This window comes from Hyphomicrobium sulfonivorans (assembly GCF_013306565.1).
Taxonomy (GTDB): domain Bacteria; phylum Pseudomonadota; class Alphaproteobacteria; order Rhizobiales; family Hyphomicrobiaceae; genus Hyphomicrobium_A; species Hyphomicrobium_A sulfonivorans.
Genome location: NZ_PZPO01000004.1, coordinates 56,159 through 171,501 on the forward strand (window position 1 = coordinate 56,159; position 115,343 = coordinate 171,501).

General features: G+C 62.0%; 97 protein-coding genes, 2 tRNA genes and 1 pseudogene (1 of these 100 cut by a window edge). 73 read left to right on the top strand and 27 right to left on the bottom strand.

What is annotated here, in order from left to right; genetic code table 11:
- Nucleotides 1–246 precede the first annotated feature (246 nt).
- The 38 genes and pseudogenes from lon to C6Y62_RS08790 all read left to right on the top strand — a co-directional run bounded on the left by lon (nt 247) and on the right by C6Y62_RS08790 (nt 38,950).
- Nucleotides 247–2,670, top strand: coding sequence for an endopeptidase La (gene lon, locus C6Y62_RS08605; protein WP_173953608.1), 2,424 nt, complete (start codon nt 247–249; stop codon nt 2,668–2,670).
- 283 nt (nt 2,671–2,953) lie between these two features.
- Nucleotides 2,954–3,226 (top strand): HU family DNA-binding protein, encoded by a 273-nt coding sequence (locus tag C6Y62_RS08610; RefSeq protein WP_068458951.1) that lies wholly within the window; start codon nt 2,954–2,956, stop codon nt 3,224–3,226.
- 391 nt (nt 3,227–3,617) lie between these two features.
- A tRNA-Val gene (locus tag C6Y62_RS08615) sits at nt 3,618–3,692 on the top strand.
- A 163-nt stretch (nt 3,693–3,855) separates the two neighbouring features.
- Nucleotides 3,856–4,425, top strand: a complete 570-nt coding sequence (locus C6Y62_RS08620; RefSeq protein WP_173953609.1) for an AAA family ATPase — start codon at nt 3,856–3,858, stop codon at nt 4,423–4,425.
- A gap of 253 nt (nt 4,426–4,678) precedes the next feature.
- Nucleotides 4,679–4,755, top strand: a tRNA-Asp gene (locus C6Y62_RS08625).
- 387 nt (nt 4,756–5,142) lie between these two features.
- The gene (gene recQ / locus C6Y62_RS08630; protein WP_173953610.1) at nt 5,143–7,023 is read left to right on the top strand and encodes a DNA helicase RecQ; all 1,881 of its coding nucleotides are present in this window, start codon (nt 5,143–5,145) and stop codon (nt 7,021–7,023) included.
- Between the two features lie 129 nt (nt 7,024–7,152).
- Nucleotides 7,153–7,515 (top strand): YybH family protein, encoded by a 363-nt coding sequence (locus C6Y62_RS08635; RefSeq protein WP_173953611.1) that lies wholly within the window; start codon nt 7,153–7,155, stop codon nt 7,513–7,515.
- Nucleotides 7,516–7,727: 212 nt separating this feature from the next.
- On the top strand, nt 7,728–8,093 hold the full coding sequence (locus C6Y62_RS08640) for an NADH-quinone oxidoreductase subunit A (RefSeq protein WP_068458954.1): 366 nt from the start codon (nt 7,728–7,730) through the stop codon (nt 8,091–8,093).
- 113 nt (nt 8,094–8,206) lie between these two features.
- Nucleotides 8,207–8,674, top strand: a pseudogene (locus C6Y62_RS08645) (NuoB/complex I 20 kDa subunit family protein); the annotation flags it as partial.
- A 30-nt stretch (nt 8,675–8,704) separates the two neighbouring features.
- Entirely contained in the window at nt 8,705–9,109 is a 405-nt protein-coding gene (locus C6Y62_RS08650; RefSeq protein WP_083509387.1) for a hypothetical protein, read from the top strand.
- 32 nt (nt 9,110–9,141) lie between these two features.
- On the top strand, nt 9,142–9,759 hold the full coding sequence (locus tag C6Y62_RS08655; protein ID WP_173953612.1) for an NADH-quinone oxidoreductase subunit C: 618 nt from the start codon (nt 9,142–9,144) through the stop codon (nt 9,757–9,759).
- Between the two features lie 53 nt (nt 9,760–9,812).
- Entirely contained in the window at nt 9,813–10,184 is a 372-nt protein-coding gene (locus C6Y62_RS08660) for a hypothetical protein (protein ID WP_173953613.1), read from the top strand.
- Between the two features lie 3 nt (nt 10,185–10,187).
- On the top strand, nt 10,188–10,619 hold the full coding sequence (locus C6Y62_RS08665; RefSeq protein ID WP_068458959.1) for a hypothetical protein: 432 nt from the start codon (nt 10,188–10,190) through the stop codon (nt 10,617–10,619).
- The gene (locus C6Y62_RS08670; protein ID WP_068458960.1) at nt 10,616–11,077 is read left to right on the top strand and encodes a thioesterase family protein; all 462 of its coding nucleotides are present in this window, start codon (nt 10,616–10,618) and stop codon (nt 11,075–11,077) included. The genes C6Y62_RS08665 and C6Y62_RS08670 overlap by 4 nt, the downstream gene beginning before the upstream one ends.
- Nucleotides 11,070–11,546: a GFA family protein gene (locus C6Y62_RS08675; RefSeq protein WP_173953614.1), complete on the top strand. Its 477-nt coding sequence runs from the start codon at nt 11,070–11,072 to the stop codon at nt 11,544–11,546. The genes C6Y62_RS08670 and C6Y62_RS08675 overlap by 8 nt, the downstream gene beginning before the upstream one ends.
- On the top strand, nt 11,539–12,729 hold the full coding sequence (locus tag C6Y62_RS08680) for an NADH-quinone oxidoreductase subunit D (RefSeq protein ID WP_068459009.1): 1,191 nt from the start codon (nt 11,539–11,541) through the stop codon (nt 12,727–12,729). The genes C6Y62_RS08675 and C6Y62_RS08680 overlap by 8 nt, the downstream gene beginning before the upstream one ends.
- Nucleotides 12,730–13,097: 368 nt before the next feature.
- Nucleotides 13,098–13,439, top strand: coding sequence for a hypothetical protein (locus C6Y62_RS08685; RefSeq protein ID WP_173953615.1), 342 nt, complete (start codon nt 13,098–13,100; stop codon nt 13,437–13,439).
- A gap of 215 nt (nt 13,440–13,654) precedes the next feature.
- The gene (gene nuoE, locus C6Y62_RS08690) at nt 13,655–14,287 is read left to right on the top strand and encodes an NADH-quinone oxidoreductase subunit NuoE (protein WP_068460430.1); all 633 of its coding nucleotides are present in this window, start codon (nt 13,655–13,657) and stop codon (nt 14,285–14,287) included.
- Nucleotides 14,288–14,298: 11 nt separating this feature from the next.
- The gene (gene nuoF, locus C6Y62_RS08695; protein WP_068460432.1) at nt 14,299–15,585 is read left to right on the top strand and encodes an NADH-quinone oxidoreductase subunit NuoF; all 1,287 of its coding nucleotides are present in this window, start codon (nt 14,299–14,301) and stop codon (nt 15,583–15,585) included.
- 5 nt (nt 15,586–15,590) lie between these two features.
- Nucleotides 15,591–15,926, top strand: a complete 336-nt coding sequence (locus C6Y62_RS08700; RefSeq protein ID WP_173953616.1) for a pentapeptide repeat-containing protein — start codon at nt 15,591–15,593, stop codon at nt 15,924–15,926.
- A gap of 10 nt (nt 15,927–15,936) precedes the next feature.
- Nucleotides 15,937–16,188, top strand: a complete 252-nt coding sequence (locus tag C6Y62_RS08705; RefSeq protein WP_068460437.1) for a hypothetical protein — start codon at nt 15,937–15,939, stop codon at nt 16,186–16,188.
- A gap of 21 nt (nt 16,189–16,209) precedes the next feature.
- Nucleotides 16,210–18,327 carry an NADH-quinone oxidoreductase subunit NuoG gene (gene nuoG, locus C6Y62_RS08710; protein WP_068460439.1) on the top strand — a complete coding sequence of 706 codons (2,118 nt, stop codon included), beginning with the start codon at nt 16,210–16,212 and terminating at the stop codon, nt 18,325–18,327.
- Between the two features lie 16 nt (nt 18,328–18,343).
- On the top strand, nt 18,344–19,411 hold the full coding sequence (gene nuoH / locus C6Y62_RS08715; protein WP_068460441.1) for an NADH-quinone oxidoreductase subunit NuoH: 1,068 nt from the start codon (nt 18,344–18,346) through the stop codon (nt 19,409–19,411).
- A 28-nt stretch (nt 19,412–19,439) separates the two neighbouring features.
- Nucleotides 19,440–19,928, top strand: a complete 489-nt coding sequence (nuoI, locus tag C6Y62_RS08720) for an NADH-quinone oxidoreductase subunit NuoI (RefSeq protein ID WP_068460444.1) — start codon at nt 19,440–19,442, stop codon at nt 19,926–19,928.
- 273 nt (nt 19,929–20,201) lie between these two features.
- Nucleotides 20,202–20,858, top strand: coding sequence for an NADH-quinone oxidoreductase subunit J (locus C6Y62_RS08725; RefSeq protein ID WP_173953617.1), 657 nt, complete (start codon nt 20,202–20,204; stop codon nt 20,856–20,858).
- A 17-nt stretch (nt 20,859–20,875) separates the two neighbouring features.
- Entirely contained in the window at nt 20,876–21,184 is a 309-nt protein-coding gene (gene nuoK, locus C6Y62_RS08730) for an NADH-quinone oxidoreductase subunit NuoK (protein ID WP_068460447.1), read from the top strand.
- A gap of 8 nt (nt 21,185–21,192) precedes the next feature.
- Nucleotides 21,193–23,136, top strand: a complete 1,944-nt coding sequence (gene nuoL / locus C6Y62_RS08735; RefSeq protein WP_173953618.1) for an NADH-quinone oxidoreductase subunit L — start codon at nt 21,193–21,195, stop codon at nt 23,134–23,136.
- Nucleotides 23,136–24,782: an NADH-quinone oxidoreductase subunit M gene (locus C6Y62_RS08740; protein ID WP_173953619.1), complete on the top strand. Its 1,647-nt coding sequence runs from the start codon at nt 23,136–23,138 to the stop codon at nt 24,780–24,782. Before nuoL ends, C6Y62_RS08740 begins: the two co-directional genes overlap by 1 nt.
- An 11-nt stretch (nt 24,783–24,793) precedes the next feature.
- Nucleotides 24,794–26,326: an NADH-quinone oxidoreductase subunit NuoN gene (gene nuoN / locus C6Y62_RS08745; protein ID WP_173953620.1), complete on the top strand. Its 1,533-nt coding sequence runs from the start codon at nt 24,794–24,796 to the stop codon at nt 26,324–26,326.
- The gene (locus C6Y62_RS08750; protein ID WP_068460451.1) at nt 26,323–27,099 is read left to right on the top strand and encodes a biotin--[acetyl-CoA-carboxylase] ligase; all 777 of its coding nucleotides are present in this window, start codon (nt 26,323–26,325) and stop codon (nt 27,097–27,099) included. Before nuoN ends, C6Y62_RS08750 begins: the two co-directional genes overlap by 4 nt.
- Nucleotides 27,096–28,802 (top strand): ribonuclease J, encoded by a 1,707-nt coding sequence (locus C6Y62_RS08755; RefSeq protein WP_068460453.1) that lies wholly within the window; start codon nt 27,096–27,098, stop codon nt 28,800–28,802. The genes C6Y62_RS08750 and C6Y62_RS08755 overlap by 4 nt, the downstream gene beginning before the upstream one ends.
- 191 nt (nt 28,803–28,993) lie before the next feature.
- A complete protein-coding gene (gene mce / locus C6Y62_RS08760; RefSeq protein ID WP_068460455.1) occupies nt 28,994–29,398 on the top strand; it encodes a methylmalonyl-CoA epimerase in 405 nt (134 codons plus the stop codon).
- A gap of 137 nt (nt 29,399–29,535) precedes the next feature.
- Nucleotides 29,536–29,787 (top strand): DUF1467 family protein, encoded by a 252-nt coding sequence (locus C6Y62_RS08765; protein WP_173953621.1) that lies wholly within the window; start codon nt 29,536–29,538, stop codon nt 29,785–29,787.
- Nucleotides 29,788–30,620: 833 nt separating this feature from the next.
- Complete coding sequence (proS, locus tag C6Y62_RS08770) at nt 30,621–32,156, top strand: proline--tRNA ligase (RefSeq protein ID WP_173953622.1); 1,536 nt, start codon at nt 30,621–30,623, stop codon at nt 32,154–32,156.
- A gap of 143 nt (nt 32,157–32,299) precedes the next feature.
- On the top strand, nt 32,300–33,568 hold the full coding sequence (locus C6Y62_RS08775) for a lipoprotein-releasing ABC transporter permease subunit (protein ID WP_173953623.1): 1,269 nt from the start codon (nt 32,300–32,302) through the stop codon (nt 33,566–33,568).
- Nucleotides 33,565–34,344 carry an ABC transporter ATP-binding protein gene (locus C6Y62_RS08780; protein WP_173953624.1) on the top strand — a complete coding sequence of 260 codons (780 nt, stop codon included), beginning with the start codon at nt 33,565–33,567 and terminating at the stop codon, nt 34,342–34,344. The genes C6Y62_RS08775 and C6Y62_RS08780 overlap by 4 nt, the downstream gene beginning before the upstream one ends.
- Before the next feature lie 155 nt (nt 34,345–34,499).
- Nucleotides 34,500–38,075 carry a DNA polymerase III subunit alpha gene (gene dnaE / locus C6Y62_RS08785; protein ID WP_173953625.1) on the top strand — a complete coding sequence of 1,192 codons (3,576 nt, stop codon included), beginning with the start codon at nt 34,500–34,502 and terminating at the stop codon, nt 38,073–38,075.
- Between the two features lie 56 nt (nt 38,076–38,131).
- On the top strand, nt 38,132–38,950 hold the full coding sequence (locus C6Y62_RS08790; protein ID WP_068460468.1) for a hypothetical protein: 819 nt from the start codon (nt 38,132–38,134) through the stop codon (nt 38,948–38,950).
- 114 nt (nt 38,951–39,064) lie between these two features.
- Here C6Y62_RS08790 and C6Y62_RS08795 read toward each other — a convergent pair whose 3' ends face one another.
- Complete coding sequence (locus C6Y62_RS08795) at nt 39,065–39,847, bottom strand: RMD1 family protein (protein WP_173953626.1); 783 nt, start codon at nt 39,845–39,847, stop codon at nt 39,065–39,067.
- A 267-nt stretch (nt 39,848–40,114) separates the two neighbouring features.
- Between C6Y62_RS08795 and C6Y62_RS08800 the strand changes: the two genes are divergently transcribed.
- The 15 genes from C6Y62_RS08800 (at nt 40,115) to C6Y62_RS16425 (ending at nt 59,173) form a co-directional block, all read left to right on the top strand.
- Nucleotides 40,115–41,101: a 30S ribosomal protein S2 gene (locus tag C6Y62_RS08800; RefSeq protein WP_068460472.1), complete on the top strand. Its 987-nt coding sequence runs from the start codon at nt 40,115–40,117 to the stop codon at nt 41,099–41,101.
- Between the two features lie 86 nt (nt 41,102–41,187).
- On the top strand, nt 41,188–42,108 hold the full coding sequence (gene tsf / locus C6Y62_RS08805) for a translation elongation factor Ts (RefSeq protein WP_173953627.1): 921 nt from the start codon (nt 41,188–41,190) through the stop codon (nt 42,106–42,108).
- Nucleotides 42,109–42,446: 338 nt separating this feature from the next.
- On the top strand, nt 42,447–43,190 hold the full coding sequence (gene pyrH, locus C6Y62_RS08810) for a UMP kinase (protein WP_068460476.1): 744 nt from the start codon (nt 42,447–42,449) through the stop codon (nt 43,188–43,190).
- Between the two features lie 106 nt (nt 43,191–43,296).
- Nucleotides 43,297–43,857 (top strand): ribosome recycling factor, encoded by a 561-nt coding sequence (gene frr / locus C6Y62_RS08815; protein WP_068460478.1) that lies wholly within the window; start codon nt 43,297–43,299, stop codon nt 43,855–43,857.
- 92 nt (nt 43,858–43,949) lie between these two features.
- Complete coding sequence (locus tag C6Y62_RS08820) at nt 43,950–44,699, top strand: isoprenyl transferase (protein ID WP_420844156.1); 750 nt, start codon at nt 43,950–43,952, stop codon at nt 44,697–44,699.
- A gap of 6 nt (nt 44,700–44,705) precedes the next feature.
- Nucleotides 44,706–45,623, top strand: coding sequence for a phosphatidate cytidylyltransferase (locus C6Y62_RS08825; RefSeq protein WP_246274528.1), 918 nt, complete (start codon nt 44,706–44,708; stop codon nt 45,621–45,623).
- An 11-nt stretch (nt 45,624–45,634) separates the two neighbouring features.
- On the top strand, nt 45,635–46,840 hold the full coding sequence (locus tag C6Y62_RS08830) for a 1-deoxy-D-xylulose-5-phosphate reductoisomerase (protein ID WP_246274529.1): 1,206 nt from the start codon (nt 45,635–45,637) through the stop codon (nt 46,838–46,840).
- Between the two features lie 135 nt (nt 46,841–46,975).
- Nucleotides 46,976–48,136: an RIP metalloprotease RseP gene (gene rseP, locus C6Y62_RS08835; RefSeq protein ID WP_246274531.1), complete on the top strand. Its 1,161-nt coding sequence runs from the start codon at nt 46,976–46,978 to the stop codon at nt 48,134–48,136.
- A gap of 205 nt (nt 48,137–48,341) precedes the next feature.
- On the top strand, nt 48,342–50,702 hold the full coding sequence (gene bamA, locus C6Y62_RS08840) for an outer membrane protein assembly factor BamA (RefSeq protein ID WP_173953629.1): 2,361 nt from the start codon (nt 48,342–48,344) through the stop codon (nt 50,700–50,702).
- 417 nt (nt 50,703–51,119) lie between these two features.
- Nucleotides 51,120–52,172: a UDP-3-O-(3-hydroxymyristoyl)glucosamine N-acyltransferase gene (gene lpxD / locus C6Y62_RS08845; RefSeq protein ID WP_173953630.1), complete on the top strand. Its 1,053-nt coding sequence runs from the start codon at nt 51,120–51,122 to the stop codon at nt 52,170–52,172.
- A gap of 51 nt (nt 52,173–52,223) precedes the next feature.
- A complete protein-coding gene (fabZ, locus tag C6Y62_RS08850) occupies nt 52,224–52,727 on the top strand; it encodes a 3-hydroxyacyl-ACP dehydratase FabZ (protein ID WP_417999872.1) in 504 nt (167 codons plus the stop codon).
- Nucleotides 52,720–53,526: an acyl-ACP--UDP-N-acetylglucosamine O-acyltransferase gene (gene lpxA / locus C6Y62_RS08855; RefSeq protein WP_173953631.1), complete on the top strand. Its 807-nt coding sequence runs from the start codon at nt 52,720–52,722 to the stop codon at nt 53,524–53,526. The genes fabZ and lpxA overlap by 8 nt, the downstream gene beginning before the upstream one ends.
- 3 nt (nt 53,527–53,529) lie before the next feature.
- Complete coding sequence (locus C6Y62_RS08860; protein ID WP_173953632.1) at nt 53,530–54,879, top strand: LpxI family protein; 1,350 nt, start codon at nt 53,530–53,532, stop codon at nt 54,877–54,879.
- Between the two features lie 5 nt (nt 54,880–54,884).
- Nucleotides 54,885–56,111, top strand: a complete 1,227-nt coding sequence (gene lpxB / locus C6Y62_RS08865) for a lipid-A-disaccharide synthase (protein ID WP_246274533.1) — start codon at nt 54,885–54,887, stop codon at nt 56,109–56,111.
- Nucleotides 56,112–56,320: 209 nt separating this feature from the next.
- The gene (locus C6Y62_RS16425; protein WP_173953634.1) at nt 56,321–59,173 is read left to right on the top strand and encodes an autotransporter domain-containing protein; all 2,853 of its coding nucleotides are present in this window, start codon (nt 56,321–56,323) and stop codon (nt 59,171–59,173) included.
- Nucleotides 59,174–59,329: 156 nt separating this feature from the next.
- Here C6Y62_RS16425 and C6Y62_RS08875 read toward each other — a convergent pair whose 3' ends face one another.
- From C6Y62_RS08875 to gltX, 3 genes are all read right to left on the bottom strand, one after another.
- Nucleotides 59,330–60,154 (bottom strand): aminoglycoside phosphotransferase family protein, encoded by an 825-nt coding sequence (locus tag C6Y62_RS08875; protein ID WP_173953635.1) that lies wholly within the window; start codon nt 60,152–60,154, stop codon nt 59,330–59,332.
- A 96-nt stretch (nt 60,155–60,250) separates the two neighbouring features.
- On the bottom strand, nt 60,251–61,567 hold the full coding sequence (gene gltA / locus C6Y62_RS08880) for a citrate synthase (RefSeq protein WP_173953636.1): 1,317 nt from the start codon (nt 61,565–61,567) through the stop codon (nt 60,251–60,253).
- A 284-nt stretch (nt 61,568–61,851) separates the two neighbouring features.
- Nucleotides 61,852–63,294, bottom strand: a complete 1,443-nt coding sequence (gene gltX, locus C6Y62_RS08885) for a glutamate--tRNA ligase (RefSeq protein WP_173953637.1) — start codon at nt 63,292–63,294, stop codon at nt 61,852–61,854.
- 119 nt (nt 63,295–63,413) lie between these two features.
- Between gltX and C6Y62_RS08890 the strand changes: the two genes are divergently transcribed.
- The gene (locus C6Y62_RS08890; RefSeq protein WP_173953638.1) at nt 63,414–65,684 is read left to right on the top strand and encodes a ComEC/Rec2 family competence protein; all 2,271 of its coding nucleotides are present in this window, start codon (nt 63,414–63,416) and stop codon (nt 65,682–65,684) included.
- A gap of 118 nt (nt 65,685–65,802) precedes the next feature.
- Here C6Y62_RS08890 and lexA read toward each other — a convergent pair whose 3' ends face one another.
- From lexA to C6Y62_RS08915, 5 genes are all read right to left on the bottom strand, one after another.
- Nucleotides 65,803–66,522, bottom strand: coding sequence for a transcriptional repressor LexA (lexA, locus tag C6Y62_RS08895; RefSeq protein ID WP_173953639.1), 720 nt, complete (start codon nt 66,520–66,522; stop codon nt 65,803–65,805).
- A 152-nt stretch (nt 66,523–66,674) separates the two neighbouring features.
- A complete protein-coding gene (locus C6Y62_RS08900) occupies nt 66,675–67,883 on the bottom strand; it encodes a molybdopterin molybdotransferase MoeA (protein ID WP_173953640.1) in 1,209 nt (402 codons plus the stop codon).
- Nucleotides 67,884–68,366 (bottom strand): cyclic pyranopterin monophosphate synthase MoaC, encoded by a 483-nt coding sequence (moaC, locus tag C6Y62_RS08905; RefSeq protein ID WP_068461615.1) that lies wholly within the window; start codon nt 68,364–68,366, stop codon nt 67,884–67,886.
- 96 nt (nt 68,367–68,462) lie between these two features.
- Complete coding sequence (gene trpC, locus C6Y62_RS08910; RefSeq protein ID WP_173953641.1) at nt 68,463–69,266, bottom strand: indole-3-glycerol phosphate synthase TrpC; 804 nt, start codon at nt 69,264–69,266, stop codon at nt 68,463–68,465.
- 133 nt (nt 69,267–69,399) lie between these two features.
- Nucleotides 69,400–70,317, bottom strand: coding sequence for a hypothetical protein (locus C6Y62_RS08915; RefSeq protein WP_173953642.1), 918 nt, complete (start codon nt 70,315–70,317; stop codon nt 69,400–69,402).
- A gap of 335 nt (nt 70,318–70,652) precedes the next feature.
- On the opposite strand from C6Y62_RS08915, the gene C6Y62_RS08920 reads away from it, so the two are divergent.
- On the top strand, nt 70,653–71,864 hold the full coding sequence (locus C6Y62_RS08920) for a hypothetical protein (RefSeq protein WP_246274536.1): 1,212 nt from the start codon (nt 70,653–70,655) through the stop codon (nt 71,862–71,864).
- A gap of 89 nt (nt 71,865–71,953) precedes the next feature.
- Here C6Y62_RS08920 and trpD read toward each other — a convergent pair whose 3' ends face one another.
- From trpD to C6Y62_RS08935, 3 genes are all read right to left on the bottom strand, one after another.
- Nucleotides 71,954–72,979: an anthranilate phosphoribosyltransferase gene (gene trpD, locus C6Y62_RS08925; RefSeq protein ID WP_173953643.1), complete on the bottom strand. Its 1,026-nt coding sequence runs from the start codon at nt 72,977–72,979 to the stop codon at nt 71,954–71,956.
- A 28-nt stretch (nt 72,980–73,007) separates the two neighbouring features.
- Nucleotides 73,008–73,622, bottom strand: coding sequence for an anthranilate synthase component II (locus C6Y62_RS08930; RefSeq protein ID WP_173953644.1), 615 nt, complete (start codon nt 73,620–73,622; stop codon nt 73,008–73,010).
- A 124-nt stretch (nt 73,623–73,746) separates the two neighbouring features.
- Complete coding sequence (locus C6Y62_RS08935; RefSeq protein WP_246274537.1) at nt 73,747–74,331, bottom strand: SixA phosphatase family protein; 585 nt, start codon at nt 74,329–74,331, stop codon at nt 73,747–73,749.
- Between the two features lie 137 nt (nt 74,332–74,468).
- Here C6Y62_RS08935 and C6Y62_RS08940 point away from each other — a divergent pair, with 137 nt between their 5' ends.
- Nucleotides 74,469–75,752 (top strand): patatin-like phospholipase family protein, encoded by a 1,284-nt coding sequence (locus C6Y62_RS08940; protein ID WP_173953645.1) that lies wholly within the window; start codon nt 74,469–74,471, stop codon nt 75,750–75,752.
- 76 nt (nt 75,753–75,828) lie between these two features.
- Here the strand turns inward: C6Y62_RS08940 and C6Y62_RS16740 are convergent, their stop codons facing one another.
- The 3 genes from C6Y62_RS16740 to C6Y62_RS08955 all read right to left on the bottom strand — a co-directional run bounded on the left by C6Y62_RS16740 (nt 75,829) and on the right by C6Y62_RS08955 (nt 82,445).
- On the bottom strand, nt 75,829–78,687 hold the full coding sequence (locus C6Y62_RS16740) for an autotransporter domain-containing protein (RefSeq protein WP_173953646.1): 2,859 nt from the start codon (nt 78,685–78,687) through the stop codon (nt 75,829–75,831).
- 205 nt (nt 78,688–78,892) lie between these two features.
- The gene (gene trpE, locus C6Y62_RS08950) at nt 78,893–80,404 is read right to left on the bottom strand and encodes an anthranilate synthase component I (protein WP_173953647.1); all 1,512 of its coding nucleotides are present in this window, start codon (nt 80,402–80,404) and stop codon (nt 78,893–78,895) included.
- 133 nt (nt 80,405–80,537) lie between these two features.
- Nucleotides 80,538–82,445 (bottom strand): SurA N-terminal domain-containing protein, encoded by a 1,908-nt coding sequence (locus C6Y62_RS08955; RefSeq protein ID WP_173953648.1) that lies wholly within the window; start codon nt 82,443–82,445, stop codon nt 80,538–80,540.
- 211 nt (nt 82,446–82,656) lie between these two features.
- Here C6Y62_RS08955 and tpiA point away from each other — a divergent pair, with 211 nt between their 5' ends.
- From tpiA to C6Y62_RS08980, 5 genes are all read left to right on the top strand, one after another.
- Nucleotides 82,657–83,418 (top strand): triose-phosphate isomerase, encoded by a 762-nt coding sequence (gene tpiA, locus C6Y62_RS08960; RefSeq protein WP_173953649.1) that lies wholly within the window; start codon nt 82,657–82,659, stop codon nt 83,416–83,418.
- 96 nt (nt 83,419–83,514) lie between these two features.
- Nucleotides 83,515–84,717 (top strand): hypothetical protein, encoded by a 1,203-nt coding sequence (locus C6Y62_RS08965; protein WP_173953650.1) that lies wholly within the window; start codon nt 83,515–83,517, stop codon nt 84,715–84,717.
- A 105-nt stretch (nt 84,718–84,822) separates the two neighbouring features.
- Nucleotides 84,823–85,206, top strand: coding sequence for a preprotein translocase subunit SecG (gene secG / locus C6Y62_RS08970; protein WP_068461595.1), 384 nt, complete (start codon nt 84,823–84,825; stop codon nt 85,204–85,206).
- Nucleotides 85,207–85,362: 156 nt separating this feature from the next.
- Nucleotides 85,363–85,893, top strand: a complete 531-nt coding sequence (locus C6Y62_RS08975; RefSeq protein ID WP_173953651.1) for a hypothetical protein — start codon at nt 85,363–85,365, stop codon at nt 85,891–85,893.
- Nucleotides 85,894–86,003: 110 nt separating this feature from the next.
- Nucleotides 86,004–87,632, top strand: a complete 1,629-nt coding sequence (locus C6Y62_RS08980) for a CTP synthase (protein WP_173953652.1) — start codon at nt 86,004–86,006, stop codon at nt 87,630–87,632.
- A 35-nt stretch (nt 87,633–87,667) separates the two neighbouring features.
- On the opposite strand, the gene C6Y62_RS08985 is transcribed toward C6Y62_RS08980, so the two are convergent.
- Nucleotides 87,668–87,922, bottom strand: coding sequence for a hypothetical protein (locus tag C6Y62_RS08985; protein ID WP_173953653.1), 255 nt, complete (start codon nt 87,920–87,922; stop codon nt 87,668–87,670).
- A 131-nt stretch (nt 87,923–88,053) separates the two neighbouring features.
- Here C6Y62_RS08985 and C6Y62_RS08990 point away from each other — a divergent pair, with 131 nt between their 5' ends.
- Both C6Y62_RS08990 and kdsA read left to right on the top strand, forming a co-directional pair.
- Nucleotides 88,054–88,314: a GlsB/YeaQ/YmgE family stress response membrane protein gene (locus tag C6Y62_RS08990; protein WP_068461588.1), complete on the top strand. Its 261-nt coding sequence runs from the start codon at nt 88,054–88,056 to the stop codon at nt 88,312–88,314.
- Nucleotides 88,315–88,446: 132 nt separating this feature from the next.
- Nucleotides 88,447–89,301 carry a 3-deoxy-8-phosphooctulonate synthase gene (gene kdsA, locus C6Y62_RS08995; protein ID WP_173953654.1) on the top strand — a complete coding sequence of 285 codons (855 nt, stop codon included), beginning with the start codon at nt 88,447–88,449 and terminating at the stop codon, nt 89,299–89,301.
- A 123-nt stretch (nt 89,302–89,424) separates the two neighbouring features.
- Here the strand turns inward: kdsA and C6Y62_RS09000 are convergent, their stop codons facing one another.
- Nucleotides 89,425–89,664: a hypothetical protein gene (locus C6Y62_RS09000; protein WP_068461584.1), complete on the bottom strand. Its 240-nt coding sequence runs from the start codon at nt 89,662–89,664 to the stop codon at nt 89,425–89,427.
- A 470-nt stretch (nt 89,665–90,134) separates the two neighbouring features.
- Here C6Y62_RS09000 and C6Y62_RS09005 point away from each other — a divergent pair, with 470 nt between their 5' ends.
- The 6 genes from C6Y62_RS09005 to C6Y62_RS09030 all read left to right on the top strand — a co-directional run bounded on the left by C6Y62_RS09005 (nt 90,135) and on the right by C6Y62_RS09030 (nt 98,320).
- Nucleotides 90,135–91,058, top strand: coding sequence for a PfkB family carbohydrate kinase (locus C6Y62_RS09005; RefSeq protein ID WP_173953655.1), 924 nt, complete (start codon nt 90,135–90,137; stop codon nt 91,056–91,058).
- 147 nt (nt 91,059–91,205) lie between these two features.
- On the top strand, nt 91,206–93,221 hold the full coding sequence (tkt, locus tag C6Y62_RS09010; protein ID WP_173953656.1) for a transketolase: 2,016 nt from the start codon (nt 91,206–91,208) through the stop codon (nt 93,219–93,221).
- Nucleotides 93,222–93,230: 9 nt separating this feature from the next.
- Nucleotides 93,231–94,439 carry a phosphoglycerate kinase gene (locus C6Y62_RS09015; protein WP_173953657.1) on the top strand — a complete coding sequence of 403 codons (1,209 nt, stop codon included), beginning with the start codon at nt 93,231–93,233 and terminating at the stop codon, nt 94,437–94,439.
- A 209-nt stretch (nt 94,440–94,648) separates the two neighbouring features.
- Nucleotides 94,649–95,455, top strand: coding sequence for a cytochrome c biogenesis CcdA family protein (locus C6Y62_RS09020; protein WP_068462587.1), 807 nt, complete (start codon nt 94,649–94,651; stop codon nt 95,453–95,455).
- A gap of 40 nt (nt 95,456–95,495) precedes the next feature.
- Nucleotides 95,496–96,317 carry a bifunctional hydroxymethylpyrimidine kinase/phosphomethylpyrimidine kinase gene (thiD, locus tag C6Y62_RS09025; RefSeq protein WP_173953658.1) on the top strand — a complete coding sequence of 274 codons (822 nt, stop codon included), beginning with the start codon at nt 95,496–95,498 and terminating at the stop codon, nt 96,315–96,317.
- Nucleotides 96,318–96,901: 584 nt separating this feature from the next.
- Nucleotides 96,902–98,320, top strand: a complete 1,419-nt coding sequence (locus tag C6Y62_RS09030; protein ID WP_173953659.1) for an MFS transporter — start codon at nt 96,902–96,904, stop codon at nt 98,318–98,320.
- Nucleotides 98,321–98,377: 57 nt separating this feature from the next.
- Here the strand turns inward: C6Y62_RS09030 and dgcA are convergent, their stop codons facing one another.
- A complete protein-coding gene (gene dgcA, locus C6Y62_RS09035; RefSeq protein ID WP_173953660.1) occupies nt 98,378–99,364 on the bottom strand; it encodes an N-acetyl-D-Glu racemase DgcA in 987 nt (328 codons plus the stop codon).
- A gap of 180 nt (nt 99,365–99,544) precedes the next feature.
- On the bottom strand, nt 99,545–102,598 hold the full coding sequence (locus C6Y62_RS09040; RefSeq protein ID WP_173953661.1) for a coiled-coil domain-containing protein: 3,054 nt from the start codon (nt 102,596–102,598) through the stop codon (nt 99,545–99,547).
- A 624-nt stretch (nt 102,599–103,222) separates the two neighbouring features.
- On the opposite strand from C6Y62_RS09040, the gene C6Y62_RS09045 reads away from it, so the two are divergent.
- The 3 genes from C6Y62_RS09045 to C6Y62_RS09055 all read left to right on the top strand — a co-directional run bounded on the left by C6Y62_RS09045 (nt 103,223) and on the right by C6Y62_RS09055 (nt 105,203).
- Nucleotides 103,223–103,621, top strand: coding sequence for an Hpt domain-containing protein (locus C6Y62_RS09045; RefSeq protein ID WP_246274593.1), 399 nt, complete (start codon nt 103,223–103,225; stop codon nt 103,619–103,621).
- 179 nt (nt 103,622–103,800) lie between these two features.
- Nucleotides 103,801–104,121, top strand: a complete 321-nt coding sequence (locus C6Y62_RS09050; protein ID WP_068462575.1) for a 2Fe-2S iron-sulfur cluster-binding protein — start codon at nt 103,801–103,803, stop codon at nt 104,119–104,121.
- A gap of 29 nt (nt 104,122–104,150) precedes the next feature.
- Nucleotides 104,151–105,203, top strand: a complete 1,053-nt coding sequence (locus C6Y62_RS09055; protein ID WP_068462573.1) for an NAD(P)/FAD-dependent oxidoreductase — start codon at nt 104,151–104,153, stop codon at nt 105,201–105,203.
- A gap of 111 nt (nt 105,204–105,314) precedes the next feature.
- Here C6Y62_RS09055 and C6Y62_RS09060 read toward each other — a convergent pair whose 3' ends face one another.
- The 6 genes from C6Y62_RS09060 to C6Y62_RS09085 all read right to left on the bottom strand — a co-directional run bounded on the left by C6Y62_RS09060 (nt 105,315) and on the right by C6Y62_RS09085 (nt 111,673).
- Nucleotides 105,315–106,598, bottom strand: a complete 1,284-nt coding sequence (locus C6Y62_RS09060) for a GNAT family N-acetyltransferase (protein ID WP_173953662.1) — start codon at nt 106,596–106,598, stop codon at nt 105,315–105,317.
- Between the two features lie 73 nt (nt 106,599–106,671).
- Nucleotides 106,672–107,031, bottom strand: a complete 360-nt coding sequence (locus C6Y62_RS09065) for an ABC transporter permease (RefSeq protein ID WP_173953663.1) — start codon at nt 107,029–107,031, stop codon at nt 106,672–106,674.
- Between the two features lie 61 nt (nt 107,032–107,092).
- A complete protein-coding gene (locus C6Y62_RS09070; RefSeq protein WP_173953664.1) occupies nt 107,093–107,632 on the bottom strand; it encodes a hypothetical protein in 540 nt (179 codons plus the stop codon).
- A gap of 179 nt (nt 107,633–107,811) precedes the next feature.
- Nucleotides 107,812–108,996 carry a vWA domain-containing protein gene (locus C6Y62_RS09075; RefSeq protein ID WP_173953665.1) on the bottom strand — a complete coding sequence of 395 codons (1,185 nt, stop codon included), beginning with the start codon at nt 108,994–108,996 and terminating at the stop codon, nt 107,812–107,814.
- A gap of 246 nt (nt 108,997–109,242) precedes the next feature.
- A complete protein-coding gene (locus C6Y62_RS09080; RefSeq protein ID WP_173953666.1) occupies nt 109,243–110,094 on the bottom strand; it encodes a hypothetical protein in 852 nt (283 codons plus the stop codon).
- Between the two features lie 238 nt (nt 110,095–110,332).
- Complete coding sequence (locus tag C6Y62_RS09085; protein ID WP_173953667.1) at nt 110,333–111,673, bottom strand: porin; 1,341 nt, start codon at nt 111,671–111,673, stop codon at nt 110,333–110,335.
- Nucleotides 111,674–111,940: 267 nt separating this feature from the next.
- Here C6Y62_RS09085 and C6Y62_RS09090 point away from each other — a divergent pair, with 267 nt between their 5' ends.
- Nucleotides 111,941–112,345, top strand: coding sequence for a hypothetical protein (locus C6Y62_RS09090; protein WP_173953668.1), 405 nt, complete (start codon nt 111,941–111,943; stop codon nt 112,343–112,345).
- Here C6Y62_RS09090 and C6Y62_RS09095 read toward each other — a convergent pair.
- Nucleotides 112,335–113,702 (bottom strand): porin, encoded by a 1,368-nt coding sequence (locus C6Y62_RS09095; protein WP_246274540.1) that lies wholly within the window; start codon nt 113,700–113,702, stop codon nt 112,335–112,337. The two genes, C6Y62_RS09090 and C6Y62_RS09095, sit on opposite strands and share 11 nt — an antisense overlap.
- A 336-nt stretch (nt 113,703–114,038) precedes the next feature.
- On the bottom strand, nt 114,039–115,343 hold the 3' portion of the coding sequence (locus tag C6Y62_RS09100; protein WP_173953669.1) for a sensor histidine kinase. 309 nt of this gene lie beyond the right edge of the window; 1,305 of the gene's 1,614 nt are visible here — the last part of the coding sequence; its start codon lies beyond the right edge, outside the window; its stop codon occupies nt 114,039–114,041.

The following is a 115,343-nucleotide window of genomic DNA, read 5'->3' on the forward strand; positions in this document are numbered from 1 at the left end:
CGGTCTTGTCCGCGCGGATAGCCCTTGATCCAGAGGCGGCAGGCACCCATTTTTCTTAGCGTGCCGCCTTCGGATTGTTGTGAGATGTCGAAGGCGGTGAGTTTTCACAGGCTCGTGCGGCGTCCGCCTCAAAAGTGCCCGGGCATGCGTGCCAGATGTCCGGATCGAGCGTCGAGAAGGTGAGGGGAAACTGCAATTTCTCCGACAGCACTCGGCGCAGGAGCAGGCGGCCAGATAGGTAGCGAAATGGGCGACGACACCAACACCGAAGAAAAGACCGCAGGTAAGGGCCTTTACCCTGTCCTTCCGTTGCGCGACATCGTCGTGTTCCCCTACATGATCGTGCCGCTGTTCGTTGGACGCGATAAGTCCATCAACGCGCTCGAAGAGGTGATGCGTTCCGACAAGCACATCCTGCTTGCCGCGCAGAAGAACGCTGGCGATGACGATCCGGCGACTGATGCCATCTATCCGGTTGGTACGTTGGCATCGGTGCTGCAGCTGCTGAAGCTGCCGGACGGCACCGTGAAGGTGCTGGTCGAGGGCACCTCGCGTGCGCGCATCATCAACTACACCGAGAACGCCAACTACTTCGAAGCCGAGGTTGAGCCGGTTGACGAGGCTGTCGGTGCCAAGGAAGAGATCGAGGCGCTGGCCCGTTCGGCTGTGACGCAGTTCGAGAGCTATGTGAAGCTCAACAAGAAGATCTCTCCTGAGGTTCTCGGCAACGTCGCGCAGATCGAGGACTACTCGAAGCTGGCCGACACGATCGCCTCGCACCTTGCGATCAAGATTGCCGACAAGCAGGAAATCCTCGAGACGGCAACGATCTCGGAGCGTCTGGAGCGCGTCTACACCCTGATGGAGAGCGAGATCTCCGTGCTGCAGGTGGAGCGCAAGATCCGTTCGCGCGTGAAGCGCCAGATGGAGAAGACGCAGCGCGAGTACTATCTCAACGAGCAGATGAAGGCGATCCAGAAGGAGCTCGGCGATAGCGACGAGCGCGATGACATCGCCGAGTTCGAAGAGAAGATCGAGAACACCAAGCTTTCGAAGGAAGCCCGCGACAAGGCCCTGGCTGAGCTGAAGAAGCTCAAGCAGATGAGCCCGATGTCGGCGGAAGCCACTGTCGTGCGCAACTACCTCGATTGGCTGCTGTCGATCCCGTGGGGCGTCAAGGGCAAGGTCAAGAAGGATCTCGACGAGGCGCAGAACGTTCTCGACGCGGAGCACTATGGCCTCGACAAGGTCAAGGAGCGCATCCTTGAGTATCTCGCCGTGCAGGCGCGCACCAACAAGCTGAAGGGGCCGATCCTGTGCCTCGTCGGACCGCCCGGCGTAGGTAAGACCTCGCTCGGCAAGTCGATCGCGAATGCGACCGGACGCGAGTTCGTGCGTATGAGCCTTGGCGGCGTGCGCGACGAAGCGGAGATCCGTGGACACCGTCGCACGTACATCGGCTCGATGCCCGGCAAGGTCATCCAGTCGATGCGCAAGGCGAAGCGCACCAATCCGCTGTTCCTCTTGGACGAGATCGACAAGATGGGACAGGACTTCCGCGGTGACCCGGCAGCGGCGTTGCTGGAGGTGCTGGATCCGGAGCAGAACGGTTCGTTCAATGACCATTACCTCGAGGTCGATTACGACCTGTCGAACGTGATGTTCGTGACGACGGCCAACACGCTGAACATTCCGCCGGCCCTGATGGACCGTATGGAGATCATCCGTCTTGCCGGTTACACCGAGGACGAGAAGATCGAAATCGCCAAGCGCCACCTCATTCCGGGGCAGCGTCAGGCGCATGGTCTCGAAGTTGCCGAGTGGACGGTTGGCGATGATGCAATGCTGCAGCTCGTCCGTCGCTACACCCGTGAGGCGGGCGTGCGCTCGCTTGAGCGTGAAGTTGCAAAGCTCGCACGTAAGGCGGTGAAGGAAATCATCACCACCGAAAACAAGACTGTGCACGTTACGGCTGAGAACCTCGAAAACTATCTCGGTGTGCCGAAGTATCGCTACGGCGAGGCCGAGCTTGAGGATCAGGTCGGCATCGTGACCGGTCTTGCGTGGACGGAAGTTGGCGGCGAGTTGCTGACGATCGAAGGCGTGATGATGCCCGGCAAGGGCAAGATGTCGGTTACTGGCAACTTGCGCGACGTGATGAAGGAAAGCATTCAGGCGGCGAATGCCTACGTGCGTTCGCGGTCGGTTGATTTCGGCATCCATCCTTCGCTGTTCGAGAAGAAGGACATCCACGTGCACGTGCCGGAAGGCGCGACGCCGAAGGATGGTCCCTCGGCCGGTGTCGCGATGGCTACGACCATCATCTCGGTGCTGACGGGTATTCCGGTGCGCAAGGATGTCGCCATGACCGGCGAAATCACGCTGCGTGGCCGCGTGCTTCCGATCGGCGGATTGAAGGAGAAGATGCTGGCTGCTCTGCGCGGTGGCATCAAAACCGTCATTATCCCTGAAGAGAACGTTAAGGACCTCAGCGAGATTCCGGACGAGATCAAAAACAAGATCGACATCGTGCCGGTGGCTCGCGTCGACGAGGTTCTGAAGACGGCACTCGTCAGGCTGCCGGAGCGTCTTGTGTGGGACGAAGCGGCGGAAGCTGCTGCGGTGAAGGCCGAAGAAGGCGCTGCCGCCTCGCGCGTCACTGCACATTGATATCTGCGCAATTGCACACATCCCGTCGCTCGCCGACGGTGTGATGCACAACTAAAGAGCCCCGCGCTTCGGCGCGGGGTTTTTCATTGGCGTCATGTGCAGGTCAGAGCGCGCATTTCCCCATGTTTTTCGGGAAAATTGGCGCCTTTTCCCACTTGACGCGGCTTTGTATTGGGCGCTTCTCTGACCCCACTGTTGCGGCTTTAAGCAACACGCGCGGGCGCCCCATCGCTTCGCCCATGCCCCCCAAGTCGCAAATTCCGAACATGAAGGACGGAACCAGATGAGTAAGAAAGATTTGATCGACGCTGTCGCCAAGGATGCCGAGCTGACCAAGGACAAGGCGACCGAAGTTGTCGACGCGGTGATCGCGCACATCCGGGCTGCAATGAAGGGCGGCAGTGAAGTTCGCATTCCTGATTTCGGCACCTTCAAGGTTGCTGACCGCAAGGCACGCGAGGGCCGCAATCCGGCGACGGGCGAGACGATCAACATTCCGGCTTCGCGCGTGCCTAAGTTCACGCCGGCGAAGGGCCTGAAGGATGCGTTGAACTAAGCGCGTCTGCGGCGGAAGCCGAACGGTTTTAAAACGCGTCGCGGGGCAGCCTGCGGCGCGTTTTCGTTTTGCGCATAGGCTGCTTCGTCTGTGCATCAGCACAGGGCTGCGTTTTGGCACGTGCAGCGCGCTGCTGGCGGCTGAGCGGGCGTCCGCTCCCAATACTGCAGTGGTGCCTTGCGGGTGCGATTACGCCGGCCTTCCGCTCGATCTCGACGGCTTCTGGCCCGGATCTGCGTGACTTGGGCCAACCTGCGGCATCAGTGCTATGATGGAAAGTCCGGCGCAGGTGATCGAGACCCTTGCGGCCCGCGCCGACGCCGGGTATGTGTCCGGTACTTAGAACGTGCTGGTATCGAAAAGCGGTTGCCGCTTTTCCGGAAGCACCTAAGGGCGATTAGCTCAGTGGTAGAGCGCCTCGTTTACACCGAGGATGTCGGGAGTTCGACCCTCTCATCGCCCACCATTTCCCTTGCGATATTTTCTGACGACGACGGGATAGCGCGGTTGTCGGTCACTTGATCGGCCGTTCGCGGCACGCGTGGATATGCGCGATCTTGACCATCAGCGCGACGTGCTGCCGCCGTACATCATCCCATCTCAATAATCAGAACGCGGAGCACGTTGCGATGGGCAACAGTGAACGCCGGATCGTCATCACCGGTGGTCCGGGCGCAGGCAAGAGCACGCTGGTCGCGGCGCTGGCCCGGCGAGGTGCTGCAGTAATGCCGGAAGCCGGGCGGGCGATCATTCAGGCGCAAGGTGCAATTGGCGGCGATGCGCTGCCGTGGGCGGATCGGCGGTTGTTTGCAGAATTGATGCTGTCCTGGGATCTGCGCTCATACCGTGATGGCGCGGCCGGGAACCGTCTCACGTTTTACGATCGGGGGATTCCCGACAGCATCGGCTATCTCGAACTGAATGGCATGCCCGTGCCGAAGCATTTCGAGGGCGCTGCACGCATGTGTCGTTATGGCCGCCGCGTGTTTGTGGCGCCGCCCTGGGCCGAGATATTCACGCACGATGCGGAGCGCTCGCAGTCGTTCGATGAAGCGGTCGCGACCCACGATGCGATCTGCGCTGTCTATCGCCGGTTAGGCTACGAATTGATTCCATTGCCGCGCGGGACGGTCGATTCCCGTGTTGCCATGGTTCTGGCCGGGATTGGCAACTGGCTGCGTCGTAGCGATGGGCATTGAGGGGCGGTGTCGGAACTATGGCAGATTGGCGCATCGGCTCACCGCGGTCCGGCGCTGCTTTGTCTACGAGCTGAGATATTGCGCCGTAAAATCGCGTTTTGAGGTTTCGAATTCCGCAGCGAACCGGGCGCCCGGGATTGGCTGAACAGAATTTTTCTTCACAGCCATCACAGGCCTGCTTGACTTCCATAGGCGAGCCACGTAATTGATCACCCGTGGTCAGCGCGCCCCTTCGAGGCGCGCATTTTTGACTGCGGGAGTAGCTCAGTTGGTTAGAGCGCCGGCCTGTCACGCCGGAGGCCGCGGGTTCAAGTCCCGTCTCTCGCGCCACTATCTCAATGATATAGCGCATCACGATAAGGCTCGGCACTCCGTCGGCCCGCGCTGTCATGCGTTCCAGGAACCCTCCACCACAGTCTCTCCACCTACATGCTGAACGGCGCGGTTCGATCCGCGCACCCACGAGGTTGCGGCCGCGCGCGGTCTACAGGTTCGTCATCCAAACGACGCTCCGATTCGATCCGCATGCCTGAGAGGGCACCACGGCAGCAGTTGCTGGCTCCGCAAGAATTAGGCGATGGTTCGAGACAATCGCGCATGCCTCTGCGCCCATCGGCGCGCCGGGGCTAGTTTTGTCTGGACATGATTGGCGGCGGAGGGCTTTGCGGCTGCGAATCGGGGTACCGACCTGATGAGTTGTCAGCACAGGCTTTCGAGATGGCCCGCACCGCCGCCTCAGCGCGTAGCAGCGTTGAACCGCCCAGCCCGATGGAACGCGCGCAGCATGTGCTGGCGGATGTGTTCGGCTATCGTCAGTTCCGTTCGCAGCAGGCCGGCATCATCGAAGCCGTGATCGCGGGTAACGACGCCCTCGCGCTGATGCCGACGGGTGGCGGCAAATCGCTGTGCTATCAAGTGCCGTCGCTTGTACGCCCCGGCATCGGCATCGTTGTTTCACCTCTCATCGCCCTGATGCAGGATCAGGTTGAAGCGCTGACGCAGGCTGGCGTCGACGCGGCGTTCCTCAATTCCACGCTGGATTATCGCGAGCAGGTGGAGCTTGAGCGCCGTATCGCCATCGGCGCGCTCGATATCCTCTACGTTTCGCCCGAGCGCTTGCTGCAGGAGCGCACGCTTAACCTGTTGTCAGACACGACACTGGCGTTGTTTGCTATCGACGAAGCGCACTGCGTTTCGCAATGGGGGCATGACTTCCGGCCGGAATACCGTCAGCTCAAGCTGCTGGCCGAGCGTTTCCCGAACGTGCCGCGCATCGCGCTTACGGCAACCGCCGACGAGCGCACGCGCGAGGAAATCGTCACCGAGCTGCGGCTGGAGAATGCGCGCCGCTTCATCGCCAGTTTCGATCGGCCGAACATCCGCTACACCATCTCGAACATGGCTTCGATGGGCGCGCGTGAGCGGCTGTGGCGCTTCATCGACGCCGAGCACGCCGAAGACGCAGGGATTGTTTATTGCCTGTCGCGCAAGTCGGTCGATGAAACCGCAGCCTGGTTGCGTGGTAAGGGCCGCACCGCACTTGCTTATCATGCTGGTCTCGATGCCGATGTACGCCGCGACGTGCTGGAGCGCTTCCGCAAGGAGAGCGGCATCATTGTTGTGGCCACCATTGCGTTCGGCATGGGCATCGACAAGCCGGATGTGCGCTTCGTCGCGCATCTCAATCTGCCGAAGTCGATCGAGGCCTACTATCAGGAAACCGGCCGCGCCGGACGTGACGGAGAGCCGGCGAACGCGTGGCTCGCCTACGGCATTCAGGACCTCATCCAGCTTCGGCAATGGATTACGCAGGGCGAAGGCTCGGATGCCTACAAGCAGGTTCAGCGCCAGAAGCTGGCTGCGTTGATTGGGCTGTGCGAGCTGCCGAGTTGTCGACGGCAGGCGTTGCTGTCCTACTTTGGCGAGCGCCAGTCGCAGCCGTGCGGAAACTGCGACAACTGCCTAGAGCCGCCGGAAACCACCGATGGCACCGTGCTGGCGCAGAAGGCGCTGTCGGCGGCGTATCGCACCGGTCAGCGGTTCGGCGCGTCGTACATCATCGACGTTCTTATGGGCCGCAGCAACGAGCGCATCGAGCGCGCCGAGCACGACAAGCTGCCGGTGTTTGGCATCGGTCAAGATACCGACGAAACAACGTGGAAGGGCGTGTTCCGGCAGTTGACGGCATCGGGATATCTCGCGGGCGATGACGAGGGCTATGGTTCGCTACAGCTCACCGAGCAGGCGCGGCCATTGTTGCGCGGCGAGGAGAAGTTCGCTGTCCGCTTGCCGTCGAAGGAAACGCGGCAGAAGGCCAAACCCAAACGCGCCAACCGCAGCGCCGAGCTGGTGAATGATGCTGACCGGGCGTTGTTTGAAGATCTGCGCAATCTGCGCCGCGATCTCGCCGTGCGGAACAAGCTGCCGCCGTATCTCATTTGTTCCGACGTGACGTTAGCGGAGCTGGCGCTGTTCCGGCCCACGGATGACGCCGGTCTGGCTGACATCACCGGTCTTGGCAGCAGCAAGATCAGACGCTACGGGGCCAACTTCCTGGCGGTAATCGGCAAGCATCCGGCCCGGGCGGCCAGCACATAGGCGTTCGGGCCATGTACCGGTGCGCCTGCAGATCATGTCGTCAGATTTGCATGCTGGGCGGATAGACGCCACATGTCCGGTCTAACCAACAGTTGCAACCAACAATCACAACCAACATAGGGAATTGAGATGACGAGCAGCATTGCCGCCGGAGCTGAACGCTGGGACGCAACCTTCAACGGTGGCGACGCGGCGGAGCTGGCGAAGCTCTACGCCGCCGACGCCCGCGTGATTCCAGCTGGTGGCGCGCCGGTTGCCGGCCCGGAAGCGATTGGCAAGTTCTTTGCCGACCTCATCGCCAATGGCTTCAAAGACCACCGGATCACGGTTGAGACTGTCACGGAGAAGGGCCCGATCGCGATTGCCAGCGGCAAGTGGGCGCTTTCCGGCCCCGGAGAGGGCGGTGCCACGGCGCAATACGGCGGCAACTGGGTGAATGTGCTGGAGCGCGATGGCGACGGCTGGCGCGTCCTGCTGCACACCTGGAATTGATCCAGATCAAGTTTGAAACAAAAGCGGTCCACCTTTTCGGTGGGCCGCTGCTGTTCGGGTTGCGCCCGTCACGGGCCTGAGTTACGAACATTCTAAATTTTGCGCCGCACCACCTTGACTATGCTGGCGCAGATCGGCCTGCGGTGTGTTTCCCCAGCGGATATGCGCCAAGGCGAGGCCTCCCGGTAGGCACGTCTATCTAAGGCACGTCCATGGATCAGCTTTTCTACGATTACCTGCCCATCGCGGTTTTCATCGGCGTCGCGCTGTTCATCGCGCTCGCTCTGATGGTGGCGCCGTTCCTGATTGCGGTGAACAACCCCGATCCGGAAAAGGTCTCGGCCTACGAATGCGGCTTCAACGCCTTCGACGACGCGCGCATGAAGTTCGACGTTCGGTTCTATCTGGTCGCCATTCTCTTCATCATCTTCGATCTGGAAGTGGCGTTCCTGTTTCCGTGGGCCGTCGCGTTCGGTGACATCGGGCTGTTCGGCTTCTGGTCGATGATGATTTTCCTGGCCGTGCTGACGATCGGCTTCATCTATGAGTGGCGCAAGGGAGCGCTCGAATGGGATTGATTACCGCAGAGCGTCCGCAGTCGCGGTCCGGGCTGGTCACCTCTTCAGGCAATCCGCTTGAGTCCGGTGGCATGCTGGTGAAGCCGGGCGAGGAGGGCTTCACGCAGATTTCCTCCAAGCTGGCCGACAAGGGCTTCCTGGTCACCACCGCCGACGACCTCATCAACTGGGCGCGCACTGGCTCGCTGATGTGGATGACGTTCGGTCTGGCCTGTTGCGCCGTCGAAATGATGCAGGCGTCGATGCCGCGTTATGACGTGGAGCGGTTTGGCTTTGCGCCGCGCGCTTCGCCGCGTCAGTCCGACGTGATGATCGTGGCCGGCACACTGACCAACAAGATGGCCCCGGCGCTGCGCAAGGTTTACGATCAGATGCCCGAGCCGCGGTATGTGATCTCGATGGGCAGCTGCGCCAATGGCGGCGGCTATTACCATTATTCCTACGCGGTTGTGCGTGGGTGCGATCGCATCGTGCCGGTTGATGTCTACGTGCCGGGTTGCCCGCCGACCGCCGAAGCGCTGGTCTATGGCATCCTGTTGCTACAACGCAAAATCCGTCGCACCGGAACGATCGAGCGGTAACGGCGCGGGATAGGCGGGAGCAAGATGACCATGCGGAATTTTACTGCCGTTGTCGGACTGTTCGTTTTGGTGCTGGTTGCTCCGGGTATGAAGGCCTCCGCAGAGGACATTCCCAATCTCGTTGGCGTCTGGGGCGGTACCAATGAAACGGTTGCCGATGGCTTCAAACTGAAATCGAGCCCGCGCACGGTGCACATCACCGAGCAAACCGATCGGCGGTTTCGCGGTCATTTTGACTATGCCGGTGGCCACAAGGAAATCTTCGGCATCATCTTCCCGGACAACGTTTCGTTCGCATGGGTTGCAACGATAAGCAAAGGCCAGGTGCAAGGGCGTATTCTCAGCCCGAACCACATCGCGGCCTGCTACATCGAATCCGGTCCAGAGGCCACTGCCGGTTGTTCCGATCTGAAGCGTACGGCTGAAAAGCCCTGATCCCGCGACGTTAGAAAGTGAAAGCAGCAGCGATGAGCGAAAAGCTTCAGCAACTCGAAACCCACTGCAATGGCGCGCTGGGCGATGCGGTGGTTGAATCGCGCATTAGCTACGGTGAGCTGACGCTGGATGTTGCGCGCGAAAAAATCCTCGATGTGCTGACATTCCTGCGCGATGACGCGGACTGCCTGTTCGAGATCCTGATCGACATCTGCGGCGTAGACTGGCCCGCCCGCGAGCAGCGCTTTGATGTCGTTTATCATCTGCTGTCGCCGCGCCATAACAGCCGCATCCGCGTCAAGCTGCGGACGGATGAGACAACGCCGGTCGCGAGTGCGGTGGGTGTGTATCCGGCCTCGAACTGGTTCGAGCGCGAAGCCTACGACATGTACGGCATCCTGTTTTCCGGTCACCCGGATCTGCGTCGCCTGCTCACCGATTACGGTTTTCAGGGCTATCCGCTGCGCAAGGACTTTCCGCTCACCGGTTATGTTGAGGTGCGCTACGACGAGGAGCAGAAGCGCGTCGTTTATGAGCCCGTTGAGTTGGCGCAGGAATTCCGTTCGTTCGATTTTGAATCGCCATGGGAAGGCACCCGCTCGGTGCTGCCCGGCGACGAGAAGGCAACGCCCCCGGTGGGTCGCGCCTGATCGGGTCGCGATGCGCTGAAAGGCAAACGCGGATAGTGGTCGCGGGTGATGGCATGCTTCGAATTGCACCGACGGTGGTTCCGGTTGCAATCGCCTCCGTTGCAGGCGTGCTGGCCTGGGATCTGATGCGCCTGCTGGGCGAGGGGCCGACGCTCTGGGCATCGTGGACGTATTGGTGGATTGGACTTCCCATCATGCTCTTCGCCGCGTTCACACTGGGGCTTGGATTTCCACGCAATGCTTGGCGCTGGGGCCTGATTGTCATCGGTGCGCAACTGGCGTGGTCGGTCGGGCTGGCGTTCATCAATGAACAGCCGCTGATCGTGCCGGACCATCTCGCCGTGTTCGCCATCGTCGGGCTTGCATGCGTGGTGGCTGCACTGGCCGGCGGCTGGCTGCACCGACGTCTGGATCGACAGGGCTAGGCCATGGGTATCGACGCTGAGCGCCAGCAAATGATCCGGTCAAACGCCGCGTTCGCTATCGAGGAGATGGGCGAGCTTGCGGGCGTTGCTTTCGGCTTCAATGAAGGCTCGGTGGCATGGGTGGAGGGCTTCATCGAGCGCCAGCGCGAGGTGCTGCAGGGTGATACCAGCGAGGGGCTGGTGAACGTGCTCGGCTGCTATCTGGGCGAGGCGATTATCGCCGCGGTACCGGACGCGACGTGGGACGAGGAGCCTCAGATCGGACTGGGTGTGCGCTTTGCCAATGGTGACATGGTGTTTCCGTTCGCCAAGGTGACCAAGCAGCTTCGCGAGGGCCTAGCGACTGGTGAATCCGTGCTGAGCTTCTATAACGTCAGTATCGGATATGTGGCCACCGGCCAGCTCGGTTCAGCCGATGGGAGCGAGGCGCCATGAAGGATACCCTGAAGCCCGGCGACAAGGTGCGTTTCTCGTTCCGCGTGCCAGCGGAAAAAACGGTGCCGCACCTTTACCCGGAAGCTGCTGAATTCCGCGAAATGCCGACGGTGTTCGCAACCGGCTTCATGGTCGGGCTGATGGAATGGGCGTGCCTGAAGGTGCTTGAACCGCATCTGGATGAGGGCGAAGGCAGCCTCGGTGTGCACATCGATGTGTCGCACACAGCAGCGACGGTGCCGGGCCAGACGGTTACGGTGGATGCGGAATGCACCTCGGTGAATGGGCGTCGCATCGGCTTCAGCGTGCGGGCGCACGATGGCATCGATGTGATAGGCGAAGGACGGCACGAGCGTATGGTCATCACGTGGACGCGTTTCGTTGCGCGCGTGAATGACAAGGCGCGGCAGGCGCGCGCTGAATCCATTCTGCATGGTACGGGAGAGCCAAATGGCTGAAACCGTCTCTCCGGCGAGCGATGCGGCAACGGGTGTTGATGTGCGCGGACGCTGTCTGTGCGGAGCGGTGACGTTCGCTGCACGCCTGCCCAAGCGCGAGGTTGCCATCTGCCATTGCGATATGTGCCAGCGCTGGACCGCAGGGCCGTTTCTGACGGTTGAATTTGCCGGTGAGCTTGCGATCGAGGGTGCTGATAGCGTCAGTCTTTACCGGTCATCGGAATGGGGCGAGCGGGCGTTCTGTAAGGTTTGCGGCACGTCGCTGTTCTGGCATATGGCTGGCACAGATCACTACGCGCTCAATGCCGGCGCACTTGAGGACAAGAGCGCGCTGGCGCTGACGCTACAGATTTTCATCGACGAAAAGCCCGCCTATTACGATTTCGCCAACGACACACCGAAGATGACCGGCGCCGAAGTGGTTGCGGCTTTTTCCGGCGGTGCGACGGAGCATGGAAGCAATGTCTGAGACAGATATCCGCCAATTCAACATCAACTTCGGTCCGCAGCATCCGGCCGCGCACGGCGTGCTCCGCCTTGTGCTGGAGCTCGACGGCGAGGTGGTGGAGCGTGTCGATCCGCACATTGGCTTGCTGCACCGTGGCACCGAGAAGCTGATCGAACACAAAAATTACACGCAAGCGATCGGCTACTTCGACCGCCTCGACTACGTGGCGCCGATGAACCAGGAGCATGCGTTTTGCATGGCGGCGGAAAAGCTGCTGGGGCTGGAAGTGCCGCGCCGGGCGCAATTGATCCGCGTGCTGTATTCGGAAATCGGCCGCCTGCTGTCGCATCTGCTTAACGTGACCACGCAGGCGATGGACGTTGGCGCGCTGACCCCGCCGCTGTGGGGCTTCGAAGAGCGCGAAAAGCTGATGGTGTTCTATGAGCGCGCCTCGGGCAGCCGCATGCACGCGAAGTATTTCCGTGTCGGCGGTGTGCATCAGGATCTGCCGCCGGAACTGATCGACGACATCGCCGAGTTCTGCACGACGCATCCCAAGGTGCTCGACGATATTGAAACGCTGCTGACCGACAACCGTATCTTCAAGCAGCGCAACGTCGATATCGGTGTTGTGAGCCTGAAGGAATGCTTCGATCTGGGCTTCTCGGGCGTGATGGTGCGCGGCTCGGGCGCGGCATGGGATCTGCGCCGCGCGCAGCCCTACGAGTGCTATTCCGAACTCGATTTCGACATCCCGATCGGCAAGAACGGCGACTGCTATGATCGTTATCTCGTGCGCATGCAGGAGATGCGGGAATCGCTGAAAATCATGCAGCAGTGCTGCGATAAGCTACGGGCGCCGGACGGGCAGGGGCCTGTGGCCGCCGCCGATCGCAAGGTCGTCCCGCCACGCCGGGCGGAGATGAAGCGCTCGATGGAAGCGCTGATCCATCACTTCAAGCTCTACACCGAGGGCTTCCATGTGCCGGCGGGCGAGGTCTATGCCTGTGTCGAGGCGCCCAAGGGCGAATTCGGCGTTTATCTGGTGGCCGACGGCTCCAACAAGCCTTACCGCTGCAAGATCCGCGCGCCCGGCTTCCCGCACCTGCAGGCGATGGATTACATGAACCGCGGTCACATGCTGGCCGACGTTTCGGCCATCCTGGGCTCGCTGGACATCGTGTTCGGAGAGATTGATCGCTAGACCATGATCGCTTCGGACCCCATCAGTCCGGAGCGTGAATCATCGGTCTTGAGAAACTTCCCGCGATCGCTTCGGACCCTATAAGTCCGGAGCGTGAATCATCGGTCGATCAAAGGGCGAGAGCGGCATCGCGATTTGAAGAACCGCGATTACGCCGCGAGGCCCACGCTCAAAATCTGTGGAAATTCAGGGCCTGCTTGGTGCCATCCGTAAACCGGGCGCCTGGCGGGCCTTTTCCGTTGGAGAGAGCCTGTCCAGGCCGTTGTGAGCCGATCGGCACTGCGCCTGGTGGCTCTCTCCCGGTGAACCATTGACCGTCGGCCCCCCAGTCCCCCAGACTGGTGCGTATTAGGGAGCCGGGGGCGTCAATGGTTGCGGATCTGCCATTTTTTCTGGCCGTTGGGGCCCTTGGATGGGGGCTGGCGCTGGCGTTTTATCGCTCCGCAGCACGTGATCTCCGCTGGCCATCGGGCACAGCCCAGCGGCATCTGCCGGCATTTACGACAATCCTCGCGCTGCTTTGTATCGCTGTCGGTGGTGGTTTTGCACTGTCGCGCGGCATCGCTGGCGGCGGCGTGGTTATCGCGCTGTTCGGTGCGGCCTTGGCGGTGTTCTGGCTGGGTTTTTTGCGGGTCGGGGCGCAATCGGCGCTGCTGCTGGCCCCCGGTGCAGCGATAATCCTGCTTGCGACCCGCCTTATTGCGGCATAGCGCTGCGCCGCAGTTGATGCCCATCAACATCTTGCGAACTCGTTGCTTGCAATAGTTCTATGTTGCTTGCAAGACGTCGCCGTTAGACGTAGTGAACATGTGATTGTGCGCTGCGTCAATCAGCGTCACACCCAGCGGCGCCGAACCTCACTCATCCGAGCAGGTGCGGTCCCTCCAATCGCAGGGTTTTGCCGAGCTTCCGAGAGGTGCCATCCTTGGCTGTTCGTCGTCTATATCCGGAACAACCGCTCAGCTTTGCTTTCACACCTGAAAACGAAGCCTGGGCGAAGCGCGAAATCGCCAAATATCCGCAGGGCAAAGAAGCCTCGGCGGTGATCGCATTGCTGTGGCGCGCGCAGGAGCAGGAAGGCTGGACCACAGAGCCCGCCCTCCGTGCCATCGCTGAGATGCTGGGCATGGCCTACATCCGCGTGCTGGAAGTCGCCACGTTCTACACGATGTTCCAGCTTGCTCCGGTGGGCAAGAAGGCCCATTTGCAGGTTTGCGGCACGACGCCATGCATGCTGCGCGGCTCCGAAGCCTTGATTGAAATCTGCAAGGAGCGGATCGCGGAACACCCCCACGAACTGTCGGCCGATGGCCAGTTTTCCTGGGAAGAAGTTGAATGTCTCGGCTGCTGCGCGAACGCGCCTGTCGTACAGATCGGCAAGGACGTGTTCGAGGATCTCGATCCGCAGCTGTTTGAGAAGCTGCTGCACGATCTGGATACCGGTGCGCCGGTTAAGCCCGGCTCGCAAATCGGCCGTCAGTGTTCGGCGCCTGAGGGTGTCCGCATAACGCTTCTCGACGTTGACGGGCCTACAAAACGCGACGCGGAAAAGGTGTGAGGACGACTGCAATGCAACTGCAGGACAAGGACCGCATCTTTCGTAATCTCTATGGCTTCCATGACTGGCGGCTTGCCGGTGCCCGTGCGCGCGGTGCGTGGGATGGAACCAAGGCTCTGATCGACAACGGGCCCGACTGGATCATCGGCGAGATGAAGACGTCGGGTTTGCGCGGTCGCGGCGGCGCCGGCTTCCCGACCGGCCTCAAGTGGTCGTTCATGCCGAAAAACGATCCGCGCCCGTCCTATCTCGTTATCAACGGCGATGAATCCGAGCCCGGTTCGTGCAAGGACCGCGAGATCATGCGCAATGATCCGCACCTGCTGATCGAGGGCGCGTTGTTGGCCTCTTCGGCGATGAAGGCGCACACGTGCTTCATCTACCTGCGCGGCGAGTTCATCCGCGAGCGTGAGCGTCTGCAGGCAGCTGTCGATGAAGCCTATGACGCCAGGCTGATCGGCAAGAACAACATCCACGGCTGGGATTTCGACATCGTCGTGCATCACGGCGCTGGCGCTTACATCTGCGGCGAGGAAACGGCCCTCATCGAGTCGATTGAGGGCAAGAAGGGCATGCCTCGCCTCAAGCCGCCGTTCCCCGCCAACGTCGGTCTCTATGGCGCGCCGACAACGGTGAACAACGTTGAGAGCATCGCCGTGGTGCCGGACATCCTGCGCCGTGGCGGCGCGTGGTTTGCCTCGCTCGGTCTGCCCAACAACACCGGCACCAAGCTGTTCCAGATTTCCGGCCACGTGAACAAGCCGTGCGTCGTGGAGGAGGAAATGGGCATTCCGCTGCGTGATCTCATCGACATGCATTGCGGCGGCGTGCGCGGTGGTTGGGACAACCTGCTGGCGGTGATCCCGGGCGGGTCGTCGATGCCGATGATCCCGGCACACCAGTGCAACGACCTGACGATGGATTTCGACGCGCTTGTGAAGCTGAAGTCTGGCCTCGGCACGGCGGCCATCATCGTGATGGACAAGTCCACCGACATCATCAAGGCCATCGCGCGCATCGCGTATTTCTACAAGCACGAGAGCTGCGGCCAGTGCACGCCGTGCCGTGAGGGCACGGGCTGGATGTGGCGCGTGCTGGAACGCATGCGGCGCGGCGAAGCTGAGAAACGCGAGATCGATCTGCTGTTCGCGGTGACGAAGCAGGTTGAAGGTCACACCATCTGTGCGCTTGGCGATGCTGCGGCATGGCCGGTGCAGGGGCTCATCCGCAACTATCGCCACGTGATTGAAGAGCGCATCGATGCGCGTCACGGGGCGGTGAAGGAAGCGGCGGAGTAACTCGTATGAAGATACACCGCGAGAAGCATCGGCTCGACGTTACCGTCAGCGATCTGTCCGGTTCGCGTTTCGACGACGTGAACCTGTCAGGCGCGACCTACGAAAACGTCAACATGTCGGGCGGAACGTTTCACGACATCAACATGTCCGGCTGGCGCGTGCGCAATGTGAACCTCTCCGGGTTGCGGATCGAGGATGCCAACCTTGCGGGTGCTTCGCTGCACGGGTGCCAGATGAACGGCATGACAATTGACGGTATCGAAGTCGGCGATCTTTTGAGGGTGTGGGCAGAGAAAGCCAAGCCGGTAGGCGAGGCTGTTGCCGGACCGGAAGTTAAATGAAGGGTTGCACGTGGACCTGCTGGCGCTGCTCATAGCCTCGTTCTCGCTTCCGGCTGTTGTCGGAGCGGTACTGGCGGGCGCGCTGCTCTTTCTCTCCTGGGGGTGGGGTGGAGCAGTGTTGGGCGCGATAGCAGGATATCTGGGTGGTGTTTGGTATGCACAGCGGGTCGCCAATGAATCTGTATCTCCCTATGCAAAGGGTTGGATGTCGCTGGTGCTGTTCATCGGCGGGCTTCTGCTGCTTGCCATCGCAACGCGATGACGTGCTGATCGGATCAGAACTATGACGAAGCCAATCTTCATCGACGGCAAGTTGATCGAGGTAGAGCCGGGGACCACGATCCTGCAGGCCTGCGAAATGGCCGGGGCCGAAATTCCGCGCTTCTGCTATCACGAGCGTCTGTCGATTGCCGGCAACTGCCGCATGTGCCTTGTCGAAGTGGAAGGCATTCCGAAGCCGATCGCGTCATGCGCGATGGGCGTAACGGATCTGCCGCCGAACAAGGACGGCGCGCCGCGCAGTGTGCTGACGGCCAGTCCGCTGGTGAAGGCCGCACGCGAAGGCGTGATGGAGTTCCTGCTTATCAATCATCCGCTCGATTGCCCGATCTGTGATCAGGGCGGCGAGTGCGATCTGCAGGATCAGGCGATGGCCTTCGGCTGCGGCGGCTCGCGTTTCGGCGAGAACAAACGCGCGGTTGAAGAGAAATACATCGGCCCGCTGATCAAGACCTTCATGAACCGGTGCATCCATTGCACCCGCTGCGTCCGCTTCATGACCGAAGTGGCGGGCGTTGAAGAGCTCGGCGCCATCAGCCGCGGCGAGGACATGGAGATCACGACCTATCTTGACCGTGGCATCCTGTCGGAATTGTCCGGCAACGTGAACGATCTTTGCCCCGTTGGCGCGCTGACGCACCGTCCGTGGTCGTACATTGCGCGGCCGTGGGAGATGGAAAAGACGGAATCGTTCGACGTGATGGATGCGCTGGGTTCGGCCATCCGCGTCGACTCCCGCGGTCCTTCGGTGATGCGCGTTCTGCCGCGCAACAACGACGACGTGAACGAGGAATGGATCACCGACAAGACGCGCTATGCCTGCGATGGCCTGCGCACGCAGCGGCTCGATCATCCTTATGTGCGCGATGCCAATGGCAAGCTGCGCCCGGCAAGCTGGGATGAAGCGCTGGCCGTTGTGGCTGACAAGCTGTCGAGCACGGTGCCGGAGCGCATCGGTGTGATAGCTGGCGATCTTTGCAGCGCCGAGGAAATGTACGCGCTGAAGGATCTGGCCGATCGCATCGGCATCGCCAGCATCGATTGCCGCCAGGACGGCGCGAAGCTCGATCCTTCGCTTGGCCGTGCATCGTACCTGTTCAATTCCACGATTGCCGGTATCGATCAGGCGGATGCGATTTTGCTGGTTGGCGCCAATCCGCGTGTTGAAGCGGCGGTGCTGAATGCGCGCATTCTCACCCGCTGGCGTCAGGGCGGTTTGACCGTCGGCGTTATCGGCGAGCCTACGCAGCTCACCTATGGCTATGAGCATCTGGGCGTTGGTCCGCAGACGCTGGGCGATATTCTTGCTGGCAAGCATGCCTTTGCCGAAGTGCTGAAGAATGCGCAGCGGCCGATGGTCATTGTCGGTTCCGGCGTTGCGGCGCGCGCCGATGGGCAGGCGCTGCTGGCGCAGGCGGCGAAGCTGGCGGCCGCGTCGGTGGCGGACAAGGACGTCGGCGACTGGAACGCATTCAACGTGTTGCACACGGCGGCCTCGCGCGTCGCCGGTCTCGATCTCGGGCTGGTGCCGGGGAAGGGCGGTCTCGATGCCGCAGGCATGATTGCTGCCGCTAACAGTGGCAAGCTCGACGTGCTGTATGTGCTGAGCGCCGACGAGATCGAACTGCCGGCGAAGGGCAAGTCGTTCGTCGTTTATCAGGGCCACCACGGTGATCGCGGTGCGCATCGCGCCGATGTCATTCTGCCGGGCGCTGCCTATACCGAGAAGAGTGGCACTTACGTCAACACCGAGGGCCGCGCGCAGCTGGCTGTGCGCTGCGTATTCCCGCCGGGGGACGCGAAGGAAGACTGGGCGATCCTGCGTGCGTTGTCGGCCAAGGTCGGCAAGACGCTGCCTTACGACACGCTCGATGCGTTACGCAGTGAGATGTACAAGGCGGCGCCGTTGCTGGCTCGCCTCAACACGGTTGCGCCGGCGCCGCTTGCAGGCATTGAAGCCCTCGCAAAGAAAAACGGTGCGGTAGACGCAGAAGCGTTTGCGTCGCCGATCCGTGACTTCTATCTGACCAATCCGATTGCGCGCGCCTCCGCCGTGATGGCTGAGATGAGCGCGCTGAAGAAAACCCTTGAGGCGCCGCATCGCCTCAAGGCTGCCGAGTAGGGAGCGCTGAGCAACAATGGCCGAGAGCTCCTGGGATCTCTGGTTGGATTACGCGCTTTGGCTCGCCATCATGGTGGGCTGGAGCCTGCTGACGCTTGTGGTGTTGCTGGTCCTGATTGCGTTCCTGCTGCTGATGGATCGCAAGGTCTGGGCGGCGGTTCAGATGCGTCGTGGCCCCAACGTCGTGGGTGCGTTCGGCCTGCTGCAGTCGTTCGCCGACCTTCTGAAGTTCGTGTTCAAGGAGCCGGTTATTCCGGCGGGCGCGAACAAGGGCGTGTTCCTGCTGGCGCCGGTGGCGACGGCAATGTTCGCGCTGGCGAGCTGGGCGGTCATTCCGGTCAACGAGGACTCGCTTGGCAAGTGGGTCATCTCCGACCTGAACGTCGGCGTGCTCTATCTGCTCGCGCTGTCGTCGCTGGCGGTTTACGGCATCATCATGGGCGGCTGGGCTTCGAACTCGAAGTATCCGTTCATGGGCTCGCTGCGCTCTGCGGCTCAGATGGTGAGCTATGAGGTTTCCATCGGCCTCGTCATCGTCACCGTCATCCTGTGCGTCGGTTCCCTGAACCTCACCGACATCGTCAACGCACAGAAGACCGGCGTTGGCACCGGCATCGGCCTGCCCGCTTCGGCGCTGGACTGGTACTGGCTCGCCCTGTTCCCGATGTTCGTGATTTTCTACGTATCGGCATTGGCGGAGACGAACCGGCCGCCGTTCGATCTGGTCGAGGCTGAGTCCGAACTCGTCGCCGGCTTCATGGTCGAATATTCATCGACGCCCTACCTGCTGTTCATGCTGGGCGAATACGTCTCCATCGTCGCCATGTGCGCGCTGGCGACCATTCTGTTCCTCGGCGGCTGGCTGCCCCCGGTTGATGTGGCGCCGTTCAACTGGGTGCCGGGCATCCTCTGGTTCCTGATCAAGACCGTGTTTGTCTTCTTCCTCATCTCGATGGCGAAGGCGCTGGTTCCCCGCTACCGCTACGACCAGTTGATGCGCCTGGGCTGGAAAGTGTTCCTGCCGCTGTCGCTGGCCATGGTGGTGATCGTTGCGGGCATTCTGCAGTACGCGCGCGTCGCCTGACGCCCACGGAAGGATTTGAGACGTGGCAATGAACGTTGCACAATCGGTGAAGTCGCTCTTCCTGTGGGAGTTCGTGCAGGCCTTCGGGCTGGCCATGAAGTACTTCTTCTCGCCCAAGAAGACGCTGGACTATCCGTTCGAGCGCGGCCCGCTGTCGCCGCGCTTCCGTGGTGAGCACGCGCTGCGCCGCTATCCCAACGGGGAAGAGCGCTGCATCGCCTGCAAGCTGTGTGAAGCGATCTGTCCGGCGCAGGCCATCACCATTGAGGCCGGTCCGCGCCGCAACGACGGTACGCGCCGCACCACCCGTTATGACATCGACATGGTGAAGTGCATCTATTGCGGCCTGTGTCAGGAAGCGTGCCCGGTGGATGCAATCGTCGAAGGGCCGAACTTCGAGTTCGCGACCGAGACGCGTGAGGAACTCTACTACAACAAGGAAAAGCTGCTCGATAACGGCGACCGGTGGGAACGGGAAATCGCGCGCAACCTTGCCGCCGATGCTCCCTATCGCTGAGGCGCGGGAAACGCTTTGAACGGCGCTGGCCGCCGTTGCGCTTGATTGTGTGTCGCTGCGGAACGCTTCTGCTGCGCACGGTGATTGATAAGACCCGCGCCTAGCGGGCAACGGGTGTGTCTGGGGCGAGATCGGAACGATCACGCATCAGGCACTTGGATTGGCAGACCGCATGGGGTACTCCCCCCGTGCGGAACGTGCGCTGGCTTCACGCACTGCAGTTCCCTGCAGCGCAAAGGACAGCGGACACAAGCGGATGCTGGATCGTACGCGATGGCTCTGACAGCGGGCTTTTTCTATCTGTTTGCGGCGCTCGCCGTCGCATCGGCAGCCATGGTCATTCTGGCCCGCAACCCTGTGCATGCGGTGCTGTTTCTGATCCTGGCATTCTTCAACGCGGCCGGGTTGTTCATTCTGCTGGGGGCTGAGTTCCTCGCGATGATCCTCGTCGTCGTTTATGTCGGCGCGGTGGCGGTGTTGTTCCTGTTCGTCGTCATGATGCTCGACGTCGACTTCGCCGAACTCAAGGCCGGTTTCATCAAGAACGCGCCGATAGGTCTGATCGTCGGCGGTATCGTGATGGGCGAGCTCATCCTGCTGTTCGTCAGTGGCGGGTTTGAGCTGGGGCTGGCGCAACAGCCGGGCGCACCGATTGCCGAGCTGGGTCGCGATGTTTCGAACACGAAGCAGCTCGGTCTGTTGCTGTACACGCGCTACGTCTTTTTCTTCCAGATCGCCGGGTTGGTGCTGCTGGTGGCCATGATCGGCGCCATCGTGCTCACCCTGCAGCACCGCAAGAATGTGCGCCGGCAGTCGATCGCCGCGCAGGTGGCGCGTACACCGGCGACGGGCATGGCCATCGTGAAGGTGCCGCCGGGCGGCTACGTGCTGCCGCCGACCGAATCCAACAAGACCGAGACGCAGGACTGAACGGGCAAACGGACATCATGACCATTGGCATCGGACATTACCTGACCGTCGCGGCGTGCCTGTTCACGCTGGGGATGTTGGGCATCTTCCTCAACCGCAAGAACGTGATCATCATCTTGATGTCGATCGAGTTGATGCTGCTGGCGGTGAACATCAACCTGGTGGCGTTCTCCTATTATCTCGGCGATCTCGTCGGGCAGGTTTTCGCGCTGTTCAACCTGACGGTGGCGGCGGCTGAAGCGGCGATCGGCCTGGCCATCGTCGTCGTCTATTATCGCAACCGTGGCTCTATCGCGGTTGAAGACATCAACATGATGAAGGGCTGAGGCGGGGAATGATCTACTCGGCCATTGTCTTCCTTCCGGCGCTCGGCGCACTTATCGCGGGCCTGTTTGGACGCTTTCTCGGGCCCCGTCCGTCGGAGCTCATCACAACGGGCATGCTGATCACGTCCTGCGCGCTGTCGTGGATCGTGTTCTGGCGTGTCGGTTTCGGCCATGAGACGGCACACGTCGCCATCGAGCGCTGGATCACATCCGGCGAGCTGGATATCAGCTGGGCGTTCAAGATCGACACGCTGACTGCGATGATGTTCGTGGTGGTGACGACCGTGTCGGCTCTCGTGCACCTCTATTCCATCGGCTACATGCACGAGGACGACAGCCGCCCGCGCTTCTTCGCCTATCTGTCGGGCTTCACCTTCGCCATGCTGATGCTGGTGACGGCCGACAACCTGGTGCAGATGTTCTTCGGCTGGGAAGGCGTGGGCCTGTTCTCATACCTGCTGATCGGCTTCTGGTATCAGAAGCCTGAGGCCAACGCGGCGGCGATCAAGGCGTTCGTCGTCAACCGCGTCGGCGACTTCGGCTTCCTGCTCGGCATCTTCGGCCTGTTCCTCGTTTTCCGCACCGTGAACTTCGACCAGTTGTTCGCCGCCGTGCCGGACAAGGCAGGGCAGACGTTCGAGTTCCTCGGCTATCAGGTCGATATCCTCACCACCGTCTGTCTGCTGCTGTTCATGGGCGCGATGGGCAAGTCGGCGCAGTTCCTGCTGCACACCTGGTTGCCGGACGCGATGGAAGGCCCTACGCCGGTTTCCGCGCTCATCCATGCCGCCACCATGGTGACGGCCGGCGTGTTCATGGTGGCGCGCCTGTCGCCCATCTTCGAATACGCGCCGATTGCGCTTAACTTCGTCGTGCTGGTCGGCGCGGTCACGGCCTTCTTCGCCGCCACCGTCGGCCTGGTACAGAACGACATCAAACGCGTGATTGCCTATTCAACCTGTTCGCAGCTCGGCTACATGTTCGTGGCGTGCGGCATCGGTGCCTATCAGGCTGGCGTGTTCCATCTGTTCACGCACGCGTTCTTCAAGGCGCTGCTGTTCCTCGGTGCCGGCTCCGTCATTCACGCGATGCATCACGAGCAGGACATGCGGAACATGGGCGGCCTGCGCTCCAAGATTCCGTTCACGTTCGCCATGATGCTGATCGGTACGCTGGCGCTCACCGGCCTTGGCATTCCGGGTCTCGGTGGTCTGTCGGGCTTCTATTCCAAGGACGCGATTGTCGAAGGCGCCTTCGCCGCGCACAAGCCGGGCAACTATGCCTTCTGGCTGCTGGTGATCGCCGCGTTCATGACGTCGTTCTATTCGTGGCGCCTGATGTTCATGACGTTCTACGGCAAGACCCGCGCTGACCATCACACCTATGACCACGCCCACGAAAGCCCGCCGGTGATGCTGGTGCCGCTGGCCGTTCTGGCCTTCGGTGCGGTTGCCGCCGGTGCCGCCACGCCGTTCTTCATCGGCGATGCGCAGCACGAGTTCTGGGGCAAGGCCATCTTCAACGGCGAGCACAACCACATCCTGCACGAACTGCATCACGTGCCGACGTGGGTGAAGTGGTCGCCGACCATCGCGATGCTGGGAGGCTTCACCATCGCCTGGATCTATTATATCGGTAAGCCGTCGCTGCCCGCCGCCACCGCGCGTGCGTTCGGCCCGCTGTACCGCTTCCTGCTCAACAAGTGGTACTTCGACGAGCTGTACAACGCGATCTTCGTCAAGCCGACGTTCTGGCTCGCCAACTTCCTCTGGAAGGTGGGTGACATCAAGATCATCAACGGCCTGATCGACGGCACCGCGGCCGGTGTCTACGCCATCACGCAGCGCGCTGTGCGGCTGCAGACCGGCTACATCTATCACTACGCCTTCGCGATGCTGATCGGTGTGGCGCTGCTGATCACTTACGTCATGTTCATGGGTGGAGCACGCTGATGGACCTCTCCACCGCACCGCTGCTGTCAATCGTGATGTTCATGCCGCTGGTCGGCGCGATCATCATCGGCTGTCTCAACCGCGAAGCAACGTCTAACGCGCGCTGGATCGCGCTGTGGACGACGATCATCACCTTCCTGATCTCCATCCTCATCTGGGTGAAGTTCGACACCGCAAACCCCGGCTTCCAGTTCGTCGAGGAGCGGCCGTGGATGCACGGCATGAGCTTCAAGCTGGGCGTCGACGGCATCTCGATGCTGTTCGTCATCCTGACGACGTTCCTGATGCCAATGGTCATCATCCAGAGCTGGGGAGCGATCGAGAAGCGCGTCAAGGAATACATGATCGCGTTTCTGGTGCTGGAAACGATGATGATCGGCGTGTTCTGCGCGCTCGATCTGGTGCTGTTCTATGTGTTCTTCGAAGCTGGCCTCATTCCTATGTTCCTCATCATCGGCATCTGGGGCGGTAAGGAACGCATCTACGCAACGTTCAAGTTCTTCCTCTATACGCTGCTCGGCTCGGTGCTGATGCTGCTCGCGCTGCTGGCCATGTACTGGTACGCGGGCACCACTGACATCCCGACGCTGATGACCACCAAGTTCCCGGCCGACATGCAGTGGTGGCTGTGGCTGGCGTTCTTTGCTTCGTTCGCTGTCAAGATGCCGATGTGGCCGGTGCATACGTGGTTGCCCGATGCGCACGTGCAGGCGCCGACGGGTGGCTCGGTGGTGCTGGCGGCGGTGCTGCTGAAGATGGGCGGCTACGGCTTCCTGCGCTTCTCGGTGCCGATGTTCCCGCTGGCGAGCGAGCAGTTCGCGCCGCTGATGTGGACGCTGTCGGTTATCGCCATCATCTACACCTCGCTGGTGGCGCTGGCGCAGACCGACCTCAAGAAGCTGATCGCGTACTCGTCGATTGCGCACATGGGTTTTGTCACGCTCGGCATCTTCACCTTCAACACGCAGGGCGTGGAAGGCGCGATCTTCCAGATGCTGTCGCACGGCATCATTTCCGCCGGCCTCTTCCTGTGCGTCGGCGTGCTGTATGATCGTTTGCATACGCACGAGATCGCCGCCTTCGGTGGCCTTGTGAACCGCATGCCGATTTATGCCGCCATCTTCATGGTGTTCACCATGGGCAACGTTGGCCTGCCGGGTACCTCCGGTTTTGTCGGCGAGTTCCTGACGCTGATGGGGGCGTTCCAGGTCAACACCTGGGTTGCATTCCTGGCCACCAGCGGCGTGATCCTGTCGGCTAGCTATGCGCTCTACTGCTATCGCCGCGTGATCTACGGCAAGCTGGTGAAGCCGACGCTGGAACACATCAAGGATGTGAGCCCGCGTGAATTCGGCATCCTGGCGCCGCTGGTCATTCTGACGATCTTCTTCGGCTTCTATCCGGCACCGTTGCTGGATGTGCCGGCAGCGGCGGTCAAGAAGCTCGTCAGCAGCTATGAGGCGGCGATCAGCGAGGCCAAGGCGGGCGGCGGCACAACCAATGGAGCAACCGCTCCGGGGCCGCAGTCGTCGCTTCGTATTGACTGGCCGCATGCGCCTTCATTGCAGGCGGTGAACCTTTCCGGTTCGCACGCTTCGCTCACCATCATGACAGAATACCCGGCCCGCGCGCCGGAACTGAGGTAACGGGCCCACCGATGGACCAGTTGAAATCCTACGCGCCCATTCTGCCCGAGATCGTGCTGGCGCTCGGCGCCATGGGCGTTCTGATGGCGGGCGTGTTCCGCAAGCAGGTTGAACCCGGCGCTGATTATGTGTCGGGCTGGCTCGCCATCGCGCTGCTCGCCATCGTCGGCGTCCTGATTGCGATGGGCGGACCGGGCCGCGAAGTGCTGTTCGAGGGCTCGTTCATCAACGACGCCTTCAGCCGCTTCACCAAGGTGCTGATGCTGGGCGCGGCGGCGCTGGTGCTCGTGATGTCGATGGATGCGCTGGCGCGCGCCAGGATTTTGAGCACCGAGATCTGCGCGCTCATCCTGCTCGCCGTCGTCGGCATGATGCTGATGGTTTCGGCCGGCAACATGATCGCGCTGTTCCTCGGTCTCGAACTGCAGAGCCTTGCGCTGTACGTCATCGCCGCGATTGACCGGCGCAACGTGCGCTCGTCGGAAGCTGGCCTGAAGTATTTCGTACTGGGTTCGCTGTCGTCCGGCATGCTGCTTTACGGTGCGTCGCTGATCTATGGCTTCACCGGCTCGGTTGATTTCTCCGTCATCGCTACAGTTGCGCAGGGCCGTCCTGCGGCTGAGAACGTGGGCCTCATCGTTGGCCTCGTGTTCGTACTCGTCGGCCTCGCATTCAAGATCGGCGCGGTGCCGTTCCACATGTGGACGCCGGACGTTTATGAAGGCGCGCCGACACCGGTGACGGCGTTCTTCGCCGCCGCACCGAAGCTCGCCGCCATGGCGCTGCTGGTGCGCATGCTGCTGCAGGCCTTCCCCGGCATCGCATCGCAGTGGCAGCAGATCATCGTGTTCATTTCCATCGCTTCGATGGTACTTGGTGCCTTCGCCGCAATTGGCCAGACCAACATCAAGCGCCTGATGGCCTATTCATCCATCGGCCATGTCGGCTATGCGCTCATCGGCCTTGCCGCGTTCACGGAAGTCGGCACCCAGTCGCTGCTGATCTATCTGGCGATCTACATCGCCATGACGCTCGGCACCTTCGCCTGCATTCTGTCGATGCGCACCGCCGATGGTCCGGTGGAAGATGTGCAGTCACTGGCCGGCCTTGCCAGCACCAATCTGGGCATGGCGTTCGCCCTGGCGATGCTGCTGTTCTCGATGGCCGGTATCCCGACGCTGGCGGGCTTCTTCGCCAAGCTGTACGTGTTCGGCGCCGCGATTGAAGCCAAGCTCTATATGCTGGCGATCATCGGCGTGCTGTCGAGTGTCGTCGGCGCCTATTACTATCTGCGCGTCGTGAAGGTGATGTTCTTCGATCCGGCGACAACGGAATATATGCCGGTGGAACGCGGCGCGGGAATCGTGATGGCAGCCGCCACCGCATTCGTGCTGCTGTTCATTATTCTGCCGGCGCCGCTCGCCGATGCCGCGCTCAATGCGGCGCGCGCACTGCATGGCGGAACAACGGCGGCCGTTGCCGAACCTGCACCCGCTGCCGCGGCGGCGCGTGCCGGGGCAGGCACTGTTCCGGGAACTCCATGACGGGGGCCCTCCCGCCCAGTCTGCCGGAGGGCTCTACTCATGTTCACCTCGCCGAGGTGGACGGCACCAACGCGGAAGCGATGCGGCGCGTTATGGCCGGCGAGCGCGGGCCGCTGTGGATCACCGCTGACCGGCAACGCGCGGGCAGGGGGCGTTCCGGCCGTGCCTGGGCTTCCAGCACCGGTAACCTGTTCGCCAGCCATATCGTGGCCATCGACGCGCTGCCCATCAACGCAGGGCAGCTCTCGCTCGTTTCCGGCGTAGCGGTTGCCGATGCGATTGCCCGTGCCGGAACCGTAGCCGGGCTGCGCCTCAAATGGCCCAATGACATCCTGATCGGCACCGCCAAGGCCGGCGGCATCCTGATCGAAAGCTCGATGCGCCCCGGCGTGCCCGGCGCCGTCGCGGTCATCGGTATCGGCCTTAACCTCACTTCCGCCCCGGACGATCTCGGCCGCAGCGTGACTTTTCTCGCGCGGCATGGATTATCGCTTTCGCCCGCCGAGGCATTATGCTTCCTGGCGCAGACGATGAACGAGTGGATGACGATCTGGGACAACGGCGCCGGTTTTGAAAAGGTCCGCCAGGCCTGGCTGGCCCGTGCTGGCACCATCGGCGAATCCCTTACAGTTAATGCGCTCTCCGGCCCGGTCACTGGCGGGTTCGCCGGTTTGGATGCAGGCGGCGCCCTGCTATTGAACATTCCCGGTCAGGGTCCGCAGGCCTTCTCGTTCGGCGATGTTACGCTCAATTTGAAAGACGAAAACGCATGAATACACGGAAGCGCGCATCCGACGGCGGAGCTGGCGGCGACGAGCTTGTGTTTGTGGCCCTTGGCGGCCTCGGCGAAATTGGCATGAATGCCTACCTCTACGGGCTGGGCCCGGAGGATAACCGCCGCTGGCTGATGGTCGATTGCGGCATCACGTTTCCCGAAGGAGAGAACGATCCGGGCATCGACGTCATTCTGCCGGATGTGCGCTTCATCGAAGAGCGGCGCTCCGAGCTTGCCGGCATCGTCATCACCCACGCGCACGAGGACCATATCGGGGCGGTGATCGAGCTGTGGCCGCGGCTGCAGGCGCCGGTCTATGCAACACCATTCACGGCCGGGATGCTGCGCGCCAAGCTGGCCGAGCACGGCAACGGCCTCGATATTCCGATCCACGTTGTGGCGCTGGATTCGCGGTTTAAAATCGATCCGTTCGACATCGAGCTGTTCAGTCTGACGCACTCCATTCCGGAGATGAGCGCGCTGGCTATCCGTACCCCGCTCGGCACCGTGTTCCACACCGGCGACTGGAAGCTCGACCCGACGCCGACGCTGGGTAAGCCGGTGGACGGCGAGCGTTTGCAGCGGCTGGGCGATGAAGGCGTGCTGGCGCTGATGATCGATTCCACCAACGCCATTCGCGATGGCTCTTCGCCATCGGAAGCGTCCGTTGCGCGCGAGCTCAAGCACATCATCGCCAACGCGCCGTATCGGGTGGCGGTCACCACGTTCTCGTCGAACGTTGCGCGCGTCAAAGCGGTTGCCGAGGCGGCGCAGGCGACGGGCCGTGAGCTGGTGGTGGCGGGCAAGGCGCTGCACCGCGTCATCGACGTCGCGATCGACAACGGATACCTGCCGAAGGGCTTCCGTCACCACGATCAGGACCAGTTCACCTATATCGACCGCAAGGACACGGTGCTTCTGTGCACGGGCAGTCAGGGCGAACCGCGGGCTGCAATGGCGCGCATCTCGGCCGAGGAGCATCCGCAGATCTCGTTTGCCAAGGGCGACATCGTTATCTTCTCATCGCGGACCATTCCCGGCAACGAGCGTGCGGTTGGCCAGATCCAGAACGATCTGACTCTCGGCGGCTGTGAGATCATCACCGACAATGAGGCGCTGGTGCATGTCTCAGGCCATCCGCGCCGCGATGAGCTGCGCCAGATGTATCGCTGGATCCGGCCGCAGATTGCCGTGCCGATGCACGGAGAGGCACGCCACCTGAAGGCGCAGGCCGATCTCGCCAAAGAGATGGGCGTGTCGACGGTGTTCATCGTCACCGACGGCGAAGTGCTGCGCCTGACGCCTAACGCTGCCATCATCGACGATGCGCCTGTCGGACGCATTTTCCGCGATGGCCGCCTGCTGGTGCCCGAGGGCGAAGGGCCGGTGCGCGAGCGCCGCAAGCTCTCCATCGTCGGCGTGGTGATCGTCAGCCTCTGCATGTCGCGCAAGGGCGCGCTGATGGCCGATCCGCAGGCCGTTCTCGATGGTGTTCCGGTGGAGACAGCGGAAGGCGACGCCATGATCGATGTTGTCCTTGACGCGATCGACGGCACGCTGCGCTCCATTCCGCAGCAGAAGCGCAAGAACCTCGATATGGTGGCGGAAGCGGTGCGGCGCTCGGTGCGGGCGGCGGTCAATTCCGAGTGGGGCAAGAAACCCATTTGCCGCGTGCTGGTGAACGTGGTTGATAAGGGCTGAAGTTCCGCCGTGGCCTGACGATGGGCCGGGCAGGCTGGAGTGCTGCCGGAAAATCGGGAACCGGTTTTCCGGCAAGAAGCACGATAAAACAAACAACTAGAGCCTTTCTGCGATTCAACGAAACGCTGAAAGGCTCTGACGGGCGCCGTTGCGCGACCGACGATGACAATCCATACGCTGGAGAAGATTGAATGATCGGACGTCTCAACCATGTGGCTATCGCGGTGAAGGATCTGGCGGCCGCTACCGCTGTGTACCGGGATACGCTGGGCGCCGAGGTTACCGATCCGCTGCCGCAGCCCGAGCATGGCGTCACCGTTGTTTTCATCACGCTGCCGAACACCAAGATCGAACTGCTGGAGCCGATGGGCGAGGGCTCGCCGATCGCAAAGTTTCTTGAGAAGGCGCCGGACGGTGGCATTCACCACGTCTGCTACGAGGTGGACGACATCCTCGCGGCCCGCGACCGCCTGAAGGCACAGGGTGCGCGCGTGCTGGGCGACGGCACGCCGAAGATCGGCGCCCACGGCAAGCCGGTGCTGTTCCTGCATCCGAAGGATTTCTGCGGCACGCTCGTTGAGTTGGAGCAGGCCTGACCGGATCGGACCGGCGCCACCTCGCAACCATTTGTTTGAGGCGTGATCCGACGGTCCGATAGAAAAAACACTGGAGCAGCGACGCCACGCGAAGTACGGCGCAGCTGCTCCGTCGGCACTGTGACGGGAGTACCCAAATGGACGGGGCGATGGCAGTAGCCATCTATATTTTCATCTGGTGGATCGTGCTGTTCGCGGTACTGCCGTTTGGTGTGCGCACGCAGGCAGAGGATGGCCATGTGGTGCCGGGCACCGTTGAAAGCGCGCCGGCAAAACCGCGGCTGCTGCGCATTTTTCTGATCAATACCCTGGTGGCATCCGTCGTGTTCGCGATCGTCTATTTTTCGATCAGCTATCGGATTATCACACCCGACACTTTCCTCTGGTAACGCGCTCGTCGTCGCTGCATTCGGTCCTACCCCGCTGGGCAGCACCGAATGATTTCTGCTGCGTTGCGTGAAGCGACCGAGAGTGACGCGGCTGCCGCGGCGCTGGCTATTATTGGCGCGCCGAAGGGCTGAGCCCGCGTGGAATGAAATCTCACTGAATGGCCCGAATACGCAAAGAGCAAGGTTCATTGAACCTTGCTCTTGCGTTTCGTTTTTATTTTTTGCGGAGCGCCGTTGTTCGGCTGCTCTACGCTGATCCGGTCAGATCGCTTCTTCTGAGCGTACCCTTACCGGTTGGTCTTCCCTAGACTTGGGCTGCCTGCTGTCTGTGTCGACAACTTAGTGACCCACCCTTATGGCGAGTACGTTTACTCGACGCGCGGCCTTCTGTCACGCGGCTTCGTGCACTCAACGCAGAATTTTTTTTTCGGCTTCGTTAAGCTGCAATTCGCGCGTGTAATCAACGGGTCAGCTCACGTGAGAAATCAGGTTGTGCTGCCTGTTTTCCGGCATAGCGAACAAGCGTGACCGCGGATTAGGCAAATGGCGCAGCGGTGTTCAAACGGAGCGAACGGGCGTGCCATGATTGCGGCGTCAGGCGCGGGAATCCAGAAGCGCACAGCGTCGTTCGTCGGCGGGATTGCACTGCGCACGGTTTAACGCTACCAGCCGCAACAATGCGCACATATGTGCGCGCTAAACCGGGCTCGCTGTCGTGGGCCAGAAAAATCAGGTCGGCCCTCCATGCGCTCTGCCTGCTCTGTGGCCAATGACGCCCGTGAGCGGAACGTGTGCCGCTCCATCGGCTGGGGCCCGACGCAGGGAGTGGCCCGATGAGCAAGCGCGCACTGACCGTTAGCCGCGAAGAGAACTTCCCCGAGTGGTATCAGGCCGCCGTGCGCGATGGCGACATGGCCGAGACGAGCCCGGTGCGCGGCTGCATGGTTATCAAGCCATGGGGTTGGGGCGTGTGGGAGCGCATTCAGGCCGAACTTGATGCGCGCATCAAGGAAACGGGCCACGAAAACTGCTATTTCCCGCTTTTCATCCCGATGAGCTTCATCGCCAAGGAGGCCGAGCACGTTGAGGGCTTCGCCAAGGAAATGGCGGTTGTCACCCATCACCGGCTGAAAAACGAGGGCGGTCAGCTTGTGGTGGACCCGTCCGCCAAGCTGGAAGAGCCGCTGATCGTGCGGCCGACATCCGAGACCATCATCGGCGATGCTTTCCAGCGCTGGGTGAAGAGCTATCGCGACCTGCCGCTGCTGATCAACCAGTGGGCCAACGTGGTGCGCTGGGAGATGCGCACGCGCCTGTTCCTGCGCACGGCGGAGTTCCTCTGGCAGGAGGGCCATACCGCCCACGCCGACCGCGACGACGCGATGGATGAAACGCTGAAGATGCTGGAGGTCTATCGCGAGTTCGCCGAGAACGTGCTGGCGATGCCGGTTGTTGCCGGTGAGAAGCCAGCCAACGAACGTTTTCCCGGAGCGGATAACACCTATTCCATCGAAGCGATGATGCAGGATGGCAAGGCACTGCAGGCCGGCACCTCGCATTATCTGGGCACGCACTTCGCCAAGGCGCAGAACATCCAGTTCCAGAACCGCGAAGGTCAGCTGGAATACTGCCACACGACGAGCTGGGGCGTTTCCACCCGTCTCATCGGTGGCGTGATCATGACCCATGGCGATGACGACGGCCTGCGCATGCCGCCGCGGATTGCGCCGCGCCAGATCGTGATTGTGCCGATGCTGCGCGACAAGCCTGAAGACAAAGAGCTGCTCGATTACTGCGCCGGGCTGGAAAAGGAACTGAAGGCGCTGGGTATCCGCGTGCTTGTGGATGCCAAGCCGATCAAATCGGCTGAGAAACGCTGGAACTGGGTGCGCCGCGGTGCACCGGTCATCGTCGAGATTGGCGGACGCGATGCAGCTGGCGGCAACGTCACCTACATGCGCCGCGACCGTTTGCGCGACGGCGACAAGGTCATCTCGCACACCAGCCCGCGCGCCGAGTTTGTTGCCGCTGCGCCGGCGCTGCTGGACGATATCCAGGCCAGCCTGTACGCCGAGGCGAAAGCTCGGCTCGACGGCAACATCGTTACGTCGATCAAGACCTTTGACGATCTGCAGGCCTATTTCGGCACTGCATCCGGCGACGATGACGACGACGGCACCTTCAAGGGCTGGGCCGAGGTTGCCTGGTCGAAGCCCGAGGGCGCCGCGCTGGAAGCGATTGCCGATCGGCTGAAGGCGCTGAAGCTCACCATCCGCAACGCGCCTCTTAACCAAAAGCCGATTGAAGGCGCGTGCCTCTTCACCGGCGATACGGCGATTGAATACGTCCTGATCGGCCGCGCCTATTAAGATCCTGCCAGCGGGTGGGAAGAAAAATCGGGGTCAGGGGAGTGCGTTCGCGGCAGGCCAATGGGCCCCATGCAACGCAATCTGGCCTGAATGCCGGAGTAGCAGTGCTGCCCGGCCAGAATGAGCGAGGGAGTTCCACGGCGATGACGGCGGCTGCCGATACCAGACCGTTTGCTCCATTCGAATGGATGCTGGCGCTGCGCTACCTGAGGGCGCGGCGTAAGGAAGGCTTTATCTCCGTCATCGCGGGGTTTTCCTTCACCGGCATCATGCTGGGCGTTGCGACGCTCATTATTGTGATGGCCGTCATGAATGGCTTCCGCAACGAGCTGTTCGCAAAGATACTCGGTCTCAACGGTCACATCATCGTCAACAAGATCGGCGAGCCGTTTGAAGATTACGACGAGGTCGCAAAGCTCATCCAGCGCGTGAGCGGCATCAGGGCGGCCATGCCTCTGGTTGAGGGGCAGGTGATGGTGTCGTCGGCGGTGCAGGCAACCGGTGCGCTGGTGCGTGGTATGTCCGAGGAAGGGCTGCGCTCGCTGCCGCTGGTATCCGACAACATCCGCTTCGGTTCGCTGGATGGTTTTGGCGAAGGCAGCGGCATTGCCATCGGCACGCGGCTGGCCAACATGCTGCGTGTAAACGTCGGCGATACGATAACGCTGGTGTCTCCGCGCGGTGCGCAGACACCGTTCGGCACCGCGCCGCGCACGAAGCCTTACACAATCACGGCCCTGTTCGAGATGGGCATGGCGGAATACGATCGCACAATGGTGTTCATGCCGTTGCTGGAGGCGCAGCGGTATTTCGCGCGCAACGGCGAGGTTGATGCGATCGAGGTGGTGGTCGACGATCCCAACCAGATCGATAACTTCGTGCAGGAGGTCAAACGCGCCGTCGGGCCGACCAATCACGTTTCGGATTGGCGCGTGCGCAACGAAACGTTCTTCACCGTGCTGGAGGTGGAGCGCAACGTGATGTTCATCATCCTGTCGCTGATCGTGCTGGTGGCGGCGCTGAACATCATCTCCGGCCTGATGATGCTGGTGAAAGATAAAGGCCGCGACGTCGCCATTCTGCGTACGATGGGCGCCAGCCGCGGCTCTATCATGCGCGTGTTTCTCATCACCGGCGCTTCGATCGGTATCGTCGGCACCATTGCCGGGCTGATCCTTGGCGTTGTGTTCTGCATGAACATTGAATCGATCCGCGAGTTTGTCTCGTGGATGACAAGCACCACGCTGTTCGACCCCAACGTGTATTATCTGACGCGCCTGCCGGCCGACATGGAGCCCCGCGAGACGGTTCTCATCGTTGGCATGGCGCTGGCTCTTTCCGTGCTTGCCACGATCTATCCGTCGTGGCGGGCTTCCACTTTGGATCCAGTTGAAGCGCTGCGGTACGAATGACCGATCCCCGTGTAAGTGCCATAGCCGAAGAACTGCTGACCGCGCGCAAGCACGCGCGGGAAGCGGCAACGCATCCGCATCAGCAACCCGCGTTGCGGCTGGATGGCCTCGTGCGTGCGTTTCATCAGGGCACGCGCCGCATCGATGTGCTGAAGGGCGCCAGTGTCGACATTCTGCCGGGGCAGGCGGTGGCGCTTGTCGGGCCATCCGGCGCCGGCAAGTCAACGCTGCTGCATATCGCCGGGCTGCTTGAAACGCCCGATAGCGGCCATGTGATCGTCAACGGGCGCGATTGCTCCGGCATGGGCGATGCGGATCGCACCCGTGTGCGGCGCGTCGAGATGGGCTTCGTTTATCAGTTTCACCAGTTGCTGCCGGAGTTCTCGGCGCTGGAGAACGTGATGATCCCGCAGCTCATCCGCGGGCGTTCCAAGAGCCAGGCGGCGGAGCGGGCGCGCGAACTGCTGGGAACGCTGGGCCTTGCCGAACGGCTGGAGCATCGACCGGCGCAGCTTTCGGGCGGTGAACAGCAACGCACCGCAATTGCCCGCGCACTGGCCAACAGTCCGCGGTTGATCCTGGCCGACGAACCGACCGGCAACCTTGACCCATATACCGCCGAGCACGTGTTTGAGGCGCTGCTGCACCTGATCCATACAACCGGCGTCGCGGCGCTTATCGCCACCCACAACATGGATCTGGCCCGGCGGATGGACCGCGTGCTGCGGCTTGAAGGTGGCGCTCTGGTGGAAGTGCAGCCGCTTGGATTGACCTGACCCGATTTTGCGCGCCCCGATAGCGTTCGCCGCCCCGCAACCGTTGCCGGTTCGGCAGTGTGGTCCTGCAACTTCTCAGCGAGAGGCAAAATGCCGATGGAAAGAAGCCGTCGGCGGCTTGGGGGCTGGCCGCCGCTGCCGTAAGCTGCCGCATCATGAACGCACCGATCATTCCGCCCACAGCGCAACCATCGGCCGCCACGCCGCCCCGCTTCGTGCACTTGAAGGTGCATTCGGCCTATTCGCTGCTGGAAGGCGCGTTGCCAATCGGCAAGCTGGCCAAGCTCGCCGAGGCGCATGGCTATCCGGCGCTGGGCCTGACCGACACCAACAACCTTTATGGCGCGCTGGAATTCTCCGACAAGCTGTCCGGCGCCGGTATTCAGCCGATTGTCGGCGTGGTGCTGACGGTCGACTTCGAGGATCGCCGCCACGATCCGCTGGAGCGGGTTGCGCCGATGCAGCAACAGCAGGACGCTGGCGATGGCCAGATTGCGCTGCTGGCCATGAACGAGGCAGGCTATGCCAACCTGATGAAGGTGGTGACGCGCGCGCATTTCGATGCGCCTGCGGTCGAGGATGCTTTCACCACCATTAATGTCGTTGGTCAGCATACCGAAGGGCTGATCGCGCTGACCGGCGGACCGGATGGGCCAATCGACCGGGCGCTGCGTGAAGGACAGGCGGAAACGGCGCGCGCGCGGCTTCTGCGTCTCAAGGAACTGTTCGGCGACCGGCTTTACGTCGAGATCCAGCGCCACGGTTTGAAATCGGAAGCGGATGTCGAGCCGCAACTGCTCGATCTCGCCTATGCCAACGACATTCCGATCGTCGCGACCAACGAAGCCTACTTCGCCTCGCCCGACGATTACGAGGCGCACGATGCGCTGCTGTGCATCGCCGCCGGGCGTTATGTCGTTGAGGATGACCGTCGCCGGGTAACGCCCGAACACGACTTCAAAAGCGCCGATGCCATGGTGGCGCTGTTCGAGGATCTGCCCGAGGCGCTCGACAATACAATCGAGATTGCCAAGCGCTGTGCGTTCCGTCCGCGCGGCAAGAAGCCGATCCTGCCGCGCTTCGTGGCGGCGGATCAGGATCTGACGCCGGAGGAGGTGGCAACCCTTGAGGCTGGTGAACTGCGCAAGCAGGCTATGGCCGGTCTCGATGCACGCTTGAGCGTTACGCCGCTGGCGGATGGTTTCACGCGCGAAGATTACGACAAGCGCCTCGACTACGAACTCGGCGTGATCGAGCGCATGAAGTTTCCCGGCTACTTCCTGATCGTGGCCGACTTCATCAAGTGGTCTAAATCGCAGGGTGTGCCGGTGGGGCCGGGGCGCGGTTCCGGTGCAGGCTCGCTGGTGGCGTGGACACTGACGATTACCGACCTCGATCCGCTGCGGTTCGGCTTGCTGTTCGAGCGCTTCCTCAATCCTGAGCGCGTCTCGATGCCGGACTTCGACATCGACTTCTGCCAGGATCGCCGCGACGAGGTGATCCGTTATGTGCAGAACAAGTACGGCCACGACCGCGTGGCGCAGATCATCACCCACGGCAAGCTGCAGGCGCGCGCGGTGCTACGCGACGTGGGGCGCGTGCTGCAGATGCCGTACGGCCAGGTTGATCGCCTCTGCAAGCTGGTGCCGAACAATCCTGCCAATCCGGTGACGCTCGTCGACGCGATAGAGGATGAGCCGAAGCTGCAGGAGGAGATCGACAACGATCCGCTGGTTGCGCGGCTCGTAGAAATCGCCACCAAGCTTGAAGGGCTTTATCGCCACGCATCGACGCACGCCGCTGGCATGGTGATCGGCGACCGGCCGCTGGTGGAACTGGTGCCGGTTACGCGCGATGCGAAAACGGGCTCGCCGGTTACGCAGTTCAACTGGAAGCTGGTTGAAGCAGCGGGCCTGGTGAAGTTCGACTTCCTCGGCCTGAAGACGCTGACGGTTCTGCAGAAGGCCGTGGAGCTGGTGAAGCGCGGCCGTGGTATCGACATCGATCTGACCAAGCTGGGGCTTGAGGATAAAAAATCCTACGAGTTGCTGGCGCGGGCTGACACGGTCGGCGTGTTCCAGCTCGAAAGTACCGGCATGCGCGAAAGCTTGAAGCGTCTTATGCCCGACCGCTTCGAGGACATCATCGCCATGGTGGCGCTGTATCGCCCCGGCCCGATGGACAACATCCCGACCTACATCGCGCGCAAGCACGGCAAGGAGGACGTGGACTACCTGCATCCGATGCTGGAAGGCATCCTGAAGGAAACCTACGGCGTCATCATCTATCAGGAGCAGGTTATTCAGATCGCGCAGGTGATGGGCGGCTATTCGCTCGGCACCGCTGACCTTCTGCGTCGCGCGATGGGCAAGAAAGACAAGGCCGAGATGGCGCGCCATCAGGCGCAGTTCGTTGAAGGCGCGGTGGAGCGCGGCGTTGCCAAGCAGAAGGCGGCGGAAATATTCGAGCTGGTCGACAAGTTCGCCGGCTATGGCTTCAATAAATCGCACGCCGCCGCCTACGCGCTGGTCAGCTATCACACCGCCTACATGAAGGCGAATTTCCGCGAGGAGTTTCTGGCGGCGTCGATGACGCTCGATATGTCGAACACGGACAAGCTGGCGATGTTCGCCGCCGAAGCGCGCCGCAGCAGCATCACGGTGAAGCCGCCGTGCGTGAATGCATCCGAAGTCGATTTCATGTCGGAGGCGGGCAAGGGCGACAAACCCGGCGCCATCCGATATTCGCTTGCAGCGTTGAAAAACATCGGCGCGGCGGCGGTTGCGACGGTGGTGGAGGAGCGCAGGGAGAACGGCAGCTTCAAGACGCTGGCCGATTTTGCGTCGCGTCTCAGCCCGAAGGCGTTGAACAAGCGTTCCATCGAAACGCTGGCGGCGGCCGGGGCCTTTGACGGTCTGGAGCCCAACCGCGCGCTCGTTGCGGCGAACGTCGATCAGATCCTGGAACTGGCGCAGCGCATGGAGCAGGAGAAAGCCGAAGGGCAGGCTGATTTCTTCTCCATGGGTGCGGCTTCGTCCGGCAGCAGTGCCGGGCCGACGCTGCAGCTGCGCACCGCGATGGGCTGGACGCCGATGGAGCGCCTGTCGCACGAGTTCGACGCCATCGGCTTTTATCTCTCGGGCCATCCGCTCGACCAGTACGAAAAGGCGCTGCAGAAGATGGGCGTGCGCCGCTACGTCGATTTCGAGGCGGCGACCGAGAAAGGCGCAACGGGCGGTCAGCTTGCTGGCATCGTCATTTCAGCGCGTGAGCGCCGCTCCGCCAAGGGTAACAAGTTTGCGTTCGGAATGTTCTCCGACATGACAGGCCAGTTCGAGGCGGTGATTTTCTCCGATACGCTGGCGGCCAGCCGCGACCTGCTGGTTGGCGGCACGCCGGTGCTGCTGAACGTTTCAGCCGAGCGCGACGGCGACACGGTGAAGATGCGGGTGGAAAGCCTGCGCGCGTTGAACGACGCCGTCGCTGCATTGCAAAGCGGGTTGCGGGTCATTCTCGATGGCGACGCGGTGACGAACGCCAAGACCAATACGCTGGAACAGTTGAAGCAACGCATGAAACCCGGCGGCAAGGGTGAGGTGCGCTTTGTGCTGCGTATGTATGAGCACAGTCGCGAGATCGAGTTCGTGGCGCCGGGTCGTTATGATGTCTCGCCGTATCAGGCCGGATTGCTGGCGGCGGTGCCCGGCGTTGTCGAAGTGTTAGAGATCTGACGATTAAGCTTAAGCTCTGTATGCGTCGATAAAATTTGCGCAAAAGGGCTTTTGTCGTGTTCCGATCATCCCTCGGCGCCGCAACATTGCTGGCGCTCTTCGCCGCCGATGCAACCGCATCAACCTATTGCCCCCGCCCGCTGCACCGGGCGACGCGTCTCATCGTCATCACTGTGCCGGATATGAATTCGGTGAAAGCGACGATGCATACGTTCGAGCGCGAGACGCCGGCGGATGCAACGTGGCGCAGAGCCGGGCCGCCGGAACCGGCCGTTGTTGGCAGCGCCGGAATAGGCTGGGCCAAGACATTCAGTCATCTGGGCAAGAAGGGCGAGCCGATCAAAACCGAAGGCGACAAGCGCACCCCTGCGGGTGTGTTCCGTCTGTCCGGTCCGTTTGGCATGGAGCAGCGGCCGCTGCGCAATTTCGTCAAGCTGGCGCCGGGCCGAAGCCTTTGTGTGCGCGATCCCAGATCTGCCTACTACGGACAGGTGATGGACCGTTCGCGTCTGCGCACGCTGCGCGGCGCTGAGGACATGACCCAGAACGCCACGCTGCGGCGGGGCATCTTCGTCGATTATCCCTCGCTGCCGGCTGCCAGGGCTGGAAGCTGCATTTTCCTGCACGTGTGGGAAAGCGACGCTACCGGTACCGAAGGCCGCGTCGCCGTGGCCGAAGATCGGGTGAACGTGCTGCAGGACTGGATCGGGCAGGGCTTTTCAACGATTGCCATCATCACCGAGGACACCGCCAAGCGCTTCAAGCACTGCCTGCCGATCAACGCCAAGAGCAACACCTACGACCAGCCGGCAAGTGCGCCGATGCGCAACCCGAACCGCGTTACCCCGCAGCAGCAGGCAACGCTGAAGCAGTGATTTCGCCGAACGCTGGTGCTGATTAGCCTGACGGGTTGAGCCAGGTGAGATTGGCCGCCTGCAGGATTGCGCCAGCCATGGCGGCGGGCGCGGCGCACTGCGGTCAGTCCGGCTTCACTTCAGGATGCGGTCGTAAAGGCTCAGCACCACCTCGAACGCAATCAGGGCGATGATGTACCATTCCAGCCGGTGCGAGGTGCGGGTGGCGAACAGGTCCGTCAGCGTGTCGGCGGTGCCGCGGATCACATCGAGTTTGCGGGAGATGGCACGGCCACGCTGGGGGAGATCGTACTCATCCACGAGGCGTGCCCACAGGCGTTCCAGCTCGGGGTGGTCCCACAACACATCCGGCTTGTCGTCAAGATCGACGCGGGCCGCCAGCCGCTGCTGAATCAACAGCGCTTCGCCGATTTGCTCCAGCAACTCGTTGTGCGGGCTCTGGGGCAGTCGCCGCTGCTGCAGCGTCTGGGCGACGGTATCGATGCGGTCGAAGGCGGCGGCGATGCGGCGCTCGTCGTAGGCAAAGGCGACGCTCATCGCGAGCGCTTCGGCGACCAGCAGTAGGCGGTTGTTGTCGTCGGCCTTGATCTGGATCTCGCCCGATGGGGTGAGCAGTCCGTCATCGGCCTGCTTGACGACGAGGCGAACGCTTTCGGTCTCCCGGTCATCGATCGGGTTGATGATCCGGCCATCGAGGTTCTTGATCAGCTGTTCCTCATCGACCGGGTTCATGGCGATGAAGACGGCGGCGCCGGATTTGAACAGCACGGCGATGCCCTCGCCGCTGGTGGGGAACGCGAGGGGAGAGCTAGAGAACGCGTCCTCCCGTTCCAGTCCTTTAAGATCGATGCCTTCGCCCAGTTGCAGGGCGTGCACTTGAATTTCCTTGCCACTCATTAACCATTTGCTCCTCAAAGCCCGGTCGGCAGCAATCGGGGCTCAAGGTAGGCTCAGATTGCTGGCACGGCGGGCGGAAAGATTGGCCTCGGCCGCTTGTCAATGGCGGGTCGAGACTCTATAAGCGCGCCATCTCACACGCGAACTTTCGCGTCAGGCGGATTAAAAGCCCCGTCCGGCGCTCCGGTGGATCGCTCTCTAACCCTTAGGGTCGGTGAAGCGTTCTTGCTCTGGGTTCGCGGAGGATTAACCGGAAAAGGAAGAGACATGACGCTCCCTGCGTTCAATATGCGTCAGCTGCTGGAAGCTGGCGTTCACTTCGGTCACCAGTCGCACCGCTGGAACCCCAAGATGGCGCCGTTCATCTTTGGCGCCCGTAACAACATTCACATCATCGATCTGACGCAGACGACGCCGATGCTGCATCAGGCGCTGGTCAAGATCTCTGACACCGTCGCCAGCGGCGGCCGCGTGCTGTTCGTTGCCACCAAGCGTCAGGCTTCGGATTCTATTGCTGAATCGGCCAAGCGCAGCGCTCAGTACTTCATCAACCATCGCTGGTTCGGCGGCACGCTGACAAACTGGAAGACGATCTCGCAGTCTATCCGTCGCCTGCGTCAGCTTGATGACACCCTCGCCGATCCGCAGGGCCGCACCAAAAAGGAAATCCTGAACCTGACCCGCGAGCGCGACAAGCTCAATCAGGCGCTGGGCGGCATCAAGGACATGGGCGGCACGCCTGACCTCCTGTTCGTCATCGACACGAACAAGGAAAAGATCGCCATCGAGGAAGCCAAGAAGCTTGGTATCCCGATCGTCGCCATCGTCGACACCAACTGCGATCCGGACGGCATCGACTTCCCGATCCCGGGCAACGACGACGCTGGCCGCGCCATCACGCTTTATTGCGATCTCATCGCCCGTGCAGCACTGGATGGACTTGAGCGCAGCCAGTCGTCTTCGGGCATTGACATCGGCGCTTCCGAAGCTCCTCCGGCTGAAGATCTGCCGGGCGAATTCCGCGGCATCGAAGCAGCCCGCGGCGAGCCTGACGATCTCAAGCGGATCACCGGCATCAACGGCAAGCTCGAACAGCGCCTCAACGACGCTGGTGTCTTCCACTTCTGGCAGATCGCCGATCTCGACGCCGATCAGGTCGCTGCACTCGATCGCAAGCTTAAGCTTAAGGGCCAGGTTGCGGCCGACAAGTGGGCCGAGCAGGCCAAGAAGCTGGTCGAAACGGCCGCCGTCTAATGGGATGGCCGCATACGGCGGCCATTTCGCATTATCTGCCAACCTGCGGGCGCCAAGGGGCGCCCGCCTAGCTAGTGGGCTTATCCATGACCATTTCCGCAAGTCTCGTGAAAGAACTGCGCGAAAAGACCGGCGCCGGCATGATGGATTGCAAGGCGGCTCTCACCGAGGTGAAGGGCGACATCGAAGCGGCAATCGACTGGTTGCGGAAAAAGGGCCTCTCGAAGGCTGCCAAGAAGGCCGATCGCGTCGCCGCTGAGGGGCTCATTGGCGTTGCCGTTGACGGTGCGACGGGCTCGATCGTTGAGGTGAACTCCGAGACCGACTTCGTGGCCCGCAACGATCAGTTCCAGGATCTGGTCACGAACATTGCTGCGCTGGCCGGACCTGCAAATGGTGACGCGGAAGCGATCCTGGTTGCAGCCTATCCGGGCAAGTCGCACACGGTGGGCGACCAGATCAAGGAACTCATCGCCACCATCGGCGAGAACATGAACCTGCGCCGTGCTGCAACGCTCAGCGTTCCGCAGGGCGTGGTTGGTGCCTATGTCCACGGTCAGGTTTCGCCTGGCCTCGGCAAGATCGGCGTTCTGGTAGCGCTGGAGTCTTCCGGCTCAAACACCGACGAGCTTGCGACGCTGGCCCGCCAGATTGCAATGCACGTTGCAGCCACCAACCCGATTGCCCTCGACATCGACGGCGTACCGGCTGAAGTGCTGGAGCGCGAAAAGGCGATCCTGGCCGACAAGAACCAGGGCAAGCCCCCGCAGGTGCTTGAGAAGATCGTTGCTTCGGGCGTGAAGTCCTACGCCAAGGACAACACGCTGCTGGAGCAGTCCTACATCCACGATCCGTCCAAGTCGGTTGGCCAGACCCTCAAGGAATCTGAGGGCAAGGTCGGTGGACCTGTGAAGATTGCAAGCTTCGTCCGCTATGGACTGGGCGAAGGCATCGAGAAGAAAGAAGACGACTTCGCTGCGGAAGTTGCGGCGGCTGCCGGTAACTGATCCGGCCGTGTTGCCGGGCGCGCCGCCAGATGCGCGCCCGCGCCATGCTTGCAATACGCGGCGGCAAAGGTCTGCCGCGAAGCAGGGCACATCAATCGGCTGGAGCCGTCCTAAAATTATTTTAGTCCGGGGCGGCTCTAGGCGAATCTCAGCCATACGGGCTAGCTACGCTCTGGCCGCATCCGTAGATCGGCGCTCCATCGCCATAAAGGTGCATGCGGCACAATACAGGCTGGCGTCGACCTCCGCGAGATTGCACTCGTGTGCGGAGCGGCCCTGGAGCGCGTGACCGGCAGGCGAATTGCGCCCCGCCGCCGCCGATGCGAGGAGGCAGTCATATGGCAACGGAAGAACCCGCTGGAGCTGGAGCGACCGGTCTCGGTTACAAGAGGCTGCTGCTGAAGCTTTCCGGCGAAGCGCTGATGGGTAAGTCCGGCTTCGGCATCGATATGGATGTTGTCGACCGGCTCGCACGCGATATCGCCGAGGCCGTGAATGCCGGTGCCGAGATTGCAGTGGTTGTGGGCGGCGGCAACATCTTCCGCGGGTTGGCAGGCGCCGCCAAGGGTATGGAACGCGCGACCGCCGATTACATGGGCATGCTGGCGACGGTGATGAACGCGCTGGCGCTGCAGAACGCGCTCGAAAACGCCAAGGTGCCGGCGCGCGTGGTTTCCGCCATCCCGATGCCGACCGTGTGCGAGAGCTACATCCGTCCCAAGGCGCTGCAGCATATTGAGCAGGGCCGCGTGGTGATTTTCGCCGCCGGCACGGGTAACCCGTTTTTCACCACCGACACCGCCGCCACCCTGCGCGCTGTCGAGATGGACTGTCAGGCGGTGGCCAAGGCCACCCAGGTCGATGGCGTCTATGACAGCGATCCGCGCCGTAATCCCGACGCCAAGCGCTATGACCGGCTCGGATATGCCGAGGTTTTAGCGCGTGATCTCAAAGTGATGGACGGCACGGCGATCGCGCTTGCCCGTGACAATGGACTTCCGGTAATTGTCTTTTCCATTGAAGAACCGGGAAATCTTTTGAAAGTTCTGCGCGGCACTGGACGCGCGACGGTCATAGAGTGACCGACAAGCCGCCGACGACCGATCAAGCGCGTCCGGCATTTTGGAAATAACCTGAAACGCTGGCTGAGGTTAGGTTCATCCGATCCGCGGTCGCAGGGAGACAGCAATGAGTGGGAATTTCGACCTTAACGACCTTGAGAAGCGTATGCGCGGCGCGCTGGATGTGCTGAAGCGCGATTTCTCGGGTCTGCGTACGGGCCGCGCCAGCACGCATCTTCTCGATCCCATTCAGGTCACGGTGTACGGCGCCAAGATGCCGTTGAGCCAGGTGGCAACGGTGTCGGTTCCTGAATCGCGCACGATTTCGGTTCAGGTCTGGGATCGCACGAACGTCTCGGCGGTCGAGAAGGGCATCCGCGAAGCGAACCTTGGCCTCAACCCGATCATCGACGGAACACTGCTGCGTCTTCCCATTCCGCCGCTGACGGCCGATCGCCGTAACGAACTTGCCAAGCTGGCGCACAAGTATGCCGAGAGCTGCCGCGTTGCGGTCCGCAACGTGCGCCGCGAGGGCATGGATCTGCTGAAGAAGCTGGAGAAAGACGGCAAGATCAGCGAGGATGACCAGCGTAAATCCTCCACCAAGGTGCAGGAACTAACCGACCGGCTGATCAAAGATATCGACGAGACGTTGGCCACCAAAGAAGTCGAGATCCACAAGGTTTGATGGCTTGAGGACGGCGGCGATTCCGCTATCCTCCAATTTAGGGCGTGAAGCATTTTGCCCGTTCAAACGGAAGTCTGTCGCCGGTGACGGAAATCCAGTCAAAAGCTGTTCCGCTTGAGCGGAAGCCCGCTCAGCCAAGACACATTGCCATCATTATGGATGGCAATGGTCGCTGGGCGAGTAAGCACGGGCTTCCGCGCGCCATCGGCCACCAGCGTGGCGTCGAGGCTGTGCGCCGAACCGTTCGCGCGGCCATCGAGCTGTCGGTACCATATCTCACGCTCTACAGTTTCTCGTCCGAGAACTGGTCGCGCCCGGCTGCAGAGATCGATGATCTGATGGGGCTGATGAAGCGCTTCATCAAGCGCGACCTGGCCGAGCTGCACCATGCCGGCGTGAAGATCCTTGTGATCGGCGAGCGCACGAAAGTCGATCCGGAGCTGATGGCGCTGATCGACGAAGCCGTCGAGCTGACGCGCAATAACACCGCGATTACGCTGGTGGTGGCGTTCAACTATGGCGCGCGGGCCGAAATCGCCAAGGCGGCGCGGGCGCTGGCGGTTGAAGTTGCGGCCGGGCGGCTTTCGCCGGATGACATCAACGTTGATCGGCTTGGGGCTGCGCTTGATACCGCTGGCATTCCTGATCCGGACCTGCTGATCCGCACCAGCGGTGAGATGCGGATCTCGAATTTTCTGCTCTGGCAGTGCGCCTACACCGAATTTGTGTTCCTGGATGCATTCTGGCCTGAATTCGGGCGAGAGCTGCTTGAGGTAGCAATCGCGCGCTACTGCGAGCGGGACCGACGTTATGGTGGGTTGACCCGCCAGTCGGCGGTGTGAGCCAGCATGTCTGACAATCCCGCCATGCCGCCGGAGGGTGGATCGCCTTCCGGTTTGAATACGACCGGCTCGAATGACACCGGCACAACCGTTTCCGCCGCGGGGAAGCTGGGGCCGAGCAATCTCACGCTCCGCATCGTTTCCGGCGCAGTTCTCGCCGCCGTCGCGTTCTTCCTGGCCTATTCCGGTCCGGTGCCGTTCGGCATCCTCATTCTGGCCTGCTCGCTGGTGATGAGCTGGGAGTGGGGCAGGCTTGTGCGCGGCACCGGCTTTGATCTCGGCTTCTACATTCAAGCGGCGGCGGTGATCCTGGCCGTCGCGCTGGCGGCGTTCGGTTATGCGGCGCCCGCGTTTGCGGTGCTGTGCATTGCCGCCATCATTCTCATCCCGCTCTATCTGGGCCGCAACGCCGGCCTTTCCGGGCTGGGCGTCATCTATGTCGGCCTGCCGGCCGTGGCGTTGCTGTGGCTGCGCGGTGATGAGCCGTACGGTTTCAGTGCCATCCTGTTCGTGTTCGCCGTCGTCTGGTCGTCCGACACTGGCGCTTACGCTGCCGGGCGGAGCATTGGCGGCCCCAAGCTCTGGCCGAAGGTGTCGCCGAAAAAGACATGGGCCGGGTTTATCGGTGCTCTGGTGGCCGGCGCGGTCGTTGGGGTAGTTTTTTCCAAGCTGGAGCCGGGTGCCGACGCACTACGTCTGGTGCTGCTGGGCGTGGGACTGGCGTTTGTTTCGCAGGCCGGTGACCTGGCGGAATCGGCATTGAAGCGGCATTTCAACCGCAAGGATGCCAGCGATCTCATTCCGGGGCATGGTGGCTTCATGGACCGCATGGACAGCATCGTCGCTGCGGCCTCGGTCGCAGGTTTGCTGGCGCTGGCCGTTGATGCACACGCGCCCGCCCGCGCTTTGCTGTTTGGCCCGTAATGCGCTCAACAATGGCATCATCTGAAACCGCAGGTACGCGGGCGCAGGTCGTCCGCTCCATTTCGGTGCTGGGGGCGACGGGTTCCGTCGGCCAGAGCACCATCGACCTTATCTGCCGCAATCGCGATGCCTTCACGGTCGAAGCGCTGACGGCGCAGACCAATGTCGCAGCACTTGCCGAGGCTGCGCGCCGCACCGGAGCGCGGCTGGCGGTGATCGGCGATGCCGACCTTTATGACGATCTGCGCGCGGCACTGGCCGGCACCGGCATTGACGCCGCCGCAGGGCCCGATGCGATCGTGGCCGCGGCTGCGATGCCGGCCGATTGCGTCGTAGCTGCGATCGTCGGCGCGGCGGGGCTGGCGCCGACATTAGAGGCTGCGCGGCAGGGCAGGCGTCTGGCGCTTGCCAACAAGGAATGCCTTGTTTCCGCAGGCGATGTTTTCATGTCCACGGTGGCGGATGCCGGTTGTGAGCTGCTGCCGGTCGACAGCGAGCATTCGGGCGCCTTGCAGGCTCTGGCCGGGGCCTCTGCCGAAAGCATCGAGCGCATTACCCTGACGGCGTCGGGCGGTCCGTTCCGGACCTGGAGCCTTGACGAGTTACAGCATGTGACGCCGGAGCAGGCGTTGCGGCATCCCAACTGGAGCATGGGCGCCAAGATCACCATCGATTCAGCAACCCTGATGAACAAGGGGCTGGAACTGATCGAGGCCTACCATCTGTTTCCGGTTACGGCCGAACAGCTTGGCGCGGTGGTGCACCCGCAGTCGATCATCCATTGTCTGGTGTCGTATATCGACGGCTCGGTGATGGCGCAGATGGCCTGCCCGGACATGCGCACGCCGATTGCGCTGGCGCTGTCCTGGCCCGGCCGAATGGCGGCGCCGACGCAGCGACTTGATCTGGCCAGCATTGGACTGCTGTCTTTTGAAGCCCCCGACGAGGTGCGGTTTCCGGCGTTGAAGCTTGCCCGCGACGCCTTGACGCGCGGGGCAACGGCGCCGGCTGTCCTGAGCGCGGCCAACGAGGTGGCGGTGGAGGCTTTTCTCAGCCGCCGCATAGGTTTCCTCGATATCGCCCGTAATGTCGCCGATGCGCTGGAAGCGGCCGAGAAACAGGGACTGATTGCCCCGGCAGCTAATCTGGGCGACGTTCTGGAGGCTGATTCTGCCGGCCGCCGTCTGGCACAATCCCTGCTAGGCCGCTATGTCTAGCCGGCGCCTGGATCTCCCTTGGAGTTTCCAGTTAAAACAGGGGATTGGCGCCGAAGTTGCCATTTTTGCGCGTAGCCTCATCGGGCACGCATTCCGCTCGCAGCCCTGGGCGGTTCCGCGAGAGACAGGAGAACGATGCTGACGCTGGCCAACCTAGCGACCTCCATGCCGGGGGTTCTGATGACGATCGCGCAGTTCCTGGTTGTGCTGACCATCGTGGTGTTCGTCCACGAGTTCGGTCACTTCATTGTCGCGCGCTGGTGCGGCGTCACAGTCAAGACGTTCTCCATCGGCTTTGGCCGCGAGATTTTCGGCTTCACCGACCGCAAGGGTACGCGCTGGCGTTTCGCCTGGATCCCGCTCGGCGGCTACGTGAAATTCGTCGACGATGAAAACGCAGCGAGCCAGCCCTCGCCCGACGCGCTGGACAAGATGACAGCCGCTGAGCGTCAGGGAGCCTTCCAGAACAAGCCGCTGTGGCAGCGCGCGGCGGTGGTGGCCGCCGGTCCGATCGCGAATTTCATCCTGGCTATAATGGTTTATGCGGCGGTCAACGTCTCTTTCGGCGTCCGCACCATCACGCCCGTCGTGGGCGAGGTGAAGGCGGGTATGCCTGCGGCCGCGGCCGGCATTCAGTCAGGTGACGTCATCCGTTCTATCGACGACTGGACGGTTGAAGGGTTTGAGGATGTACAACGCTTGGTGGGCATCAATGCCGGCCGGACGCTGAAATTTGGCGTCGAGCGCAACGGCGAGAAGCTCTCCTTCGATGTGACCCCTGAGGTGCACGAGCAGCCGGACAGCTTTGGCGGCACGTTCCGGCGCGGCCTTATTGGCATCACGCCGTCCAGCACGGACGGCTTCCGGGATGCCAAGAGCGTCGGCGTGGTCGAGGCTCTGCGGCTTGGCGTACGGGAGACTTACGCCAACATCGCCCATACGATCCAGGGCATCGGCGACATAATAACGCAGCGGCAGGCCGCCGACCAGATGGGCGGTCCCATCCTGATGGCTCAGGTTACGGCCCGGGTGGCTGAGGGCGGGATCGAGCCGCTGCTGCGCTGGGTGGCCTTCATCTCGGCCAACATTGGCTTCCTGAACCTGCTGCCAATTCCTGTGCTAGATGGTGGACATCTTGTTTATTACGCCATCGAAGGGGTGATGCGTCGCCCCCTCAGTCGCCGCATGCAGGAGATCGGATTCCAGATTGGAATTGCCCTGGTCCTGATGCTCATGGTGTACGTGAATTTGAACGATTTGTTGCGGGTTTGGCGTGGTTGGACCGGGGTGGGCTGAATTGGTGTTCAGTGACGTAAACTTGCCACTTCCGCAGGGGCGACTGAATCGTTAAAAAGGAATTTACACAGGGGAGCGCGCACTGAGATTCGCGGCCTTATTGGCCGAGTGTCAGGTGAACGTTTTTTAGTCATGCGGTGCGGGCTCCGAAGCCGACGGGTCCGCGTCGAGGGGGAATTCGGCAAGAACGAGGGCATAGTCTCGAATGCCTGTTGTCCTATCCATTGCGTTGAACATCCGCCGCTTTGTATTGTGTGCGGTGGCGGTTGCCGCTGGAGTGTTGGGCGTCGTCGGCGCTTTGCTCCCAGCCCCTGCGTACGCGCAGGGCGCTACGGTGCAGAACGTGCTTGTGAATGGTAACAAGCGCGTTGAGCCCGAAACCGTTCGCTCATACATGCAGGTTTCCCCTGGATCGGCTTACGATCCCCAGAAAGTCGACGCGTCCATCAAGGCGCTGTTCGGCACGGGGCTGTTCTCTGACGTGCGCATTGAGCGCGTCGGTGGCGACGTCGTCGTCACCGTCGTCGAGAACCCGGTCATCAATCAGGTCGCCTTCGAAGGTAACAGCGAGGTCGACACCGACACGCTGCGCAACGAAGTGCAGCTCAAGCCGCGCTCTGTCTTCACCCGCGCCCGTGTGCAGTCCGATGTCCAGCGCGTGTTGGATGTCTATCGCCGCCAGGGCCGGTACGCAGCCAGTGTCGAGCCGAAGATCATCGAGCTTGAGCAGGATCGCGTGAACCTCGTGTTCGAGATTGCCGAGGGCAGCGCGACTAAGGTCAAGGGCATCAACTTCGTCGGCAACAAAGCTTTCTCCGACAGCGATTTGCGCGATGTCGTCTCGACCACTGAAAAGGGTTGGTTCGACTTCCTGAAGGGTACGGCGATCTACGATCCCGACCGTATGAACCTAGATCGCGAATTGCTGCGTCAGTACTACCTGAAGAACGGCTACGCCGACGCTCAGGTGACCGCTGCCAACGCTGAGCTTGATCGCGACGGCTCCGGCTTCTTCGTCACCTATTCGATCGAAGAGGGCGAGCGCTATGATTTCGGTGCTGTGAACGTCGAGAGCACGGTCTCCAGTATCGACGCCGCGAAGTATCAGGGGAACGTGAAGACCTCTTCCGGCGATACCTACAACGCACAGCTCATCGATAAGTCGGTTGAAGAGCTGACGACGGCGATGTCGGAAGATGGCTATGCCTTCGCCCGCGTCCGTCCGCAGCCGGTGCCCGATCCGGTAAGCCGCACCATCGCGATCAACTATGTGATCGAAGAAGGGCCGCGGGTTTACATTGAGCGCATCAACATCAGTGGCAATACCCGCACCAAGGACTACGTGATCCGTCGCGAGTTCAAGGTGGCTGAGGGTGACGCCTACAATCCGATGGTGGTCGATCAGGCCAAGAAGCGTCTGACCAACCTCGGTCTGTTCAAGGGCGTCGACATCAAGCGCCGCCCCGGTGCCTCGCAGGATCGCGTGGTTTTGGACGTTGAACTGGCTGAGCAGTCCACCGGCGAGCTTTCGTTCGGTGCCGGTTACTCTACGGCTGAGGGCGTTATCGGCGATGTCAGCATCACCGAACGCAACCTGATGGGTAACGGTCAGTTCCTGCGGCTTCAGCTCTCGGGCTCCATGGAGCGCTTGCAGGTTAACCTGAGCTTCACCGAGCCGCGGTTCCTCGATCGCAACCTGGCTGCGGGCTTCGACATCTTCCATAAGGAAGTCGATCAGAGCAGTGAATCCGGCTTCTCCAGCCGCCGTACCGGCGCCAGTCTCCGGCTTGGCTTCCCGCTATCCGAGCGGCTGTGGATGCAGACCTCGTACACCGCATCGCGGGACTCGATCTTCAACATCCAGAACGGTGCTTCACGTGCGATCTGGGATGCAGAAGGCACGTCCTATACCTCGATGGTCGGCACCACGCTCACCTACGATCTGCGTAACGATCCGCGCAATCCAACCAAGGGCTTCTGGTTCCAGACTGGTGCTGATTTCGCCGGCCTCGGTGGTGACGTGCAATACATCAGCCTTGCAGCTGAAGCTCGCGCTTACTTCCCGATCACCGACAAGATCACCTTCGTCGGTCGTGCAATCGGTGGCTCCATCAGTGGTTGGGGTGGCGAGGATGTCCGTCTGATCGATATGTTCTTCAAGGGTGGTGAGACGGTACGTGGTTTCGACCGTGCTGGTTATGGTCCCCGCGACGCGCTAACTGGCGATGCTCTCGGCGGCCAGTACTACTGGGCCACCACGGCTGAAGTTCGCTTCCCGATCCCGTTCGTTCCTGAAGATCTGGGTATCTCCGGCGCCGTGTTTGCCGACGCCGGTTCGCTCTGGAACGCTGGTGGCACAGCTCAAGCTTTGAACGCGAACTGTGGAGTAGCTGGCGCAGATCAGATTTGCTTGCAGGACAGCAGCGGTATTCGCTCCTCGGTTGGTGCCAGCTTGCTCTGGGCCTCGCCGGTCGGTCCGATCCGCATGGACTTCGCCAAGGTTCTCTCCAAGGAAACCTACGACGACGAACAGTTCTTCCGCTTCGGTGCTGCCACGAAGTTCTGATGGCTGCACAGCATCGGTCGGCCAGGGCTGAAGCCTCGGCATGAAAATCAAGGATCATCCGGTCTCAAGAATGACCGGGTGATCCTTTTGTTTTTAAGGTGCAGGTGTTGTTTTCTGTCGCTGGATCGAACGTGCGCTGGAAGAGCGGCTGACGCCGCCCCGCAATTGGCGACAGACAGGCCCTCTAAGTGCGACGGACGGACGTACAGCTTGCGGCTTATGACCAGCCTGAAATCGGCGGCTCTGTGCTGCGTCAGGTGTTCGCCATCCTCGGGATGTGTTGAAACATCGGCTTGAACGGTTCCGATTGTAGCGGAATCGTGGAACGGGTCACATGACCTTGTTTGACCGTGCTTTCTGGAAGAAAATCAGTTCCAACGCGTTTGGAAGCACCCTAGACCGCTGGGCTTTAAATCAATGCAGCATCCCGGATTTTTTCACCGCGCGGGTCCGTTTCCGCTAGCCGATGTAGCCAAGGCGACTGGGGCCGAATTGGCGCCCGGTGTCGATGGCAGCATCGAAGTTTCGGATGTTCGCACGCTGGTTGATGCCGGACCGCGGGATGTTGCGTTTTTTAATAATCGCAAGTACGCCGACCAGCTCAAGGTGACCCGTGCCGGCTGCTGCCTCGTGTTGCCGGCGCTGGCGCCGCGCTTGCCGGAGGGAACGTCAGCGCTGCTCACGCCCGAGCCCTACCGGGGCTTTGCGATGGCGCTGATGCTGTTTTATCCGCAGTCGCGCTTTTCACAGGTGGCTCCGGCGGATGACGCCGCCAGGACACTCATCCATCCAACCGCAGAGCTGGAGGAGGGTGCCATCGTTGAGCCCGGCGCAGTGATCGGGGCAGAGGCGCGCATCGGCCGCGGTACCCGGGTGGCCGCTAACGCCGTGATTGGATATCGCGTCTGTATCGGCCGCGACGGCTACATCGGACCTGGCGTCTCGCTGGTCCACACCCTCGTTGGTGACCGCGTCATTATCCATGGCGGTGTGCGCATCGGTCAGGATGGTTTCGGCTTTGCCATGGGCCGCCAGGGGCACTTCAAAGTGCCGCAGATTGGGCGGGTGATCATTCAGGATGACGTTGAAATAGGCGCAAATACAACCATTGATCGAGGTGCTCTTAAGGACACCATCATTGGTGAGGGAACGAAAATTGATAATCTCGTGCAGATCGGGCACAACGTCGTCGTCGGACGTCATTGCGTGATTGTGGCCCAGGTCGGCATCTCCGGCTCTACCGAGCTCGGAGATTTCGTGGTTATGGGTGGCCAGTCGGGAGCGGTTGGACACATCAAGATCGGTCCGGGGGCGCAGATCGCCGGAGCGAGCCATGTCGCAAAGGACGTGCCTGCAATGTCAAAACTCGCCGGAACGCCGGCCAAGCCGCTCACCCAGTGGGCGCGCGAGTTGGGCATGATTGCCCGCTTGGCCCGTCGCGGCGGTAAGAATGATGCTGACGAGGCGTAGCGGTTCGCCCGCACGCAGCGCGCAAGTATGAGGTCGAAGAGAATGAACGATATGACGGAACCCACAGGTGCGACGGCGCTGGCAACGGCAGATATCGCGCGCGTTATGAAGCTGTTGCCGCATCGGTATCCGTTCCTGATGCTGGACCGCATCTACGACATGGACGGCGACCGCAGTTGCGTGGGCGTCAAGAACGTCACCATCAACGAACCGTTTTTCCAGGGCCACTTCCCGCAGTATCCGGTGATGCCCGGCGTGCTGATCATCGAAGGATTGGCGCAGACCGCAGGCGCGCTGTGCGTGCACAGCCTGGGCGAAGACTACGTCGCCGAGCTGGTTTATTTCATGGGCATCGATCGCGCCAAGTTCCGCAAGCCGGTGCTGCCGGGCGATCAGCTGCATTACCATGTCCGCAAGATCCGCAACCGCGGGCGCGTCTGGCGTTTCTATGGCGAGGCCAAGGTTGATGGCGCGGTTGTTGCCGAAGCCGAGGTGAGTGCGATGCTGGCCGACACGGCCGAAGCACGCGCCTTTGCGGCTCAAAAAAATGGGTGATTACACCGCGCACCCGACAGCGGTGATTGAGGACGGCGCTCAGATCGGTCCCGGTGTAAAGATCGGGCCGTATTGCGTCGTCGGGCCTGAGGTGACGCTGGCAGAAGGCGTGGAGCTGCTGAGCCACGTCGCTGTGGCTGGCCGCACAACCATCGGTCCGCGCACGCGCATCTTCCCGTTCGCCTCCATCGGTCATCAGCCGCAGGATCTTAAGTTTCGTGGCGAAGCTTCGACGCTTTCGGTTGGCGCCGACTGCATGATTCGCGAAGGCGTTACGCTTAATCCGGGCACGGAGGGTGGCGGCTTCTCGACCAGCATCGGTGACCGCTGTGCGTTTCTTGCCAACTCCCATGTTGGCCATGACTGCCATGTCGGCAACAACGTGGTGTTCTCCAACAACGTGATGTTGGCGGGCCATTGCACCGTTGGCGATTTCGCCATTCTGGGTGGCGGCGCAGCTGTGATCCAGTTCGCGCGTGTGGGCGCGCATTCGTTTCTGGGTGGCATGTCGGGGCTTGAGAACGATCTCATCCCCTATGGCATGGCACTCGGCAATCGCGCTTATCTGTCGGGGCTCAACATTGTTGGCCTGCAGAGGCGCGGCTTCTCTCGGGAAGACATCCACAACCTGCGCCGTGCCTACCGCGCGCTTTTTGCGGCTGAGGGCACGCTCTCGGAGCGCACGGACGATGTGGCGAAGGAATTTGCCGGGCAGCCGATTGTCGAGGAAATCATCGCGTTCATCCGCGTCGGCGGCAAGCGCAGCCTCTGCACGCCGAAAGACGCGACCGGAGCCTGAGGCATGACCCAGCGGCCGCGCGTCGTCGGGATCGTCGCCGGAGCGGGCTCTCTGCCACGCGAGATCGCCGCGCATGTAATGGCGCGCGGCGATCTTGTTCACATCGTGTCGATTGCCGGCGAAGGCGACGATACTGATCTGGAGCCGTTTCCGCTCACCCGTGTCGGCTGGGCGCAGATCGGCCGTCTGTTGCGCGCGTTGCGCAATGCATCCGTTAGCGAGCTTGTGATCGTTGGCGCTGTACGCCGTCCGGATGTGGCTTCGCTGCGTCCGGATTTCGGCGTGATCACCAACATACCGGCGGTGCTGCGCATCCTGCGGACCGGCGGCGATGACAGCATTCTCAGCCGCATCGTGCGCTTCTTCGAAAGCAAGGGCTTTAAGGTCGTGTCGCCGGTGGATGTTATGCCGTCGCTGCGTGTGGGCGCGGGACCACTGGGGCAGGAGCGCATGACAGCTGCGGATAGAGCTGACGTAGCGCTTGGGTTTGATGTCGTGAGAGCTCTGGGGCCTTTCGATATCGGCCAGGCTGTGGTGGTGGCGGACGGGCGAATCGCGGCCATCGAAGGCGCGGAAAACACGGATGCGATGCTGGCGCGGTTGGTGAACCAGCCTAAGCCCCAACAGGACATGCGGGCGCGAGGTGTATCGCAAGGCGATGCGATGGACGCAGCCACGAAGGCAGGCCGCCGTGGCGTGCTGGTGAAGCGTCCCAAGCCCCGACAGGAAATGCGCGTCGATCTGCCAGCAATTGGGCCGCAAACGGTTAGTCGCGTGCTGGAAGCCGGATTGCGGGGTGTAGCCGTGTTGGCGGACGGCGCGATTGCGCTGGAGCGTGATGAACTCGCGCGCGCAGCCGATTTGGCGCAGATGTTTGTCGAGGGCGTTGCTGACCACGGTGGGGAGGCGGCGGCTGCGCTGGCCGGATTGCGTGGATTTGTGGCGGTGGGAAAACATAAGCCCTCCAGTCAGCAAAGTGCCGACGCAACGAAAGCCGCTGACGCGTTGACAGCGTTGCGCCCATACGCGCGTAGCGAAGGCGCAGTGATCGATCGTGGCCATATTCTCGCGATTGCATGTGGCGAAGGCCATAAAGCGCTTGCTTCCAGGGCGGGTCGACTGCGTCAGTGGGGGCGTAAGTCCCGCCGCCAGCCGACTGCAATCGCCGTCGTTGAAGTTCAGCATAGAGACGAGCTGGCCGAGCTGCTGGCATGTGCAGAAGCGAACCGCATTGCCGGTATTGCGGTGTTGGGAGTTTGTGCCGACGATGTTGCGCCATACATCGCCCAGGCAGACGGCCTTGGATTGGTGCTGCTCGTCGAAAAGACTGATCGTCACATCAAAGAGGAATGAGCGCGATGAGCCTTGCAGCAAGACCAGCGCGCGCTTCTGTTTCTCCGCGTAGCCGAGACGATCTGCGCATTTTTCTGGTCGCAGGCGAACACTCTGGCGACGCTCTCGGTGGCAAGTTGATGACGGCGCTGACGGCGAGATGCAATGGCCGGGTGCACTATCTCGGCGTCGGCGGCGAGACGATGGAGCATGCGGGGCTGGCGTCGCAGTTTCCGTTGTCCGACGTGGCGGTAATGGGACCACTGAATATTCTGGCGCGCCTGCCGCGATTGGTGTCGCGCGTGTATCGCACTGTCGACGCGGCGGTGGCAGCGGAACCGGATGCCGTGGTCATCATCGATGCGCCGGAATTCACCCATCCGATTGCCAAACGCATCCGTAAGCGCGCGCCGTCGATTCCGATCATCGATTATGTTTCGCCCAGCGTGTGGGCCTGGCGCTCGGGGCGCGCGCGCAAGATGCGGCCGTATGTCGATCATGTGCTGGCGTTGTTGCCATTCGAGCCGGCCGCGCATGAGCGGCTCGGTGGCCCGCCGTGCTCCTATGTCGGCCACCCACTGATCGAGCGTCTGGAGTGGATTCAGGGGCTTGATCCAACGGCGCTGGCCGAACGACTGCAGCTTGACCCTGCACGGCCTGTCATCGTCGTGTTGCCGGGCAGCCGGACGTCAGAGGTGACGCGGTTGATGCAACCCTTTGGCGCCACGATTGAGGAACTGCACAATCGCCGTCTGCGCCCGCAAATTATCATTCCGGCAGTGCCGCATGTGCGCGCCATCATTCAGCAGCATGCGCAGACGTGGCGCGAGCCACCGCATTTCGTCGAAGGCGACGAAGACAAATTCCGCGCTTTCCGGCTGGCGCATGCGGCGCTCGCGGCATCAGGCACGGTGACGCTCGAACTGGCGCTAGCGGGAACGCCGATGGTTGTCGGCTACAAGGTGGATCGCCTGGCCGCTCAGCTTAAGCATCTGGTCAAAGTGCACTCGGTGGTGCTGGCGAACCTTGTGCTGGAAGAAAATGCGTTCCCGGAATATCTGCAGGAAAACTGCACGCCGGAGAAAATGGCGGACGCCATCGAGCCGCTGTTGCGCGACACGCCCGAGAGCCGGGCACAACTCGCGGCGCTGGCCCGCATTCCGCACCGTATGCTGATCGAAGGCGCTACGCCGAGCGATCTGGCCGCCGACATCGTGCTTGATTACGCCACGCGCGGCCGGCGATCTGCGTAGGCAGGCGGCGCCTGAATTTTTGTGACCCATGGGCAACGGTTGCTTGCGATATTCACCTCAACCGTTGCTTGCAGCTTGCCGCGATTGGTCCAGCTCCTGATTATCGTTCATGAATCGATTTTACGGCGTGGCCGGAACATCCATTTTGAATTTGGGGTCCAATGCGTAGCGCAGCGAATTTATACCGATCCATCCAGTTGTTAGCTGGGGTGTCGGCTATCGCGCTGGCGGCGGCGCTTTTCACTTCAGCACCTGTCATGGCCAATGGCGGCCAGAGCGGCGGTGGCACCACTGGTGGCGGGGATAGCCTCAATGGCGTGGGGTCCATCGGACTATCCAACCCGGCGACCGGCGGTGGCGGCGGCGGTGCCGGCTTATCCGGTGCCTCGGGTGGAAACGGGACAGGAGCCGGCGGTGCCGGTGGCGTCAATCCGGGCGATAATGGCCAGGATGGATCGAGCGATCCCGTATCCGGTGGCGGCGGTGGTGGCGCTGCCCATGGCGCTGTGCGCACCGAGCTTCCGGATATCGATGGGGTGGTGTTCCAGGGAGGGACCGGCGGTAGCGGCGGAAGCAGCACCGACTACGGCGGCGGCGGCGGCAGCGGCGGCTGGGGTCTCGTTGTGGACGGTTCGAACAAGACCGGCGCGTTCACCGGTACAATGGTCGGTGGCTTGGGCGGCAATGCAGGTTTGAACGGTGGCGGCTGGGGCGGCTCGGGCGGCGTCGGTTACTCCATATTTGGGGCCAACAACACCGTGACTGTGAATGGTGCAGTCACCGGTGGCGATGGCGGCGATGGTGGCCATCAGACGGCTACAAGTGGTCGTGGAGGCAATGGTGGAAGTGGTGGTTTTGGTGCTTGGCTGATCGGCAATGGTAACCAGACGACGTTTACTGGCCCTGTAACCGGCGGCAATGGCGGTCGCGCGGGCTCTGATGGTTCCGGCGGCCCGGCGGCGGGCGGACAGGGTGGCTACGGCATTTATGGCGCCGGTGGCGTAACGATCGGTGGCGCAGTTACCGGCGGCAACGGCGGCAATATTTTTGATTTTGGAACTGTAGGAGCCGGTGGCGAAGGTGTCAGTGGCAGCAATATGGAAGTCACGGTATTGTCGACCGGCTCGGTGTCGGGCGGCTTCAGTGGTGACGGGGCCACGCAGGCCAATGCGATCCGATTTCTCGCCGGAATCAATAGGCTCACCGTGCACGCTGGAGCATCGTTGAGCGGCGCCGTTACTGGCGATGGCAACGACAACTTCGTGCTCGGCGGTTCAACGGACGGCAGCATCGACTACTCGACGCAATTCAGCGGTTTCTTGTGGCTGGAAAAACGAGACGCCAGCACCTGGACGCTGACCGGCAATAACTTTGTCGGTGCTGCGGCGGTGGAGGAGGGGCGCCTCAACGTCGACGGCCAGATCGGTTCTGCGGCCAGCACCCACGTCGTCAACTCAGGTGCGACACTCGGCGGATCAGGCACTATTGTCGGTAACGTGGATCTTCTGCATGGCGTCTTGGCACCGGGCGGTGCGTTCAATTCGCTTACGGTTACAAGAGGCATGCAGTTTCTCGGCAGTTCGATTTTCCGTGTCGGTGTGACAGCCGCTGGCCAGAACGATAAACTTTTGGTGGGAGAGGCAGTGTGGATTGATCCTGATGCCATCGTGGATGTGCTGGCGCAGCCGGGCAAATACATGCCCTCGACGCAGTACACGATCATCACCAGCACAGGCGGCATCGCCGGCCAGTTCAATCCCAACATCACCACCAACATGGCGTTCCTGTCGCCGTCGCTGTCGTATGACACCAACAACGTCTATCTTACACTGGCTAACACGCATCAATTCGTCGATGCGGCGCAAACCTACAACGAGAACGCGGTTGCCGGCGCGCTCGACACGCTCGACTTCAACGACCCGCTGTATCAGGCCGTGATTGGACAGACGGCGGAAGGTGCGCGGCAGGCGTACAACGCGATGTCGGGCGAGATTTATGCCTCAACACAAGGTGTGCTGATCGATCAGGCGCGCTTCGCGCGCGGCTCCATCCTCGACCGGTTGCTGCAATCGTCCTATGCGCAGGGAGCGGGCGGGCAGCAGATGGCGCTCGGAGCCGGCGGGCCGACGACATTCGCCATGGCATCCGCGCCGATGGAAGGGCGCATGGGGCTCGGCATGGGTGATGGCAGCGGTCGCGGATCGCATGCGTCTGCACCGGGGCCTGCATATTCCGACGGCCTCGTATTCTGGACGCAGGGCTTCGGTTCGTGGGGTTCCTACGACGGTAATGGTAATGCGGCGACGGTGGATCGCACGCTCGGCGGTTTTGTATCGGGTGTCGATGCAGGTTTGGGCGATGGCTGGCGTGCAGGCGTTGCGGCGGGTTATGCGCGCTCGAACCTGAAGGTTGGCGCGCGCAACTCGTCATCGCAAATCGATAGCTATACGGTTGCTGCCTATGCGGGCGGTCCGATTGGATCGTTCGCGCTGCGCGCGGGCGGCACATGGACCTGGAGCGACATCGAAGCTTCGCGCGCGGTTGTGTTCCCCGGTTTCGCGTCGCTGCAGCAGGCCAGCTACAACGGCGACATTGGCCAGCTGTTCGCTGAACTGGCGCATCCGTTCGTGTCCGGAGTGTCGGCGATTGAACCGTTTGCCGGTCTCGCCTGGGTGCATCTCAACACGGATGGTTTCACCGAGAGCGGCGGTGCCGCGGCGTTAGCCGTGCGTGGCAGCAACGAGAATGTCGGTTATTCGTCGCTGGGTCTGCGCGCTGCCACAACGCTGCCGATGGGCGGCGTGCTGGTGACGCCGCGCGCCTCGGCGGCATGGCAATATGCGTTTGGCGACACGACGCCCGATCTGGCGCTGGCGTTTGTCAGCTCCGGCGCCAGCTTCGGTATTCTCGGCGTTCCGCTGGCCCGCTCAAGCGCGCTGCTGGAAGCTGGCCTCGATATTCAGCTCAGCGAAGATGCAGTACTGGGCGTATCCTATGTCGGTCAGCTTGCCGGCGATCTGCAGGACAACGGCGTTCAGGGCAAAATTCTCTGGAAGTTTTAAGTTGGCGAAACTTTCATTCGCGCTCGGCGACTCTCCTCCGGATAGCCGGCCGTAGTTGCTTGTTGCTCGGCGACTCTCCTTCGGAGAGCCAGCCGCCGAGTGCGGAACAAGTGCGTGTTTGAAGCGCGTTGCCAGCGCACGAATGAACGAGCGTGACTATCCTTCAAGTGCGGCGATGGCGAGCCGGGCAACCGTGAGATCTATCTCGGCGCTTTGTTGCTCGTCGTCTTCCAGGAACCAGGCGGCCGATAAACCGCTCCACGCAATGATCCATTGCAACATGCGTTTGGGTTCGATTTGCGCGACCTGCGTGACGATGGATAACCGCTGTGTGAAACGGTCAGGCAGGGTGGCAACCGGTAACGATGCATCGTCCAGATCCGGATTGGCAAAGATGTTGGCGTAGTCGAAGCCGCGCTCGCCGAGTACACCCACGGCGTCTATGGCCAGCCATCCGCGCGAGCCAAAGTCGAGCACGTTGCCGTGGTGCAAATCGCCGTGGAGCGGGATCGGCTCTTGCGGGTGATCCAACAAAAAACGCGCGGCTTCAGCGCAACGGTGCATGACGCCACCGTAGCGGTCTGAGGCGGGCCACAACGCATGGAAGCGGACATCGAGCGGTTCAAGATCCAGGGGCGGCGGTGTTGGACGCGGTGAATGCAACTGCCGGGCGACGCCACAGATGATGCGGCAGGCTGCATCGTCTTCCCCGTTGCGCGCCATGGTCGCGAGGCAACGCGTTCCTTCTGCCAGCTCCATGAGCAGGGCACGGTCGTCATGCTGGAACACGCGGGCGGCACCATTGCCGTCCCACCATTGCATGAGCGCCGTGCCGCTATGCTCTTCCTGCGGCGTGGATACCCGCAGCATTGCGGCTTGGCCGCGGTGACGCACGCGCAGCAGCCGGCTTGACCGCCGCAGGATGGGGTCGCCCTCCGCGGTGAGGTTCCAGCGTTCGATGTACGGTGTGAGATTTTTCAAAGGGCACTCCTGAAGCGGCAACGGCCGGCGGATTGCTCCGCACGGCCGGTCCCGATGCCCTCGAGTATGCGAAGCGTTGCCCGCGCGCGTGCTCCGTCAGCTCCGCTCGTTGATCGGCACGTAGTTGCGCTCGGGCGCTCCCATATAGAGCTGGCGCGGACGGCCGATGCGCTGCTCCGGATCTTCGATCATTTCTTTCCACTGCGCGATCCAGCCAACCGTGCGTGCGATGGCGAACAGCACCGTGAACATCGACACCGGGAAGCCAAGCGCCCGCAGCGTGATGCCGGAATAGAAATCGATGTTGGGATAGAGCTTCTTCTCGATGAAGTATTCATCCTGCAGCGCGATGCGCTCCAGCTCAATCGCCACCTTCAACAGTGGATCGTTATGGATGCCAAGCGCGTCCAGCACCTCGTGACAGGTTTTCTGCATCACCTTGGCGCGCGGATCGTAGTTCTTGTAGACGCGATGGCCGAAGCCCATCAGGCGGAAGCCCGAGTTCTTGTCCTTGGCCTTGGCGATGAATTCCGGAATGCGCTCAACGCTGCCGATTTCGGCCAGCATGTTCAAAGCGGCTTCGTTGGCGCCACCGTGCGCAGGCCCCCACAGGCAGGCGATGCCAGCGGCGATGCACGCAAACGGATTGGCGCCCGACGAACCGGCCAGACGCACGGTCGACGTGGATGCATTCTGTTCGTGGTCGGCATGCAGGATGAAAATGCGATCAAGCGCGCGCGTCAGCACCGGATTGGCGACATACGGCTCGCACGGGATGGCAAAGCACATCTGCAGGAAGTTGGTGGTGTAGTCGAGGTCGTTGCGCGGATAGATGAACGGCTGACCGATGGAGTACTTGTATGCCATCGATGCAATGGTCGGCATCTTCGCCAGCATGCGGTGCGAAGCCATCGCGCGCTGTGCCGGATCGTTGATATCGGTGGAGTCGTGATAGAACGACGACAGCGCGCCAACGGTGCCAACCATCACGGCCATCGGATGCGCATCGCGGCGGAAGCCGGTGAAGAAGCGCGTCATCTGCTCATGCAACATGGTGTGCCGCATGATCGTGGTATTGAATGCGGCGTACTGGTCGTGCGTCGGCAGTTCGCCATGCAGCAGCAGATAGCAGACTTCCAGGAAGCTGGAGTGCTCCGCGAGCTGATCTATCGGATAGCCGCGATACAGCAGTATGCCGGCGTCGCCATCGATGTAGGTGATGCGCGATGAGCAATTCGCAGTCGACGTGAAGCCAGGATCGTAAGTGAAACAGCCTGTGTCACGATAAAGCTTGCCGACGTCGATGACATCCGGGCCAAGAGTTCCGCTGCGCACCGGCAGAGTGGACTTCTTGTCGGCGAGTGAAAGCTCGGCGGCCGCAGTGTCGGCGTGCCCCTTGTCGTGAACATTCATGGCGCAGTTTCCTGTAGTTCCCGGAGGTCGGAACCGATCATCTGCACCCGTCTGTCAGCGGCGGGCTTGTACGATCGGCGTCCAGCGAAAGACAGATCGACATGTTGGGCACGAAGGGCAGAGCGCCCTCCGTGGAAGTGCCGAAGCGATATGCTATATCACTTTCGCATCGCAACATACATGCAACGAGAACTTCGCCAACGCAACGCAATTTGCAAAATTTGCGTGATATCTCTTAGTGATGCGCAGTCATGCGTAGACGGCATATTGGTCTTTAGAACGAACTATCCCGCCGCCTGATCGCGGATGCGGTCAAGCGCTTCATCGCGGCCAAGAACTGCCAGAACATCGAAGACCGGCGGTGAAACCGATTTTCCCGTCAGCGCGGCGCGCAGCGGTTGTGCGACCTTGCCGAGCTTGGCACCTGTCTTCTCGGCGTAGTTGCGCACGATAGCTTCGAGATCAGCGGCCGACCAGTGGGACGCTGCCTCAAGATCGGGCAACAGCTGCTGAAGTGTTTGGCGTCCACCGTCGTCCAGAATTTTTTGCGCCTTTTCATCGACCGGCAGCGGACGATCCGTAAACAGGAACATCGCGCCCTCGATAAGCTCAAGCAGCGTCTTCGCCCGCTCCTTCAGCCCCGGCATCGCGAGCAGAAATTTCGCGTGCATGTTGGCATCGAGACGTTCGGCGATGAACGTGCCTTCCGGAATGAACGGCAGCAAATCTTCGATCCGCTTCAGCAGTTCCTGATCCGACGTGTGACGGATGTAATGGCCGTTGAGGTCTTCGAGCTTGGCATAGTCGAACCGTGCCGGCGCGCGGTTGATATCCGGCAGATCGAACCAGTCGAGCATCTGCGATGTCGACATGATCTCATCGTTGCCGTGGCTCCAGCCCAGCCGCACCAGATAGTTGCGCAGCGCGGCGGGCAGGTATCCCATGTCGCGATAGGCTTCGACGCCGAGCGCACCGTGACGCTTGGAAAGTTTGGCGCCGTCGGGTCCATGGATCAGCGGCACATGGGCGAAGCGCGGCACCTGCCATCCCATCGCTTCGTAGATCTGCGTCTGGCGCGCAGCGTTGGTGAGATGATCGACGCCGCGGATCACTTCGGTGATCTGCATGTCGTGGTCATCAACAACAACAGCGAGGTTGTAAGTCGGGTTGCCGTCCGAGCGCAGGATGATGAGATCGTCCAGCTCCTTGTTCTGGAACACGACGCGGCCCTGCACCAGATCATCCACCACCGTCTCGCCATCGCGCGGTGCCTTGAGGCGGACAGCGAAGGGCAGGCCGGCGGGTGCTTCAGCAGGATCGCGTTCGCGCCAGGGGGAGCGGATCGTCAGCGGGCGCTTTTCGGCCTGGGCTTCCTCACGCATGCGATCGAGTTCATCGGGCTGTAACCAGCAGCGATAGGCGTGCCCGCTGGCCAGCAGCTCTTCAGCCACCTGGCGGTGGCGTTTGGCGCGGCCAAACTGTGAAACTTCATCGCCGTCCCAATCGAGCTCAAGCCATTTCAGGCCGTCCAGAATGGCGGCAACGGCGGCCGGATTGTTCCGCTCTCGATCGGTATCTTCAATGCGCAGCAGCATTTTTCCGCCGCGCCCGCGCGCATACAGCCAGTTGAAAAGAGCGGTTCGCGCGCCACCGATATGCAGATATCCCGTGGGCGAAGGAGCAAAGCGCACGATCGGCGCTGCGTCGCGGCGTGTTTTGTCGGTCATATTTTTAACTATTGCCGTTGGATGCGGGGTGCTTTCGGTCGATGTAGCATGCCAGGACGGGGGGAGTAAGGGGCACCGGGTTTTCGGCGATGGATGGGGCGGCTGCGATCGGGGGAGGGGTGGCGCACGGCCGCGGGCTGCACGCCGCGTTGCTCCGCCGTCTGGAGGCTGAGCAGGAGCGTTGCTTCTACTGGCTTCCGGTCATGATCGGACTGGGCATCGGCATCTATTTCGCGCTTCCCGCGGAGCCATCACTGCTTACGGCGCTGGTGCCTTTTTTGTGCGTTGCCGCTTGGCGTATGGCAACCGGCTCAGGTAGTCCACGCGGCTTGATCAGCGCGCTTGTGCTTGCGGCGCTCACTGCAGCCACACTGGGATTCGGACTGGCGAAGTTGCGGACGGAATATGTGCGCGCGCCGGTGCTGACGAAGCAAATGGGCGCGGCGGAGGTGCGCGGCTGGCTCGAACTGGTTGAGCCCCGCGCGCAGCGTGGCCAGCGTCTGACAGTGCGCATTGCATCGATTGGCAATCTGGCCCCGGACCGCAGGCCTCAGCGCGTGCGGATTACGACGACGCGGGCGGTGCCGGAGCTGAAACCCGGCATGCCGATACGGGTTCGCGCATCGCTGATGCCGCCATCATCGCCAGCTCTGCCCGGCGACTACGACTTCGGCCGTCAGGCGTGGTTCAAGCAGCTGGGTGCGGTCGGATATACGTTCTCGGTTCCGCGCGTCGATGATGAGGCGGGCGAGGCGCCATTGGATCTGCGCCTGTGGTCGTACGTGGAGCGGGTGCGGCAGGTTATTGGCGATCGGATTTCGGCGGTGCTTCCGGGCGAAACCGGCGCCATGGCAACGGCACTGCTGACTGGCGAGCGCGGCGGCATTTCCAACGCAACCAACGATGCGTTTCGCGATTCCGGCCTGGTGCATTTGCTTTCAATCTCCGGATTTCACATGGCGGTTATGGCCGGATCGGTTTTTCTGGCCGTGCGGTTTTTGCTGGCGCTGCTGCCTGCTATTGCGTTGCGCTATCCGATTAAGAAGTGGGCGGCAGGCATCGCGATGCTCGCGGCGTTCGGCTACCTGCTGATTTCCGGCGGTGCGTTCGCCACCGTTCGCTCCGCGATCATGGTGGCCATCATGTTTTTCGCGGTGATGCTGGATCGTCCGGCGCTGGCGTTGCGCAATGTAATTCTGGCTGCCACGATCATTCTGGTGATCTTTCCCGAAAGCCTGCTCGATGTCGGGTTTCAGATGTCGTTCGCGGCCGTGCTGGCGCTGGTCAGTCTGTACGAAGCGCTGCGCGAACGCCCGACCTGGATCGCTTTGTCGGAGCGGTCATACATGCGCCTTGCGATGTTTTTCGGTGGCATCGTGCTCACGACATTGATCGCCAGCGCGGCCGTTGCTCCGTTCGGTGCCTATCACTTCCACACCTCGCAGCAATATGCGGTGCTGGCGAACCTGATTGCGCTTCCGATATGCAATATCGTGGTGATGCCGGCCGCGCTGGTCGCCCTTGTGGCGATGCCGCTCGGGCTCGAAAGCTGGCCGCTCATCGTCATGGGCTGGGGCATCGACGTGACGGTGTGGGTGGCTTACCGCGTGGCGGAGCTGCCCGGTGCCGTTGTCAATGTTCCGGCGATCCCGTCGTATGCGTTTCTGCTCATGGTCGCGGGTGGGCTGTGGCTGATGCTGTGGCGCACGCGCTGGCGGATCGGCGGGCTTGTGCTGGCTGCCATTGGCGTTGCTCTGGCGCCGACTTTACGCACACCGGATATGCTGGTTGGTCGGGATGGAGCGATTGTCGCCGTGCGCGACAAGGATGGTGCGTTGTCGGCGCTGGGTGGCAAACGCGCGGGCTTCGAACTTGAGCGCTGGGTTGAGCACGACGGCTGGAAAAGTGATTTAGAGCAGGCTGTGAAAGGCGAAGCGTTCCGCTGCGACGGTGTTGGCTGCACGGCGTCGTATGCGGGGTTGAGCATTGCGGTGGCGCGCCACCCGGCAGCGGTCGCCGAAGATTGCCGACGCGCAGAGATTCTGGTTTCGCCGTTGGTCATTCCGCGCAGCTGTACGCAGCCAAAAGCGGTGATCGACTTTTTCGCCGCGCGCAGACATGGCGCGCACGCGGTTTATATCGGCCGTGACGGCACGATTGAAATTGAAACGGTGGCCGCCGCGCGCGGGGAACGCCCGTGGTCGATGCCGCCACCACGGCGGGCGGCATCTGCTGCGGCAGCGGTTGGCGACGCTCTGGCATCGGGGGCAATCGCTGGTCCAGCATCAGGGGGCCTGGCTGACGACGGCGCGTCATCGCCGACCGCTACCGGCACCAATCCAACGCCCGATGACGCTTCCGAGCTGATGATTACGCCCGATCGGAATTGACGCGACGCGGGCAGTCCCGCAGCCCGCTGCAAACAAAAAACGGCGGCACGGGGCTCAGCATGCGCGATACCCGACCCAACACAGCCCGCGCGACACCGCAGAAAATCAAGCAGCCGGATCAGAAGCGGCGCATCAGTCCGACTAGCCGCCCCTGGATGTCGACCTGATCGGGACCGAAGATGCGCGTTTTGAACTCCGGGTTGGCGGCTTCCAGCGCAATCGTGGTGCTCTTTTTGCGCAGGCGCTTCAGCGTTGCTTCTTCCTGCTCCACCAGCGCCACGACGATGTCGCCGTTCTCGGCGGTGTTGCAACGCCGGATGATGACGATATCGCCATCCAGAATGCCGGCTTCGATCATTGAATCGCCCTTCACCTCAAGCGCGAAATGCTCGCCGTTGGTGAGCAGATCGGGGGGGCAGGCGATATCGTGACTGTGGTTCTGAATGGCACTGATCGGTGTGCCGGCGGCGATGCGGCCCATGACCGGCACGGACACCGTGCGCCCGTCGATAATGGTTGAAGGGGGCGCCGCAAATTCGCGCGGGCGGCTACCCTCAATGACGCTGAGATCGGGCCGCCGCGCCGCCGCTGTTGATGCTGCCGCCGCCGATGGCGCCGTCTGATTCTCCGGCAGCCGGATGACTTCGATGGCGCGTGCCCGATGCGGAAGCCTGCGGATGAAACCCCGTTCGACCAGGGCTGTAATGAGGCGGTGGATGCCAGATTTGGATTTGAGATCCAATGCATCCTTCATCTCGTCAAAGGAAGGTGGGACACCCTTGTCCTGCATGCGCTCGTGGATAAAGAGCAGCAGCTCCTTTTGCTTCTCAGTGAGCATGGGGTCTCCCGCAAATGGTGTGCCGCCGCCAGCCCCAAACTGTGGTTTTGAAAAAACGACCACCTGAGCCACGTCCGTCCAGCACCCCGGACAAATCATGAACGTACCCTAACCGTTCCACAACCGTTCCGCAAGTGGCGTTGTATGGCCGCTCAGAAATCGATCGGAAGGACGCGCACGACTTCGCCGATGGACGCGGGCTTTGCGCATGGCGGGCGAACAATCAGAGCATTCGCGGTGGCGAGGGCGGTGATATGGGCGCTGTCAAATGATGAGAGCGGCGCGGCGCGTGGGAGTTCGCCCGGAACGGGCGTCAGAAGTGCGCGCATATAATGCTGGCGCGGGCCGTTTTCAGGAATCTCGCCAGCGAGGACTGCAGTCTGCTCGGCAAGTGGATCGTCTGCTCTCCCGAGCAATGCATAGAGCAGCGGCACCAGAAATATTCGCGCGGTGATGAGGCAGGAAAGCGGATTGCCCGGCAAGCCGAGCACGCGCTGCTGCGCATTGAGTCGGCCAAACAGCATCGGCTTGCCGGGACGGATCGCCACTTTCCAGAAGTCGAGTGCCATTCCGCGCGCTTCCAGCGCCGGTTTGACGAGGTCGCGGTCGCCGACCGATGCGCCGCCGATCGTCACCAGTACGTCGGCGTCATCAGCGCCGGCCAATGCGTTCGCCAGCGCTGGCATGTTGTCGGCAGCAATCCCGAGCAGATGGGCTTTGCCGCCAAAACTTTCGATCAGCGCGGCCAAGCCGTAGGGATTGGACGAAATGATCTGGCCGACACCCGGTTGATTGCCGGGGGGCACGAGTTCGTCGCCGGTTGCCAGAATGGCAATGCGCGGCTTGCGGCGCACGGCAAGGTGCGCGTGGCCACCCGCTGCGGCCAGCGTGATGGCGGAGGCATCAATGAGACGGCCTGCTTTAAGCAGCGTCTCACCGGCGCGAAAATCGCTTCCCATCCTGCGGATGTTCGCCCCGCGGCTTGCCGCTTCGAGCACGGTCAGAGCGTTGCCACTGCGTTCGGTGTTTTCCTGGATGACAACGGTGTCAGCGCCTTCGGGCAGGCTTCCGCCGGTAAAGATGCGTACGGCCTCACCGGGACCGACAACACCGTTGAACGGGCCGCCGGCATTTGCCTCGCCAATGACGGTGAGATGGGCGGGCGCGGATTTGACGTCGTCGCCACGCACTGCATAGCCGTCCATCGCGGAGGCGTTGAAGGGCGGCTGCGTGAGATGCGCGATGACATCATCCGCCAACACACGCCCGCCAGCCGCAATAAGATCAACCGTTTCGCTGCCGAGCGGTGTGATGCCGTCGAGAACGCGCTGCAGGGCTTCTTCAACCGGGAGCAGCGACATTCAAGCGCTCTCCGCGCGAAAATCGCCCGAGCGTCCGCCGGATTTTTCCATCAACCGGATGTCTTCAATCGCCATGCCGCGATCTACCGCTTTCAGCATGTCGTAGAGCGTAAGGCAGGCAACGGAAACGGCAGTCAGTGCTTCCATTTCAACGCCGGTTGGACCGCTGGTCTTGACCTCGGCGGAAACGCGCACGCCACACGGGGCGTCACTAGGTTGCAATGTCACGACAACCTTTGACAGCGCCAACGGATGGCACAGCGGGATCAGTTCATGGGTGCGCTTGGCGGCCATGATGCCGGCGATGCGGGCCGTTGCGAGCACGTCGCCCTTGGGCGCGTTGCCGGAGTTCATCAGTTCAAGTGTTGCGGGCTGCATGGTGATGAAGCCCGCTGCAATGGCCGTCCGGGTGGTTGCGGGCTTATCCGATACGTCCACCATCCGCGCATCGCCCTTGTCGTCGATGTGCGTGAGCCTGGCCATGTTGCACTCCGATCGTTCGGCGCCGTGCGGCGCGCGTGGGTTAGGGCAGGGCGCCTAAAGCGAAGCGTATCGCGTCGATGAACGCGCGCAACTATCTCATGCGGCGCGGTTGCGCGCGAGCAGCGTGCGCGTTGCCGCGGTTACGTCCTGCTGCCGCATCAGGCTTTCACCTACCAGGAACGTATTAACACCCACGCGCTCCAGCAGCTCGATATCTGCGGGGGTGAAGATGCCGCTTTCGCCAACCACGATGCGATCTGCGGGAATGCGCGGCGCCAGGCGCTCCGTCGTTTCCAGCGTGACGTCGAATGTCTTCAGGTTGCGATTGTTGATGCCGATGAGACGGCAGTCCAAAGCCAGCGCCCGGTCGAGTTCGGCATCGTCGTGGACTTCAGCGATGGCGTCCATGCCCCAATCCTTGGCGGCGCGCGCAAGATCGTGCGCAGTCGTGTCGTTCACCTGCGCCAGAATGATGAGAATGCAGTCGGCGCCCCATGCGCGCGCCTCGGCCACCTGATAGGTGTCGAGCATGAAATCTTTCCGTAGCGCGGGCAGGGTGCAGGCGGCGCGTGCCTGCGTGAGAAATTCGGGTGCGCCCTGAAATGAAGGGGTGTCCGTCAGCACCGACAGGCAGGCAGCACCACCGGCCTCGTAGGCCTTCGCCAGCGCCGGGGGATCGAAGTCTTCGCGGATGAGGCCTTTGGAAGGGCTGGCCTTCTTGATTTCAGCAATCAGCGCCGGCTGGCCAGCGGCATGCTTGGCCACGATGGCATCGGCGAAGGGGCGGACGCGCGGAGCGCTGCGGGCCAGTTCCGCCACGACGCGCAGAGGTACGGCCGTTTTGGCACGGGCGATCTCTTCAAGTTTGTAGCGGGTGATCTTCTCGAGAATGTCGGCCATGGTTTCCGGCGTTTCATTGGTGCTTCAGGGCTTGCTACCCGTGGGCCCCGGCACGGTCAAGCGATGGCGGCCGCTTTGCCTGTCAGCGGCCCGATATGGGGCTCGCTGCGACGCAGCAATATGCGGTGAAAGCTCAGGCCGGTTCGGTGGCGTGTATCTCGACCACGCCGGTTGCGGGCTCCATCACATAGACCATCAGATCGGGGCGCTCACGCTTCAGCCGCCCGGCCAGACGCCGGCCCTCGGCCTCGTGGGCAGCATATTGCGCATCGCTCCAGTGCGGATTTGAAAAATCGTCCAGGTTGAAGGAGGTGTCATAGCTCTGCGCCCAGTTCTTCAGGTCGGCGCGCAGGCCGTCAGAGATTTCGATCAGGTCTGGCGAGAAGCAGCCATAGTGATCCTCGTCCAGCGCCCAAAGCGGATCACACTGATAATCGCACATCAGCTTGATGCGCGTGCACTCGTGTGCCGGCAAGGCAGGGCCGCTAGCGTATCCATCGCCGCTTTCGCCACCACCAAAGGCTGCCAGCGGCGATCGGGGCTTGGGCTGCCACCACAGCGTTTTGAAGACATATCCGAGGTACAGCACCAGTGCGGCAACGGTGGCGAGTGCCGCGGCCTGATGGAGATCGGCAAGCGGCATCAGCCGCCCGTGCCAGGCGGCCCAGACGATGAATGCGGTGGCCGCGAAATAGATGACAAACGCATTTGTCGTCTGCCGGCGTCCAGTGGTGTCAGGCGGATTGTCGGCATCGAAATATCGCGGTGCGATGACATAGAGGTAGAACGCTTGCGCCAGTGTCGACAGCGCGAAGACCCATACGGCAGCTTCAAGCCCGACCAGCAGCAGCACGCCGCCCAGAAAAACCAGTCCTGAAGCGGCAACAAGCCATGCGCTCTGGATGCGTTCGGGCATGCTGATTTTTTTCATCGAGATTGCGGCGATGGCCTTGTCGAAGAATATCGACATCAGCCCGGCGCGGGTGCCGATCAGTCCGGCGAATGCGTAAAAGGCGCCGATCACCTTGAGTGCGATGTCCGTTATGTCCACGGCGGAAAATCCATAAAGCAAAAGCTGGCGTTCCAGCGGGATGAAATGCTGCCGAAGCAATCCATCGCCAGCGCGGCGCGAACGTGATGCCAGAAAGATGGAGTTTTCGCGACGGGTGATTTGGTGAGCAGGGTAGGCGCATTCCAGCGCCGCGCGATGTTCCCTTAATACTTCCTTAAGCAGGCCGGGCGCTAAGCCGCATGGCCAACGCCGGGCGAATTGTTCACGCCAACGGATGATTTGCATTCTATCGCGGCTTTGCCGCAATGGTACCGCATAACCGCCTTGCTTTCGCACCGGGGAAGCGATTGCGATCGATTGGAGGCTGGACGCGCATGGCACGACGGATCTTCTTCAGGCGGCGCCCGATTTCGCGTGTTGTGGGCGTTTGTCTTGGATTGGCTCTGTGCGGTCCTGTATTCGCTCCATCGGCATTTGCGGTTGATGCTCCGGCGACGGAAGGCGATGCACCCGCTCCGCTGAAAATGCATCTCGACGAATACCGCGAACTGCTGGCCACCCATAATCGCGCTTGGGAAGAATACGAGAAGATCGCCGCGCCTTACTGGCAGTCGGTGACCGAGAAGCGTTCGCGCCGGCGGACAAAGATGGCGAACGGTCTGACGCTGACCGAGGCCGACTATGTGATGGAACAGCCGCCGGCCTTTACCGGGCCGCCGAAGCCTGAAAATCCGCTCGCGCCGAAAACAAAGAGTCCGATTCCCGATGTGCAGGAGTTTCTTGCCGCGGCGAAGGCGGAATTCGATTTCGAGCCGGAGCGCCCACAGAGCGAGGTCGCATTCAAGCGCGCCTATGCTCAGTTTGCGGCTGCCAGGGGTATCGAAGCGAAGGTTGCAGTAAAGATCTACGCGTTTGAAGCTGGCGGCGATGGCCAGCACGATATTCAGGCCGGGCGCGAGCACGATCCCAAGGGCAAGGTGATTTCAACGGCGCTGGGCTACAATCAGCTGCTCACCACCAACACGATTGGCCTGCTGGCGGAAGCCGGATCAGAATTTGTTGGCACGCTGAAGGAACGCGCTGCTATCGCTCAAGGCGCGCGTAGGCAGGTTCTGGAAAGCAAGATCGCCAACTTGAGAAAGATGGTTGCGTTTGCGCGCACGGTGCCGAACGACTGGAACGCGCATGGTCGGCTGGCCAGCACACCGAAGGGTATCGGTGTGCACGCGCTCAACCTCGATATCGACATCGGTCCGATGTTGCAGACACGCAAGCTGACCAACTCGATCAACTTCGCCAAGGCGAAGGGGTATGAGGCGACGCTGACGGCTGCCGAGCTGGAGATGATGAACCTGACGGGAGACGGCAACGGCTTCGACATGCTGACGATGCCGCCAATCCTGCGCGAGATCGTGCCGACGTCGAACTTTTTCCAGCGCGGCGGCTATGAACGCAATCCGGTGGCGGCGCGCAATAACACGGTGTCAAAGCTGCTCGCGGCCACGGACGAAAAGATGGAGCGCGAAATGCGCAAGCAGGGTGCTCAGGATCTTGCCGCTGCTTTCGACGCGGTGACGCTGCGCTGAGGCAGTGCACGACAGGATGATGTGACGACGGGCCGACGTCACCGGGGTTCACGCGTCTCGCTCGCGCGCAGGCCGATCACAAAACAGATTTAGAGCGCTTCGTTGGTGACGGCGACGAGCGTATCCAGTGCCCGTGCAGCAGCGCCGTCATCGATAGCGCGGGCCGCCCGTTCGGCGCCTTCGCGCAGGTCCGCCGCCTTGCCACCAACAATAAGCGCGGCGGCCGCATTCAGCAGCACGATATCGCGGAACGCCCCTTCTTCGCCCGCCAGCAGATTGCGGATTGCGGTGGCGTTCACACTGGCGTCGCCGCCCTTCAGGTCAGCCAGGGTCGCCGATGGCAGACCAGCGTCCTCCGGCCCAACCTCAAAGGTGCGGATCTCGCCGTCCTTCAACTCGGTGATGCGCGTACGGCCCGTGGTGGTGATTTCGTCAAGGCCGTCCGAGCCATGCACAACCCAGGCATGTTCCGATCCAAGGTTCCTCAGGACCTCTGCAACCGGCTCAGTCCACGCCGCGTTGAAGACGCCAACGATCTGACGCTTCACCCGGGCCGGGTTTGCCAGCGGTCCGATGAGATTGAAAATGGTGCGGATGCCAAGTTCGCCGCGCGCGGCTGCCCAGTGCTTCATGGCCGAGTGATGCATCGGCGCCCACATGAAGCCGACGCCCGCCTGGGCAATCGAGCGCGAAATGACGATCGGCGAAACGTCGATCTTCACGCCGAGCGCGGTCAGCACATCCGATGCGCCCGAAAGTGACGACACCGCGCGGTTGCCGTGTTTGGCGATCGGGATGCCCGCACCGGCCGCAACGATGGCAGCGCACGTCGAGACGTTGAATGTGTTGTGCCCGTCACCGCCAGTGCCGACGATGTCGACGGCGTTCGGCGGCGCTTCCACCGGCAGCATGCGCTCGCGCATCAGCTGGGCGGCGCCGGTGATCTCGGGGATGGTTTCGCCGCGCACGCGCAACGCCATCAGGAACGCGGCCATCTGCACCGGCGTGGCGACGCCGGACATCATGGTTTCCAGCGCGTCCTTGATCTCATCTTCGGTAAGGCTGGCGCCCGTCGCCACCTTCTGCATGAGGAGTTTCAGCTCGATGGCGGGCATGGTGAAGCCTTGAATTTCGTGTGGTGATTTATGCGGCGGTGCGCGCGAAAGGCGTCTTGCGGCGGATGGGGTTCATGCCCGCAAGCTCAAGAAAATTGGCGAGCAGGGCGTGGCCCTGTTCCGATGCAATGCTTTCGGGGTGGAACTGCACGCCGTGGACCGGATGGGTCTTGTGCTGCAGCCCCATGATGATGCCGTCCGACGTTTCAGCGGTCACTTCCAGCTCATCCGGCAAACTGGCGCGATCGACGATCAGCGAGTGATAGCGCGTAACCTCGAACTGCGCGGGCAGGCCCTTGAACACGCCCTTGTCCGAATGGTGGATGGTCGACAGCTTGCCGTGCAGCGGCTCGGGCGCGCGGATCACCTTGCCGCCGTAGGCCTGACCGATGGATTGGTGGCCGAGACAAACGCCCAGCAGCGGGATCTTGCCGCCCGCCTTGGCGATAAGGTCCAGACAGACGCCTGCTTCGTTAGGCGTGCACGGGCCCGGTGACAGCACGATGGCCTGCGGCTTGGCGGCGATCACCTCGTCGGCCGTAGCCTTGTCGTTGCGGATCACCTCGCACTGGGCACCCAGCTCGCCCAGGAAGTGGACGAGATTGTAGGTGAAGCTGTCATAGTTATCGATGAGGATCAGCATGGCTGTCTGCGCGTCCCTAGCCCACCGTGAGCGTCATCCGGTTGGAGAGGGTGTAGGGAGCGCACGGGGCAGCGTCAAGTAAATGGCGGCGGGCATACATGCCTTGCCACGCCTCAGCGGGCGTTCAGGCAAGCATCGCCGGGGTTATGAACCGCTCCAGATTTCCGGCCCCGAAATCAACATCGGACCAGCTGCCTGCCTCAAAGGTCAGCACCGCGAGCGCGCAGGTCGGATATTTCTGCGCCAGAAGCTTGCGCGCTTCCGCGTCTCCATGGCCAGCAAGATCGGAGGCAAAGTCCTCCATGCCGGGATTGTGTCCCACCACCATGACGCGGGAAGGCGCAGGGTTGCGGGACGCAACCCGGCGAACCTGAGCCAGCATGTCTTCCGGCGTGGCCATGTAGATGGCGTCGTCAAACACAACCTCAGGGTGGGGTTCCGGCCACGATCCGAGCACCAGATCGAGGGTTTGCCGGGTGCGCGCCGCCGAAGAGCACAGCACTAGCTCCGGCACCAGCCCCAGGTGGGCAATTTCGGCCCCCATGCGCGGGGCAGACTTTTGTCCGCGCTTGGCCAGCGGCCGGTCGAAATCGGCATCGGCCGGGTTGTCCCAGTTTGATTTGGCGTGACGGAGCAGCATCAGAGTCAGCATGGCGAGACGATGCCGCCACTTTGCCCGGCGATCAAGATTGCGCGGGCGCAATGCCATGCGAATGTTAATCGTGACAGTGGATCGCGAAATTGTGTGGCGCGATCACGACATAACTACGCCATTTGACGGACTAAACTGAGGGGCGGCGTCTTTGGCGTCAGTCGCATTTGCGGCCCGGGTGGGCTGGGGGAAGCATGTTCCGCGTCATCGGTCTCACCATCGGGCTTGTTCGCGCCCGTGCGCGGCCCATAGCTGTTGCCTGCCGGCTTCCGCGCGCCGGGGCTGCGGCGCTGTCTGTTGCTGTAGCGGTGGTCGTGGTTGCCGGCTGCGCATCCACCAGCCGCCTGCCTGCAGTGCCGTTGTCGCTGGCGGCCGACGCCATTCCGCTCGATATTCCTGACGCCCGCTTTTATGCGGATACAGATACCGACCGCATCTCAAAGTTGGCCACGCGCGCCTACCAGCGCGCCAAGGCCGCTGGTCTCGTCGGCCATGACGGCGACGCTTATCAGCCCCATACAACGCGGGCGTTTCTAGCCATTTCCGGCGGCGGTGATGACGGCGCTTACGGCGCTGGCCTGCTGACGGGATGGAGCGAGCGCGGCGATCGCCCGAATTTCGCTGTGGTCACAGGCGTATCCACCGGCGCTCTGTCGGCGCCGTTCGTGTTCCTTGGCTCAGAATACGATCGGCAACTCAAAAGCATGTATACGGAGACCAGTCCGGGAGACATCTTCCGGCCGCGGACATTCATGGCGGCTGTGGCTGACGACGCGATGGCGGATTCGACGCCGCTGCGCGAACGCATCGACGGCTATGTCGATCAGCGCATGGTGCGCCGCTTGGCGGAGGAGTACGGCAAAGGCCGCATACTGCTGATCCTCACCACCAATCTCGATCAGGGCCGCTCGGTGATCTGGAACATCGGCGCCATTGCCTCAAGCGATCATCCCCGCGCGCGGATGCTGATTGTCGATATCCTGCTGGCGTCGGCAGCTGTGCCCGGCGTTTTCCCGCCGGTGATGATCAACATCGCGATTGATGGCCGTGACTATCAGGAGATGCATGTTGATGGCGGCGCGATTGCGCAGGCGTTTCTGTATCCGCCATCGTTCAATCTCAAGGCCAAGCTGAAGGAGCTGGGGGTGAAAGGCGCGCGCCCCGCAGCGTATGTGATCCGTAATGGGCGGCTTTATCGCCCTGAGGAAAATGTAGACCGGCAAACCCTGAAGATTGCGCAGCAGGCCATTTCCACCATGACCGCATCAAGCGCGGTCAACGACATTTATCGCATGTACATGACCACGAAGCGCGACGGCGTCGATTTCAAGCTGGCCTACATCGAAGACGATTTCGGTCTGCCGTACAAAGGGCCATTCGATCGCGATTACATGAACGCGCTGTTCGAATACGGCTACCGTGTCGGCCGCGAAGGCTATCGCTGGCACAGTACGCCGCCGAACTACATCGAAGAGTGACGGCGTACGTTCCATCAGGCCTCACATGGGAGGCGCAGCCCGTGGTGTCATGACCTGTCGTGCCAGCAACGCGATGTCAGAAGCTGGCGCTGCCGCGGATGCCAATTGAATGGATTTGCGTCGCCTCGCCGAGCTGCGCATCGTAGTTGATGCGTAGCGTGTCGTTGTCGGCGTTGATGACCTCCAGCCCCGCACCGACGATCCCCATCGCCTGATCCTGCCGTGTCATGATCGTGAAGGGGCCAACGCCGGCAGGCGCCTGGGTGAAGCCGGCGGAGAGCGCGAAGTCGTCGTCCGAATACCAGATCGCACCACCGCGCACGAGCGGTCGCACCAGCGTGCCGTTCGAGAGCCAGAACTCCGATCCGACTTCAACCGTCGGCGCGATAGAAAATACGGTCTGGCTTGCGCTATGCACGGTGAGGCCCGCGCCGCCACCACCGCTTTCGGTGAAACCATCGAGCGCAATGTGCGTGAGGTTCATATCAAGGATCGGCTTCCAGAATAGATCCGGCGAACCGAACACGTAGGCGGCGCGCACGCCGCCGTTGATGAAGCCGTAGTCAGCGGTGCCTTCGGCCGTTGCCGCAAAGCCGCCGAACGCCATCGGCCGTGTGGTGTCGTAGCTTGCCCCGCCGCCGCTCAGTGTTGCAGCCAGCAGCAGTGATCCCGGATTATACTTGAGCGCCACGCCGGCCTGTCCAAGCATGCCGTCGCTGGTTGCGTTGGTGGCGGAGGAGGAACTGCTCTGCTGGAAGCCACCGGCAAAGCCAAGCCGCCAAACGTCATTGAGGGCAACCTGCACACCGGCGGTGAACAGTCCAGCCGTTTCCTGATAACCGATCTGGTCGCGCGTTGTGCTGCTGTTCAGGAAGCGCGCGCTGGCGCCGGCCCACAGGCACTGCCCTTCGCGAATGATGGAAGCAGTGTCAGAGCCGTTGACGCGGCAGGAAAGCATGCTGTTCGCGAACGCAAGGTTGGCATAAAGCGTTGCAATCTGTGCGTCGGTGTAAAGCTCAGGCGAAAGCTGGTCGAGCGCGTTGCGGTAGGCGTCGATATCGCCTGTGTTCAGAAGGCCGAGCAGCACCGGCGCTACGCCACCCGAACCGGCCTGAAACACGCTCTGCAGGTTGCGTGCAATTGCCCGCTGATTTGGATTGAGAACTCCGACATCTGCAAAGTCGATGCTGTAGCTCAGCAGCAGATTGTCGCCCACGAACTCTAATGCCGCTCTGGCAACAGGGCTGGCGATCAGGCCAAGGCCGTCGTCTGTCAAACCGCCCAAGGCCGAGAGAATGGTGAATGTCTGCGCCGCTGCCAACGGAACGCTGATAAACCGGGCTTCGACCTTGCCGGCCAGCACAGCTGAACCGGTAACGCCTAGCGCGTCGTTGGTCGTCAGTGGTCCGCCGGTTGCGTTCGGGTCGAGATCAACGGCGTAAACGCCGGTTGTGGTTTGGACCAGATCGCCGCCAACCAAAGTTGTCTGGATGGTACCGCGTCCACCGGGTGCGATCGTACCTTCGTTGTTTAGCGTCGCTGTCATCACCATGCTGGCGGTGTTCAGCACGCCGCCAGCATGGTTGGAAATGTCGCCAACGGGGGCACCATCTGACATCATGATGTCGCCGGTGATGGTGCCAAAGTTTTGTATCGAGGCGGCAGGGCTGAAAATATCAATGGCGTAACCGCCGTCACCGGCAGTGATGGTGCCGAAGTTTATTAGCTGAGCGTCGGTGGCGGAATCCATCATGACCGATGCGCAGCATGGACCACCCACAATCGAACCGCTGTTCAGGACAATGGCGCCGGCGTCGCCTGACACGAAGATACCTGCGGAGCCCGGTCCGGTTGCTGCGATAGTACCCGTATTGACGGCCGCCGCCATACCCGTTGCCGCGAACGCGTACATGCCATCGGACGTGTCGCCGGTCGTTATGATGCTTCCGCTATTGGCTACGGCGACATCGCCGGATGTGGCCACGGCCCAGATACCAGCGGAATAATCACCTGCGGTGGTGATGTTGCCAGTTGAAATCGCGCCAGCGCCTTGCTGGCCGCTGACGAAGATGCCCTGGGCGTTATCGCCTCGGGTGGAAATGACTGTGTCAGAGTTGACAAACGCGACGTTGGCGGCTTCGACAAAAATGCCGACCGCATCGATGTTCGTGGTCGTTATCGAACCAGCAACATTGACGATCCCGGAGCCCCCGGAAGTCTGAGCTGTGATGCCCATGCTTCCGATGCCAGCGGTTGAAATCCGACCGTCCATATTGATGTAGATGTCGGATTGCGTAGTCGTGAAAATGCCGAACGCGTCGTTGCCGACAGTTGTCAGACTTCCGGCGATGTTGAGCGCGATCGCGCCTGTGCCGCTCATGGCGCGCAGCGCATCGGAATCGTTGCCGAGCACCGCGATCGTCCCGGCGTAATTCAGGCTGAGATGACCATCGACCGTATTGGCAAGCACACCATGGGCGAACGCGCCGCTGGTTGTGATGTTGCCTGCAATCGACGCGTTGAGCGAGCCGGTGTTGAACGCGCCAACTTCAATTCCGCTGATGTTCGTGGTCGAAATCGAATGGGAGCCAAGCGCGACATCCAGAACAATGTTGGTGTCGCTACTGAAGAGGATGCCCGCAGTGCCGGACGCAGGCGTGATGTTGGCGGTCAGCGCAAAGACGTTTAGCGTCTCGAACGGCCCTGAGCCGTTGTTCAGGTCAATGCCCGCGCTGTGATTGCCGGTGCAGTTGACGATGGAAGGATCAGCGCCGACATGACAGCCGGCCGGCGGAACCTGCGCTGCTGCGGGTGATGCGTTCAGTGCAATGAGAGCACAGCAAATGCCCGCTAAGCCCGTTATCCGCGCGATGTGCTGGCTTGCATCGTTGGGCAAGCTTCTGTCGACGGGAAGGTGGGTCCGGGCATGCGCCACGTGCAAAAATCCTCGCGTGGAAGAATGGCACGCGAAACACGATTTCCAATCAAGACAATATCGGCGAGTGACCGCTAAGCGATCCTCGATCCGGTGTTGTTAATACGATTCGTAACGCTGTTGTCAGTGATCGGATTTAACCCACGGTCAGTATCGCCAGAAAGCTGGCTGCGTGGGGCGATTCGAGGAAGAGCTGAGGCCAGGCTCAGCGCGTCTTGATGGCGAAGCGCACAGCCTCTTCAGCCGCGCGGAACAGCGCCCGCGCTTTGTTGATGCACTCCTGCTGTTCCTTTTCAGGAACCGAATCGTGCACCAGTCCGGCGCCGGCCTGAACATGCATCACGCCATCCTTGATGATGGCAGTGCGCAGCGCGATGCAGCTATCCATCTGTCCGCTGGCGGAGAAATAGCCGACGCAACCGGCATACGGACCGCGCTTGGCTTTCTCGAGCTCGTCGATGACTTCCATCGCCCGAACCTTAGGGGCGCCGGAAACGGTGCCAGCCGGGAAGCCTGCCATCAAGGCATCGACGGCATCGTGCTTTGCGTCCAGCTTGCCGATGACGTTTGATGCGATGTGCATCACATGGCTGTAGCGCTCGATCAAGAAACGCCCCGTTACCGTCACGCTGCCGACTTCGGCCACGCGGCCAACGTCGTTACGCCCCAGATCGAGCAGCATCAGATGCTCGGCGCGCTCCTTGGGATCCTTCAGCAAAGCGTCGGCAAGTGCCTGATCCTCGGCCTCGGTCGCGCCACGCGGAGCGGTGCCCGCGATCGGGCGGATCGTCACTTCGCCCTCACGAACGCGCACCAGAATCTCCGGGCTCGAACCGACAAGGGCGAAAGCGCCGAAGTTCAGATGGAACAGGAAAGGCGAGGGATTCGTGCGGCGCAGGGCGCGATAGAGCGCAAATGACGGTAGTGAAAACGGCGCTGAAAAGCGCTGGGACAACACGACCTGGAAGATGTCACCGGCGACGATGTATTCCTTCGCCCGCTCCACCATCGACCTATATTCAGCCGGCGTCGTATTAGAGACTGGCGTCGGCGCCGCCAGATCCTTACTGCGCGCCTCGGCAGGCGTATGCGGCAGACGCTCTTCCAGTGCGGTGACAGCAAGCTCCAGCCGCTTACAAGCAGCCTTGTGCGCCTTTTCAGCCGACAGATCTTTCGACGGACGCACCGGCGTAACAATGGTGATCTCGTCTTTGACGTTGTCGAAGATCGCCATCACCGTCGGTCGCATCAGGATGCCATCGGGCACGTTGAGGGTGTCAGCCTGCTCGCCCGGCAGGTTTTCCATCAACCGAACGGTGTCATAACCCATGAAGCCGAAAATACCGGCGGCCATCGGCGGCAGCTCCGACGGCAGATCAATCAGAGAATCCGCGAGCAACGCGCGCAGCGAAGCAAGTGTCGGCTGCGTGTCGGGTTCAAATGCATTCGGCTTATCTGCCGGATTGCGATTGATGCTGGCGCGGTCGCCGTCGGCACGCCAGATAAGATCAGGTTCGAGGCCGATCACAGAATAACGGCCACGGGTTGCGCCGCCTTCCACCGATTCAAGCAGGAAGCTCATCGGCTTTTCATCCGCGAGCTTCATGTAGGCGGAGACCGGCGTTTCAAGATCGGCAACAAGGCGTGTCCACAGCACCTGCGCGACGCCCCGGTCATAGCGCGCGGCAAAGTCGGCGAGAGTCGGCGTCGCTTCCATGGGGTGGCCTTGTCGTCTTGTGCGCGTTGGGCGCTATGGATCTTGAGGCCGGCATGTTTGCGGCCGGTAGCTTGTTAATTACCCGGCCGGTTGGGATGTCCGGCCGGGATTTTTATTGCGGTCGTGCGTGCGGTTACTGCGCGTCTTCGCCAGTGGCAGCACCGGTCACCCGACGGAGTTCATCCTGGAAGATGTGTGTTCCGAGCTGACGCTGAAGCGCCATGACATATTCGCCCAGCGTTTCATCGGCGATCTCGTTGCGCAGATCGGTGCCGATGGCGACCCGCTCCGTCTCGGACAGGGCCGGTGCCGGGTTGACAGTCGTCACCTTGAAAACGATGCGCGTCTTGTCGTTGGTGTCCGGTGCCGACCCGGCCTGACCCTTCGGAAGGGTGAAAGCGCGTGCAACGGCAGCCTTGCTCATGCCCTGCGGCTCGGTCGTGCGGTTGAACGGCGGCGTCTCGGAAACGCGCTGCGCACCAGCTTCGGTGGCGAGGCGAGACATTGCCTCACCGTTGTTGGCACGCTCCACCAGCTTGTCGGCAAAGTCAGCAACCAGTCTGGCGCGTTCCTGCGTCATGAAGAGAGCTTTGACCTGATCCTTCACGTCATCCAGCGGCTTCTGCTTCTGCGGCGTGGTGTCGGCAACGTCCACCCACGCATAGGTGCCGTTGGAAAGCTCGACCATCTCGTTCTCGATGCCGAGGCCGCTGCCAAACGCCGTGGTCAGCAGAGCCGATGCGTCTGTGACCGGAATTGCAGTCTTGCCGGCGCTGTCGCGGTTGTTCCGGTCCGTCTCGGGGACGTCATAGAACTGCAGCTTCAGTTCGTCGGCGATTTCCTTCAGCGTCTTGCCGCCGGAGCGCTGATCTTCAACCTGATCCAGATGCGCCTGCAGTTCGCTTTCAGCGCGCTCACGCGCAAGCTTCTGCTTTACGTCATCCTTCACGTCGGCAAAGTTGCGGGTCACAGCGGGCTGAACATCGCTGACGCGCAGCAGCACCGTTGCAAAGCGGCCTTCGACCGGATCGGATACTTTGTCCTTTTCAAGCGCGAAGGCAGCGTCGGCAATCTTCTTGTCGATCAGCCGGTCCTTGGAAATCAGGCCGAGGTCGATGTCGGAATCCTGCGCACCGGACTCCTTGGCGACATCACCGAACGACTTGCCGCCTTCGATAGCCTTCTTGGCTTCTTCCGCGGCAGCCCTGTCCTTGAACGCGATCTGCTGCACGCGGCGGCGCTCCGGCGTGTCGTAATCGGTCTTGGTATGCTCATAGCGCTCCTGCGCATCAGCATCGGAGATTTCGATCGCCTTCTTCAGTTCGTCGACCGAAAGCACCAGCACCGAGAGCTTGCGATATTCCGGCGCCATGAAGCTGGAAAGATTGGCTTCATACGTCGCCTTGAGCTGAGCTTCATCCGGCTCGGGCACCTTCACCATCTTGTCGGCGTTGATGGCGAAGTAATCGACCGTGCGCGTCTCATTGCGCCAGGTGTTCATCAGCTCGATCATGGCCGGCGGCACGGCGATGCCGTTCACCAGTGCCGAGGTAAGCTGCTCACGCACCTCATCGCGGCGACGCAGATGCAGGAAGCCGCGCTCGCTGACGCCAAGGCGATTGATGACGTTCTCGAACGCGAAGCGGTTGAACTTGCCGTCCGGCCCGGCGAAGGCTTCATCGCTTTGCAGGCCTTCAGCCAGCGCTTCGTCGGAAAGCGCCAGGTTGAGCTTGTCGGCGTGCTGCTCGACTGCCGACCAGGCGATAAGGCGCGAAACCACGCGCTCATCCAGACCGGCGGCGCGCGCCTGCTCAGGGCTGATTCGCTGGCCAGCCTGCTGCGAAATCATGTTGATCTCGTTCTGGAACGTCCGCTGGAAGTCTTCCGCGCGGATTTCCTGGCTGCCAACCTTGGCGATGGCGCCACGGCCCCAGCCGGTGAATACGTCTGCCACGCCCCAGATGGCGAAGCTGAATACGAGAAGCGCGAATAGCACCTTAGCTACCCAACCGGTGGAGCCGCGTCGTAGAGCTTCAAGCATTGTGGAGGTCGTTCCGTTTTACTGGGGCCGGAGCAGGGAACGGGTTCCCTACGAATGGCGTGTGAAGTGGCCAGCACAAATGTGCGTGGTCTGGATGTGGGCATGATATGAAGCGCAGCCGCCGCGGCTTTGCAAGTTTGGCGTGAGCCAACCGCTAATGCCATGCACCGCCGATGCTTAACATGGACGATTCTTCATTATTGAGGGGGCAATGACAGAACCGAAGGTGCGTGCGCTGGTCGCCGGCAACTGGAAAATGAACGGACTTCGTGCCGGGATTGCCGAGGCTGAAGCTGTTGGCCGGGCGCTGAATGAAACCCCGGCCGGTGCCGATGTCATGATCTGTCCGCCTGCAACGCTGTTGGGGCCGATGGTGGCCGCGCTGGGCGGTAGTACGGTGCAGGTCGGCGGGCAGGATTGCCATGTCATCGCCTCGGGTGCGTTCACCGGCGATGTGTCAGCCGAAATGTTGGCTGATGCCGGCGCAACCGCAGTGATTGTCGGTCATTCGGAGCGCCGTTCGCTGCATGGCGAACTGGACCGCGACGTGCGCGCCAAGGCTGAGGCGGCGCATCGGGCCGGGCTTAGCGCCATCGTTTGCGTCGGTGAAACCGCGGGTGAACGGGCGGCGGACCTGACCCAGACAGTGGTGTCGAGACAACTTGCAGGTTCACTGCCGGATGGTGCGCGGGCCGCCGATACTATCGTCGCCTATGAGCCGGTCTGGGCTATCGGCACAGGGCTCACGCCGACCGTTGAGGATGTCGCGAAAGTCCATGCCGGGATCCGAAAAGCGCTGGTCGCGCGCTTCGGTGCTGAAGGGCAGGGCATGCGCATTCTATATGGTGGGTCGGTTAAACCACAGAACGCCCGGGAACTTATGGCCGTGCCGGATGTGAACGGCGCTCTGGTGGGCGGCGCCAGCCTGAAGGCTACGGATTTCCTCGGAATCATCGCGGCGTATCAACCGTGATCCCTCGCCACGGGGGTAGAATCACGTCAACTGGTGGTAGTCTTAGCGGCGAATCTACGCCGTAGCCATCAGTTGACGACGGAGAGATTTCCTCCGATGCGCCCCGGGGAATGGATAAAGCCCAGTCTGCTGGCCCTGGTTATTCTGGTGGCCGGCGACGCTCCGCTTGTGGCGACGCCGCTCGACAAGGCCGCCTGTTCAGCGCTTGTCAGCGAGCTGGAGACGCTCGTTTCAACCGGCCTGCGCGACGACATCGAGCGCGGCCCTGAATGGGCGAAGAAAAACCTTCCCGATGAACGGGTTCGCAGCGCCCTGCGGCTGCTGGAAATCGAAGATCAGATCGAATTCCGTTGCCACAAGCGCTATTGGCCAGCGCGGCCTGAGCAGACCGCCATTCCCTTACCGCAGCGGGCGCCGGCCAGCATTCGGCCCCGGATTGCCCAGCCGGCTGACAAGCCTCTGAGCCCGCCCAATATCGGGGCCGAGAACACGGCGACGGATAATCTGATCGCTCCGCAGCCCGCCACCGCTCAGCCGGCGGCGGCACCGTCTTCGGACCAAGACGATCAGAAATCGGCGGGTAAGGGGCCTGCGGCCCAGCCTCCCGCACCGGCCACCCTCTCGGCATCGACGGACGCGGCCATCAAGGTGCCGGCGCATGCGCCAGAGCTGGCTCCTCTGGTTTCCGCTCCCGAAGCCGATGGCAACAAGCGCGATAAAGCCAAAAAGAGCACCTTGCCGCCTGAATCGCTGACGGCTGACCGCGCCAAGAAGCTGACCGCGCGGGATGGCGATAACCCTCTGACTGCTAATACTATTGAGGCCGACGGCCTTGCGCCGGAGGCTGCTTCCAAGCCCGCCGAAGCGCGCGCAGTGCGGGGCTTCAAGCCTGCTGCCGTCAAGGTTCCGGCGGCAAAGCCCGCGCAGTTGGCACGGCTGGTGGTGGCGGATGATCCGTTTATCGAGGTGCCATCGCTTTTGGGAAGCAACGTTGAGGCAGTCGGCACTGGCCCTGGTGCCGCTGCTAAGCCTCAGAAAATAAAGCCAGAAAGTTCCGCGCTTGAGCAGCACGATGCTCCGCTAGCCGCAAAATCTGGCCCCGACAAAGTCGAATTGCCGGTAACGAAGCCGGCTGCTCTGCCCCGGCCGACTGCCGGGGCCGTACCTGCTCCGGATGCGCAGTCCGAGGCTGCGACGGGCGCGGCCAAGGCCAAGCAGCCCCGCCGTCGCAGTGCCGGACGGGGCTATGTTTCCCCGGATGAGGTCTCCCCATATGCCTTGCCGGGCATGCGCTTTTAGGGAATTCCCACGGCGCCCCTCTAGCCCCGGCGGCTCATCTGCGATAGAAGGCCGCCAAATCATTCAATTGGGCTTACCGATGAGCCCGTCGCGAAAGCAGAGACCATGGCCGCTACCGCTCTTCTCGTTCTGCACCTGATGATCGCCTCCGCCCTCGTGGTGGTGGTGCTGTTGCAGCGTTCCGAAGGCGGCGCTCTTGGCATCGGTGGTGGTGGCGGCGGCGGTTTCCTCACCGGTCGCGGCACCGCGAACCTGCTGACGCGCACCACGGCGGCGCTGGCAGCGGCATTTTTCGTCACCAGCATCCTGCTGACGTTGCTGGCTCAGCAGACCGCGCCCTCGCGCTCTATCTTTGACAACTTGCCGGCTGGCTCGTCGCCTGCCACTACGGCGCCTGAGGGTGCGGCTCCTGCAGGCGATGCGCCCGCAACGGGCGATCGCGGTGGCGTGCTCGACAAGCTGCAGCAGGGTGTGCCGCAGAGCCGTTAAGCGGTTCTCGCCGATCGGCAGCCTCAGCGCTGACGCCTGAATTTTGTGCGCATTCTGGCGGGCAATCCTGTTGATGGGGTTGCCCGTTGTGCTTTTTGGCCTGCGCCCGGACGCTAGACTCGCCCATAGCGATTCTTCTGCGAATCCGGGGGACGGATGGAAACTTCAAAAACGGTTCGGCTGATGATGCCGCTACTGGGCGCCGTGCTGCTTGGCGGATGCGCCGGCACAGATCTCGATTTGCGGCCGGTCGCGTCGCTGAGCGCATCGAACATGATGTCGCCGTCGGGCTATTCCGAAGCCAAAATCAGCGACACGCAGTACACCGTCAACGCCATGGGCACAGAAGCGACGCCGAAGGCGCGCATCGAAAAGATCGCCCGTGCGCGCGCGGCGCAGATCGCTGTTGAGCAGCGGATGCCGTTCTACAAGGTTGCGTCAGTCTCCTATGGCGTGAAATGCACCAAGGGTAAGGAGATCTACCGTGGCGGCACGCAGCCCGCGACGGCCCGCCAGACGGTGCAGCTGGACGTGCTCTATGCCAAGGCTCCGGCCGATGACACCTATGTCAGCGCAAAGGAAAGCTTCGAGGGTCTCAATACGGAGCTGAACAACGAAATGATTCCTTCTGAGGCGAAGATCGCCGCCGAGCAGGAGGTGCGTGCGGCATGCGCTCAGACGATCTGAAGCATTTTCGGCACGGCAACCTGCAATCAACCAATTTCAATGATTGGGCCGGGGATGAGGCGATAATGCCGCTTCTTATCTCAGCCCCCTTCGTGTAAGCCTCGAAGCCCATGCAGCGGTACATCTTCATTACCGGCGGCGTGGTGTCCTCCCTCGGAAAAGGCCTCGCATCCGCCGCCCTCGGCGCGCTCTTACAGGCGCGCGGATACACGGTCCGGCTTCGCAAGCTTGATCCTTATCTCAACGTCGATCCAGGGACTATGTCCCCATACCAGCACGGCGAAGTGTTCGTGACGGATGACGGCGCTGAGACGGATCTCGACCTCGGACACTACGAGCGCTTCACCGGCGTCCCAGCACGCCGGTCGGATAACATCACCACTGGACGAATCTACCAGGACATCCTCGCCAAGGAGCGGCGCGGTGGTTACCTCGGTGGAACCGTGCAGGTGATTCCGCACGTCACCGACGCCATCAAGGAATTCGTGCTGAGCGGCAACGAAGGCATCGACTTCGTGCTCGTCGAAATCGGCGGCACGGTAGGCGATATCGAAGGCCTGCCGTTCTTTGAGGCGATCCGTCAGCTCGGCAACGAGCTGCCACCGCTGGCGTCGATCTACATTCACCTGACGCTGATGCCGTACATCCCGTCAGCGGGCGAACTGAAGACCAAGCCGACGCAGCATTCAGTGAAGGAGCTGCGCTCGATCGGTATTCAGCCGAATATTCTGCTGTGCCGTTCGGATCGGCCGGTGCCGCCGTCGGAGCGCCGCAAGATCGCGCAATTCTGCAATGTGCGCGAAGAGGCGGTCATCCAGGCGCTGGACGTTTCCTCGATCTACGAGGTTCCTCTGGCCTACCACCGCGAGGGGCTGGACGATCAGGTTCTGCGCGCCTTCAATCTGCTGGGCGCGCCGAAGCCGGATCTTTCGCGCTGGCTGCAGATCACCCGCGGCATCGAAACGCCGGAAGGCGATGTCACCATCGCCGTTGTCGGCAAATACACCGAGCTCAAGGACGCTTATAAATCCCTGATCGAAGCGCTGGTGCATGGCGGCATCGCCAACAGCGTGCGCGTCAAGATCGAGTGGATCGAGAGCGAGATTTTCGAGCGCGAGGATCCGGCCCCCTATCTCGAGGGCGTCAACGGTATTCTTGTGCCGGGCGGCTTCGGCGAGCGCGGATCGGAAGGCAAGATTCTTGCAGCCAAGTTCGCACGTGAACGTGGCGTTCCGTATTTCGGCATCTGCTTTGGTATGCAGATGGCGTGTCTGGAAGCGGCGCGTAATCTCGTTGGCATCGAAGGTGCGGGTTCAACCGAATTTGGCCCCACGGACGAGCCTGTGATTGGTCTGATGACCGAGTGGGCACGTGGCAACGAGCTGGAAAAGCGCAATGCAGCGGGCGATCTCGGTGGCACGATGCGTCTGGGTGCCTATCCGGCCAAGCTGACTGCGGGTAGCCGCATCGCGGAGATTTATGGCACCACCGATATCTCCGAACGCCATCGCCACCGTTACGAGGTGAACACCGGTTATCGCGAACGTCTTGAAGCGGCGGGTCTGCGCTTTGCCGGGCTTTCGCCCGATGGGCTGCTGCCAGAGACAGTCGAATATCCGGACCATCCCTGGTTCATCGGCGTTCAGTATCACCCTGAACTCAAGAGCCGGCCGTTCGAGCCGCATCCGTTGTTCCGCTCGTTCATCACGGCGGCGGTCGAGCAAAGCCGCTTGGTTTAACGAGCTTCGTGCGCAGTTTCGTCGAAGATCAAATTTCAAAAGCGCTCCGGATGTGATTCCGGGGCGTTTTTGTTTTTGCGGCGCTGGGTGATCGTCGTGCCGGAACAAATCTCCATTTGCGGAATTATAGGCTTGGAAAATCGTTCGTCGGTGCTGGTGTCAGAGCCGTTTGGCGAGGTGAAATTTGCGCCGAGCGGTTGAAAATGTCCGATGGCGGAATTTCCAGAATAAAATTCGCCTGAGTTTTCAGGGCGATGCAGCGCAATGATGAAGAGTGCAAGGCCTCGCACCCCGAATCGCGCATAAATGTGTTGCGGGACGTCGTCACCGAGCCCGAGTAGACGTTGGAGACGAACGTCCCTGAACGAGGCCGCAACCGTTGCGGCGAGAAAAATCGCTCGCGCTCAGGGGAGTCTCACTCATGCCACTAGATCTGCAAGCCCTGCTCATCCTTCTCATCATCGGCGCTATCGCCGGCTGGCTCGCCGGCACGCTGGTGAAAGGCTATGGTTTTGGCGTCATCGGCAACATCGTTGTGGGCGTCATCGGCGCATATATCGGCGCGTGGCTGCTGCCGCAGCTTGGTTTCGGCATTGGCGGCCTCCTGGGCTCCATTATCTCGGCGACCATCGGCGCCATCGTGCTGCTGTTGCTGATTGGCCTGGTCAGAAAAGTCGCCTGATAGCGCGTAGGAAATTTTTGCGATGGCCGCGCCTGGGGGTTCCCGGCGCGGCCATTTGCGTATCCGATGGGTTCTTGTGCGCTACTTATCGATACACGACGTTGATGCCGTCGCCATGCTATAGAGCGCTCCATGACCCAACATGAAACTTTGAAGCCAAATCCGCAGATCGATATCGGCGGAGTGACGGTCGCCAATGATGCGCCGCTGATGGTGTTTGCCGGCCCATGCCAGATGGAGAGCCGCGCTCATGCACTTGAGGTGGCGTCGGCGCTGAAAGAGATCGCGGCGGGGCTAGGGCTGGGGCTGGTCTACAAGTCGTCGTTCGACAAGGCCAACCGCACCTCGCTCAGCGGCAAGCGCGGCATCGGCCTTGATGCGGCGATGCCGGTGTTTGCCGAAATTCGTGAAACGCTGGGGTTGCCGATCGTAACGGATGTGCACGACGCCGAGCAGTGCGCGCGCGTTGCGCCGTTCGTCGACGTGCTCCAGATCCCGGCGTTCCTATGCCGCCAGACAGATCTGCTGATCGCGGCGGCGCAGACCGGCAAAGTGGTGAAGGTCAAGAAGGGGCAGTTTCTTGCGCCCTGGGACATGCGCAACGTTGTGGCGAAGATTGTCGGCTCCGGTAATGCCAATGTGCTGCTGACGGAGCGGGGCGCATCGTTTGGCTACAACACGCTCGTCACCGATTTCCGCGGCTTGCCGATCATGGCCGAGACGGGCTGTCCGGTGATTTTTGATGCAACCCATTCGGTGCAGCAGCCGGGCGGTCAGGGCAGCAGTTCAGGCGGTGAGCGCCGGTTCGTGCCGGTGCTGGCGCGTGCAGCTGTTGCAGTCGGCGTTGCGGGGCTTTTCATCGAGACCCATCCCGATCCGGACAACGCGCCGTCGGATGGGCCGAACATGGTGCCGCTGAAAGATTTTGGCCCACTGATGGCGGAGCTGATGGCGATTGATGCGCTGGTGAAGCAGCCCAAAGCCTGAGTGCGCTGCGTCGGCATTGCGAGACGTTCAACATCGGCAACAAAAAAGGAGCGCTGGCGGTTGCTGGCGCTCCTTCAGAATTTCAAAGACGGGACGTGGCGTATTCTGCGGCCTTCAACGGGATCAGTTGAAGTTCAAAAACGAAGCGGCGGTCCACAGCGGGCGCTCATCGGCGACCAGGGCATAGCGGGCTTCCTGGTACTGGCGCGCAGCAAGCGTGACGCAACCGCCATCGCCGCACATCGGACCGGAACTGTAAGAGACACCGTTCAGAGCTGCGATGCTCATGGTGGTTACAAAGTAAGCGACTGCATAAAGGCTGGTGATGACACCTGCTGTCCGCAAGACGGTATCGAAAAACATCGCGCGACCCCCTATCGAGAATGCTGCCTGCACATGAAACGCACCGCCTTCCAAGCTCTTGGGGAGAGTGGGCTAACGGCGGATGCGTTCACCGTATGGAAAGAGCTCCTAACGCGACGTTAAGCTAACGCGTCGGTTGAACGCGCCGTTCTGATGATTGCTCCGTCACCATCAGACTGATCGCGCAGACGAATCAATGATGGCAGATTCCTGACGCAAGAACGAGACTTGCAAATCATCCACGGCTTTGCTGTCGCAGTCAGCGCAGCTGTTGGTGCGGATGTGCGATTCAAAAAATGGATTGTGTATCGGTGGGATGATGCGGTGTTCCTGAAGCGGAATATCAACGTCGAGTGATTCGCCGGGCGCGCGGTTTTTTAAACGCTTTGGCAACAATGGTTGCACGCAACGTTAACGACGTTGTTGCGTCATCAATCGGCGATTGCGGGTGCAGCGAGGACAAGTAGCCGGTGAAAAAAATTATTTGCGTCGGCCACGCCGCGCTCGATTACGTCTACCGCATCGAAGCGTTTCCACCGCAGCCGATGAAGGTGCGCTCGCTGGAGCACATCGAGAGCGGTGGTGGCATGGCGGCGAACGCGTCGGCGGCGATTGCGCGGCTGGGTGGCGATGTTGAGCTGTGGAGCCGCGTCGGCGGTGACAGCGCAGGCGAGCGCATCTTGAAATTTCTGGTGGGCGATGGCGTCGACATTTCGCACGTGCGCACGTTCCCGCATGCGCGCTCGTCGACATCGGCTGTGATCGTCGATCACACGGGCGAGCGCATGATCGTCGGTGAGCGCGATCACGCCATGCCGCTCGATGCCGACTGGCTGCCGCTGCAACGCATCACGGCGGCGGAGGTGGGCGTGGTGATGAGCGACCTGCGGTGGCTGGAGGGAACGCTGGCGGCGTTCCGGCAGGCGCGCCTGCAGGGCGTACCGACGCTCATCGATGCCGACCTCGGCAGCAGCGGCCTGATGGAAGAGTTTCTGCCGCTCACCGATTACGCGATTTTCTCCGCCCCCGCGCTCGATGCCTTCGCCGGGGCAGGCGATGGCGCAGCGCACAATCGGAGCCAACTGGCCAAGGTGCTTGAACACGGTGTGCGCTATGCGGGCGTGACGCGCGGCGCTGGCGGCTATGTGTGGCTCACCGCCGATGGCCAAACCGGGGAGCAGGCGGCATTTGCGCTGGACGCCGTCGATACAACCGGGGCGGGCGACGCATTCCATGGCGCTTTCGCATGGGCGCTGGCCTCCGGGGCCTCGCTGTCGGAATGCGCGCGCGTTGCCTCGGCTGTTGCGGCGCTCAAATGCCGCCGCCTTGGGGCCCGCGCGGGCCTGCCGACCCAGGCCGAACTTGATGAATTTCTGCGCGCACGTGCGAATTGAAGGGGATTGAGGTGCGACCGCCTTTCCCTTTCGCCCCCCGGGGCATGGACGGGGGGCGGCTGCATCGCTAAACGTGCCTGATCAAAGGCACCCCGGGCGTGCGAGCGTGCGTGGCGGGCACCCAGACATTGAAGCAGGGAAAGACCTATGAGCGAGGCGCGCGAAACGACCAGCGGTGCGGCTGCTGCCAGCCACAACGACATGGCCAATGCCATCCGGGCTTTGGCCATGGATGCGGTGCAGGCGGCAAAGTCGGGCCATCCGGGCATGCCGATGGGCATGGCGGACGTGGCGACGGTGCTGTTCCGCGATGCGCTTTCGTTTGATGCTGCCGATCCGAACTGGGCCAACCGCGACCGCTTCGTGCTGTCGGCCGGTCACGGTTCGATGCTGCTCTATTCGCTGCTTTATCTCACGGGCTATCCTGGCATCGAGATCGACGACCTGAAGAATTTCCGCCAGCTCGATTCCAAGACGGCCGGCCATCCCGAATACGGCCATGCGCCGGGCATCGAAACCACCACCGGCCCGCTCGGGCAGGGCATCGCCAACGCTGTCGGAATGGCGCTGGCGGAGCGGATGCAGAATGCGCGCCTCGGTAACGATCTCGTCGATCACTACACCTACGTGATTGCGGGCGACGGCTGCCTGATGGAAGGCATCAGCCACGAAGCCATTTCGCTGGCCGGGCATTTGGGCCTCGGCAAGCTGATCGTGCTGTTCGACGACAACAACATTTCCATTGATGGCCCGACGAGCCTGTCGGTCAGCGATGATCAGGTCGCGCGCTTCAAGGCATCGGGCTGGAACACGCTGGCGATCGACGGACACGATCCGAAAGCGATCGCCGATGCGCTGGCCAAGGCACGCGCTGATTCCTCCAAGCCGTGGCTGATCGCGTGCAAGACCACCATCGGTTATGGCGCGCCGACGAAGGCCGGCAAGTCATCGACACACGGCGAGCCGCTGGGCGATGAGGAAATCAAGGGCACGCGCGAGAAGCTCGGCTGGTCCGCGCCGCCGTTCGTCATCCCTGAGAATGTGCTGAACGCTTGGCGCGCTGTCGGCTCCAAGGGCGCGAAGGCGCATGCCGACTGGCAGAAGCGCCTCGACGCCGCCGGCGCTGAAGCCGCTGTCGCGCTTTCGGTGCCAGCCGGTGCCAGCCGCAAGGACGACGTTGCTAAAGCAATCGCCGCCGCCAAGCAGGCGTTCGCTGCCGACGAGACCAAGCGCGCTACCCGCGTGTGGTCGCAGCAGGTGCTTGAGCATGTGACGCCCGCTCTGCCGGAGCTGATCGGCGGCTCGGCCGACCTTTCGCCGTCCAACGGTACGCGTACGAAGCATCACACGCCGATTGCGCCGGGCGACTTCAGCGGCAATTACATCCATTACGGCGTGCGCGAGCACGGCATGGCCGCCGCGATGAACGGTCTGGCGCTGTCGGGCAACTTCATTCCGTACGGCGGCACGTTCCTTGTGTTCACCGACTACTGCCGCCCGTCGATCCGGCTGTCGGCGCTGATGCGCCAGCGCGTGATCTACGTAATGACGCACGATTCCATCGGCCTTGGTGAAGACGGCCCGACCCATCAGCCGGTTGAGCATGTCGCTGCACTGCGCTCCATTCCGCATCTGATGGTGATGCGCCCGGCCGATGCGCAGGAAACCGCAGAGTGCTGGGAAATCGCGCTGAAGACCGCCGATCGCCCGTCGATCCTCGCGCTGTCGCGTCAGGCGGTTGAGAATCTGCGCCCGAATGCGTCGCCGGAGAACCTGTCGGAGCGCGGCGCCTACGTGCTGCGTGAAGCCGAAGACGAGCGTGACGTGACGCTGATCGGCACAGGTTCGGAGCTTTCGCTTGCGGTTGCGGCGGCTGAAGCACTGGCCAAGGATGGCATCCGTGCGGCAGTTGTTTCGATGCCGTCGATGGAGCTGTTCCGCGAGCAGGATGCCGACTATCGCGCCAAGGTGCTGGGCACCGCGCCGCGCGTTGCGGTGGAAGCGGGCGTTGCACAGGGCTGGCACGAGTGGATCGGCGAGAATGGCCGCTTCATCGGCATGTCGGACTTCGGTGCTTCTGCTCCGGCCGGACAGCTCTACAAGAAGTTTGGCATCACCGCTGAAGCGGTTGCCGATGCCGCGCGCGCAATTGTCAAGAAGTGAGCAGCTTCGATGCAGGTCACAAATCTCAAATCGATTGCCGATGTGGACGTTGCCGGTAAGCGCGTGCTGGTGCGCGCTGACCTGAACGTTCCGGTGGCGGACGGCAAGGTGAGCGACGCCACGCGGCTTGAGCGCATTCTGGACGGCCTGAAGGATCTCAGCCAGCGCGGTGCGCGCGTGGTGGTGATCTCGCACTTTGGCCGGCCGAAGGGTGCGCCCAATCCGGAGATGAGCCTTGCGCCCGTCGCTGCCAAGCTGGGCGAACTGCTGGGCAAGCCGGTGACGTTCGTTCCCGCCTGCATCGGCGATGAGGCCGAGAGTGCTGTGGCAGCGTTGCAGCCGGGCGCAATCGCGGTGCTGGAAAACCTGCGCTTCCATGCTGGCGAAGAAAAGAACGACGAGGCGTTCGTTGCTGCGCTGGCGCGTTCGGGTGATCTCTATGTCAACGATGCGTTTTCGGCGGCACACCGTGCGCATGCTTCGACCGAAGGTCTGGCGCGCGTGCTGCCGGCCTATGCCGGGCCGCTGATGATCGAAGAGATCAACGCACTGCGGGCGGTGTTGGAAAATCCGCAGCGGCCGGTTGCGGCGCTTGTTGGTGGCGCGAAGGTTTCGAGCAAGATCCCGATCCTGAAGCACCTCATCGGCAAGGTCGACAAGCTCATTATCGGTGGCGGCATGGCCAACACCTTCCTGATGTCGCACGGCGTCGATGTCGGTCGCTCGCTGGCCGAGCCCGATCTGCTGGAAACGGCGCGCGAGATCATGGCCGCCGCCAAGGCGCACAATTGCGCCGTGGTGCTGCCGGAAGATGTGGTGATCGCGCGTGAGTTCAAGTCGGGCGTTGCCAACGCTGTGGTGCCGATTCTTGCGGTGCCGAGCGATGCGATGATCCTCGACGTTGGTCCGCGCTCGATCGAACACAACTGCGCCGTGCTGAAGGAATGCCGGACGCTGCTGTGGAACGGGCCGATGGGTGCGTTCGAAATTTCGCCGTTCGGTGAGGGCACGTTCGGGCTGGCCCGCGAGGCAGCGCGGCTGACACGTGAAGGCAAGCTGGTGACGGTGGCCGGTGGCGGCGACACGGTTGCGGCACTCAACGCAGCTGGCGCGACGCCGGACTTCACCTACGTTTCGACGGCGGGTGGCGCGTTCCTGGAATGGCTGGAAGGGCGCGAACTGCCGGGCGTGGCCGCGCTGGTGCGGGCGCAGGCCTGACGGCCGGCAACTAGTGCCTTTCAGCGTGTGGTTGGATGGCAGAAAGACTCTAGCCGTTTGTTTGGTCGTGCTTCTTGTCGGAAAACCGGTTCCCACTTTTCCGGAAGCACTCTAAAGGCGCAACGGCGTCGGTGGCGGGTGCTCTCGGCCTCTCCCTTGGTAAGGGAGCGCTCTAGCAGCCGCGAGATAGCAGAGGGTGGCGCGTATCGATGTTTGCTGATCTGCAGATCTATATCGGCGTTGGGCTTGCCGGGCTGGTGAGCTTCCTGTCGCCGTGCGTGCTGCCGCTGGTGCCGCCCTATCTCAGCTATCTGGGCGGCACGACGATTGACGAGTTCACGGCCGAAGGTGGCGTGCCGAAGGACGTCGGGCGGCGCGTGATCCTGGCTGCGATCCTGTTCGTGCTGGGCTTCACGACGGTGTTTGTGGCGCTGGGTGCGGGCGCATCGCTGGCGGGACAGCTGATCCAGACCTACAAGCGCGAGCTGGAGATTGCGGCCGGCATCGTCATCATCCTGTTCGGCCTGCATTTCCTCGGCGTCTTTCGCGTCAACCTGCTCTACGCTGAGAAGCGCTATCACCACGCGCAACACCATGGCGTCAGCTACATCGGCTCGTATGTGATCGGGCTGGCGTTTGCGTTCGGCTGGACACCGTGCATCGGGCCGATCCTGGCAACGGTGCTGGCGGTGGCGGCCAACGAAGGCAGTCTGACGACCGGCGTGAAGCTGCTATTCGTCTATTCGCTGGGGCTGGGCATTCCGTTTGTAATGGCCGCCGTAGCGCTGCAGCCGTTCCTCAGCTTTATGACGCGTTTCCGCCGTCACCTCGATAAAGTTGAAAAGGCGATGGGTGCGTTCCTGGTTCTGACGGGCATCCTGTTCCTGACCGGATCGATTAACTGGTTTGGAAGCTGGATGCTGGAGCACTTCCCGGCGCTGGCGCAGATCGAAGCATGGGTGACGCCGGACGATCTGGGTTCGGAAATCATTCAGCGCGGCACGCGGCAGCCGTAGCGATGCCGTTGCTGTTGCTGTTGTCATGGTGGCCGGAGCAATGACGGGCGAAACACAGATACCTATAGCGCTGACGATTGCGGGCTCTGACAGTTCCGGCGGTGCCGGCATTCAGGCCGATCTGAAAACGTTCACGGCGCTGGGTGTCTACGGCGCGAGCGTGATCACGGCGTTGACGGCGCAGAACACGCTGGGCGTCAGCGCGATCCATGCGGTGCCGGAAAGTTTCATCACTGCGCAGATAGATGCGGTGGCCGATGACTTGCGGGTTGGCGCAACCAAGACCGGCATGTTGAACGACGGCGCCGTCGTACGCGCGGTGGCCGATGGTGTGAAGCGGCATAAGCTGGGCGCGCTGGTGGTCGATCCGGTGATGGTGGCGACGAGCGGCGATGTGCTGCTGCGCGAGGACGCTGTTGAAGCGGTGTGCGACCTGCTGCTGCCGCTGGCGACGGTGATCACGCCGAACCTCGCTGAAGCTGCGTATCTGCTCGGGCAGTCGTTGGCATACGACGAAGCGCAAATGGAATCGCAGGGCCGCGCGCTGCTGGCGTTTGGCCCGAAAGCGGTGCTGATGAAGGGCGGCCACGGCGCGGGGGCGGACGCTGTTGACATCCTGATCAAACAAGATGGCTCGGTGTTACGACTGTCGCTGCCGCGCATCGATACGGGCAACACCCATGGCACCGGATGCACGCTTTCAGCTGCCATCGCGGCTCGCCTGGCGGTGGGCGATACGCTGGAAAAAGCGGTTCGCGTTGCCAAGAAATTCGTGCATGCGGGGCTTGTTTCTGCGGTTAACCAGCGGATTGGTGCGGGCTCCGGGCCGGTGGATCATCTGCATGCGCTGCCGAAGTCATGACGCCACAACAGCTGTGATTGAGCGGAGCTATGCACCGATAGAGCCTGTGGCATCCGTGCACCGATAGCTTTTGAATGACTCCAACCCCTCTTGCAGGCCGGCCGAGCTTCTGTAACAAATTGCCTCAACGCGATGCTCCGGCATCGTTTTCGAGCTCCGGGGGGAGCGTCGGGTGCGCGATTAGGGGCGCCGCCCGACTTGGCTGAAGAACCGGTCCGGACCGTCCGGACCGGTTTCTTTTTTCAGCGATAGCCTGACTTTCATTGCGCTGAGTTGATTGCAGTTCGTGGCTGTCTGTGGCCGGTCGCGGGCTGAGCCGGGTGTCGGGACAATGCGCAGCGATTTGTGCTCCGCGCAGGCATCTCTTGTCCGGTGCCGTCGTGCAGCGCGTTGCAGCGCACGCTCGCCCGGTCCGCCAAATCGGTCAGCACAGGATTGATTGAGCGGCCGTTGCGACGTGCTCGCCCGCCTTATAGTAGGGGCTGGCGCCAGTGAGCGGCGCGGGCTGATAGCGATTGATCCAGGCCGCCGCGACAGCGCAAAGGCCAGCGGTGGACGGTGCGGGGCAGCATGGGGCAGGCGCGATGACAGCGTCCAGTGGCGATGATCGCGCGCGCTTCGTGTCGGGCTCGGATGATGGCGCGGCACCGATCACAGCGGACAGGCCTCAAACCGCAGCGGCGGGCGCGTCACAGCCCGAGACGCCGCCACCGATGTCCGGCGCAATGGCGCTTTCGCTGCGTATCTCGGCGATGTTTGGCGCGCTGTTTCTCGCCTATGGCGTGGTGGTGCCCTATTTCCCGGTCTGGCTCGATGCGCGCGGGCTCGACCCCCTGCAGATTTCAACCGTCGTTTCGGCCCCGCTGTTCATCCGGCTGCTGGTGACGCCCGGCGTGGGGTTGCTTGCGGATCGGCTTGGCAACTACCGACTGGTCATCACCGTGCTGGCATCGCTCGCGCTGTCGATGCTGCTGGTGCTGACGGTTGCGTCCGGCTACGGGCCTATACTGATCATCGGCGTCGCCTTTCTGCTCGCCAACGGCACCATCATGCCGCTGGTGGAAACGGTGGCGGTGCGGGCTGTGCGCGCTGAAAAGCTGGACTACGGGCGCATGCGCCTGTGGGGCTCGGTGACGTTCATCGTCGCGAACTTTGGTGGTGGCATCGCCATTGAAGCGTGGGGCGGCGATGTTGCGCTGTGGCTGATGATTGCCGCCTCGACGGCAACGATTGCAGCGGCGCTGATGCTGCCGCGAACGCCGTCGAACCCGGTGCAGCAGGCAGAACCGGAAACATTTCCTGCGCGAACAGAACAGCCAACCAATGCCGCCTCAAGGGATTGCCCAGCGGCAGGCGAGGGCCACGGCGCAACCACCGCGCGGGACTGGCGCCAAACCGCACCGGCACAGCTGCTCAAATCGCGCCTGTTTGTTCTTTTCCTTATCGCCATTGGCTGCACGCACGGCGCCCATGCAACCTTTTACACGTTCGGCGCGCTCTACTGGCAATCGCAGGGTATGCCGGCGGCGTGGGTGGGCGCGCTGTGGGCGATAGCGGTTTCGGCCGAGGTTTTGCTGTTCGCCTATTCCGGACCGTTTGTCCGTCGCATCGGTCCGGCGGGGCTGATCGTGACCGGTGCCGCTGCAGCCGTGGTGCGATGGACTGCGATGGCGTTCGATCCGCCGCTGGCGATTCTCGTGCCGCTGCAGGCGTTGCACGCGCTGACCTACGGCGCATCGCATCTGGGCGCGATCCTGTTCATCGCCCGCGCCGTTCCGCACAAGGGCATGGGCAGCGCGCAGGCATTTTATTCGACCATGGCTGCGGGCCTGATGGTGGGCACGGTGGGTCTGGTTTCCGGCGCGCTTTATACGCAGCTGGGCGGCCAGGTGTTTGTCATTCCAGCCGTCGTGGCCACCTTTGGCTTGATCGCGGCGCTGTTGCTGCTGCGCGGCTGGAATGGTCATCCGCTGTGGGATGATGCGGAACAGCCTGTGCCGTGACTAAACAATGGAAGGTCAAGAACCGCTTCCCGTTGCGTTGTGAGCAGTCAAACCGATTCAGCCCCACAGCTCCGGTGCGGGTGGGCTGATGACGCCATCGACGATGGTGAGCGGAGGCTCACGATCGCGCGCCAGCAGCAGCGGTCCGTCGAGATCGACCCAGTCGGCGAGCCCCGACAGCAGCAGCGCAGGCGCGGCCGCCAGTGACGTCGCCACCATCGAACCCACCATGATGCGGAAGCCGGCTGTCTTGGCCGCCTGCGCCATGGCCAGCGCTTCTGTAAGCCCGCCCGTCTTGTCGAGCTTGATGTTCACCGCATCGTAGCGGCCGATGAGGCTGAACAGGTTGGCGCTGGTGTGGGCGCTTTCATCGGCGCAGATCGGCACCGGATGATCGATGCTGGCCAGTGCGTCGTCGGCGTCGGCGGGCAGCGGCTGTTCGATCAGTTCCATGCCCGCTGACGCAGCGGCCGCAAGAAACGGCGCCAGTTGCTCAACGCTCCAGGCTTCATTCGCGTCAGCAACGATGCGGGCGTCGGGACGGGCGTTACGCACGGCCCGCATGCGCGCGTCATCGCCTTCGCCGCCGAGCTTCAGCTTGAGCAGCTTCAGGTGCGGAACGGCGGCGGCATCGGCGGCCATCTGTTCGGGTGAGCCAAGGCTGATGGTGTAGCAGGTGAGGCAGGGGGCGATGGCGCCGACGCCCGCAAGATCCCACGCGCGCGTTCCCGCGCGTTTTGCGGCGAGATCCCACAACGCGCAATCGACGGCGTTGCGGGCAGCGCCCGGCGGCAAGGCGCTGGCGAGGCTTGTCCGGGTGAGCGGCCCCTGCAGCGCTCTGATGGCTGCGACGGCATCGTCGACGGTTTCGCCGTAACGCGCGTAGGGCACAGCCTCACCGCGGCCGATCACGCCGTCAGCGGCAACCTCGGCGACAACGACATGAGCTTCGGTCTTGGCGCCGCGCGCGATGACGAAGGGCCGGGCAAGCGGCCAAGCTTCCGCGCGGACATCGACGATCTGTGCCGGTAATTCCTTAGCCATGAAATCGAAGCCCTCAGCCACCGTTTAAACGCACCGGACGGACTGATAGCACGGGCAACGGGGCCGCCCGGTTAATCGAATTAGATCGTGCGATCCTATTCCATTGGATCGCACGATCCAGGTTTTTGACTGGTCGCATTTTCTTGCGACGAACCGGTGTCCACTTCGTCGGAAAATGCTCTAGCCGAGGCGACCGGAAGCGTGGGCCAGGAACAGATATACGCGGCCGGTTTCCGAAACGAGCTGGCTGTGGGACATGCGCCCGCTGGGATCGCGCGCGTCTGAATCGGCGATGATGCGCTCGAAGTCGGTCAGATAGCGGCTGACGGTGTTGGCCAGCTCGTGATCGTTCCGGCAGCGGTGCATCACGTCGTCGAACAGTGCCCGGCCTTCGTTGGAGTAAATGCTGCGCACCATCACGCCACGCTGACCGGCCCGCAGGCGCGACCAGATGGCGGTGGCTGTTGCCGGGTCCAGCGCCCGCGCCATCGCCTCAAGATCGAGGCTGAACGGCGCCTGCATCGGGTGTCCATGACCGCCGTGTGGGCCGCCATGCGGTTCGTCGTCGAGAGACGCGCGGGCGAGCAGATCGCCAAGCGACCAGGCTTCGCGGCCGTCGCCCGATGATGTCGCGCGCTGACGCTGCCGGTTGCCGAGCTCCTGCGCGATCGTTGACGACAGCGAGGTGATCGAATGGGCGGAGCTGGCAGGACGCTGCGGCTGCGGATGCGGCTGGTGTTGATGGGACGGCGCCGGTCCGCCCGATGGCGGCGGTGCCGAAGCGTGTTGCGGGCGCGTGTGCGTTGCAGGGCCGGACGGATGGGACATCGGCTGCTGTTGCGGCGCGCGGTTCTGGTGGTTCGATTGCTGCGCCGGGCCGCTGGTGTCGATGTGCGCGCTGGGCGGCGGCGGTGTGATGTCCCGCTGCAACGTGGAGCGCGAAGCGAGCTGCGAAAGCTGGTCCAGCGCCTTGATCTGATCCTGCAACGCGCGACGCATGCCCTCGGAGCTTTCGTGCGCGGTAACGGGCAGACGCTCCATCTCGCTGCGCAGGCGTGCCTGCTCGGCGGCGATTTCCGAAGCTGTGCGGGCGGCGTGCTGGCGCATCTCTTCCGACGTGGAAGCGAAGCGGTCGGTAAGAGAGCCAAGCTCGCTGGTGACGGTGCTGGAAACCGTGTCGAGGCGGTTGCGCAGGTCTTCCAGCGTCCGCTGGCTTTCCTGGTTGGCCGCTTCGCGCATGCGCTCCAGTTCGGCGCGGGCGCGCAAATCGGCTTCCGACAGCGAACCGACCATGGTCGAGGAGTAATCGCCGACGAAGGTCGAGAATTCGTCCGCTTTGCCAGCAAGGCGGTCGAGGGTGGTGTTCAGCTCGGCGTGGCGGTTCTGCAGCGTCTTGTCGATCTTGTAGTTGACCGTTTCGAGCGCGTTGGCCGCCTTCATGATCTGCTGGCCCTGGTTCTCGAACCGGCCAGTGACGCCGCTGATCTGATTGAGCAGATTTTCGGAAATGTTCTTCAGAAGATCGGTCTGGCCAGCGAGACCTTCCATCGCCTTGAGCGACTGGCGCGTGATGTTCTCCGATGCACGGCGCACAGAGTTGATGCCATGCATGAGCGCTTCGTCGAGATCGGCGGCCTGCTTGCCGATGCTTTCGCGGAAGCTGACGGCGTGCTGATCGAGCGCGCTGGTGAGAGCCTGTGTCTTGTCGACGACGGCGCTGTCGATCGCCTGCGTGGAGCGCATGATCGACTCGTCGAATATGCGCAGCCGCTCGCCGAACGCCTCGTCGAGCGAACGGGTGCGTTCAACAAGTTGATAGTCGAGTGCCTGGGCGCGGTTGGCGAGCGCGGCATCGAGCGCGCGGGCATATTCCTCAAACACCGTTTGCAGGTTTTCGGTACGGTTGCCGAGTGAATGGTCGAGCAGCTGAAGCTGGCTATCGAACGTGGTCTGGATACGGTGGCCGTGCGCGTCGAGCTGCTGCACCTGCGCATCCAGCGTCCGCTGGATGTTTTCCGAGCGCGTCTCGAGCGAGCCGTCGAGGAACTCGATCTGGGTGACGAACGTCGCGTGGATCTGTTCGGCACGCCCGCCGAGCGACTGGTCGAGCAGCTTGAGCTGGTTGTCGAATGTCGACTGAAGCTGTTCCGTACGGTTGCCGAATGCGTCGGCAAGCGCGGTGGTATAGCTTTCCAGCGCCACCTGAAGCTGCTCGGTGCGGCCGCCGACGGCATGTTCGAGATTGCCTACGCTGTTGGCCAGCGAAGACTCCAGCATCGTCAGGTTTTCGCCCGCGCCTTCGATGACGCTAGCTAGCTTGATCTGCTGCTCGGAGAGCTTTTCGATCAGCGTGGGAATTTCGCTGCCAAGACGCATCAGGCTTTCGCTGACACGGTCGGACGTATTGACCAGCGCGTGCCGCTCGCCCGAAAGCTCGGCGATGAGGCCGCGGATCTTGCGCTCGTTTTCTTCGTAGGAACGCTCGAGCACCGAGACTTCGTTGTGAACCATCGCCTCCAGTTCACCGGCGCGGCCGAGTGCGCGGGAGACGGCGTCGTTCATGAAGCCGACCTGACGGCGCACGGCCTGGCCGATGGTAGCGGCGTTCTGCTCCGCCATACGGTCCGGCTCGGCAAGGCGGATGGCAACTTCCGCCATGGTCGAGGAGCGCAGACGCAGTTCTTCGGTGCGCCAGGCGAGCAGGGCCATCAGCCAGAGCAGCGCGATCGGCACGAAGATGGCGGCGAGCGCCAGCAGCGTGGTCGGCTGGGTGGCGAGCTGCAGCCAGGTTACCTCGGGGCCTGCAGAGGCGATCGAAAGCAGCGTGAAGCCGACGCCGAGCACGGCCCAGACGACGCTGGCGATGCCGGCGTAGCGGAACGGGGCATTCGACGGTTTCTGCTGCAACGCGAAAATGAGGCCGCCGATGCTGGGGCCTTCGTCGTTCGCGGCGATGTGGTTGCGTGCCGGGCCGGCAGGCCGACGTCTTGCGGTGCGGCGACGCTGGTGCGGAGGGTTGACCGTGTTGGTGCCGTCGTCGACGCCGTCATCGGTGAAATCGCCATCCACGTCGGCGGCGTCCGAGTGCGTTGTCTGATGCCCAAACAGATCGGCGCCCAGCGGCGGCGGACCGCCCGCTTCGCCTGCATTGAAAGTGCCGTGGTCGGCTTCCTGCTCATCATGCTCGCGGGCAGCTTCAAATGCGGCGGCGACCCGTTCCGACAACGATGGCAATGGGGGCGTCGGTGCTGGTGGGATGAAGCTTGCGGCAGGAAGTGCAGGGGGTGCAGACGTTGCGCTCGAGTGTAGGGTATCGGCCGATGCGGCAGATGGAATTGGTGGCGGCATGTTTCCTGCGGCGGACGGAGCGCTGGATGAAGCCGAATCCGGGTGCGCCGCACCCTCTGGCTCGTCGAGCGTCAATTCTTTTTGCGCCATCAGCCCGTCCATGCTTGACGCGCTCCTTGTTCCATAGTCATCGGAAGCACGCGGTTGGACGGCAAGCTCTCAGACGGAAGCCGATCGCACATTGCATCCGCCGGTCTGGCAGACGAACAACATGGCTACCGGTAAAACGAGAACCCACCCATTCCCCAACGCTTGGCCGGAGTTTGGGGCGAAAGAAAGGTACCGAGCCCCAAGCCCTTGACGTTCTAGCGTGCGAGTCGTGACGAGGTTAAAGCTCAACTTGGGGCAGCGCAATTTACGGCCATTTATAACCTGTGTGTGAGAATGCCTGTTCGCCCCCCTGGGCTGTGGGAAACCTCGTGCCGGAGCTGGAGCACGATGTGGGTGTGATGTTTTTGCCCGACTGGGCAGAGTTAAAATCCAGCGTTGAGAGTAGTGCCAGTGACCGACATGCCTTCGCCCCGCATCGGTATGCCCCCTGAAACACCCGCAGCGGCACTGGGCGCGCCTGATGCAGGTCAGCCCGTTGATTTGGTCCATCTGCGCCGATTCACGCATGGCGATGCCGCTCTGGAAACTGAGATCCTGGGACTGTTCTCCGATCAGCTACCCGTGACGATCCGGGCGCTCAAGGACGCCACATCCACCAAAGACTGGAACATCGCGGCCCATACGCTGAAAGGCTCGGCGCGCGCTGTTGGCGCATGGTCGCTGGCTGACGCGGCAGAAGAGGCGGAGAATCTGACGCAGTTCAGCAATGTGCTGGAGCGGGCCGTATTTGTTTCCAAGATTGAACAGCTGGCCAAAGCAACCCGCCAATACATCGGATCGGTGTCCGGCGGCGCCTGATAGAAGGGCGCTGGCGCGGCATTAGCCGGTGTCTGACCCTCCTTATTTGTAAAGGGCCGTGAGCTTGAACTTGGGCGCCGCGGCGACTATTGGTGCGGGGTCGGCTGCAACGTCGGCCATCTGATCGGAGCTGCCGCTTTTTGCCGGCACCCCTTATCTGGAAAGCCCTGCCCCGCGCGATGCCCAAGATCACCTTTATTCAGCCCGATGGTAGCCAGCAGGCGGTCGATAGCGACGTCGGCATAACACTGATGGAAGCCGCCAAGATTCACGATGTTCCTGGCATTGACGCCGAGTGTGGCGGTGCGTGTGCCTGCGCGACCTGTCACGTTTACGTGGATGAGCCCTGGCAGGACAAAACCGGCACCCCCAATCCTATGGAAGAGGACATGCTCGACTTTGCGTTCGACGTGCGCGATTCGAGCCGTCTGAGCTGTCAGATCAAACTCACGCCGGAACTCGACGGTCTCGTCGTGCACGTTCCGGCCAAGCAGTTTTAAACACCATACAACCCGGAAAGGTCTCCCCGATGAGCTCGGAAGCCAGCCCGGCCGCCGCGGCGGCGCTTATTGAGACGGATGCAGTTATCATCGGCGCCGGCCCCGTGGGCCTGTTCGCCGTGTTCGAGCTGGGCCTTGTCGATATCAAGGCGCACATCATCGATATTCTCGACAAGCCGGGCGGTCAGTGTGCCGAGCTTTATCCTGAAAAGCCGATCTACGATATTCCGGCGTTGCCGACGGTGACCGGCCAGGAGCTGACGGATCGCCTGCTGGAGCAGATCAAGCCGTTCGGTGCCGAGCTGCACCTGAATGAGCGCGTGGACGCGCTGAAGCGTTTGCCCGACGGCCGTTTCAGTCTCATCACCGACGCCGGAACGGAGTTTATCACCAAGGTGGTGGTGATTGCGGCTGGCGGCGGATCGTTCACGCCCAAGCGGCCGCCGCTGCCGGGCATCGAGAACTTCGAAGGCCATTCAGTATTCTATTCCGTGCGCCGCATCGAAGCGATGCGCGACAAGAAAGTGCTGATTGTAGGTGGTGGTGATTCCGCGCTCGACTGGACGCTCGCGCTGCAACCTGTCGCCAAGAGCGTAACGCTGCTGCACCGCCGCGATGATTTCCGGGCCGCACCGCATTCGGTGGAGAAGATGCGCCAGCTCGTCGAAACCGGCGACGTGCGGCTGATGATCGGTCAGGTCTCGTCGATCGAAGGCGAGGGCAATCAGCTTACGGCCGCAACGATCAAGGGCAAGGACGGCGAGGAGCGCATCGACGTTGATGCAATGCTGCCGTTCTTCGGTCTGACGATGAAGCTTGGCCCCGTCGCCGATTGGGGCCTGCATCTCACGGAAAATCTCATTCCCGTCGACACGGAAAAGTTCGAGACCAGTGAGCAGGGCATTTTCGCGGTTGGTGACATCAACACCTATCCGGGCAAGCTGAAGCTCATCCTGTCCGGCTTCCACGAGGTGGCGCTGATGGCGCAGCAGGCACACAAGTATGTGCATCCGGAAAAGAAGCTGCTGTTCCAGTACACGACCTCGTCGTCGAACCTTCAGAAGAAGCTCGGCGTGAGCTGAAATCTGAAGCAAAGCGAAATCGCTTTAGCCGCTATTCAAATGAAACGGGCGCCCTGCAACAGCAGCGCGCCCGTTTTTGTTTGCCTGAATGCCGGGGATTTAAGGGGCCCTTCAGAACGGCAGAGTGAACCCCAGCATCAAACACAAACGATGCGTGCGCTCATAAATAGCGGAGAGCACCTTCGCGAGCGACGGTGGCAGCCAGTCGCGTACGCGCTTCAATACCGGGCGCAGCGCTTGCAGATAGATGCGGGCATATAGCGAACCCTTCACCGTCATGGGCATCGCCCAATCGATCACATCGACGGTGCCATCGGACCAGCGCATTTTGTAATCGTCGGCGGGTGCGAGCGTGTCGAAGTAACGGAAGCCAGAAGCCATCGTTTGTTCGATGGTGAGTTCCATAAGATGGGCGCCGACGCGGTCTTTCGCATATTTTTGATTGTACGCGAAAATGTGCGTTGCGACGCGCTCCTTGTGCATGACGAGAACGTCGATCGCCGCCTGATCGCCGTTGATCTCAAGCGCGTAAACGCAAATGCCTGCGGGATTGGTGCTGTCCGCGGCTGCCTCGATAAAAAACTTTTGCGTGCGTGGGTCGCTCAGTGCGGGAGATACGACGCCGCGTTCAAGCAGTTGTGAAATTTTCTCTTCGATGGCGCGCAGCGCGAGGCGGCCAGCGCGAGGAGTTTCACGCTCGCGGACGAATTCCACGGTTCCCATGGCGGCCAACTTACGTGCAACAGCGCGGTGCTTCTTACGCGCACGGCCCGAGTGGCGCTGCATATAATCTTCGTAGTCGGCGGCGCTTGCAAAATCCATGTAGGGGGCTTGCTCACGGCGCGTCACCATGAAATTCCGAGCGCGGAGCAGTGGTGTAATGGCCGCGTCGGCGCGGACCTTCGACAACCAGATAAGATCAGGCTTCAGCGCTTGCGTCAGGTGTTTCCAGCCCGCCTGCAGAACGACCGGGGCGTCGGGCAAATCGTCCAGCAGGATATCACCGTACTGGCTGACCGGCGCACCCATCCATACGAGGTGGGTCAGCCCGCCGTGCCGTTCAGTGGCCAGCGGCCATACCGTTACAACCTCGCCGTTGCGTCGCCCGACGAGCACAGCAAGCTGCGCTCCGGTATTTCCTTCGGTGAGAAAATTGTTGCACCAGTGCCAGCACCAGCCGAACGATTGAAACAGTTGCGCGCTGGTCGAGGCGCGATCGTACAGCCGGTTCCAGTCGTCCTTCAGCGCGTCAAATTCAGCGCGCGTCGTAACCAGCGTGAAGGTGCAGGCTTGTGGCACCGGGCGCAGGCGCGCGGTCATCTGGTTCGACGCCGGCTCGGTCTGGCCTTCGTCGGCGCCATCATATCGGACTGCGGCGGATAGCTTAGGTCCCATGACGTGAGCCTTCCCATACGCGAACGGCAGCGCCGAGGGGGCGGCACTGCACCTCAAAAAGGCATCAAAAACCTTATAATGTTGCGATTTCGGTAATGCTGAGCAGGACGAGGGCGCACACTGTCAGCCAAACGGCGATGGTGCCGCGGCGCGATTTGGGGCCGGCCTCAAGTATCAGCAGTGAAGCCAGCACCGCGGCGCCGGTCAGATTAACCACAATAACGCCAGCCAAACCAAGGCCGTGCCCTTTTGATGTGCCCTCGATGAAGGTGGCGCCTGCCAGCCCAAGCAGCAGCGCACCGCACAGACGGGGCCAGAAACCCGCGTCGGGTCGGGGCAGGCCAAGAACGCGCAGCGTGGTTAACGGAGCAATGACGAGCAGCAGCCCCGGAATGAATTTCAGAAGGGTCTCGATCCAGAGCAGTTGCTGCACGCGGGAGCCCTGTCACGAAAAAGGGGAGGGGCGGCGGAGCGCTAAGCCAAGGCAGCGCGGATCAGTCGTCCCGATTATCCATCGGAAATTTGGTCTTCATGCCTTCGCCCTCGTAATTGCCAAACGAGAACAGGCCGTCGTCTTCCTTTTCCTTGACCTGCGGGCGGGGCGTGTAATCGCCAACCAGATGGCGGCTGAGATCGGCCTTGATCTGCCGTGTCTTGCCGTCGGTGCAGTATTCGCCTTCACCTGCAACCGCCTTGGCGACTCCGTTATAGGAGACGTCGTAAATGCGCTCGATCTTGGCCATGTCCTGGCCCGGAATATTGCGCTCGTAATCGAGGTAGGTGACTTTCAGCTTGCCGGGATCGAAATGGAAGCCGCATTTCACCGCGCGGGCTGAAACCGTGCCGACCTGAAAGGCGCGGGCTGGCGCATCGTTGACGGGGGCGGCTGGCTTATCGTCACCGCCAAGCAGGGAGCTGGTGGAGAGGCCCGAACCGCCCGAGCAGCCGCCGAGTGCCGTCGCGATCAGCAGCGCGAACGCCGGGCTTGCGGCTTTCATTGGCTTGGCCCCCATCTCTTCTTCGCTCCGGCCCATGTTTTCTTCGGCTCTGGCCGTGTCGGCACGTGCTTTTAGCGCGAACCTTAATATCAAATGCGGCTCCGTCAATCGCCGACCACCACAGCTATTTTGAGGGCCTGCGCAACTTGAAACCTTCCTGCATTCTCAACTGATCGACCGATTCCGCCCCAAAGGATACGGGGTGGATGGCATTGTCAGCGCATAAGCTCCCCCGTGGCGCGATCCAGCCCCTCCAGCGTCAGCGGATACATGCGGCCATCCATTAAGCGCTGAATCATGGCGATTGATTGAGTGTAGCGCCATTGGCTCTCCGGCAGTGGGTTGAGCCACACGCAGTGGCGCCAGGTTTCCGATACGCGCCTGAGCCACACGGCGCCGGGTTCGGGGTTCATATGTTCCACCGAGCCGCCCGCGTGGGAAATCTCGTAGGGGCTCATTGAGGCGTCACCGACAAATACAACCTTGTAGTCGGGCGGATAGGTGTTGAGCACCTCAAGGGTGGAAATGCGCTCGGTGTGGCGGCGGCGGTTGTCCTTCCAGACTTCCTCGTAAAGGCAGTTGTGGAAGTAGTAGTATTCGAGGTGCTTGAACTCGCTGCGCGCGGCGGAAAACAGCTCCTCGATGCCCTTGATGTGCCAATCCATCGAGCCGCCGACGTCGAAGAACATCAGAACCTTCACCGCGTTGTGCCGCTGCGGCAGCATGCGGATGTCGAGGAAGCCCTTTTCGGCGGTGCCGCGAATGGTGCCGGCAAGATCCAGTTCCTCGCTGGCGCCGGTGCGCGCGAATGCTCGGAGGCGGCGCAGCGCAACCTTGATGTTGCGGGTGCCGATTTCGACGTTGTCATCAAGGTCGCGGAACTCGCGCTTGTCCCAGACCTTGATCGCGCGGCGATGGCGGCTTTCCTTTTGTCCGATGCGCACGCCTGCCGGATTGTAGCCATAGGCGCCATAGGGCGACGTGCCGCCGGTGCCGATCCACTTGTTGCCGCCGGAGTGGCGTTCCTTCTGTTCCTCAAGACGCTGCTTCAGCGTCTCCATGATCTTTTCCCAGCCGCCGAGCTCCTCGATGCGCTTTTTATCGTCTTCCGATAGATGCAATTCGGAAATCAGCCGCAGCCATTCCTCAGGAATTTCGGCGGTGATTTCTTCGCTGCCTTCCGTGACCGAAGTGATGCCCTTGAACACGGTGCCGAACACGCGGTCGAAACGGTCGAGGTTGCGCTCGTCCTTCACCAGGCAGGCACGCGACAGGTAGTAGAACTCCTCCACCTGACGGTCGATGACGCCGGCCTCCAGTCCCTCCAGCAGCGCCAGATATTCGCGCAGGCTGACCGGCAGGCCGGCTTTCTTCAGGGCGTGGAAGAAGGTGAGAAACATGTGATCCTAGTCCGCAGGCGGCTGCACAGGGCGAGGGCCGATGCGCAGGGCGTCAATGGCGTCAGCATATGGAGATGGGCCCGCTGGAGCTAGTGGCCCTGAAGCCGCAAAGCTTAGCCGCACCAAACTATGGCGCGGCAACGCTAGCGCCGCTTGCCGGTGCCGGCGATTCCGCTGCCCCGAACCGGCCAAGGGTGCGCGGGTACGCTACGCGGCGTTAACCGGGCACGAGCGGCGGGGGCATGGCTATTGCGAACTGGTCGCGGCGGCAGCCTTTGCGGCCGCTGTCGGTGTGGTCGAAGCGTTGGTCTTAGCCTTAGCGTTGCCGGCTTCGGCGGCTTTCGAGCCAGTCTCTTTCGCTTTGGTAGCCTCCTTGTCGATGCTGCCGGTGACGATCGGATCACCCTGCTTGTTACTGTCGGCGGGCTGCGGCTTCAGCGATGAGGTGGTGGTCTTGGCGCCGAACAGCAGGTCATCGTTGTCGATGTACCACCGCTCGACCTCGACAATCTCGGGCGGCTTTCCGCTCGCAAGCAGCCAGCCATCGACCGCAAATTTCTGCCCTGAACCGTTCTCGATCATCGTGCCGGCGTAATGCGTCCAGCCGTCGAAGCCACGCCGCAGGTCTTCCTTGATGAACATCGGGCCAATGGTGTGATGCTTGAACAGTTTGTGGCGCTCCATCACCATCATGTAGCTGGTGAGGTTGGTGGCGACGTCGACGCAATCCATCTGACCGGGATCGCCGTTGCCGAGCATGTCGTCACCCGGCCTGTCCTTGTCGGTGCCAACGGCCTTGTCAGCGCGTGCGCCCATCATTGCGATGGCTTTGCGCGCAACCTCACGTTCGGCAGCGGGCGAAGCGGCGCCCTTGGCCATGACGGTGCGCACTTCTTCGATATCAGCGGGTTCAAAACGAAACGGCGTCTGCGTGCGGCAGCCATAGGCGCTGCATACGAACACGCGATTGCCCTCAGGCAGCCGCGCCTTGTAGCGCGAGAAGTGGGCGTCGATGGTCTTGCCGCCGCTATAGGCGCAGCCGCCAACCGCCAGCGCGACAATGACTGATGCGAGCAGCCCGCAGCCCGAACGCGCCATAGCGGAGCGTTGCAATCGTATTGCGATGGAATGTTGAACCAACACAGCCGCCTGTTTGCTCGTGAATTGGCAAGCGGCCGTTGCCGCAGGGCAAAGCTATGCGATTCGTAGCGGGCAATGGCCGCTCGGCGGGGTTTTCCCCGTGTACTGCCGATCGCGGATTGATGTGATCGAACATAAAAAAACTGCCCCAGGTTTCCCTGGGGCAGTTCGAGAGAGAGAGATAGAAGTACGGCGATCAGAAGTTGATCAGAGCGCCGGCCTTTACGTACTGGAAGTCGTCGGTGCCGATAGACGTGTTGTTCACAACGTCGTTAACGTCAGCCGTGATGTGGCGGTAGGAGATCCACAGCGACATAGCTGCAGCGTCGATTTCCTGCACAACACCGAGACCCCACAGGTGGCTGCTTGCGGTCAGGCCAGCGTTGACCATCGCGTCAGTGTTGCCACGCGAGAACTTCTCGTACTCGCCGTAGAGCACCGTGTGACCAAGCGGGGTCCAACGCTCGCGCAGACCGCCCTTGATGTAGTAGGTATCACCCGAAGAACGAGCGGTGTTCGTGAACGCGCCAGTGGCATCACGCGTGTTGCCGTTGGGGTCTACGTGACCGTAGGCACCGTACAGCCAGAGGCCGGTCGGTACGTGCTCAACATAGGCGCCCAGCTGGAAGTAATCGACCCAGCGGTTGTCAGGAGCAACCACGGCCGGACCGCCGTTGAAGCCCATCGTGAAGAAGTCCTGAGCGTACTGCGAGTAAGCTACAGCGGCTGCAAGCTTGAAGCCGTTGAATTCACCCGAGTAACGAGCCGAAACGTCCCAGAAATCGTCTTCACCCCAAGAAGCCGAAACCGAGAAGCCACCGAAGGTTGGCGAGTCGTAACGAACCGAGTCGCGCGGAGCGCCGAAGCAGTCACCGCCCGTGCCGCCACCGCCGAAGCAGTTGCCAGCCAGCGAGCCCCACTGGAAGCCAGTGTTGCCACCAGCGCTCGTGCGGACGTTGAAGTTGTTGTAGTCGAACATCACCCAGTTGGCGGGAACGAGCGAGCCCGAACCGTCAACGAGGATTGCAGCGTTGTCCGAAGCGGACGACTGCAGACCAACGCCGATCTTACCGAGGCGATCGCTCTTGATGAACCAGTAGGACTGAAGCAGCTGCACTGCGTAGGCGCCGTTGGCACCCAGAGCAGAACCGTTGTGCTGCGAGTCCTGGTTGATCGTCAGCGAGTCAGAGTCGTTGGCTTCAACGTGGATCACGTAGCCAGCCGACCAGCCCGGAGAGATCTGAGCCTGACCGCTGAACTTGAAGTGCGAGTTCAGCGTAGAGCCAAGACCCGTAACGTAGGTGTTGCTCTCAACGCCGTCGTCCCACCACATAACCTGCTGACCGACCCAACCGGATACCGTCAGAGAAACCTTACGGTTGCCCTTACGAGCAGTCGTAGCTTCCAGTTCTGCGATGCGCTCTTCGAGATCAGCGCAGCAGTTGCCGCCGAGGTCAGCTGCGGACGCGCTGCCGGTGGACAGACCACCTACCAGCATGCCAGCTGCCACCAGGGCGCTAAGGCTGTATTTATTCATCTATTAGTCTCCCGTCTTCGTCTCAGCTGATGGCGGACGCTGTATTGTTTGGAACGCGAGACAAGAAAACCGCCCTAGCAATGCGCAGTGCGTACCCCTCAAAGGATCGCTGCGTGCCAAGCCGGACACTGCTGTGATTCGCCGGAGTGCAACAATTAGGCAGTGCCGTTTTCGTGGTGACGAACCCACGGGTGTGGCTGTGAGGCCACGAAAGGGTGGTGCATCCTGGCACTCACGCGGGGACACACCCGCCAGGAAGTGAAGCGCTTGCGCGCTCCCGTCGATCCAAAAAATACGCTGGAAACAAAAGGATGGGGCGATACGCGACCCATTCGGCACATTCAGTCGACGCCGGCGAAGGCTTCGGCACTGTGGGAAGAGTGTACTCCAACTTTGGCTGTTGCTGGGGCTCTTCTTCGCAATGTGGAAAGCGCTGTGGAAATCGTGTCGATGAATGCGATTGCCCATTGTTCGCGCGAGGGCCGGGTGAATCGCTGGTCGGTGTTGGGTGGACGCGCGCAGTTGGCAGATTTTGAGTGCGGAATTGATGCGGGCGAGGTGCGCAAACAAAGAAGCCGCCCGGTGAGGGCGGCTTCCGTGAGTGAGCATCGTGGGATCCTCTACAGGATTGCTCCTTTAGAGGATTGCCGCTGGTGCCGGATCAGAAGTTGATCACAGCGCCGGTCATCAGCACCTGGAAGTCTTCCAGCGGCGCAGACTGCGACACGAAACCGTTACGTGCGAGTTCAAGATCGAACTCGTAGTTGCGGTACATGGCGTAGAGCTTCATGTCGGCAGCGTCGATCTTCTGCATGACGCCGACGCCCCACATGTTGACTTCGCTGCTGAAGATCTGAGCTTGACCGCCAGCCAGGTTGATCGGGTCGGCTGCGCTGACGTTCTGGGTGATGCCTCCGCCGGTGTAGTTGTAGTACTGGCCGAACAGCGTCGTCTTGCCGAGTTCGTTCCACTTGCGCTGGATACCGACTTCGGTTGCCCAGAAGGTGTAGGTGTCGTCAACACCGGTGCCGGCGAAGTGAGCGGCAGAGGTCGTGCTGTCATCCCACATCTGACCGGCGCCGAAGTTACCGTAGAGGCCGGACTTGGTGTCCATGATGCTGATCGAGCCGCCGATCATCTGGCACTTGGCATCGTGGCTGGTGGTATTACGTGCAGGGCAGCCATGGGTTGCGCTGTCGTCGATACCGTCGTTGATGGACGAGTAGGCGATGCCGGCTTCAACCTTGATGTGGTTGAATTCACGCTCGAAGCGCAGTCCGACGTCCCAGAAGTCATCGCCGCCCCACGCAGCGCTGGCCGTGAAGCCAGCAAATTCCGGCGATTCATACAGAACGGCTTCGCGACGATCGCCTTCACCCGGCTGTGCGCCGGTGCGGGCAATCAGGCGGCGCCACTGCAGGCCACCGTTCATGGCAGCCCGGCCGGTTGCAGCGAGGAAGAAGCCGCCGCCGCTGTCTTCAACGTCCGAGAACTTGCCGACGTCGCTGGTGCCAGCGAGGTTGATTTCCGTGATTTCCTGCGAAGCCGTCGGCGTATGGCCTACCTGGATGGTACCGAATGTCTTGCTCTTGATGTTCCACCAGGCGTGGCGGATGTCGAAGCCTGACTCGTCTGCATTGATCGAGTCGTACTGATTGTTGCGCTTCGAATTGGCCGAGCGAACGCCAATCTCAAGGCGGAAATTTGCAGAAAGATCGCTGTTGATCTTGGCGCCGCCCTTGAAGCCAAAGCGCGAACGCGAGGCATCGTTGGTGACGACGTAGGCATTGCTCTCGCTGCCGTCGTCCCAGAACATCACGCCCTGGTTGATCTTACCGTAAACCGACAGAGAAACCTTGCGGTTGCCCTTGCGGGCCGTTGTTGCCTCAAGCTCGGCAACCCGCTCTTCCAGATCCGCGCAGCAATCGCCGCCCAAATCCGCTGCCTGGGCGGAAACGCTGGCCGCCAGGACCAATCCGCCAGCGACGAGGATGGAAGCCCATCCCGCCTTACCTACTCCCCCGAACATACGCAAACTCCCACGAAGGTAACGCCAAAAAAAGGGCCTTCGATCGACGCAACTGCACACGTACTCAAGTCAACGGGCACCTACGCGACCCACACCGCTTAGCCTCCGCCGGTACACGCCGGAGAGCTTCGCCACGGGCAGGGGTATGGGAGAGCGCTGTCACAATAAACCGGAAACGGCATTGTGACAGATCATGACGAAAACGCTGTGGCAGGCGGGAGCTTCAAGCGCCATTGGCGGCGAAATGAGCGCGGTTATGCGCTGCAATGTGGCGGCCGGGAGCGTATGAGCACGTTGCGGAAGGGCGTGTGAAACTGGCCGGGCGGCAGGACGGACTTAGCCAACAGCCGCAGTGCCACCCGCGCCGCCGGGATGCCCAGGCCGCAGGCGCGCCGGGCGCGTGCGGGCGATGCCCTTCAGGCGGTGGGTCTCCTGCCCAAGGGGCTGGAGTGGCACCATGGCCTGCAGCACGCGGTATCCCGGTAGGGTCACCGTCGCATCGGTGCCCTTACGCAGTTCCGATTGCAGATTGAGTGCGCCGCCGTGCAGTTCCATCAGGTTCTGGACGATAGCCAGCCCCAGTCCGGCACCGCCTTCCGCCGTCTGGTGGGCAAGCGTGCCCTGTCCGAACGCCTGCAGCACCTTTGGAATTTCATCGGCGGGAATACCGGGGCCGTTATCGCGCACCGACAGGAACTGCCCGCCATCGGGCATTGCGCCGACACTCAGAATGATGCGGCCGCCCTTGGGCGTGAACTTGAGCGCGTTCGACATCAGGTTGAGGCATACCTGCCGCAGCGCTTTCAGATCAGCCCACACAAGAGGCAGGTCGGGATCGGTTTCCTCGATAACCTCGATGCCTTTGCCGTCGGCCCGCAGCTTGAGCAGGCGGTGGCACTCGTCGGTGATGTCAGCCAGCCGCAGCGGCGCTTCATGCAACTCATAGCGGCCAGATTCAATGCGCGTGAGATCAAGGATCTCATTGATGAGATGCAGAAGATGCGTGCCGCTCTCGTGGATGTTGCCCGCATACTCGCGATACTGCGGGTTATTCATCGCACCGAACATTTCTTCCTTCATCACTTCCGAGAAGCCGAGGATGGCATTCAGCGGCGTGCGCAGCTCGTGGCTCATGGTGGCCAGGAAGCGTGACTTGGCCATGTTGGCGGCTTCGGCGCGACGACGCGCTTCATCGGAGACCGACTTCTGCTCCTCAAGTTCGGCAATCAGCGCGTCTTTCTCGGTGCGGTATTCCAGCATCGACAACGTGGTGGCGCGCATGCCACGCGAGAGGAACAGGAAGTAAAGGTGGATGCCGATCGCCATCGTGGCGAGCGCCAGATAAAACACATTGCCGAGCAGAAGCAGCCGGAACACCACCGCGATCGTCATCGGGATCGTGCCCGCATAGAGAATGGCGGGGATGGTCGCAGCAAACATCGTGCGTATCGCCAACACGACGATGAGCGTGGCGAAGATGAAGACGTGTGATGAGAACACCATCTCCGTCGGCGCCTGCAATGTCTCGCGCACGCCGACGAGAGCGAAGCAGGCGAGAGCCAGGCCGCTCAGCAGTTCGAGCAGGATCAGGCGTCGCCGCCAAAGGCGTACATTCACCTTGGAGTGCGGGATCGTCAGAAA

Excerpts from the sequence above, each read along its gene's own strand:
- lon (WP_173953608.1), top strand. The coding sequence starts at position 247 with ATGGGCGACGACACCAACACCGAAGAAAAGACCGCAGGTAAGGGCCTT.
- C6Y62_RS08610 (WP_068458951.1), top strand. The coding sequence starts at position 2,954 with ATGAGTAAGAAAGATTTGATCGACGCTGTCGCCAAGGATGCCGAGCTG.
- C6Y62_RS08620 (WP_173953609.1), top strand. The coding sequence starts at position 3,856 with ATGGGCAACAGTGAACGCCGGATCGTCATCACCGGTGGTCCGGGCGCA.
- recQ (WP_173953610.1), top strand. The coding sequence starts at position 5,143 with ATGGCCCGCACCGCCGCCTCAGCGCGTAGCAGCGTTGAACCGCCCAGC.
- C6Y62_RS08635 (WP_173953611.1), top strand. The coding sequence starts at position 7,153 with ATGACGAGCAGCATTGCCGCCGGAGCTGAACGCTGGGACGCAACCTTC.
- C6Y62_RS08640 (WP_068458954.1), top strand. The coding sequence starts at position 7,728 with ATGGATCAGCTTTTCTACGATTACCTGCCCATCGCGGTTTTCATCGGC.
- C6Y62_RS08650 (WP_083509387.1), top strand. The coding sequence starts at position 8,705 with ATGCGGAATTTTACTGCCGTTGTCGGACTGTTCGTTTTGGTGCTGGTT.
- C6Y62_RS08655 (WP_173953612.1), top strand. The coding sequence starts at position 9,142 with ATGAGCGAAAAGCTTCAGCAACTCGAAACCCACTGCAATGGCGCGCTG.
- C6Y62_RS08660 (WP_173953613.1), top strand. The coding sequence starts at position 9,813 with ATGCTTCGAATTGCACCGACGGTGGTTCCGGTTGCAATCGCCTCCGTT.
- C6Y62_RS08665 (WP_068458959.1), top strand. The coding sequence starts at position 10,188 with ATGGGTATCGACGCTGAGCGCCAGCAAATGATCCGGTCAAACGCCGCG.
- C6Y62_RS08670 (WP_068458960.1), top strand. The coding sequence starts at position 10,616 with ATGAAGGATACCCTGAAGCCCGGCGACAAGGTGCGTTTCTCGTTCCGC.
- C6Y62_RS08675 (WP_173953614.1), top strand. The coding sequence starts at position 11,070 with ATGGCTGAAACCGTCTCTCCGGCGAGCGATGCGGCAACGGGTGTTGAT.
- C6Y62_RS08680 (WP_068459009.1), top strand. The coding sequence starts at position 11,539 with ATGTCTGAGACAGATATCCGCCAATTCAACATCAACTTCGGTCCGCAG.
- C6Y62_RS08685 (WP_173953615.1), top strand. The coding sequence starts at position 13,098 with ATGGTTGCGGATCTGCCATTTTTTCTGGCCGTTGGGGCCCTTGGATGG.
- nuoF (WP_068460432.1), top strand. The coding sequence starts at position 14,299 with ATGCAACTGCAGGACAAGGACCGCATCTTTCGTAATCTCTATGGCTTC.
- C6Y62_RS08700 (WP_173953616.1), top strand. The coding sequence starts at position 15,591 with ATGAAGATACACCGCGAGAAGCATCGGCTCGACGTTACCGTCAGCGAT.
- nuoG (WP_068460439.1), top strand. The coding sequence starts at position 16,210 with ATGACGAAGCCAATCTTCATCGACGGCAAGTTGATCGAGGTAGAGCCG.
- nuoH (WP_068460441.1), top strand. The coding sequence starts at position 18,344 with ATGGCCGAGAGCTCCTGGGATCTCTGGTTGGATTACGCGCTTTGGCTC.
- nuoI (WP_068460444.1), top strand. The coding sequence starts at position 19,440 with ATGAACGTTGCACAATCGGTGAAGTCGCTCTTCCTGTGGGAGTTCGTG.
- C6Y62_RS08725 (WP_173953617.1), top strand. The coding sequence starts at position 20,202 with ATGGCTCTGACAGCGGGCTTTTTCTATCTGTTTGCGGCGCTCGCCGTC.
- nuoK (WP_068460447.1), top strand. The coding sequence starts at position 20,876 with ATGACCATTGGCATCGGACATTACCTGACCGTCGCGGCGTGCCTGTTC.
- nuoL (WP_173953618.1), top strand. The coding sequence starts at position 21,193 with ATGATCTACTCGGCCATTGTCTTCCTTCCGGCGCTCGGCGCACTTATC.
- C6Y62_RS08740 (WP_173953619.1), top strand. The coding sequence starts at position 23,136 with ATGGACCTCTCCACCGCACCGCTGCTGTCAATCGTGATGTTCATGCCG.
- nuoN (WP_173953620.1), top strand. The coding sequence starts at position 24,794 with ATGGACCAGTTGAAATCCTACGCGCCCATTCTGCCCGAGATCGTGCTG.
- C6Y62_RS08750 (WP_068460451.1), top strand. The coding sequence starts at position 26,323 with ATGACGGGGGCCCTCCCGCCCAGTCTGCCGGAGGGCTCTACTCATGTT.
- C6Y62_RS08755 (WP_068460453.1), top strand. The coding sequence starts at position 27,096 with ATGAATACACGGAAGCGCGCATCCGACGGCGGAGCTGGCGGCGACGAG.
- mce (WP_068460455.1), top strand. The coding sequence starts at position 28,994 with ATGATCGGACGTCTCAACCATGTGGCTATCGCGGTGAAGGATCTGGCG.
- C6Y62_RS08765 (WP_173953621.1), top strand. The coding sequence starts at position 29,536 with ATGGACGGGGCGATGGCAGTAGCCATCTATATTTTCATCTGGTGGATC.
- proS (WP_173953622.1), top strand. The coding sequence starts at position 30,621 with ATGAGCAAGCGCGCACTGACCGTTAGCCGCGAAGAGAACTTCCCCGAG.
- C6Y62_RS08775 (WP_173953623.1), top strand. The coding sequence starts at position 32,300 with ATGACGGCGGCTGCCGATACCAGACCGTTTGCTCCATTCGAATGGATG.
- C6Y62_RS08780 (WP_173953624.1), top strand. The coding sequence starts at position 33,565 with ATGACCGATCCCCGTGTAAGTGCCATAGCCGAAGAACTGCTGACCGCG.
- dnaE (WP_173953625.1), top strand. The coding sequence starts at position 34,500 with ATGAACGCACCGATCATTCCGCCCACAGCGCAACCATCGGCCGCCACG.
- C6Y62_RS08795 (WP_173953626.1), bottom strand. The coding sequence starts at position 39,847 with ATGAGTGGCAAGGAAATTCAAGTGCACGCCCTGCAACTGGGCGAAGGC.
- C6Y62_RS08800 (WP_068460472.1), top strand. The coding sequence starts at position 40,115 with ATGACGCTCCCTGCGTTCAATATGCGTCAGCTGCTGGAAGCTGGCGTT.
- tsf (WP_173953627.1), top strand. The coding sequence starts at position 41,188 with ATGACCATTTCCGCAAGTCTCGTGAAAGAACTGCGCGAAAAGACCGGC.
- pyrH (WP_068460476.1), top strand. The coding sequence starts at position 42,447 with ATGGCAACGGAAGAACCCGCTGGAGCTGGAGCGACCGGTCTCGGTTAC.
- frr (WP_068460478.1), top strand. The coding sequence starts at position 43,297 with ATGAGTGGGAATTTCGACCTTAACGACCTTGAGAAGCGTATGCGCGGC.
- C6Y62_RS08825 (WP_246274528.1), top strand. The coding sequence starts at position 44,706 with ATGTCTGACAATCCCGCCATGCCGCCGGAGGGTGGATCGCCTTCCGGT.
- C6Y62_RS08830 (WP_246274529.1), top strand. The coding sequence starts at position 45,635 with ATGGCATCATCTGAAACCGCAGGTACGCGGGCGCAGGTCGTCCGCTCC.
- rseP (WP_246274531.1), top strand. The coding sequence starts at position 46,976 with ATGCTGACGCTGGCCAACCTAGCGACCTCCATGCCGGGGGTTCTGATG.
- bamA (WP_173953629.1), top strand. The coding sequence starts at position 48,342 with ATGCCTGTTGTCCTATCCATTGCGTTGAACATCCGCCGCTTTGTATTG.
- lpxD (WP_173953630.1), top strand. The coding sequence starts at position 51,120 with ATGCAGCATCCCGGATTTTTTCACCGCGCGGGTCCGTTTCCGCTAGCC.
- fabZ (WP_417999872.1), top strand. The coding sequence starts at position 52,224 with ATGACGGAACCCACAGGTGCGACGGCGCTGGCAACGGCAGATATCGCG.
- lpxA (WP_173953631.1), top strand. The coding sequence starts at position 52,720 with ATGGGTGATTACACCGCGCACCCGACAGCGGTGATTGAGGACGGCGCT.
- C6Y62_RS08860 (WP_173953632.1), top strand. The coding sequence starts at position 53,530 with ATGACCCAGCGGCCGCGCGTCGTCGGGATCGTCGCCGGAGCGGGCTCT.
- lpxB (WP_246274533.1), top strand. The coding sequence starts at position 54,885 with ATGAGCCTTGCAGCAAGACCAGCGCGCGCTTCTGTTTCTCCGCGTAGC.
- gltA (WP_173953636.1), bottom strand. The coding sequence starts at position 61,567 with ATGAATGTTCACGACAAGGGGCACGCCGACACTGCGGCCGCCGAGCTT.
- gltX (WP_173953637.1), bottom strand. The coding sequence starts at position 63,294 with ATGACCGACAAAACACGCCGCGACGCAGCGCCGATCGTGCGCTTTGCT.
- lexA (WP_173953639.1), bottom strand. The coding sequence starts at position 66,522 with ATGCTCACTGAGAAGCAAAAGGAGCTGCTGCTCTTTATCCACGAGCGC.
- C6Y62_RS08900 (WP_173953640.1), bottom strand. The coding sequence starts at position 67,883 with ATGTCGCTGCTCCCGGTTGAAGAAGCCCTGCAGCGCGTTCTCGACGGC.
- moaC (WP_068461615.1), bottom strand. The coding sequence starts at position 68,366 with ATGGCCAGGCTCACGCACATCGACGACAAGGGCGATGCGCGGATGGTG.
- trpC (WP_173953641.1), bottom strand. The coding sequence starts at position 69,266 with ATGGCCGACATTCTCGAGAAGATCACCCGCTACAAACTTGAAGAGATC.
- C6Y62_RS08920 (WP_246274536.1), top strand. The coding sequence starts at position 70,653 with ATGGCACGACGGATCTTCTTCAGGCGGCGCCCGATTTCGCGTGTTGTG.
- trpD (WP_173953643.1), bottom strand. The coding sequence starts at position 72,979 with ATGCCCGCCATCGAGCTGAAACTCCTCATGCAGAAGGTGGCGACGGGC.
- C6Y62_RS08930 (WP_173953644.1), bottom strand. The coding sequence starts at position 73,622 with ATGCTGATCCTCATCGATAACTATGACAGCTTCACCTACAATCTCGTC.
- C6Y62_RS08935 (WP_246274537.1), bottom strand. The coding sequence starts at position 74,331 with ATGGCATTGCGCCCGCGCAATCTTGATCGCCGGGCAAAGTGGCGGCAT.
- C6Y62_RS08940 (WP_173953645.1), top strand. The coding sequence starts at position 74,469 with ATGTTCCGCGTCATCGGTCTCACCATCGGGCTTGTTCGCGCCCGTGCG.
- trpE (WP_173953647.1), bottom strand. The coding sequence starts at position 80,404 with ATGGAAGCGACGCCGACTCTCGCCGACTTTGCCGCGCGCTATGACCGG.
- C6Y62_RS08955 (WP_173953648.1), bottom strand. The coding sequence starts at position 82,445 with ATGCTTGAAGCTCTACGACGCGGCTCCACCGGTTGGGTAGCTAAGGTG.
- tpiA (WP_173953649.1), top strand. The coding sequence starts at position 82,657 with ATGACAGAACCGAAGGTGCGTGCGCTGGTCGCCGGCAACTGGAAAATG.
- C6Y62_RS08965 (WP_173953650.1), top strand. The coding sequence starts at position 83,515 with ATGCGCCCCGGGGAATGGATAAAGCCCAGTCTGCTGGCCCTGGTTATT.
- secG (WP_068461595.1), top strand. The coding sequence starts at position 84,823 with ATGGCCGCTACCGCTCTTCTCGTTCTGCACCTGATGATCGCCTCCGCC.
- C6Y62_RS08975 (WP_173953651.1), top strand. The coding sequence starts at position 85,363 with ATGGAAACTTCAAAAACGGTTCGGCTGATGATGCCGCTACTGGGCGCC.
- C6Y62_RS08980 (WP_173953652.1), top strand. The coding sequence starts at position 86,004 with ATGCAGCGGTACATCTTCATTACCGGCGGCGTGGTGTCCTCCCTCGGA.
- C6Y62_RS08990 (WP_068461588.1), top strand. The coding sequence starts at position 88,054 with ATGCCACTAGATCTGCAAGCCCTGCTCATCCTTCTCATCATCGGCGCT.
- kdsA (WP_173953654.1), top strand. The coding sequence starts at position 88,447 with ATGACCCAACATGAAACTTTGAAGCCAAATCCGCAGATCGATATCGGC.
- C6Y62_RS09000 (WP_068461584.1), bottom strand. The coding sequence starts at position 89,664 with ATGTTTTTCGATACCGTCTTGCGGACAGCAGGTGTCATCACCAGCCTT.
- tkt (WP_173953656.1), top strand. The coding sequence starts at position 91,206 with ATGAGCGAGGCGCGCGAAACGACCAGCGGTGCGGCTGCTGCCAGCCAC.
- C6Y62_RS09015 (WP_173953657.1), top strand. The coding sequence starts at position 93,231 with ATGCAGGTCACAAATCTCAAATCGATTGCCGATGTGGACGTTGCCGGT.
- C6Y62_RS09020 (WP_068462587.1), top strand. The coding sequence starts at position 94,649 with ATGTTTGCTGATCTGCAGATCTATATCGGCGTTGGGCTTGCCGGGCTG.
- thiD (WP_173953658.1), top strand. The coding sequence starts at position 95,496 with ATGACGGGCGAAACACAGATACCTATAGCGCTGACGATTGCGGGCTCT.
- C6Y62_RS09030 (WP_173953659.1), top strand. The coding sequence starts at position 96,902 with ATGACAGCGTCCAGTGGCGATGATCGCGCGCGCTTCGTGTCGGGCTCG.
- dgcA (WP_173953660.1), bottom strand. The coding sequence starts at position 99,364 with ATGGCTAAGGAATTACCGGCACAGATCGTCGATGTCCGCGCGGAAGCT.
- C6Y62_RS09045 (WP_246274593.1), top strand. The coding sequence starts at position 103,223 with ATGCCTTCGCCCCGCATCGGTATGCCCCCTGAAACACCCGCAGCGGCA.
- C6Y62_RS09050 (WP_068462575.1), top strand. The coding sequence starts at position 103,801 with ATGCCCAAGATCACCTTTATTCAGCCCGATGGTAGCCAGCAGGCGGTC.
- C6Y62_RS09055 (WP_068462573.1), top strand. The coding sequence starts at position 104,151 with ATGAGCTCGGAAGCCAGCCCGGCCGCCGCGGCGGCGCTTATTGAGACG.
- C6Y62_RS09060 (WP_173953662.1), bottom strand. The coding sequence starts at position 106,598 with ATGGGACCTAAGCTATCCGCCGCAGTCCGATATGATGGCGCCGACGAA.
- C6Y62_RS09070 (WP_173953664.1), bottom strand. The coding sequence starts at position 107,632 with ATGGGCCGGAGCGAAGAAGAGATGGGGGCCAAGCCAATGAAAGCCGCA.
- C6Y62_RS09075 (WP_173953665.1), bottom strand. The coding sequence starts at position 108,996 with ATGTTTCTCACCTTCTTCCACGCCCTGAAGAAAGCCGGCCTGCCGGTC.
- C6Y62_RS09080 (WP_173953666.1), bottom strand. The coding sequence starts at position 110,094 with ATGGCGCGTTCGGGCTGCGGGCTGCTCGCATCAGTCATTGTCGCGCTG.
- C6Y62_RS09085 (WP_173953667.1), bottom strand. The coding sequence starts at position 111,673 with ATGAATAAATACAGCCTTAGCGCCCTGGTGGCAGCTGGCATGCTGGTA.
- C6Y62_RS09095 (WP_246274540.1), bottom strand. The coding sequence starts at position 113,702 with ATGTTCGGGGGAGTAGGTAAGGCGGGATGGGCTTCCATCCTCGTCGCT.